Genomic DNA, 90,006 nt, shown 5'->3' on the forward strand with positions numbered 1-90,006 from the left:
CTCTTCGCCGCTGCCGGCGATGCGGCAGCGGCGAAGAGCGCATGCGCCGCACGCGCTGCGCCTCGTGCGGGCGAAGCGGCTGCGCCGTCTGCGAAGCATGCGCGACGATGGGGCGCAGCCGCGAATGCGGGCTGCTCGCGCTCGGCGTCTCGCCGCGCGAGCAGCCCTTGGTTCTGGCCCCCGGCGGGTCCATGGACCGCTGGGGGCTCAGCCCGGCGCAGCGGGACGCGTCGGCGGCCGCCGTCCGCTTCCTGCGTGAAGGGCGCGCGCCCGCTAGCGCGGGCTTGCCCTGGCTCGGCAAGCTGTGCAGCCTTCTTCCGGGCCTTCGCCCGAACGGCGCCGGCGGCGACCGAAGCTTCCTGCTCTGGGCCGTCACCGGGGCTGGCAAGACGGAGATGATCTTTCCGCTGCTGGACGCGGTGCTGTCGGCGGGCGGACGGGCCTTGGTCGCGACGCCTCGGCGGGACGTCGTGCTGGAGCTGGCCCCGCGGCTTGCGAAGGCTTTTCCCGAGGCTTCGCGGGCCGTTCTCTACGGGGGAAGCGAAGATCGCTGGGAGAACGCCGCCTTGACGCTGGCGACGACCCATCAGCTGCTTCGCTTCCAGGCGGCGTTCGATCTCGTACTGATCGACGAGCTGGACGCTTTTCCGTACCATGGCGATCCGATTCTTCATTATGCGGCGGCGAAATCTCGCAAAGCCCAAGGAACGACCGTCCTGCTGAGCGCCACTCCGCCGAAGCCGATGCAGCGGGCGGTGAAGCGGGGCCGGCTTCCATGCGCAAGGGTCCCGGTCCGCTATCATCGCCATCCTCTGCCGGTACCGAGACGGCTTGCGCTGCCGCCGCTTCATCGTTGGGCCGGCAAGAGAAGGCTCCCCGCGTCCCTCGGCAAGCAGCTAAGCCGATCGCTGGACCGAGGTGCGCAGCTGTTCGTCTTCGTCCCTTACATTAAGCATGTCCAGCCTCTAGTGGAGCTGCTGCGAAGGCATGCCAGTCAGTTGAAGCTGGCTCCTCGGGCGATTGAAGGCACTTCCTCGGTCGATCCGGGCCGAACGGAGAAGGTTGTTCTTTTCCGCCAAGCCTCCCTGCGAGTATTGATAACGACGACGATTCTGGAGAGGGGCGTCACCATTCCCCGCAGCGACGTGTTCATCCTCGACGCCCAGCAGCGGATGTTCGACGAAGCGGCGCTCGTGCAGATGGCCGGAAGGGCGGGGAGATCGGGAGACGACCCGAACGGCCGGGTGTTCTTCTGCTCCGCCTACCGGACGAGCTCCCAGCGGGGAGCCGAGCGGCAAATCCGCGCGATGAACCGGATCGCCCGCCGCCGCGGCTATCTTAAGGACAAGAAGGAGTCGGGGAAATGAAGTGGCTGGACAGGCTGCACGGACTGCTCGCGGTCAGCGCCGGAGAAGCATGTCCCGTCTGCGGCAAGGACGGTCGTCCGTCGCTCGCGGCTGCTGCGTTGCCCGTTCGGCATGCCGCTCCCGCGCGCGAGCTTCGGCGGTTATGCGGGGACTGCCTCGCCCGGATTCCCTGGATCGCGAACGCGATCTGCCCCGTCTGCGGCCGACCCGACCGATGCGGGGATTGCCTGCGGCGCAGGGAGCGCCACTTCGAGCGCTGCCGCGGAGCCGTCCGATACGACGAGACCATGAAGGAATGGCTCGCTCTCTATAAGTACCGCGGACTGGAAAAGCTGGAGCCCGTCATGGCCGCCATATTGGCCGGCGCGGTCGAGCGGCTCCTGAGCTCGGCGGCAGCTCCTGCTCCGTTCGACCTGATCACCAGCGTGCCGCTAGCCGAACAACGGTTGGAGGAGCGCGGCTTCAACCAGGCGGAACGAATGGCGATGCGGATCTCCGAATGGTACCGGATCCCTTACGTTCCTCTGTTAAGGCGCGTCCGCCATTCGGACAAGCAGAGCTTCAAAGGCCGCAAGGACCGGCTGGAGAACATGAGGGGCAACTTCGCCCCGATGGCGGAAGCGATCGACGGACTGCTTGGGTACGGGGTGTCTCGCGGCAACGGTAAGCTCCGTCATTCCGTTCCGTCCGTGACCCCTTCGCCGACCTCCGCCCTTTTTTCCCCGCCGACCGTTCTTCGCATTCTGATCGCGGACGATATTTATACGACCGGAAGCACGATGAACGAATGCGCTCTTGCGCTAAGGATGGGACTCCCTTCCTGCGAGGTCTATGGCGCTCTCTGGGCCCGATCGTGACCGCGGTAGCGAAAAAGCTACCGTTTCCTAGAAAAATCTAGTACAATGAAAGCGTCATAGGATCAAACAATGTCGACGGCTGTCGAGGTTGGGGGTAGCAGACAGATGGAACTAGCCAATTGCCCGCGTTGCGGAAGGCTGTTCACGCGCCATTTTCGCGATATTTGCCAGAATTGCTTCGCCGATATCGAGAAGGAATACGAGCTCTGCCTGGAATATTTGAAGAAGCACAAAGGCGCCACGATTACGGTTCTGTCCGAGGAGACGGGGGTATCGATTAGGCAGATTACGAAGTTCATCAAGGAAGGCCGAATCTCTCTCTACAACGCTCCGAATCTGTCCTACCCGTGCGAGGTGTGCGGCGTTCTCATTCGCGAAGGGAACATGTGCGAGAATTGCCGGGGAAGGCTGAACAGCGAGGTTCGGAAGGCGACTTCGGGCCGCGACTTTGCTGATTCGCAGCAGCGGGCTAAGGGGGCTTATCAGATCGGAGACCGGCTTCGCGATAGGGAATGAATCGTTCTATAAACATTTATATGGCTGCGACCGATAATACCTGTAAAGGTTGTCGGTCTCTTTTTATTTATCGGGGTGATGTTGAATGAAGATCAATCAAGCTCAACGAATCAGCGCTTACCAAGCGGCATATTCGCAAGCCGGCGAGCAACGCACGGACGGGGCCGCGGGCAAGAAGCGCAAGGACGAAGTTCAAATATCGGCGGAAGCCAAGGAATTGCTGGATGCGCAAGGCAAGGCAGGCGGCACTCGCGCCGAGAGGATCGAGTCCCTGAAGAAGGAAGTTTCCACAGGAACGTACTACGTCGATACGGACAAGCTTGCCGAGAGAATTTGGCCTTTCGTACGCTGAACGGGATAGACCAACATAATTGAAGGTGAATTCAATGGCATTGGAACGGTTATACGAGAGCATGGAGATTCTGCTCGGACAGCACGAGAAGCTGCTGGAGATGTCCGAGCAGAAGAGGCAGGCGATTATCCGCAACGATGTCAGCCTTCTGAACGAGCTTACGACGAAGGAATCCCGCTTGGTTCGGCTTATCGCGGAGACGGAGCAGCAGCGGAATCAAGCGGTATCCGATTATTACGCGGCCAAGGGATTAAGGGCGACTTCTTCCGCGACCGTGTCCACCATCATTCGGATGGAGACGAGTTTCCGCGACAAGGAGAGGCTGACGAACCTGGGAGAGCGGTTGACCGACGTAGTGAACCGGTTGAGAAGCCTGAACGACCTGAACACTCAGCTGCTCCGTCAAGCGATGGAGTTCAACGAATTCTCGATCAACCTGCTTAGCGGTACGGATGATGATGACGTGGTGTACAAACGGCCGGTCGATCAGGCGGGTTACAGCGCTAACGCTAGAATTTTCGATTCCCGCGCTTAAAGTGCAGAGTGCAGAGGACTGCCCATACGATGAGGAGGTCACAAGATGAGATCGACGTTTATGGGGCTGGAGACGGCCAAGCGAAGCCTGATGACCCAACAAGCCGCTCTGCAGACGACCGGCCATAACGTAGCGAACGCCAATACGGAGGGCTACACCAGGCAGACCGTCAAGATGGTCGCCTCCCGGCCGATAGAAGCACCGGGTATGTCGCACTCGACTGCCGCCGGCCAGATCGGCACCGGGGTCGAGTACAATTCGGTCTCCCGGATTCGGGAGCGGTTCCTCGACTTGCAATATCGCAACGAGAACAAGACGCTTGCCAACTGGACGGTTCGCCAAGACACGCTCCAGAAGTTGGAAACGATCTTCAACGAGCCGTCGGATACGAGCTTGAGATCGGCGATCGACAACTTCTTTAATTCGTGGAACGACCTGGCCGAATCCCCCGAAGACGAGACGGCCCGGAAGCTCGTCCGGGAGAACGCGATGTCGATGGCGGACGCCTTCAACCAGACGAGCAAGCAGCTCACCGAGCTGTCCGAGGATTTGAACGAGAACATCGAGGTCAAGACGACTCAGCTCAACACCATTATCTCCACTATCGCCGACCTGAATGGACAGATTCGCCGGGTGGAAGCGTTGGGGGATAATGCGAACGATCTTCGTGACCAGCGGGATCTATTGACCGACGAATTGTCGAGTATTGTGAATATCAACGTTACCGAAGCGGAGAACGGCGATTACCAGATCTCGATCGGTGGGACGCCCCTCGTGAATGGCGAAGAGGATACGCCGATGGATTCGGCCACGCTTAAGGGATTATTTGATTCCGGAGACGTGAACGGTGGAGAAATTTACGGGATGATTTACTCCCGCGACGTATACGTAGTCGACTACAAGCGGCAGCTCGATACGCTCGCGAGCGGGCTGGCGAACGGCAGCATGACGGTGACGATTCCGGCCGGCTCCGTGCTGCCGGAAGGCACGGTGTTGAACAACGTGATTTACAGCGAAGCCAGCGGCAACCGAACCTTGAGCTCCGACTTGACCGTTACGGTGGCAGGTATTAACGGACTTCATAAGCTCGGTTATTCGTTGGGCACTCCACTGACGGCGGGCAGCAACTTTTTCGTCGCGTCGGATGGTGGGCAAATCACGGCGGCCAACTTCCAGGTGTCGGCCGATATTCAAGCCAACGCCAGCCTGATCGCTTCCTCCATGCGGACCTCGAAAGACGGCAGCGGAACCGAGACCGCGATCAAGGGGAACAATACGTTGGCCCAGCTGATCTCTCAATTGGGCGACGTGAAGATAGACTTCTCCTCAGTCACGAGCGGCGCCGATATTACAGTGAACAGTGCGAACGGCTACTTCCGCGGGATGGTCGGTCAGTTGGGTGTGCAAACGGAAGCGGCGACTCGGCAGGCGACCAATTCCCAGTCGGTCGTCGACCAGGTTAACGGCCGCCGCACGGCGGTAAGCGGCGTGTCCCTGGACGAAGAGATGTCGAATATGGTGGTTTTCCAACATGCCTATAATGCGGCGGCGCGGATGATGACCACCGTGGACGAGATGCTGGATCGGATTATCAACGGAACCGGCGTCGTCGGAAGATAAATCGATCGATGAGATGAAAGGCGGGTGCTAAGGACCGATGGTGGGAAGAGTAACTCAGGGGAGCATTACCAGCCAGCTCCTTCGGAACATCAACACGAACTTGACACGCATGCAGGGCACGCAGGAGAAGTTGTCGACTGGACGCGACATCAACCGTCCTTCGGACGACCCGGTCGGCATCACATATTCGCTCCGTTACCGCAGCGACCTGGCTGTTAACGAGCGATACAAGACGAATACGGACAGCGCGGCTTCGATGCTGGACTTCAACGACACCATTCTGACCCAGACCGGCGACGTGCTGAAGCGAGTCAAAGAATTGGCGGTCCAAGCGAGCAATGGGACCAACCCGCAAGTCGGATTGGACAATATCGCTTCCGAGATGGAGCAATTGAAGGAGCAGTTGGTCAACATCGCGAACTCCACCTTCAAGGGCAAGTACATCTTTAACGGCCAAGATGTCGATCAGATTCCTTATGGATCGGGCGTGGATCCATGGGACGTCGTTACCGATAACGGGCAGATCTCCTATGTGATCGGAGCGGGAGTCAAGCTTGACGTGAACTTGAACGGGAACGACGTGTTCGGTTATCCCCCGACTTCGTCGACGGTGACCTCGCCTAAGAAAGAGGACGACAATGCTTTTTATGTATTGGATAAAATGATCTCTGACTTAAAGAGCGCCAATCTCAGCGACTTGAAGGTTCAGATGAATGCTCTTGAGACCCGCACGAACAAGATTCTGTCCCAGCAAGCGGAGATCGGAGCGCGCGTCAATCGGGTGGAGCTCGTGCAATCCCGGCTGGAGGACCTTAACATTAACCTGCAGACGCTGCAGTCGAAGGTCGAGGATGCGGAATACGAGGATCTTATCATTAAGTCGAAGGTTGATGAGAGCGTCTACCAGGCGTCCTTGTCCGTCGGGGCCAAAATCATTCAGGCTTCGTTGGTCGATTTCCTCAGATAAACGGTAAGGAGAGGGTGGCATGATCGGTCAAATATCCATTCATAGCGAGCCTGCCATTCTCAACTTCGAGGGGAAGCTCGGGCGTTACGATATCCGAACGGAGCGTCCGCAGGTCCATATCGAATCCCGCAAGGCCATAGTGACTATGCGTAATAACGGAGTCGGAGCACTTGAGATCGATATGAGCCTGACAAATGATGCGATCGACGGCGGCTCGCCCGAGAGCTTCTGGAGTCGGGTGTATTCCCAATATAAGCAGATGGCCGACGATAATATCGTGAGGATCGTGGAGCGCGGCAATACCATTGGCGATCTAAGAATCAAAGGCAATCCGATCGCGGATTTTGCTTACGAGGATTTCAATGAAGGAGCGCCGGATCTTCAGGTCTATGGCCCCGCATATCCGGATAACACGAAGATCTCGTATACGCCGGCCGTTCCGGAGATTGAAGTATCCGACGGGGATGTGAATATCTCCGTTCAGACGTTTCGTCCGGATATACAGTATCATCGCGAATACGTTAAGTATTACATGAAGCAGTACCCCAAGGTGATCATAACCCCGCCGGCCATCGATGTGATCGGTTGATTTCCATAGCCGCTATGAGCGTTCTCGCTTATAGCTTTTTCTGTGTATGACGGAGAAATAATTGGAGGAAGCAACGTGCAGACACTGGCGACGAGATTCGGCGAAATAACCATCCAAGATGAGGACGTTTTCCATTTTCCTAAGGGCATTCCCAGCTTCGAAAACCGTAAAAGGTATGTGTTCGTCCGTCCTGAAGACCATGCCCCGTTCGAATACTTGCAGTCCATAGACGACGGAGATTTGGCCTTCATCCTAGTCGATCCCTTCCTCTTCTTCCCCCAGTACACGTTCGAACTGTCCGATCAAGCACTCGCCGAATTAGGGCAGCCAGCCGAAGATTCGCTGTTGATCCGGGTCATCGTAAGTATCCGGGGAGAGCTGCGCGACGCGACGGCTAACCTGGTGGCTCCCGTCGTCATCAACACTCGCGATCGGCAAGGACAGCAAGTGATCTTAGCCAGCTCGGAGTATGCCGTTCATCACCGTCTGTTCCAAGCACCACTCAACTCCGCCGGAAAGGGATGACGCCATGCTCGTTCTGACGCGCAAGAAGGGACAATCGATTCTTATTCAGGACCAGATTGAAGTGACGATTCTGGGCATCTACAACGATCATATCAAGCTTGGCATCTCCGCCCCCCCGGAGGTCCAGATCGTTCGTTCGGAGCTTATGGTCTCGATCAAGGAGACTAACAAGGAAGCCTCTCAACTACCAGATAGCGTCAACCTGGCAGAAGCCCTCCGGAATATTGGAAAAGATTTATCAGGGGGGGCACAGTAACGCCTCATTTCCCCTCGTAATCCCTTTGGAACATTGATTTTAGCAAATGGTATATGTTGCTAACAACCGGAAGGGGACTCGCCGATATAGTAAGAAAAGGGTATTGACGAGAGACGAGGAGCGATGACGATGACCAGTATGAACATGGGCAGCCAAGTGGCTGGCGCTTCGGTTCAACCGCAGATTGCGCCGATTCGATCCGGCGGTAAAGAGGGGGCGGACGCTGTGAATCTGCAGCCTACGTTGCCTAGATTGCGGAGTCAAGAGGAGAACGGAGCTGGACTCAGCATCGGCGAAGAGCAGTTGTACCGGGCGATCGAGAGGGCGGTCAAGGCGATGCAAGGACCGGAGACTTCTATTCAGATGCATGTACACGAAAAGACCCATGCGGTCGTAATCAAGGTGTTCAATAAGGAGACCGGTGATCTTATTCGGGAGGTTCCCCCGGAGAAAACGTTGGATTTGGTAGCGAAGATGATGGAATTTGCGGGCATCTTGATCGACGAGAAGGTATGAGGAGGATGATGACGTGAGCACGATCAAATTGGGCGGATTAGCCACCGGGATCGATACCGACACGATTGTCAAGCAATTGATGTCGGCCAAACGCGAACCGCTGAATAAGCTTAATCAACAGAAGACGAAGCTTGAATGGCAGCAAGAGGCTTACCGGGATATTACGATCAAGCTGGTCGACCTTCGCAATAACAAGTTGGCTAATTTGAAGTTGGCCAGCAATCTCAATACGCAATCTTCTTCCGTTACGGGTAATACGACGGCTGTAAGCGTCAAGGCTCAAACCGGAGCGGTTGCCGGGAGCATGTCCATCGAGGTGCACAGTCTTGCGACGGCTGCGTCGGCAACGGGGGCTTCCATCGGGAAGAATATCGACACCAGCAAATCACTTGCAGATTTGGGGCTCCTCTCTTCCGGAACGTCCGATATTAACATTAACGGCACGACGATTACCTTGAACAGCTCGGATAAGCTCTCCGATGTCATTAGCAAGATTAATTCAACATCGGGAGCGAACGTGACCGCTTACTTCGATAACGTCTCGGGCAAACTCGCCCTGACAGCCAAAGCGACCGGTGCTTCTGGCAGTCTGACCTACACCGGGGAACTGTTAGAGAAGGGCTTTGGTCTCGGTACGCAGGCTAGCGCTTCGACGGCGGCATCCTCGATAAGCAAATCGCTTGGCACCGATGCGAGCAAGACATTGGAGCAATTGGGGCTTGCCACGGGCGCTACTAGCCTTACGATCAACGGTACTATGGTTAACCTGACCAAGGATATGACGCTGTCAGACGTAATCACCAAAATCAACGCAGAAGCAATGGACGTTACCGCATCGTTCGACTCGGCTACTGGCAAATTGTCCATTACTTCCAAGTCGAACGGTTCCAACTTGTCCATTAGCGGGGATTTGGCGACCAAGCTCGACCTCAGCACGTCGAAGGCAGGAGCGGACGCCGATGTGACCATCAACGGAATCCGAACGACCCGTTCGAGCAACACGTTCACGGAGAACGGCGTTCAGATTACCTTGAATGCGGCCTCCAATGGAGTGGCCAGCACGGTCACGACCAAACTCGATACAAGCAAGTTTGTGGACGCGATCAAATCCTATATCACGGCGTATAACGAGATTCTGGACGCGATCAATCCAAAGCTGTCGGAGAAGCGCAATTACAGTTACGAACCGCTGACCGAAGACCAGAAGAAAGACATGAAGGAAGAAGAAATCGAGCTCTGGGAGAAGAAGGCGAAGCAGGGGCTTCTCAAGAACGATACGATTTTATCTTCTCTTGTATCCAACATGAGACTTGGCACTATGACGGACGTCAATGTTAACGGTACAAACGTCAATATTACAAGCCTCGGAATCACGACGGGGACTTGGGAAGAGAAAGGGAAGCTTAAGCTGGACGAAGCCAAGCTGACCGAAGCTCTCGAGAAGAACCCTGACCAGGTAATCGGATTCTTCACTCAATTTACCGCGGAGACCGATCCTAAGAAAGCCAAGCTCGCGACCACTCCGGACAGCGGTTTGTTTAATCGAATCTCCAATGAACTGATGACTGCCCTTAATTCGTTGGCGGATAAGGCGGGCACTTCTCGCGTAAGCACGTCCACATCGGAAGTGTTTAACCCGGCCAGCTTGATTGGCGAACAAATCCGCAATCTCGATATTCGAATCGCGAATCTAAATTCCAGGTTGACGATTATCGAGAATAATTACTATAAACAATTCTCTTCGATGGAAACGGCAGTCAACAAGCTGAACGCTCAATCGAGCAGCCTGTTCTCTTAATCCGATGAATACAATGATGGAATTTCAGTTATTACTCGGCCAAGTTTATAATGAGACTATTCGGCTAACTCATCCGGATTCGGCCCCTGACTATACGGAATACGAGGATTTCGTGGAGCTTAGGCAGCGATTGGTCGATCTTCTGGATGAGAATCCGGAGATTGCCCAGAGGGAGCGGGAAGCGATTCAACAGTTAGCCCCTTACGAGGAGGAGTTGATCGCCAGGATGGAAGCTCTCAAACGTGAGGCTCTCTTCGGTTTGAGAAGGCTGGAGGAGTCCCGCAAACAGCGAGACGCTTATTCGGATGACTATGGAACGGTAGAAGGATTCATGTTCGATAAACGAAGATAGAGATCGGCAGCCATGCGCTTCTCGCATGGCTGCCGAATTTCCTTATGGAACGGATGTGCGGCAGTGCAAAGATTATCGCTTGTCATGATCGTCCGCAACGAAGAAGCGACTCTTCCTCGTTGCCTGGAGAGTGCGTCCCGGCTCGTAGACGATATCGTCGTGCTGGACACGGGGTCCACAGACGGAACTCTAGAGATCGCCCGTCGATTCGGCGCTAGAATCGGCGAATATACATGGAGCGATCACTTTGCAGAAGCTAGAAATGCCGCGCTAGAGCTTTCACGTACCGATTGGAACCTTGTGCTCGATGGAGACGAGTACATCACGAACGACTGCCATGATAACATTCGCGAATTTATGCGGCAGGGCCAGGCCATCGGAAGAATCCGCAGGCTCAGTTCAGTTCGAAACACGGACGGAATCCAGTGGGTCAGCGACTATATATCAAGGTTATTCCCCTCCGGAATCCGATACCGCGGACGAATTCATGAACAACTGGATTCGGATTTGCCAAGAAGGATCATCGGCGTCGAAGTCGGTCATGACGGGTATCTGGATAGGGCGAAGTCGGGACGCAATATTCCGCTTCTTCAGCAAGAGTTGCTTGAGAATCCGGGGAATGCCTACTACTCATTTCAACTGGCGAAGGAATATAGGGGGATCGAGCGTTACGCCGAATATTATCAGTTTTGCAAGCAGGCTTACCTGAATGTATCGAGGAAAGAACGGTATGCGCCATATGTAATCGTCGAGTTTCTATACGCAATGCTCAAGAGCGGCAAATTGGAAAAGGGGCCGGAAGTGATCGAGCGGGAGGGAGACTATCTCCAGGATTTTCCTGATTTTCACTTCGCCAGCGCGTTGCTTTACCTGGATTACATCATGGAGGATGTCGGGCGCCGATATCCGCTGCTCCCGAAGATCGAGCAAGCCTATCTACGCTGTTTGGAGATCGGGGAGACAACCCGTTACGATAGCGTTATTGGAACGGGCAGCTTCTCCGCGATGTACAACCTTGGGGTTTACTACGAAGTACAAGGGAAGACCGCGCAGGCTGTAGAATGGTATCGGAAAGCGGCGGAATATTCCTATGAACCGGCCTTAAAGCGACTTCAAAATTTATAGAAATAGGCACTCGGAACTAAAACGCCGGCTCCATGCTTCCGATATATAAGGCAGATACTTTGAGACAAAGGAGCAATTCCATGATTACGAATCCCTATCAGAAGTATCAGCAGGCTGCCGTTCAGACGGCTTCGGGCCCCCAACTGCTTCTCATGTTGTACGATGGGGCGATTCGATTTACCCGGACCGGCATCGAAGGTATCCAACAACGGAACTTTGAAAAAGCGAACAATAATCTAATCAAAGCCCAGGCCATTATTCATGAGCTGATCGCGGGGCTGAATCATGATTATCCGATAGCGAAGGATTTGCTGGCTATCTATGAATATATGATCCATCAACTGATCCAATCAAATATTCGAAAGGACGCTTCCAAGGCCCAAGAGGTTCTCGACCATCTCGCCGAACTAAGAGAGGCTTGGGGGGAAGCAGCCAAATTATCGGCGGTTTAAAGGTAAGTTTTGCAAAAAAAGTTTTGCAGGGATCTAAAAAATACCTTAAAACTTGTCGATAAAAGAAATAGAACGATCTGAATCGGGCGGCCGACCTTCAGGTCGTGACCCACAGGGAAGTGGGACACTTTATTTCAGGGAGGAAATTGTAATGATTATCAACCACAATATCAACGCTCTGAACACGCACCGCAACCTGGGCCTGAACAACACGGCTGCAGGCAAGAACATGGAGAAGCTGTCTTCCGGTCTTCGCATCAACCGCGCTGCCGACGACGCTGCCGGTCTGGCAATCTCCGAGAAGATGCGCGGCCAAATCCGCGGTCTGGAACAAGCTCAACGCAACACGCAAGACGGTATCTCCTTCGTACAAACGGCTGAAGGCGCGCTGAACGAAGTTAGCGCCATGCTCGTTCGCATGAAAGAGTTGAATGTTCAAAAGGCTAACGGCACGTACCAAACGACCGACACGGGCAACATCGACACTGAGTTGACCGAACTGAACGCTCAAATCACGAACATCCTTGACAAGACGACGTTCAACGGAATCTCCATCAAGAACTCCGTTAACATCGCGTACAACGATGGTGCAGACACGATCACGATCGACGCTCTGTCGTTCTCCGTAGGCAGCACCGACCTGGCTGGCGTCTCTACCGCTATCACGAACCTGTCCACGGCTCGCGGTACGTTGGGTGCTAAGCAAAACCGTCTGGAGTACACTTCCAACAACATCGGTACGACGGTTGAGAACCTGACCGCTTCCGAATCCCGTATCCGTGACACGGATATGGCGAAGGAAATGGTTAACCTCACGAAGAACAACATCCTGCTGCAAGCTGCTCAATCCATGCTGGCTCAGGCTAACTCGCAGCCGCAAGGCGTTCTTCAACTGCTTCGTTAATCGCCGGGTTTCTAATTCTACGAGGAGGCTGCTGCATGGCAGCCTCCTTTCTCATTCCATTCGAATGTCAGGAGATAACCGTATGTCCGTAGCATACTTCATCATGGCTCATCACAAGCCGTCTATGCTCCTTCGAATGATGAACGCAATCTACTCGGAGGAGAATATCTATCTCATTCATATCGATTCCAGAGCCGATGACGAGATGCTGGATTTGGCGCGGAATTTGCAAAGCTCGAATGACAATATTCATCTCCTGCCTTCCCGGTTCCTCAATTGGGGGGGGTGGTCTCTCGTTCAAGCCGAATTGGATGCGATTCGCGTCCTGCTCAATTGGAGCCGGAAATGGACGCATCTTATTAATCTAAGCGGACAAGATTTTCCACTGGTTAAGCAGGATCTTATACTATCGTTTTTAAACGATAATAAGGAACGCAATTTTATATTAGCTAAACCTACGGATCCGGCCATGATGAAGGGACTGCAGGGAGCTTTCGTTATCGAGGATGCTAAGAAATATCAAAGATTAGGCGAACGTGAACCCTTCGAGAGCTATTTCACCGAGAATATTAGACAATATAGCGGCTCCCAGTGGAAGATGATCACGAGAAGCTTCGCCGAGTATGCGGTCGATTCCTATTTATCCTACGAGATGCAGGACTACTACCGTTACTCCTTCACGCCGGACGAATACTTCTTCCCGACTCTGATCCAGAACAGTCCGTTCTCGGAGACTGTCGTTCCCAATATCAAAAGATTTATTCGAATGGAAGCAGGCGAACATTCCAAAAATCATGCCACTTTGCTTACGATCGATGATCTAGGTTCTCTTTTTAGTAATGATACTTTCTTTGCTCGCAAGTTCGATGACGAGGTCGATTCCAAAATAATCGATGCTATAGAAGAAATGCTAGCCCTTCGCCCATGATTTACCGCTTTAAGTTGTAATGCTTATTGTCCGATATAATAGGTATAGGACATGTTCGGTAAAGTCATCATCACGAACAGGATGGAGCCTTAGATGACTACTTTTCAGGCCAATCTCAGTTTCTTGGAGCAGCGATTTCCCTACGCGCATCATCAGCTCATCCCTGCATCTCCTCAATCTACCGGGTATGAGCCTTTTCTATCCGAGGATGGATTAGGCAACATTCGGATCCAACGTTCAGGAGAACGTGAGGAGTTTCTTTATGATCCTTCGCAAACCTCCATGGATGTCGCAAGATGGTTGCAAGCTCAATCCGACTCCATTTCCCAGCACGATCATCTCCTTCTTTACGGCTTAGGTATAGGGCATCATTTGCAAGTATTGCTAACTTTCTATCCGGATAAATGGATCTATATCTATGAGCCGGATACCGAACTCTTCCGCGCGGCCCTCCAAGCGGAAGACATGACAGCTATACTGAGCCATGAGAATGTGAAGGCTCTAGCCGTAGGCTCTTCCACGGAAGCAAAACGGCAGCTCATCTATCCCATTTGCACGCATGCGCAGGGATCCTGCGCTTTCTTATATATGCCGTATTACGCACGGACGAATGCAGAAGGAATCGAGCAATTCCGTGAGGAGATCCCGGCAATCGTCTCCGAGTTTCAAGTAAACCGAAATACGCGGAATCTATTCAAAGAGCAGTGGCTTGTGAATCGGCTATATCATCTGTCGACAAATCTGAATTCGACTCCTCTCCACGCACTCAAAGGTCGATTCAAGGGAGTTCCAGCCATTATTGTCGGCTCCGGACCATCGCTAAAAGAAGATGTCGAATGGATTCGGCAGCTTCGTCGGCATTGCTTAATCTTGTCCGCGGGAACAAGCGTTCAGCCTCTTTTACATTTCGGAATCGAACCTCATCTGGTCGCGTTAGTAGATGGGGGGGCTATCGTTGAGAAGGTATTCCAGGATTCGGTATCTCGAAGTGTTCCCATGCTCTATTCACCTACGACCAACTACCGGGTCACTGATTCAATGAATAGCTCTTTGTTTCATTTCTTCGATCATACGGATCCCGTCAGCAAGCACTACATGGCGTTGACCGATGAAGATCCGGTGTTCAATTCCTCTGCATCGGTTACAGGAATGGCGATTCAGGCGGCGGTTTACATGGGGTGCCGGGAGATCGTGTTCGCCGGACAGGACTTTTCTTTTCCCGGAGAGGTTCATTATGCCCCGGGGGTAACCCATTTCGGGGAAGAGGGGCAGAAGTACGTCGTATCCCACGCCCAAGTTCTAGTGGAGAATGTTCTGGGGACGATGAACCGGACGAATACCTCCTATCATGTATTGCTTCGGAATACGGAAGAGATCATCTCCCAACTAGCGGGAATTCGTTTCATTAATACGTCTTCCGTTGGAGCGAAAATAAAGGGCACGGAATGGATGCGCATGGAAGAGTACTACAAAGGCATCCGAGAGTCCAACATTCGATCTCCGGAGCGAATAGATACTGTGGATGCGGCGGCAGGGTTCTACTCCAACGAACGACTTGCCATGATCCTGACCAGGGTGAAGCTGCTAAGTGATGATCTGCATTCCTATCAGCAAGAGTTGAATGAGATGAAGAAGTTGATCGGGAAGTTGGCCGATTGGAGCCGTACGAATCCGAGCAAGTGCACAAAGGCTCTGGAGACGATCGAGGACAAGTGGTCGGCCGTAGTGAACCGGGACAGCTTCACGGCCTTATACGAATCATTGCTTCCCGAAGAGCTTCACTATTTCGATAATCATCTGTCGCTTATCGTGGCCGAACGGACGTTGATCGGCAAGGCCCGACTGTTCGAGATTTACTTAGGCAAGATCGTACAGGAGATGCTGGAGGCGACCCCCAAGCTTCAGGCTATGGCTGCGGAAGCAATGGCTAGAATCGGGAGATTCGACATTACGGATGCTATCAATGCGAAAGGCTAGGGAAGGTTAGAATGAATGGATTTTTCAAAGACAAGAAGGTTCTAATCGTAGGCGGAACGGGAACAATCGGTCAAAGTCTTCTCCGCCACATCCTGCCGGACGAACCGACCGTCGTTCGAGTTTTCAGCAGGGACGAATATAAGCAGTTCCAGCTTCAACAGCAATATGCGAATCAATCGAATATACGGTATCTAATCGGGGATGTCCGGGATCAAGCCCGGCTAGTAAGAGCGATGCAGGACATTGACTATGTCTTCCATGCCGCGGCCATGAAGCATGTTCCGGCTTGCGAATACAATCCGTTCGAAGCTGTTCAGACCAACGTGTTGGGAACCCAGAACGTAATACTCGCCTCCTTGGAGACAGGGGTAAGGAAGACCGTGTTTACGAGCACGGATAAGGCTATAGCCCCCACCAATACATATGGAGCGTCTAAGTTAATGGCCGAGCGGCTCATATCCGCGGCTCAATATCAGGCCGGGGCCAGCCAGACCAAGTTCGCCGCGGTACGATTCGGCAATGTGATGGGCTCAAGAGGTTCTGTTATTCCGCTATTTAAGCAGCAAATTGAAGAAAAACGCAAAATCACGGTCACTGATCAGAAAATGAGCCGCTTCATGATGACGGTGGATCAAGCAGCCGAGCTTACATTAAAAGCGATGGAATATGCTCAGGGCGGCGAAGTGTTTGTCCTGAAAATGCCAGTCGTTCGGCTGATGGATCTGACTCAAGTGATTGTTGAAGAGATGGCGGCGAAACTTAGTATTGAGGCTTCGGACGTGCGGATTGAAGAGATCGGCCTCCGGCCAGGAGAGAAAATGTATGAAGAGTTGATGACGGAGGAAGAAGCAAAGCGGGCCTTGGAGCTTCCGGATATGTTCATTATTCCGAACGAATTCGTTCATAAGGGTTCTTATCCAGGTGCGGTACCTACGACGTTGCGAAGCTATGAATCGGATTGTGAAGAGATTCTGTCTGAGCAGCAGGTTCGAACCCTTCTTCAAAGTGCCAAGTTATTGAATTAATAGACTGCAGGGAGAAGATAGCCCATGCCGCTCGTGTCCATCGTCATGTTATGTTGGAATCGGCTCGAGGATGTACGCGAGAGCTTGACTCGGATTCGCCTTATCGAATATCCGGAACTGGAAGTCATCGTCGTCGACAACGGTTCGACCGATGGGACGCCCGAGATGATTGAGAGAGAATTCCCGGAGGTCCGGCTTCTTCGTATGACGGAGAATATCGGGATCGCCGCCTATAATCGGGGATTCGAGAGAGCGAGAGGGGAGTATCTCGTCATCATCGACGACGATTCTTTTCCAGCGCCGAAGGCCATCGGCCGAATGGTAAGGAAGTTCGAGAGGGACCCGGATCTTGGCGTAGTCGCCTTCGACGTGAGAAACTTCTATCATTACGATGAAGTGGCCCAAGTCGAAGAGCCCGAATCTTCGGCCAAGGATTCGTCCGCTACGGCAGCCCACTATTACATGTCCTTCAATGGGGCGGGAGTCGGCATACGGACGAATCTGTTTCGTCGCGTCGGCTTTTATCCCGAAGAGTTCTTTCTTTATAACAACGAGATGGACAGTGCCTTCCGGATCTGGGATGCCGGTTACCGAATCGAGTTCCACTCCGATGTGGTCGCTTATCATAAATATTCTCCAGTGAACCGCACTTCTTGGCGAGCACCGTACTATTATGTTCGCAACGCTTTCTGGCTAGTGTGGAAGAACTATCCCGCCCCGATGGCGTTAAGGCTGACTCGAAGTCTCTTGTTTAAATGCGTCCACGCTTCCTTGGAGCAAAGAACCTGGATTTACTTGAAGGCCATGAGAGACGCATTCCGCCAGGCGAATCTTATCCAAGGCAAACGGAAGCCCGTACGGGAAGAGATCGCGCTGAACTTGAGGGTGCCCTATGACGTGTTCTTTACTTTTTACCGATAATCTATGTAATCAGGAGCGGAAGGGAGCAATCACGAATGGAATATCAGCGTCCCCTTAATGCTCTGATTATTCGGTCGGCAAGCTTCCAGCAGCTCGATCAGAATCTTCCCGAGCTGCTGGCCGCATTCCCGGACCATCGCTTCGATATGCTGACTCATGAGCATGGAATGAAGCTGGCTCTCAAATATCAGGATCTGAATCGGATTATAAGCTATTCCCATTCGGGAAGCTTCAGCATCCGGAGAAGAGAACCGGGGCTTCGGGGAATTCGGTACGATGTTGTGATAATCCCCGTGGCGAACCTCACCGGGGCAGGATTTTTGAACGTTTTGTTTTTTTCGCTAACGATCAAGACGAACCGACGGTTCCTTTGCAACATGGTGTCCGATATAAAGCGTGTAACCGTACCGGCTATCTTGCTCAAGGGATTAGGGAGCGTCATTAACAAGTTCGTATCTGGACTTCTAACTCTCGCGACATACCCGATCCTTCGGTTGGCTCTGCCGCGAATGCTAAGTAGACTGGACGATCCGAGTCGAAAGGGGAACAGCTAGCATGTACGATTACGTGGTTATTGGAGCGGGCTTGTCCGGGGCGGTCATGGCAGAGCGTATTGCCAACGTGCAAGGCAAGAATGTACTGATTATAGAGAAGCGTCGTCATATTGGCGGCAATACTTATGACCGATACGATGAGAATGGCGTGCTCATTCATCAGTATGGACCGCATATTTTTCACACTAAGCTTAAGCAAGTCTGGGACTACCTGTCCCGGTTCACGGAGTGGCGTCATTATCATCACCAGGTGTTAGGGAGCATCGATGGGAAGCTCGTTCCGATTCCGTTCAACTTGAACACGCTGGAACAACTGCTCCCCGCCCGGCTCGCCGGAGAGCTGGAAGAGAAGCTCGTCATCCACTTCGGATATGGCTCTAAGGTGCCGATCTTAAAGCTAAGGGAAGCGGAAGACCGCGATCTTCGCTGGCTGGCTGACCTGGTCTACGAGAAGGTATTTCTTCACTACACAACCAAGCAATGGGGCATGACACCCGAAGAGTTGGACCCGAACGTGACAGGGAGAGTTCCTGTGTTCGTCTCCAGGGATGACCGCTATTTCTCCGATCCGTATCAGGGGCTGCCTAAGCATGGTTACACGCAGATGGTTGAGAACATGCTCGATCATCCGAATATCAAACTGATGTTGAACACCGATTATCGGGAAGCATTGAGCTTCCACCTGGAGAACGGAAGCTTCTCGCTATTCGGACAACCCTTCGACGGCAAAGTGATTTATACCGGAGCGATCGACGAATTGTTCGATTATAAGCACGGACGGCTCCCGTATCGTTCCCTTCGCTTCGAGTTCGAGGGTGTTCGCAAGCCGGAATATCAGAAGACGGGAACGGTCAATTACCCGAATGAATACGACTATACCCGGATTACGGAATTCAAGCATCTGACAGGTCAACAGCATGCGGATACGACTATCGTCCGGGAGTACCCTCAGCCCTACGAGCCAGAAGTGCCCGGGCGAGACATTCCATATTATCCGGTACCCCGCCCTGAGAACCAAGAGTTGTTCAAGAAATATTGGAGAGAGGCTCAGGACATCGATCAGCTCGTGTTGATCGGGCGCCTGGCCGAATACAAGTACTACGACATGGATGCGTGCGTGGCCAAGGCGCTGAAGGTTTTCGAACAACAGATTGACATCGGATAAAAGGGCAGGTGCAACGTGGCGAATAAATACCTAGTAGTCTGTAGAGCTGGAGATTCCTCGCTTCATCGGGAATGGATTAAGAACGCCGAACACAAGAACTTCGATTTGTGGATCGATTATTACGGTAATGAGGAGAACCGCTATAAGGAAGAGGCCGACTATTACTATCATCGCAAGGGATTGAAATGGCCGATTCTTTATAAAGCGGTAAGAGATCATATTGAGATGATGTCTCAATATGATGCCGTATGGTTTCCGGATGACGATCTCCTTGCGGATACGAAGACTATCCACGATATGTTCGATCTATTCTCGGAATATCGACTTCAGATCGCCCAACCCGCTTTGACCGAGGATTCTTACGCCTCATATGCCGTTACGATTCGTAACTCCAACATGATCTTAAGGTATGTGGATTTTGTGGAGGTCATGGCTCCGATCTTCTCGCGCGAGGCTCTGGCAGAGTGTTATCCGACCTTTAACTTGGGCCGAACCGGCTGGGGACTGGATTTCGTGTGGCCGAAGCTGCTGGGATATCCGACGCATGGAATGGCCGTTCTGGATGCCACTCCCGTTAAACATACTCGTCCAGTCGGCGGCGGCGATATCTATAAGAACGGCATGCAGCAAGCGCAAGAAGAAGCGACGAAGCTTCTGAAGCTGTTCCAGATCGACATTAGAGGCAACTCCGCGGTATATGGGGGAGTAGTGGCCGAAGGAAAGTCGGCTTCGCCATCAAGCGAGCCGTTCGCTTCGTTGTTATTGAGCGGAAGCAGTCGAGTGATTCCGATGAATGATCGCCACATTCTGCAGTATTATTTTCCGAGTCTGTTGAACATTTTGAATCCCGAACAAGGGTACCACTATATTCAAGCGAACAAAAAGGACAGCCTACCGGATTATCTAAGTTTATCGAAGGTGGTAGCGGCTTTCTCGGAGCTGAATCCGGACAATGTGGCCGAGTTGGTATTAGAGGAACTGTCTTCGTTGGAGGATGATATGATCTTCCAGGCAATTGAACTTTATGATCAAGAGAAGATCGAACTGCTGAACAGCATCGCGGTCGGATTCTTTTATAACGGGATCCATGATCGGGTACTGCCTTTCTTGCTTACGGCTTACCAGTTGGACAATTATTTCTTCAATACCTTGTTTAACTTGGGGTATGTGCTGCATCAGTATGGGGAGCACAAGCTGAGTTTGCAGTATTTGGAGATGATTAAAGATAAGGGCACTGATGTTCTTTCTCTAATAGAAAATGTCAAAGCAATAGTAAAAAAAGGATGAGTTAGGAGGGCGTTCAATTTTGCCAAAGCTCCTGTTTACGTCCATCGGAAGACGCGTTCAACTCCTGCGGCATTTTCAGCAACATGGATGGCACGTAATCGGAGTGGATGTTCATCCCGAAGAGTGCGCGGCACAGCATCTCGTAGAGACGATTTACGAGGTACCTCCATGCCATCATCCGCAATACTTCGATAATTTGCTAGAGATTTGCCGGCAGGAGAGGGTGGAATGGTTGATCCCTCTGTATGAGCCCGAATTGCCGGAACTCGCGGAGTTTCGTCCTGCTTTCGAACGGCAGGGAGTCAAAGTTCTTGTCGCCGCAGAAAAATCGCTGTCGATCTGCCGGGATAAACTAAAGCTGCATCGATTCCTTAGAGATAGAGGGCTTCCATCACCGGATACATACGAGGAACCGTTCCTTTTAGACGATGGCTCCCAATGGGTGCTGAAGCCGAGGACGGGCATGGGAAGCAAGGACGTCTACATTGGAGGCCGGCAGGACGTTGTGCCCATGATTGGAAAGGTTCATGCCCCGCTTATTCAACGATTTATTGAAGGCCAAGAGTATAGCATAGATGTCTTTGCTACTTCCAAGGGGCAGGTTTTATCGGTCGTCCCGCGACATCGTTTGGAAGTACGGGCGGGTGAGGTGAGCAAGTCCGTTACGGTAGTAGATGAAGAAGTGACTAGGCTCTCGATTCGACTCATTCAGGAGCTTGAATTAACGGGACCGGCTACGATTCAAGGAATTAGAGATGCCGGGACCGGGAAGTTTTACTTTATTGAGGTAAACCCAAGATTTGGAGGCGGCGTTCCGTTAACGATCGAAGCGGGGATTCCATATGCGGATTTCTTGAGGGAGACGTATCACCAACAAGTGGGGACGCTTCATTCATATCGGACAGGTCTCAAAATGCTTCGCTATGACGAAGCCGTGTTCGTAACGGAAAAAGGAAGGGTCGAAGCGTGAAAAACATTCTCGTCTATCCATGCGATACGGAAGAAGCGCGGGAGATCAATCAAGCTTTAGGTAAACTTATCCATTGCACCCTGTTTGGAGTTAGCGGCAACAACGCTAATCTTCGGACAGGGGCATTCGTTTATCGGAGGTATCTTGGGAAGCTAGACGAAGGTCTACCGGATTGGTCGAAGCGCCTTCAAGAAATTGTAAGGAAGCATAAGATCGAAATGATTTATCCGGCTTCCGTGGAGGCGGCAGAACTTTTGATGAAGCATAGGGATCAACTTGGTATAGAGATCCTATCAGCACCGCTTCAAACCATAGACGTTTGTCGTTCGGAGATCGAGACTTCGAAGTTGTTGCAACAGACACAAGCGACTCCCTTGGGAATTTCGGACGGGGAATACCAAGTCTGCTGTCTAACGGATCGTCATGGCCAACTTCGCTTCTCGTCAGTTTTGGGGAGAGAAGAATGCGATTCACACATGAATTCGATTGAGAAAGTCTCTATAGAGATTAATGCGCGTCTGGTTCTCCGAGGAGCCTGGTCCTACCAGATGCAAATATCGGGTGGACTCGTTACTGGATTAAAGATCATTCTCGGAATAGTACCTGAAATGGCAATTTGCCGCAACAACGGGGCTAATCTGGCGGCTTTAACCTTCTTTGATAGAGTTGGCCATGAGATCGAGGTCAGACCATCATCGATAAAAGTGGATGCTGAAGCCTATTTAACCTATCATTATAAAATCGACTACGATTACGATGACGTATACATGGACTTGGACGATACCGTTATCGTTAACGAACGAATCAATCCGGTCATAATCGCATTCTTGTTCCAATGTCGAAACGAGGGAAAGCGGGTTCATCTCATTACTAAACACCGGTATGAGTTGAACAAGACGTTAGAGAATTATAAAATCGACGGGTTGTTTGATTCCATATTCTGGATCAAACATTCCGACGAAAAATACCGATATATGAAGAGAGAACGTGCGATATTCATTGACGACGCTTATTCGGAACGTAAGAAGGTGGCCGAGAATTTAGGCATCCCTGCCTTTGAAGTAAGCGCCGTAGAGTGTCTGATAGATTGGAGACTGTAGCAATATGAGCGAAGTCAGACATGAACCGATTCGAGTCTGGGAAGAGGATGGAGTTCGGGTCATTGAATGTGCGGATTGCGGGTTTATTCACGTCGATCCAATACCCACAAAGGATAAACTTTTAACTTTTTATGAGCAAAGATACTACAAGGATGTTAAGCCATTTAACTATGAAATAACGCCCGAATATAAAGAGAATGTTCTCCAACAGGTCAGTACTAATTTATTCTACCAGGGTATTTACAACCATGTTAACAAGTTACTTCCTTTAGATCGCCCCCGAACACAACGTATGCTTGATATTGGTTGTGGAAATGATCTACTAGCAAAGTACTTTTCAATTCAGGGGTGGAATGCCGAAGCGTTGGAACCAAGTAAAGACGCTGCGAAATATCTGCGTGAGTTTGGGCTAGTAGTTCATGAGATATTTGCAGAAGAAATTAACGAGTTAAAGTTGGAAGAGATTTCCTTTGTAAATATTCAATTTGTTCTGGAACATATTTCAGACCCGATTTCCCTGCTTAAGGAGGTCTACGATGTTATGACCCCTGGTGGGGTTGTCCGAATTTGTGTGCCTAATGACTTTAGTGATGGTCAATTAGCGTATAGAGAATACTACAACGAGAAGCTACGTTGGGTTGTTCAACCTGATCATATCAATTATTTCTCTTTTTCTTCACTTAATTCATTATTAAGTAAATGTGGTTTTAAAGAAGTATATCGAACGACAAATTTCCCTCTTGAATTTCTTCTTCTAGGAGGGATGAATTACTATACGGATGAGGAACAGCAGAAGAAGGTAGGGCCTTTCATTCAACAGTTTGAGCAAGCATTTGCAAAAGCCGGTAAGTGGGAAAAGTTGCTTCAACTGTATGGAGCTTTAGCTCACTTGGAACTTGGACGTTCCGTTTATATGTTCGCAATTAAACGCTAAAGTGGTTTTTTAAGGAAGGGGGCAGCTAAAATGCCGCACGAAATAAAAATAGTTAATCGATGGATTGGTTCTGCGCATAAGCCCTTTATCATCGCAGAAATGTCTGGTAACCATAACCAATCGCTTGAGCGGGCACTAGCAATCGTGGATGCTGCTGCCGAGTCGGGGGTAGATGCACTCAAGCTGCAGACTTATACTGCAGATACGATGACATTGAATATCAATGAAGGAGACTTCTTCATCGATGACCCTTCTAGCCTCTGGAAAGGTGAATCATTGTATAAGCTCTACCAGGAAGCGTACACCCCTTGGGAGTGGCATGAGCCTATTTTTAATCGTTGTTACGAGTTGGGAATTATTCCATTTAGCACGCCGTTTGACGAGACGGCTGTAGATTTTTTGGAGGGGCTGGATACCCCGATTTATAAGATCGCCTCATTCGAGAACACTGATATTCCACTTATCCGGAGGGTAGCTCGTACAGGTAAACCTCTAATCATTTCAACTGGTATGGCTTCGATTGCAGAGTTAGATGAAACTGTTCGAGCGGCAAGGGAAGCGGGGTGTGAGGATCTCATCCTCTTGAAATGTACGAGCACATACCCCGCAACCCCAGAGAACTCTAACCTCACGACAATACCTCACTTGGGCCGGTTATTTGATTGTCAGGTAGGAGTCTCTGATCACACTATGGGAATTGGTGTGAGTGTGGCTAGTGTCGCTCTCGGAGGTACCGTGATCGAGAAGCATTTCACGCTGGCTCGCGCGGATGGCGGTGTGGATTCCGCCTTTTCCATGGAGCCTCATGAAATGAGAGCATTGGTGGAAGAGTCGGAGAAGGCTTGGCTTAGTATGGGAAGTATTCACTTTGGTCCTACGGCGGCTGAGAAGCCATCTATGAAGCATCGTCGCTCTCTATATGTTGTGAAGGATATTAAGGCGGGAGAGGCCTTTACTCCGGACAATGTACGGGCTATACGTCCAGGAGCAGGAATGCCTCCAAAATATTTCGATATGTTGCTTAGTAAAAAAGCAAGTCGTGATATTAAAGCGGGTACTCCTGTTGACTGGAAGCTTTTATAGGTAATGTAGTATAAGGCATCTGCAATTGGGCAGATGCTCTTTTAGTTGAATAATTGCGAGGGATACTATAGATTAAACATTGTCGAACCGATAATGAAAAGAAAGAATAAAATAGCAAACGAGGAATAGAACGTTATGAAGACTCTTATTATAATACAAGCCCGAATGGGCTCCTCTAGGCTACCGGGCAAGGTCCTTATGCCGCTCGGTAACAGCTGTGTGTTGGACTATGTCGTCACCCGGTGTCGCCAGGTGAAGAATGTGGCGGATGTAATCGTTGCTACTTCTAGTTGGGCACAAGACGACCCGATCAAGCAGTGGTGCGTTGAACATGGCGTTTCCTATTCGCGAGGATCGGAGACGGATGTATTGGCTCGATTTGTGGATTCGGCCAAACCTCATCAGCCAGATTATGTAATGCGAGTGACTGGAGACTGTCCGTTTGTGGACTACGAACTTGCGGAAAAATTTATGGTGGCAATGGCGCGCCAACCCTCTGATGCTATCGTATGGCTTGGTAATCTACCGCGTGGTCTAGTTGTCGAGATTGTATCCTATGAAGCTCTGCTCGAGATGGACAGGAAGGGTCGGGAGCCTCGTCATCGGGAGCATGTAACGTATTACGCGAAGGAATTTCCAGAGCAATTCACGACAACCGAAGTCGAGATTCCGGCAGCGCTCAGATACCCGGAACTTCGAATCACGTTGGATACTAAAGAGGACTACGCACTATGTCAAGCCGTAGCGGATGCCTTTCTTGGTGATAAGCTGGTACCCTCGACAGCGATTGTTGCTTACCTTAATTCAAACCCTATGATCGCCGAACTGAACTCGCATATCCAACAGAAATCGGTGAATTAATACTCTCTCTAAGTGAACAGTAAATAATATGTATTCAGATTATAGAGAAGAATGTCGATTAATTAAGTATAGAACGATCAAATAATGCACTGAGGGGTGTGTATCATAAAAGGGATAATACTAGCGGGTGGTAATGGGACAAGGTTATACCCATTGACACGTGGCGTATCTAAACAACTTTTGCCAGTTTATGATAAACCGATGATTTACTATCCCCTATCGGTATTGATGTTAGCAGGAATAAGAGATATATTAATCATTTCAACCCCAAGAGATTTACCTAGATTTGAAGCCATTTTTGGCAATGGCGAAACACTCGGTCTTAATATTAATTATGCATCTCAACCTAGCCCAGAGGGAGTAGCCCAAGCTTTTCATATAGGTAGTTCTTTCATTGGCAGCGATCGTGTCGCACTTATTCTTGGCGATAACATCTTTTACGGTCAGGGACTTACAACCCTTTTAGAGTCTGCTGTCAACCGAACAGAGGGAGCAACCATTTTTGGTTATAAAGTTAAAGATCCTTCTAGATTTGGAGTCGTTGAGTGTAATGAAAGAAATGTTGCATTATCTATTGAAGAAAAACCTTCAATTCCCAAATCAAATATTGCTGTTACGGGGCTTTATTTTTACGATAATGAAGTAGTAGATATTGCATCAAATATAAAGCCCTCTTTAAGGGGCGAATATGAAATTACATCAATAAACCAAGTTTATCTCCTTAAGAAACGGCTTTTCGTGGAGATGTTAGGGAGAGGTTTTGCTTGGTTAGACGCTGGGACGCATGACTCTTTGCTTGAAGCTTCACAGTTTATTGAAACCATTGAGAATCGACAGGGGTTTAAAATTGCTTGTCTGGAGGAAATTGCATATAATAAACGCTTTATTAATGAAGATCAATTATACAATCTGGGGCAAGAATTAAGGAATAGTGATTATGGTCAGTATATTCTCAATCTTGTTAATAGAGTAGGGGCCGGGGCCATAATATGACAAAAAAAATCGAAGAACAGATATATCTCGTTACAGGCGGTGCAGGCTTTATTGGGTCGAATTTTATTCGATATATGATAAATAATTATTCGCATATTCATATAATTAACTTAGATAAGATGACATATGCAGCTGACCAAGAAAATTTATGTGATGTGAAGAAGAACGGCCGATATCAATTTATACAAGGGGATATTTGTAATAGGGCTCTAATAGATACAGTTTTTAACGAATATGATATTGCTGGAGTCTTTCACTTCGCCGCCGAATCACATGTTGATAACTCGATAGAAGACCCTGGAGAGTTTTTTCAAACCAATGTAATTGGTACGTATCAAGTAATAGACGCCGCAAGGAAAAAATGGATGTCGAGTCCCTTTGTAATAAAGCCAAAGTATTCAAACTGTAGATTTTTGCATGTCTCAACAGACGAGGTTTTCGGTACACTTGGAGATGAGGGGTTGTTTAAAGAGAATAGTCCATATTCCCCTAATAGTCCCTATAGCGCTAGCAAAGCGGGGGCTGATTTTGTGGTGAGAAGTTATCATAGCACTTTTGGTCTTAATGTAGTAACCACTAATTGTTCTAATAATTATGGTCCATATCAACATGATGAAAAGTTAATTCCCACAATTATTCGAAAAGCCATCAATGGGGAAAAAATACCTATTTATGGAGATGGTAAGAACATCAGAGATTGGTTGTTTGTAGAGGACCATTGTAAAGCGATTGATTTAGTATTCAATAAATCTGTAGCAGGTGAAACCTATAATATTGGTGGGTTTTGTGAGCTAACGAATATTGAAATTGCATATAAAATTTGTGATATCATGGATAAGTTAATGCCAAGGGGTACTTTATTAGGAAGTCATCGTGATTTGATAACTTATGTAACCGATCGTCCCGGTCATGATAAAAGGTATGCAATTGATTCTTCGAAAATAATGAGAGAATTAGGATGGAAACCTCAAGAAAACATTGAAGATGGTTTGATGAGAACTATTAGATGGTATCTCTCGAAATATAAAGCGAAAAACGAAGTAGGTGTTATCTAGTGATACACTCATTATTAGAAGCATCAAAGTATGATCAACAGGCTAGAGGAACTCTTGTTGTATTAGAAGAGCAGGAGACTATACCCTTCCAAATTAAGCGTGTCTTTTATATATATGGCGTTCAAAACAAGGAAATTCGAAGAGGTGGACATGCTCATTACAAAACGCGACAAGCACTCATAGCAATCACTGGTTCTTGTTCAATTTCGTTAATGATTGGGGATAAGGAATATCAGGTAGAGCTTAATAAACCAGATCGAATTTTGCTAGTTGAACCAGACTATTGGCATGAAATGTACGATTTTTCTGAGGATTGTATTCTTCTTGTTCTGGCTTCTGAACCTTATCAAAGTAATGATTACATACATGATTTTAAAGAATATAAATCGCACTATCAGGATGGGGACTGAAATTATGGGAGAAGTAAAGGATTTGATACCCTTTTTAGATTTGAAAAAAGTAAATTTAACATATAAGGATGAGTTTATTCGCTCATTTACAAATTTTCTTGATTCTGGGAATTATATACTAGATGAGCAGGTGAATTTATTTGAGCAAGAATTTGCTAAGTTTTGTGGCACAAAGTACTGTATAGGAGTTGCAAATGCCCTTGATGGATTGACAATCATTCTTAAAGCAATGGGGATTGGATGTGAAGATGAAGTAATTGTTCCTTCGAATACATATATTGCGACAATTTTGGCGATCTCTAATTGCGGCGCAACCCCCATATTGGTGGAACCAGATATTAAAACCTATAACATTGATCCTCAAAATATAGAAAAAGCAATCACCAAAAGAACCAAAGCAATATTAGTTGTTCACTTATATGGGCAATGTTGCAATATGGATCCTATTGTTGATATAGCTAATAAATATTCTTTAAAGGTTATCGAGGATGCTGCCCAAGCCCATGGCGCTCGGTACAAAGGAAAGAGAGTTGGAAATCTGAGCGATGCGGCAGCCTTTAGTTTCTATCCCAGTAAAAATCTGGGTGGGCTTGGGGATGGAGGAGCCATTTGTACTAGTAACGAAGAATTAGCACAAACAATAAGAGCTCTTCGTAATTACGGATCGAATGTTCGATATTATAACAAATATAAAGGTTTGAACAGTCGGTTGGACGAGCTTCAAGCTGCTTTTTTGCGTATTAAACTTCAATCACTTGATTTTGACAATAGCAAGAGGAGAGCCATTGCTGAGTTTTATTCAAAGAGTATAAAAAATCAATCGATTGTATTGCCGTCCGTAGAAGGTGATCCCGAAAGCCATGTTTGGCACCTATACGTTATTCGAAGTGAGTGTCGGGATAGTCTGCAGGAATATCTCTATAATAAAGGGATACAAACAGTAATTCATTATCCTCTGCCTCCCCATAAGCAGGAAGCATACTTTGAATGGAATCATTGTACTTTTTCTATATCAGAGAGGATTCATTCAGAGGTTCTTAGCCTTCCGATTAGTCCTGTTATGCTTGAAGAAGAATATTCTGCTATCGTTGAAGTGATAAATCACTTTCAATAGCAAAGGAAGTTGAAACGATGTTAAAGAAGTTAGAGATAGAGCGTAAATTACTAGGAACAGAGTTAACACGCCGCAATTTATTGAAAATACCTCACAAGTCTGAGTTGCCTACAGTACAAATTCAAGTGCTAAGGAATTTTCCCTTCGAGTACATTGGGAATATCTTGCACCCTTTCTTTCATATATGGGGGAAGGAAATAGAGATAAAGTATTCAGATTATGACGCTTCCTTGTCACAAATTAATGAAGTCGAAGAATGTGATCTTTTCATACTGTGGATTGATTGGCGATTGTATTTGCAGAAAAAACGACCTGATCAAGTAATTGGTTGGATTGAAGAAAGATTAATTTCCTTAAGGAGAAAAACAAATTCCAATATTTTAATTAATAATTGGCCGGAATATATAGATCCTAGAGATGAGTTGTACCTTGGCCGAAACGGACAAAGAACACAATTAGTATCCTTAAATCATTATTTAAACAACTTAGCAGAAAAAATACCGGGACTCTATATTATTGATCTTGCATACAAAATAAAAGGTCATCAACCTGTGTTGGATTCTAGAAATGATGAAATTAGTGGATATCCTTTTGTTGACTCCTTCTCGATATCAGTAGCTCAATTTTTGGGGTGCCAGTTGATTCCATCGGTATTAAATTATCGTATTAAAGCACTGATATTAGATTTGGATAATACGTTGTACTGGGGAGTTCTGGCTGAGGATGGCGTAGATGGGGTGCAACTATCCAAAGGGCATATTTTACTACAGGAGTTGCTTTTAGAACTGAAGAACAAAGGATTACTACTTGCTATATGTAGTAAAAATGAAGAGGAGGATGTAATTAATTTCATTCAAAATCATAAAAGCTTTAAACTCAAAGCAAAAGATTTTGCTGTAATTAAAGCAAATTGGAAATCAAAAAACGAAAATATTGTAGATATCAGTAGGCTGTTGAATATAGATATTTCAAGTATGCTGTTTATTGATGATAATCCAAGCGAGTTGCTTCAAGCGCACAATGAACTTCCTGGGCTTCTATTGTTATTAGCGGGAGAGTCTGGTGAGTTGACTCGAGATAATATTGTTAATTATCCAGGAATACTCCAAGTATACGAAGATGTTATTGCCTCAGAACGAACCTTAGATATTCAGGCCAACATACAAAGAGAAAAAATACGGAACTCAGCTAATAGTCAGTTTGATTATCTTTCAAGCCTTGGTATGCAAATTACTTTTTCAATAAATAATGAGGGACATGCTAAAAGACTCTATGAACTAAGTCAAAAAACGAATCAATTCAATTTGGCATTTAAAAGATTTTCTGAAAAAGAAATTTGGGAAATATTTAACAGCGATAAATATGTGGTGGTAACGGTTGGTCTTTCAGATAATCTTACGAATAGTGGGATAATTGGAGCAATCGTTTGTCACTATGAAAAAGAAAGTGCTCAACTAATAGAGGTTATTTTTAGTTGTAGGGCATTGGGAAGAGAAGTTGAAACAATATCCTTATTTTATCTATTACAATATTTGAAAACCCACGGGGTACATCAACTGAATATTCATAAAGTGAAGGGGCCCAAAAATACACCTGCGCTAAACTGGTTTGATCGAGTTATAGGCCATTCCACAATTCTTGATGAGTTGTTAGTAAAAGTCGAAAAACTAACAAAAAATATTCCATGTAAAGTGATGGTGGAGGAATTATGAACAAAAGTACTGCTATAAAAGAAATAATGGCAGAGTTATTGAATTGTGATGTAGAGAATGCTGAAACAATAGCAAGAGATAGTTGCTCTGAATGGGATTCGTTTAAACATTTAGAATTAATGTTAACTATTGAAGAGCATTTTAAGATCAAATTTGATATTGAGCAAATTAATAAGGCTATTGATTTTTATTCCATACTTGAATTAGTACAGGGTGTCGAAAATGAAGCATGATTTAAAGGTTGAGAAATTTGGTGTTAGATTACGACCAGTGGATATAAAAGATGCTGCGTTTATCTTAAAACTGAGAACGAGTCAGGAATTCTCAAAATATATTGGAGATACATCCAGTAATATAGAAAATCAAATAGCGTGGCTGAGGAGTTATCTTCAAAGAGAGAATGACTTTTATTTTTGTATAGAGACTCATTTTAATGAACCAATTGGAACAATTGGCTTATACAATATAACCTCAAGTGAAGCTGAATGGGGAAGATGGATAGTATATCCGGGGTCTTTAGCAGCACCAGCAAGTGCTTATCTTATATATTATATTGCATTCGAAATAATTAAATTAGATAGGGTGTACTGTAAAACAGTTAGCGAAAATGAAAAAGTAATATCCTTTCATAGAAGTTGTGGACTTAAGCAAGTCGGTTTTGAAGAAAATGCAGTTACAATTAACAATCAGAAGTACTCATTGATTATACAATCATTAGAAAAAGAGCAGTGGAGCGATATGGCAAAGAAATTAGAAAGAATTTCAACCATCATAGGAAGATGATGATTTGAGGGGGGAACTATTTGCAATACTCAGATGAGAGAGATTTCAAACTTCATCATATAGGACTCGCATGTAGAGATTTAAGAGTTGAATTGGATTTGCATTTGAAACTTGGTTTTACAATTGAAGGGGATAAATTTCATGACCCAATACAAAAAATAAATGGAATATTCATCACGAATAGTGGAACTAGGATTGAACTTATTGAGCCGGCGTCTACTGAGTCTCCATTAGAGAATATACTATCGCGGGGCATTAAGATGTATCATCAGTGCTTTGAATGCAAAAATTTGGATAAGTCTATTGAGCTCCTTAAATCATATGGTGGGATTGTTGCATCACCGCCATCGCCAGCTGTAGCGTTTGACAAAAGAAGAATTGCTTTTCTAATGATGAAAACAAAAATGCTTGTTGAATTAATAGAAGCCAACCAACTTTGCGAGGGATTCTAATGACTAGTGGTACGGGCATACGATCAATCACCTTTTTTTACCCGAGTCATGTCATTGGAGGGACAGAGTTCCTATTTATACGAATGGCAGAGGCTCTATCCGACTTGGGTTATATTGTTTACATAATAGACTACGAAAATGGTTTTTTGAAAACAAATTGTAAAAATGGAAAGGTTAATTTTATTAAATATCAAGAATCAGAGAAAACACTACTTGATTTTGATACACATCTTATCAGTCCATTGTCCTTCTTGAGAAAGGTACAACACGATCTAATTTGTTGCTCAGATGTAAGATTATTCTTTTGGTGTATACATCCACATAATTTATTGTGGACATTTCATCTCTGGGAGTATTTCAAACATTTAAATAGTAATGCTATTCACAATTTATTGAAAAGTATTTTTCCGCAATCTATGGCTCCAACATTAAATGTTATTCGTTATCTGCATGATAATAACGGGTTGGCCTTCATGGATTATCCTAATTATCAAACCAACTCAAGAGCTTTTGGATTTACTGCCACCTCTCCTAATTATTTGCCAATTCCTATAATCTCAAAGAAAAGACAGAATGTTATTCAGAGTAAAAGGGGTAACTTTCCAATCAAAATAGTTTGGCTTGGAAGGTTATGCGTAGATAAAACGCCGCCATTGCTGAAAATAATGAAAGATGCAAATAGATATGCCGAGAAATATGGAACTCCTCTGGATTTTTATGTAATTGGAGATGGCGAATATAGACCGCAAGTAGAAGATCTCCCTCTAAGTCCATTAGTGAATCGAATTATGTTAGGAACATTGGTAAGGGAAGAATTGGATTCGTGCTTAGTTGATGTGGATATTGCGTTTGCTACTGGTACCTCTTGCTTGGAAACGGCTCAATTAGGTATTCCTTCAATTCTAATTGACCCATCATTCAGTCCAGTTCCAGATAATTATAGATACACTTGGTTGTCAAATGTAGAAGGTTATTCACTTGGTAATTTAGTTAACGAAATTGATCAGTTTAAGGGGTTGTCATTTTCCGAAGTGATTGATCAATATGAGGACTATGGCCCCCAAATAGGAAAGGACTGTTATGAATATGTACAATCCAATCATACGATTGGAGTTGTTACTGAAAAGTTACTACACTTTTTAGAGCATAATGCGGTTGAATTTATTGAGTTTATTAATCTTAAAGATTACAAAAGGATAAAGCAAAAAAATAGGTTTTCCAACATGTTGAATCATCTTTTTTTCAAAGTTGAGCATGGAGACTTTGATTTAAAGGAATATTTAGAACGGATTGAGGAAACATGGAATCAAAAAGGATGTTTACGCATTGCAATTTATGGAGGTGGAGAGCACACAAAGCGTCTTTTAAATAAATATGATTTTCCGCATAGTGAAATAATTGGTGTAATTGATAGTAATGAGAATAAATGGGGGAAGAGACTCTCTCAGTTTTCCATTATGTCTATTGAGGATGCATTTGCCAAAGGAACACAACTAATTCTAATTTCCTCAAGAGCATTTGAGTCCACAATTTATAATGAACATAAAGAAGCTTGTTTGAAAAATGGTGTGGAGCTCGTTCGGCTGTATAAGGATTCTGTTGATGACAAAGAGGATAGTATTTTTCATAGTCTCTATCAAGAAGGATGATAAATATTGAAGGTAGAGGTAGTATTATTTGGCGCCTCGCAAAAAGGTACTAGAGCATTGCCGTTTCTTAAAGAGAAGTATAAAGTTGTTGCTTTTAGCGATAATGATAGTGAAAAATGGGGTGATAAGATTGAAGATATTTCAATTATTTCTCCAAAGGAAATGCTCCATTTGGTTGAAAAAAAGAATGTGCTGGTTGTAATCACTAGTTCGTATTACGATGAAATTTATTCTGATCTTCATCAACTTGGCGTGTCAAATAGTATTCTCGATGAACAGAAAAATGTTGACTGTTATTTTAATTCTGTAATTGAAGCCGAGAAGCTAGGGATCTCTATAATGCATTCAAATTCTAAAGTAATTATTTCGCGAGAGGAGTTAAAGCAGAGCATTGTTTTATCGATTAATAATATAAATCCTTATCTTTATGACACTGTCACGAATTTTGAATACTTAATTAATTCAGTATTGCCTGTTACGATAGGGGAAAAAAAGATTGTTGACTTTTCTGCACCTAGGGAACATATGCTTACCAAGATTAATACATCGTTTTATTTTAGCTCGATTATAGAAGGTGTAGAACCGCTAGAGCTTTATTTATTTAAATATCGTCCAAAACCGGGTGATATTGTGTTCGACTGTGGAGCATATTGCGGTGTATCAACATATTTATTTTCTAAAATGGTAGGAGCAAGTGGGAAAGTTTTTGCATTCGAGCCAGATCAACAAAATTACGAGATGTTAATCAAAAATATACAAAATTTAAATATGAAAAATGTAATTCCAATTAACAAAGGGATATACTCGGCAAATACAGAGATTAGTTTTTATTCCGAGGGAGGGTCATCTTCTGCAGCTGTAGAATACTCAAACCAAAGTGGAAGATCGTTTTTATCGAAAATTAACGTGGTTACACTGGAAACGGCTTTTAATGAGCTAGGTCTAAACAGGTTGGATTTTGTGAAGATGGATATCGAAGGGGCGGAAATAGAAGCTATTTCTGGATCTCTAACGTTTTTGAGAGAGAAGGCAATAAATTTCGCAATAGCTAGTTACCATTGTATTAATGGGCAATATACGTTTCCTAAACTTGAGGAGCTATTTTCTATAATCAACTATAAAGTCGAGACGGGTTTTAATCCTCATTTTACAACTTGGGCATATAAGAACCATTGGATGGATATGACTCAGAATTAGTATTAATAACTAGACAAAAAGAGGTGCTAACATTGGGGATCCTTGAGGAACTTAAGTATAAGAAGCTAGTTGTGTTTGGGACAGGAAGCTATCAGAGGTTCTTCGATAGCATTGCAAGAAACTACTTGGAATATTCTTATTATGTGGATAACGATAAAGAAAAACAAGGGAAAATGTATAGTGGAAAAGTAGTAGCTCCTCCCACAAATTTAATAGGGGAGAATAAAAGCAAAGTGTTAATTATTATAGCTTCTAGTTTCTTTACAGAAATATCACTACAATTAAAAAGGATGGGTTTTATAGAACATTTGCATTTTAAAAGTGCAAGTGAAGTGTTACTCTCCCTATACATAGAAAAAAGAAATGAACTTGACTATTTTTATCGTAAGTCCATTATGGATTTTTATTTGCTTGATGATGACATGGAAGATAATTTTATTCCTATGGTCGGTAAAACGGTACCATACTCACTTACTTTAACAAATGCAAAATATAATTTGTATAAATCAGTAGAGTATATTGTGAAAAATAATCTTCCCGGTGATTTTGTTGAATGTGGCGTTTGGCATGGAGGCAGTGCTATGATTATGGCTTTGTCGCTTATAGAATTTGGCGATACATCTAGAAGAATCTATCTTTATGACACTTATGATGAAATGCCTGACCCAACGGAGAAAGATGTATCTTGGAATGGGACGAGTTTATTTAGGGATGACTGGAATGAATTGGGTGAAGTGGATTTCAAGAAAAATTATTCCACAGAAGACAACGTCTTACAACAGTTATATAGCACAGGTTACCCAAGAGATAAAATAATAACAGTAAAGGGGAAAGTAGAAGAGACAATTCCGCAAACTGTACCTGGAAATATTGCGCTCCTTAGACTAGATACTGATTGGTATGTGCCAACCTACCATCAGTTCGTTCATTTGTATCCGCTACTAGTTCAAAAGGGAGTTCTTATTGTTGATGATTATGGAGTTCTAAGAGGTGCACGAGAAGCTACAGATCAGTACTTTGAAGAAAACAATATAAATATTTTGATGACAAAAGTAAATATGTCTGTTCGATTTGCGATAAAGATTTAAATTCAAATAATTTGAAAAAGGGGGGGACCCCCTTTATTTATTTCTGAAGCTAATCGCGTTTAAATATAGGACGAGTAGTTTTTAATATATTTTGGAGGAATGATCGGTGTTAAATGAGGTTCTAGATACAATATCAGATCATCATACTCTATTTGAAAATAAGAAAATAGTAATTTTTGGTACAGGTAGAGCTGGGAAAAACGTATTTGCTGCTCTACGGTTATTATATTTCGAAATAAATTATTTTGTGGATAACGATCAGACTAAACAGGGCACAGTACTCTTTGGAACAAGAGTTGAAAGTCCTACTAAACTCGTAGAAGAAGATAAGAGTAATGTAATCATTGTTATAGCGAGTATGTACTATTATGAAATATCTAAGCAATTGACCGATTTGGGATATGTTGAAAAGGAGAATTATTTTTCTCTAATCAGAAAAAACGATTTAAAGCCTAACGAATCGACTCGGAATAATAGAATAATAAATGGTATCTCAATTGGAAAGTATAGCTATGGTGTTGAAAAACATTGTTTTCAGGGGTCGTTACTACAAAGTGTAGGAGCTTTTTGTTCAATTAATGAAAATGTGTTAATAGGTATGATAAACCATCCACACTCACTAATAAGTACACACCCATTTTTGTATAAGAACAAAAACATACTCGGAGGACATGAAAATGTTCCACTGGGCCTGTTAGATGAATATGGGGTGGAATTTGTTGATGAAGTAAGCAATTCGAAAAATGGCCGGATTTATATAGGGAATGACGTTTTAATAAGTGCAGGAGTGATAATTCTCCCCGGTGTGACTATTGGAAATGGAGCAATTATTGCTGCTGGTGCTGTTGTTAATAAAGATGTTCCTGATTATGCAGTTGTAGCCGGAGTTCCAGCCAAGTTAATTAAGTATCGTTTTAGTTCGGAGGAGATAGAAATTTTAAATAGAGTAAAATGGTGGGACTGGAGTGATGGGAAAATAGCAGAGCGAGCTCCCTATCTTAAATCCCCACGATTGTTTTTTTCTAAATTCTCTGTGGATTCACAAGAATGGGAGCATGTTTGATCATGTTTAGAAGACAATATATTACATGTTAAATCCTTTTGGGTAGGTAAAAGCAATTATTATTCTTTAACCTATAAGAAGTGCTGTAAATAATAGCTAAATGTTGGAAGGGAATTGATGGACTATGACGACCGGCCAACAGGCTTTAATGCCCGAATACATGCGCGATTTCAAATGCATTGGAGCAGCTTGCGAGGATACTTGCTGTGCAGGCTGGAGAGTGAGTGTCGATCGGCAGACTTTGGAGAAGTACAAGAAGGTCTCGCATTCCGGATTACGCAAGAAGTTTAAATCCGAGATTACGATCAATCCGGCCAACGAGAGAACGCCAGACCATTTTGCCAGAATGAATATCAACCAAGCAACGGGTAATTGCGGATTTTTAACCGATGGAATGTGTTCGATCCAGGCTGCGTTGGGAGAAGATTATTTATCTGAAACATGCGCGACTTATCCGCGGGTTGTTAACATGGTGAACGGTGTTCAGGAAGTTTCCACCGAATTGTCCTGCCCGGAAGCGGCTAGAGTCGCTTTGTTGAACCCTGCCGGAATCCAATTTTCCTATGAACCAAAGTTGACCTGGCGTAACCTCCAAATCAGTTCGAAGTTCGCTACTCAAAATACGACAAACCCGTTGGCCAATTCGTTCTGGGAGATCCGCATTGCGGCCATTCGGATTATGCAGGACCGCCGTTATCGGCTAGAGCACCGCTTTATGAAGCTGGCCGTTCTGGCGGATCAAATTGAAGAGTTAAGGGCTCATAAACAAGAACGTAGCATCTCCGGCTTCATCGAGAATTTTCTGGCTGAGTTGGAACAAGGAAGCGAACTGAATCAAGAAGCTGTTTTTCCGGCTGATCCTGAGTTTCAGTTAAAGCTCCTTAACAGGATCCTTCTGAGCATTCTGGAGAAGAAGCTTTGGAATAATCGCAGATATGGTGAATGTTTGAGTGATTACCTTGCTGGCATGCAAGAGGATAATGGTCAAAATATCGTCGAACTCACTCCATATTTCGAGAATATTAAAGAACGGTACTATAAACCTTTTATCGAAGAGTACGAATACATATTCGAGAATTATATCGTGAACTATATATATTCTACGGCCTTCCCATTAACCAACAACCGAAGTTTCTTTGAAAATACGTGTTACCTCGGAATTATCTATTCGCTGCTTCGGACGCAGCTTATCGGAATGTCCGCCCATCATGGCGGCATTAGCGTTGATCTTGTCGTGAAGCTGATCCAATCGTTCACCAAAAATTTCGAACATATGCAAGGCTTCCGACAGATGGTTCTCGATATTTGCGAGGAAGAACAAGTGAACGCCTTAGGTCCGCTGTCCCTGGTCGTGATGGTACATTCTTCATGAATACGGCATACATGCGGACGGATGCGTCAACTTTGATCGGTACGGGACACGTGATGCGCTGTCTGACTCTGGCCGATAGCCTTCGCGAGCACGGCGTTGATTCTATCTTCGTCTGCAGGAGGCTTTCGGGTCACCTTGGCGAATATATTCGAACCAAGGGTTATTCTGTCGAATGGATCGAGTCGAAGAATGACCAATTTCGTCCAGAGGAAGACGCGATATCCACGAAGGCGATTTTGGAAAAAGCGGCCCAACCGGTCGACTGGCTCATTGTCGACCATTATGGAATCGACCGCATGTGGGAAGCTAAGGTGGGGCCATTGGCTGGTAGACTTCTCGTTATCGACGATCTCGCCAACCGCCCGCACAAGTGTGACATCCTCGTCGACCAGAACGCCTACGATCGAATGGAGACGCGATACGTCGAGCTGGTTCCGCCCGGTTGCGTGCAACTGCTAGGTCCCCGCTGTTTGCTGCTTCGCCCGACCTTCTACGAAGCGAGAAGGTCTCTGAGAATGAGAGACGGCATCGTGAAAAAATTGCTTGTCTTCTTCGGCGGAAGCGACCCGACGAACGAGACGGCCAAGGCGCTCCGGGCGTTGGCTCAGTGGCCCGGCGGTGCCCCTCCTTTTCATACGGAAGTGGTCGTCGGTTCCTCGAATCCGTTCCGGCAAGAGATCGCCTCGCTGTGCGCCCGGATCCCCCATACGATGCTGCACGTTCAGGCGGAGAATATGGCGGAGCTCATCTCGCAAGCCGACTACGCGCTCGGAGCGGGGGGAGTCGCCATGTGGGAGCGTTGTTACTTGGGACTGCCGTCGGCCGTTACGGTGGTGGCGGACAACCAAGCGGCTAGCGTGCGATACGCTGCACAGCAGGGCGCCGTGACTTTTACGGGAAACGGCGCTGACTCGAACGAGACGGTCTACGCTGAAGCGATCAGCCGAGCTTTGGAGTCGCCGCAGGCTCTAACTGAAATGACGCATAAGGCGTTTAATCTGACCGCGAGCGATCCTCTAAGAATGGAAAGTCCGATCATAGCGACCATGATGCAGATGATGAACGAAGATACAACTAGCTAGGAGAGTGTACGACTTGAATATCCTGCTCACCGGCGGGGCCGGTTTTATCGGGAGATGGGTGGCCAAGCGGCTGCTCGACGACGGGCATTCCGTCTGGATTCTGGACGATCTGTCTAATGGCAGGGAAGCGAATATCGCGGAATTCCGGAACCATTCAGGCCTCAAGGAATTCATCCGCGGATCAATATTGGATGAGCCCTTGCTAACGGAATTGTTCGACCGGTACGCCTTCGATATCTGCTACCACCTCGGAGCCTCGATTAACGTCCAGGACTCGATCGACGATCCCCGCACCACGTTCAACAACGACACCGCGGGTACCTTCTACATCCTGGAACAATGCCGCAAGCATAACGTGAAGGTCGTTTTCATGAGTACCTGCATGGTTTATGACCGATGCACGGACGAGACGGGCATTACGGAAGAACATCCGGTGAAGCCGGCCTCCCCGTATGCGGGAGCGAAGATCGGTGCCGAGAATATGGTTCTCTCCTATTTCCACGCCTATGGACTGCCGACGGTCGTCATTCGCCCGTTCAATACATACGGTCCCTATCAGAAAACGGGGGGAGAAGGCGGCGTCGTCGCTATCTTCATCAAGAACGAACTCGATGGCAAGATATTGTCGATTTATGGCGAAGGCACGCAGACCCGGGATCTCTTGTATGTGGAGGATTGTGCGCGGTTTGTAGTCGAAGCGGGATATTCGGAGCAGGTGAATGGACAAATCGTAAACGCGGGCTTAGGGCGGGACATCTCGATTAATGACTTGGCGCTGCTTATTGCAGGGGATCGTGACCGGATTCGGCACGTCGAGCACATCCATCCGCAGAGTGAGATTCAGAAGCTGCTCTGCAACTCCGCCAAGGCCAAGCGTCTTCTCGGTTGGGAGCCCCGGGTGTCTCTGGAGGAGGGGATCCGACGGACAAGGGAATGGATCTCATCGGGAGGACTCGGTTAATGGACAACTTCGATCCGAAGAATCCGATCCGTACCTCTATGCTCCCGTACGGCAGCCAATGGCTGGACGACGAAGATCGCGAAGCGGTCATGAAGGTGCTGCGCGGTGACTTCATCACGCAAGGTCCCGCTATCGCTGCCTTCGAGCAGGCGATCGCAGAGCACGTGGGCGCCCGGTACGCAGTCGCCTTCTCGAACGGCACGGCCGCCCTGCATGGCGCCTGCTTCGCGGCTGGCATCGGACCGGGCGACGAGGTCATCACCTCGCCCATCACTTTCCTGGCCAGCAGCAACTGCGTGCTGTACCAGGGCGGCAAGCCGGTTTTCGCCGACATCGACCCTCATACCTACAACATCGATCCGGACCGGGTGGAGGAGCGGATTACATCAAGGACGCGGGCGATCATACCCGTCGATTTCACCGGCCAGCCGGCCGAGATGGACCGGATCATGGCTCTGGCGGAGAAACACAACCTTGTCGTCATCGAGGACGCCGCCCACTCTCTTGGGGCTTCTTACAAGGGACGTAAAGTAGGTTCCATTGCCCACATGACCATGTTCAGCTTCCACCCGGTCAAGCATATCACGACCGGCGAGGGCGGCATGATCGTAACGGACGACGAGGAATATTACCGCAAACTTCTGCTTTTCCGCAATCACGGCATGACCCGCAATCCGGAGGAGCTCGAACGGAATGATGGCCCCTGGTACTACGAGATGCACGCGCTTGGTTTCAACTATCGGATGACCGACCTTCAGGCCGCTCTGGGCTCTTCGCAGCTTCGCAAGCTGGATCGATTCGTCCAACAGAGGCGGGACATTGCGCGAACGTATAATGAAGCCTTTGAAGGGATTCCGGGTCTCGTCATGCCGAAGCAGCATCCAGACGCCGATTCAAGTTGGCATCTTTATGTACTTCGATGGGAGACCGAGAACTTCCGCGCTACTCGCCGGGAGATCTTCGAGGGTCTACGGGCTCAGAATATCGGCGTCAACGTTCACTACATCCCGGTTTACAGACAGCCTTATTACAAGGGGCTGGGCTACTCGGCGGAAGGCTGTCCGAATGCGGAGCAGTATTACGAGACGGCGATCTCGCTGCCGATTTTTCCTCGAATGACGGCGGATGACGTGAGAGATGTCATTCAAGCGGTCACCCAAACAACAAAACAGCTGCGCGAGAGAGGATAATCAGATATGCTCCTACAGCAAGCCCAATTCATTCAAAACATGGATCTACGGATTCTGTACCTCCAAGACGTGCTGTCCAATTTCCGCGACAACGAAGTGGCCATTTACGAAGCGGGTGTTCATACCGGATGGCTTCTGAAGATGCTGGAATCAGAGAGGAATAAGTTCTCGATGATCCTGGATCATGATCCCGATGTGATCGGTACGACGCAGTTCGGCCTGCCTGTGCATACTCTTGAGGACGCGCTACATCGCGGCATCAAGGCGATCATTATTTCTTCGACGAATGAAGCGTTAATTTATCACCACATTAAGCTTGTAGCCGAGCTGGGAGTGATGGTTATCCGTCTCTATTCGGGAGAAGCCCAAGAGATTGGAGAGATCCTGAAGCTTAACCGTCTTCATAACTTGGTGGATGACCATAACATTTATCAATTCGTCGACCGAAGAAAGAACAGCAAGAAGGTGCTGGTCATTCTGGCGGGATACAAATCCTATCTATGGCCATATACCTTGGAGAGGGTCGCCCGCTATGCCCCATCCGACTTGGATATCTGCCTATGCTCCTCGGGAATTTATTCTGCAGAACTGGACAAGATGGCGGAGAATCGGCAATGGTCTTATCTTCATACGACGGTTAACGAAGTAGCGCTTATTCAGAATATTGCGATCCTCAACCACCCGGAAGCAGAGTGGATTTATAAATTGGATGAGGACATTTTCATCACGGAAAACTATTTTAATAAGTTGCTGGACGGTTACCTGCACATCCAAGAGGAAGGGCTTTACGACCCGGGCTTCGTCGCTCCTCTTCTGAACGTCAACGGCTATTCCCACGTCGAGTTCCTGAAGATTATCGGCAAGGGCGCCGAATACAAAGAACGGTTCGGCGAATTCAAACACGCGGCGAATCGGATCAAATGCCACCACGACGGACAGGCGGCCAAATGGATCTGGGAACAGAGCCTCCCGTTGGACAAAGTATCGAACGAGGTCTCGGCTAACGGGTTCTCCTATACGGTCATCCCACACCGGTTCAGTATCGGGGCTATTCTGCTTCGCAGGGAATTATGGTCGAATCTTGGAGGCTTCAAGATGGCTCCTCGGGAGGGCGTGATGGGTCTCGATGAAGAGGATCTCTGTCACAAATGCGTCGAGCAATCCAAGGTGATGTGCTCCATCCAGAACATTCTTTGCGGCCATTTCTCCTTCTATCCTCAAGAAGCGACCATGAAGGAGTTCTTGCTTAACAACGAAGAGTTGTTTAAATAATCCCCTCAATCCCGAGAAGACGAACTATCGGGAATTAATGAATACCGCGTATTGTATTTAAGGATATTTACCAACGTTGACACCGCTTACAAAAACCCCATTGACACCAATCTTTACCGGATGGTATATTCGGGTTGTGGGCCAGGCCAAATCGCCTATGTCAATTGAAGATGAAGGGAATGTTTAGCCAATGCAAGGTAAAGTGAAATGGTTTAACGCAGAGAAGGGTTACGGCTTTATCGAGACGGAACAAGGCGGCGACGTGTTCGTTCACTTCTCCGCGATCCAAATGGACGGCTACAAGGCCCTTGAAGAAGGGCAAGCCGTTGAATTTGACATTGTGCAAGGCGCAAGAGGCCCGCAAGCAGCGAACGTCGTTAAGGTGTAATCATTCGGCGCTTAAGGCGCCACATACGTATACAGCAACCCGGTTACCTGAAACGATTTGCCGGCCACCCAACCTCGGAGCGATCCGAGGTTTTCATTTGTCTGCAGCCCTGTTTCGACAGCGTTTGCACAATCTGAGCCAAGTTTTCAAAAAATTCAAAATTATTAACGGAATGTTTTGAAGCGGCTCCTCCCGATGTGGTATGATGAAGGCAGCAAAGGAGGATTGCCTATGTTGTACAATATTCGTGGTCAGCGCATGGAAGTGACGAACGCTCTTCGGGATTACGTCGAGAAGAAGCTGAGTCGGCTGGAACGGTATTTCGAAGCTCCTCCCCAATCCGACGTGCATGTGACGCTAAGCGCCACCAAGGGCATGCATGCCGTCGAGGTTACGATTCCGCTGGCGGGCGTTCTGCTCCGGGCGGAAGTCAAGAGCGAAGACATGTACGCCTCGATCGACCTGGTAGTGGACAAACTCGAACGCCAAATCCGCAAGCACAAGACGAAGGTGAACCGCCAGATTCGCCAGAACGGCACGGCCAGAACCCTTTTCAAGGAGGACTACGGAACCGGCTATTCCCGCGGCACGACGGCGGTGGCGCCTTACGAGGAGGAAGAGGAGTACGAGCTGGTGCGCACCAAGAGCTTCAACCTGAAGCCGATGGACGTCGAGGAAGCGATTCTCCAGATGAACATGGTCGGACATAACTTTTATGTATTCGCCAATTCGGATACGAGGGAAGTAAACGTGGTTTACCGCCGCAACGACGGCAAGTACGGGCTGATCGTATCCGCCGAATAGAGAACATAACGAGAGCTTCCCGGCTAACCCCTGGGAGGCTCTTTTTTGATAACCGCTTGCGCGCCGCCCTTCCTTGCCCCCCCATCGTCAAACTGCTAAAATAAGTAGATACGGCCATACCCGCATAAGGAAGGGGTCAAACTATGCTCGGACTGGTAAAAAAGATATTCGGAGACGCCAACGAACGGGAAGTGAAGCGGCTTCTCAAGACCGTGGATCAGATCAACGCATTGGAGTCCTCTTTAACGGGATTAAGCGACGAACAGCTGCGCGCGAAGACGGAGGAATTCCGCGGACGTCTGGAGAAGGGCGAGGAATTGGACGACCTTCTGCCGGAGGCGTTCGCCGTCGTTCGCGAGGCTTCCAAGCGCGTGCTGAACATGCGCCATTTCGACGTGCAGCTGCTTGGCGGCATGGTGCTTCACTCGGGCAAGATCGCGGAGATGAAGACGGGCGAAGGGAAGACGCTCGTCGGCACGCTGCCGGTCTATCTGAACGCGCTCGCCGGCAAGGGCGTGCACGTCGTCACGGTCAACGATTACTTGGCCCAGCGCGACAGCCAGATGATGGGACAGGTGTACGAGTTCCTCGGCATGACCGTCGGCTGCAACCTGCACGGCCTTAGCCACGAGGAGAAGCAAGCCGCTTACGCTTGCGATATTACGTACGGAACGAACAACGAATACGGGTTCGACTATCTTCGCGACAACATGGTCCTTTATAAGGAACAGATGGTTCAGCGTCCGCTGAACTTCGCCATCATCGACGAAGTGGACTCGATCCTCATCGACGAAGCGCGGACTCCGCTGATCATCTCCGGCCAGGCGCAGAAGTCGACGCAGCTCTATTACGCCGCCGACCGCTTCGTGAGCGGCCTGAAGGAGACGGACGACTACACGATCGATGTGAAAATGCGCAGCATCTCGCTGACCGACCAAGGGGTCAGCAAGGCGGAGAAGGCGTTCGGCATCGACAACCTGTTCTCTCACGAGCACGTGACGCTGAACCACCACGTGAGCCAGGCTCTGCGCGCGCGCTTTATTATGAAGCGCGACGTAGACTACGTGGTGCAGGACGATGAAGTCGTCATCGTCGACGAATTCACCGGCCGTCTGATGGCGGGCCGCCGCTACAGCGACGGATTGCATCAAGCGATCGAAGCGAAGGAAGGCCTCGAGGTTCAGAACGAGAGCATGACGCTCGCCACGATCACCTTCCAGAACTACTTCCGGATGTATCGCAAGCTGGCCGGCATGACCGGTACGGCGAAGACGGAGGAAGAGGAGTTCAAGCGGATCTACGGGCTCGAAGTCGTGCAGGTGCCGACGAACCGCCCGAACATCCGCCAGGACGCTCCGGACGTGGTCTACAAGTCGGAGAACGGCAAGTTCCGCGCCGTCGTCGACGAGATCGTCAAGCGGCACCAGACGGGCCAGCCGGTCCTCGTCGGCACGGTCTCGATCGAGAACTCCGAGCGCGTATCGGAGATGCTGAAGAAGAAGGGCATCAAGCACCAGGTGCTTAACGCCAAGTACCACGCCGAAGAGGCCGCCATCATCTCCAACGCCGGCCAGCATGGCACCGTGACGATCGCCACCAACATGGCGGGCCGCGGTACCGACATTCTGCTGGGCGAAGGCGTGGCCGCGCTCGGCGGGCTGCACATCATCGGTACCGAGCGGCATGAGAGCCGCCGGATCGACAACCAGCTCCGCGGCCGCGCGGGACGCCAGGGCGACCCGGGCTCCTCGCAGTTCTATCTGTCGATGGAAGACGAACTGATGCGCCGGTTCGGCGCCGACAATATCATGGGCATGATGGAGCGCCTCGGCTTCGACGAGGACTCCCCGATCGAGAGCAAGCTCATCACGCGCGCGATCGAGTCCGCCCAGAAGCGGGTCGAAGGCAGCAACTTCGACGCCCGCCGCGTCGTCCTCCAGTACGACGACGTCATCAACCTGCAGCGGGAGAAGATTTACGGAGATCGTCGCCAAATTCTCAACTCCGAGAACATCCGCGAGATCGTCACCGGCATGATCGCGAACGTCGTGCAGCGCGCCGTCGACAACCACTGCCCGGGCGAAGAAGTGCCGGAGGATTGGGATCTGGACGCGCTGGTCGCCTACGCGCACACGAACTTCCTGCCGGAAGACCGCGTCACGAAGGACGACCTGTGGGGCAAGGAGAAGGAAGAGCTCGTCAGTTGGTTCATGGAGCGCATCGAGGCTTACTACAACGAGCGCGAAGAGCAGATCGGCGCCGAGACGATGCGCGAGTTCGAGAAGGTCGTCGTGCTCCGCGCCGTCGACAGCAAGTGGATGGACCACATCGACGCGATGGACCATCTGCGCCAGGGCATTCACTTGCGCGCTTACGGCGGCAACGATCCGCTCCGCGAGTACCAGTTCGAAGGGCATAATATGTTCCTCTCCATGATCGAGCGGATCGAAGAAGAGATCACGCTGTACATCATGAAGGCCCAAGTGGAGAGCAACGTCAAGCGCGAAGCGGTCGCCGAAGGACAAGCGGTGGACACGAAGGCCGACGAAGGCGCGAAGCGCCCGGCCAAGCGCGCCGAGCAGCGGATCGGACGCAACGATCCGTGCCCTTGCGGCAGCGGCAAGAAATACAAAATGTGCCACGGTCGCATAGACTGATGGGAATCGTAACGGTGCTGCGGCGCGTCGATCGGCCGGGCACCGTTACGTGCGTCAACTCCGACGAATAACTTGGAACGAAGAGGTGGATGATCAACATGTCGAACATCGATGTGACGTTTAAGCAAGACCTTCGCGAGACCGCGAAGCGACTCCAGCAACTTAGGGGGTCTCTTTGACTTAGATCTGAAGCAAGAGATGATCGCCAACTTCGAGGAGAAGATGGCGGCACCCGACTTCTGGGACGATAACGAGAGAGCCCAAGGCGTCATTGCCGAGCTGAACGCGATCAAGGGCGTCGTCGAGCAGTACGGAGCGCTCTCTTCGGAGCAGGAAGACCTGGAAGCCATGCTCGAGATGCTGGAAGAGGAGTCGGACGCGGATCTCGAGGCGGAGTGGACGGAGAGCGTGAAGGGGCTCGTCCGCAAGGTCGACGACTTCGAGCTTCAGCTGCTGCTGAACCAGCCGTACGACAAGTCGCACGCGATTCTCGAGCTTCATCCGGGGGCCGGAGGCACCGAGTCGCAGGACTGGGCGTCGATGCTCTACCGGATGTACACCCGCTGGGCCGAGAAGCGCGGCTTCAAGGTCGAGCTGCTCGACTATCTGCCGGGCGACGAGGCGGGCATCAAGAGCGTTACGATCATGGTCCGGGGCTACAACGCCTATGGCTACCTGAAGGCGGAGAAGGGCGTTCACCGCCTCGTGCGCATCTCGCCGTTCGACGCGTCGGGACGCCGGCATACCTCGTTCGTCTCGTGCGACGTCGTGCCGGAGATTCCGGACGACGTGCAGATTGAGATTCGGCCGGAAGATCTGCGGGTCGACACGTTCCGTTCCAGCGGAGCGGGCGGCCAGCACATCAACAAGACGGAATCCGCCATCCGGATTACGCACCTTCCGACGGGCATCGTCGTCGCCTGCCAGACGGAACGCTCGCAGATTCAGAACCGCGACCGCGCGATGAAGATGCTCATGTCCAAGCTGTACGAGATCAAGATTCAGGAGCAGCAGAAGGAGCTGGCGGCCATCCGCGGCGAGCAGATGGACATCGCTTGGGGCAGCCAGATCCGCTCCTACGTGTTCCATCCGTACAGCATGGTGAAGGATCACCGCACCGGCGTCGAGACGGGCAACGTGCAGGCGGTCATGGACGGCGATCTCGACGCGTTCATCGACGGTTACCTGCGCAGCCAGATCAAGCAGCCGGAAGCGAACGGTTAAGAGGCTGAACCCCCTCATAAGCAAGGCCCTGCGTTTCCGTCGGTTTTCGGCGGAGGCTGCGGGGTCATTTTGCGTTGGAAGGGAAGCGAGACAAGCAGGTTCTGGAAAAGTTGCGTATTGACGATCCCGCTTAAGCGATGCTAGGATGAAAGATGAGTTCGCAAGCGCTTACAGACCGCTGGCGATACAGATTTGTGCAAACGTTTGCGCAAACGAATGCACAAAAAGCAGTTTGGATCTCGGCATGAACGGCATGGCTTTCGGCTCGAGCCGCTTGGTACCGGCGGTTGGGGCGTGATCGGTTTTGGCCATGTCGGGAAAGCGAAGGCCAAGCGGCAATAAGCGGTTGTGGCAACAGGGGCAAGGCAATCGATGAAGGCTTATCCACTATGAAACCCGGGAGGAAGAGCATGGAGACGCAATCGCAAAGGTCTCGTTACAGAAGACGGTCGCTCCGGCGTCAGGGATGGGGCATTCTGCTCAGCATCGCGCTGATCGCGCAGCTGGCGCTGGGGGCTTATCCAGGCCGAGCCGCGGCCGAGGAGGCGGTCGCTCCGATCGAAGCGACGGTCGATGCGGCGACGGGGGATCCCGCGGCGCAAGAGCCGGGGACGCCGGCCGGCGAAGCCGCCGCTGCGTCCGACGGGACGGCGGCTCCGGACAGCGGGAACGCAACGCAGCAGCCGGACGGGGAATCGGCGCAGCCTAGCGAGCAACCGTCGGCTGAACAGCCTACGCTGCAGCCGGACGGACAGCCGGCGCAGCCGAGCGAGCAGCCGTCCGCCGAACCGTCCGCGCTGGCTGCCGATGCGGCGCTCGCGGCCGCGACGAAGGCGAACGAAGACGGCTCCGTAACGTTCAATCTGCCCGCGAGCTCGATCCAATGGATGGCTAACGGGACGTTTAACGAGTGGGGCAACGGCTCGGGACCTTCCCAGGTCATCGATGCAAACGATTCCACGCAATCGTACCTGAAGCTCGAAGGCCTGGAGCCCAATAAAGAGTACGAGTACAAGCTGCTGCTTAACGGAACTTGGACGGAAGGCGACAATTTGAAAGCGGTTGCCGATGCCCAAGGCGTCCTGAAGCTTCCGCTTCCGTCCGCGACCTACTCGGTCAAGGGGAGCTTCGACGACTGGGCGCAGGAGCAGCCGCTGCAGGAGCAGGCCGGCGTCCTGACCTACACGACGGCCGCTCTCCAGAACGGCGCGTACGAGTACAAGTTCATCGCCAACTTCGCGGGTCAAGCGCTCTACTTCAACGACCCGACGAACCCGATCACGGCGTCGAACGGCAACAGCAAGATCGTTGTGGGCGAGACCGGCCCCGAGCTCAAGCCGGACGCCATCGAGGAGCAGCCGGGCGGCAAGACGAACTGGGTGCTCGCCGGCAGCTTCCAGAAGGGGCTCGGCGAGTCCGCCGACTGGAAGCCGGACGGCACCGCCACCCGGATGAAGCATCTGGTCGGCGACTATTACGCCTACTCCGCCGTGCTGGACGCGGGCTCCTACGAGTTCAAGATCACCCGCAACGGCGATTGGGACAGCGGCATCTCGAACGGCGGCAACAACATCCAGTTCACCCTGCCGAAGCAGGCGAAGGTGAACTTCTACGTCAACGGCGAGACGAAGGAAGCGCGCATCGCCGTGCCGGACGACGCGACGGTGAACGGCATCGAGCGCTACGCGCCGAAGCGGACGGAAGCGAACGGGCCGAGGCTCGTCGGCTCGCTGCAGACGCAGTTCGGCGAAGACGCTTGGTCCCCGTCGACGGCGAAGCAATTTTTCATCGACTACTACTTCAACGACACGGTCTACAAGCTGCAGCGCACGCTGACGGAAGGCGCGCACGAGGCGAAGGTCGTCATGGGCGCGAGCTGGGACGACGAGAACTTCGGCAACGGCTCCGACAACCTGAAGTTCAAGCTGAGCGAGACGGCGGACGTGACGTTCTCCTTCGACAACGGCGAGTCGCCGAAGAAGCTGAAGGCCGACTACAAGATCGGCGACGGTAAGTACGACGGCAAAGTCGATACGAGCCGCATCGCGTTCGACAGCCGGTCGGTGACGTTCAAGAAGCCGTTCGGCGCGATCAAGCAGGGGGCGGAGGACCTCACGCTGCGCATCTCCGTGAAGCACGACGACGTGCAGGTCGCCCGCGTCGAGCTGACGAACGGCGAAGGCCTCGCGACGACGTACCCGATGCGCAAGGCGACGACGGTCGGCGATCAGGATTACTACGAGACCGTGATCCCGAAGTCCGCTTTCGACCAAATCGGCATCTGGGGCTACAAGTTCATTCTGATCGACGGCTCGGAAAAGGCGGAGTACGGAGACGACGGCAACAGCGGAGGCGCGGGAACGGCGACGGCGGACGGGGCGATCCCGTTTAACCTGACCGTGTACGCGGCGGATTACAAGACTCCCGATTGGATGAAGAACGCGGTCGTTTATCAGATTTTCCCGGACCGGTTCTTCGACGGCAACAAGGACAACAACCGGGCGAAGCTGGTGGACGGCTCCCGCGGCGTCCGCACGGAGACCGGCCCGAACGCGGGCCAGATCGAGACGACGCCGATCCAATACTACGACGGAGGCGTTCCGAACGACCCGGCGGCCGGCCAAGTGTGGGGCAAGTGGGGAGACGTGCCGGAGCGGCCGGACCGCAGCTCGCCGGAGAACGCGCCCTACTATCCCGACGCGAAGACGGACGGCGTTTGGAACAACGAATTTTACGGCGGGGACATTCAAGGGATCGAGCAGAAGCTGGATTACCTGAAGCAGCTCGGCGTCACGGCGGTCTACCTGAACCCGGTCGCCTGGGCGTCCTCGAGCCATAAGTACGACGCGACCGACTACAAGCATCTCGACCCGATGTTCGGCGAGCCGGTGTACAACAAGCCGGGCGATCCGGCCTCCGGGCTGAATTACGAGGAGACGCGCAAGAAGTCCGACGAGGTGTTCGCGAAGTTCGCCAAGGCGGCGGCCCAGAAGGGCATCCGCATCATCAACGACGGCGTGTTCAACCACGTGGGCGACGACTCGATCTACTTCGACCGGTACGAGAAGTATCCGGAGATCGGGGCGTATGAGTATTGGGCCAAGGTGTGGACGCTGAAGGCGAAGACGCCGGGCATGACGAAGGAGCAGGCGGAGCAGAAGGTCCGCGAGGAATTCACGAGCAAGATCAACCCGGCCACGGGGCAAAAGTACAAGTACCCGGACGACTTCGGCTTCACGACCTGGTTCACGATCGGGGAGCAGACGGCTCTCGACAAGGACACGTCGAACACCCACTTCGCGTACGACGCCTGGTGGGGCTACGATTCCTTGCCGGCCATGGACGCGAAGGAGCCGCAGGCGGGCGACGACCAGGCGATCGCCGGCCAGCACGAATGGAACAACGTCGATTATCGCGACCACGTTATCGGCTACGACCTGACGGGCAAGACGGACGACGAAGCGTCCGCCGCCATGCAGAACGCCGCCTCGCAGCGGTGGATGTGGATGGGCTCGAGCGGCTGGCGGCTCGACGTCGCGCCGGACGTCTCCAGCGGCACGTGGCAGAAGTTCCGCGAAGCGGTGAAGTCGGCGGCGGGACGGACCGACGCGAACGGCAAGAAGATCGACGAGCCGATCATCCTCGGCGAAGAGTGGGGCGTGGCGACGAAGTACCTGCTCGGCGACCAGTTCGACTCCGTCATGAACTACCGGTTCCGCGGAGCGATCCAGGACTTCATCATCAACGCGGGCAAAGAGACGGCGAACGCCGCCAACGCGTCCAACCTGAACGACGCGCTCGAGCGCATCCGCGAGGATTACCCGAAGGAAGCGTGGCAGGCGATGCTCAACCTCGTCGACTCCCACGACACGGTGCGCTCGCTGACGAAGCTGGATCACCCGACGTGGGAAGAGGAGAACGTGAAGATCGCGCCGGAGGCGACCGACAAGGCGCTGAAGCAGCAGGCCCTGATCGCCTTGTTCCAGATGGGCTATCCGGGCGCCCCGACCGTCTATTACGGCGACGAGGTCGGCTTGACGGGGACGAAGGACCCGGATTCCCGGCGCACGTTCCCGTGGGAGCGGATCAGCGGCGGCGCGAACGGAACGTACGACGCGACGGGCCGGTACGCGGAGCTGTATAACACGTATCGAAAAGCAGCCGAAATCCGCAACGCGAACGAAGTGCTGCGCACGGGAGATCTGAAGCTCGCTTACGCGAAGGACAACACGATCGCCTACGCCCGCAAGAACGAGACGAAGGGCGCGCTCGTCGTCGTCAACGCGGGCGGCGCGCCGAGCGAGATCGAGGCGGACGTCACCGGCTACCTGCCGGACGGAACGAAGCTGGTCGACCGGCTGGGCGGAACCGTCAGCGGAACCGTCGCCGGCGGCAAAATCAAGCTGACCGTCCCGGCGCTGACCGGCTACCTGATGATATCGGAGGGCAACCTCGTCACGGTGCAAAGTCCGGCTAATCTGAAGGCTGAACCGGGAAGCGGCAGCGTCACGCTGACGTGGGACGCCGTCGACCAAGCGGACGGCTATCGCGTCTACCGCGCCCCGATCGACGGGGGAGCCGTCGAGCTGCTGGGCGACGTGACCGCGACGACCTACACCGATTCCTCGGTAGAGAACGGAATCAAGTATTACTACGCGGTCACGACGAAGCAAGGGGCGGGCGAGAGCCTCATCGGCGACATGGCGTCGGCGACGCCTTCGTTCCCGATCCGGTCGGTGGCGAAGCCGAGCCAGGCGCCGGAAGTGACCCTCGGAGTCGGCAATACGACGGGCGACATCAAGGCGGACGTCGACGTGCCGGGCCTCACGGACGACGCGGCGCACGCGGGTCAGGACGCGCCCCATCTGTCCGTCCAGCTTGTAGTTTATAAGGAAGGCGACGAGGAGCATGCGTCCGAGATCGCCATGATCTATGCGGCGGACAGCGGCACGGCCAAGACGTACCGCGCGAAGTTCGAGCCGACCGAGCCGGGAACTTACTTCTACTACGCGAAGGCGTCCACGGACAACGAAGAGACGTTCGTCTCCTCGGAGAAGGCTTCGTTCGACGCCGTGGCGGATGCGGGCGACACGACGCCTCCGGCGGCGCCGTCGCTGGCGGCGATCGTCGTCGAATCCGGCCAGGCGAACCTCGTCTGGACGGCGTCCGGCGAAGACGCGGCGGGCTACGAGGTTTACCGCAAGGCGGCGGGCGGCACGTACGCGAAGATCGCGACGCTGCGCAACGCGACCTCGTACACGGACTACACGGTCAGCAACGGTACGGCGTATACGTACAAGGTGGCGGCTTTCGACGCTTCGTACAACCGGGCGTTCTCGGAAGAACGCTCCGTGACGCCGCAGCTCGTCATGGTCGACGTCACGCTCCGGCTGCATCTGCCCGACTACACGCCGGCGACCGACGATATCTACATCGCGGGATCGCTGAACGGCTGGACCGCGAACGGCGGCAAGCTGAACGTGCCGAGCGGGGCGACCAACCGAAGCGTCGTCGAGTACACGTTCAAGATGATGGCCGGCAAGTCGATCGAGTACAAGTACACCCGCGGCTCCTGGTCGACGGAGGCGTTCACGAGCCACAGCCGGACCGAGAACGATGCCGAGGATTACGGCAACTGGGCGTACAGCTCGACCGACACGAACATGAAGCTGACGATCCGCAACGAGGGCGGCAACAAGATGACGGTCAACGACTACGTCCTGCGCTGGGTCGACATGCCGATGATCGTGACGATGCCGCGCATCTCGTACGGGGACGACATCGCCTACGAGACGACGGACGACAAGTTCACGCTCAAGGCCCAGGTACCGTACGGAGTCGCCTTCACGATCAACGGCCAGCCGCTCCCCGAGGGCGGCATGGACGACAAGGGCAACGTCTATGTGGAAAAGATCCCGCTGGCCGCGGGAGAGAATGTCTTCGAGCTGCACATTCAGCCGACCCAGGAGACGATCGATCTTCCTTGGTACACGGACGACGGGCGCGCCGGCCAGGCGACGAAGACGCTGAAGCTGACGATCCACCGGACCGGCGGCGGAGGAGGAGACACGACCGCTCCGGGCGAGGCGACGGAGGCGAAGATTACCGCGGGCAGCGGCAAGCTGACCGCGAGGTGGAAGGATCCGGCGGACGCCGATCTCGCCAAGGTGAAGGTAACGGTCGTCGGCAGCGACACGATCGCTCCTGTCGTCGTAGACAAGGGCGTGCAGCGGGCCGTCGTGAGCGGTCTGAAAAACGGAACGAAATACACGCTGCGCATCCAGACGATCGACGCTTCCGGCAACGTCTCGGCGGGCGTCGAGGCGAGCGGCACGCCCAGATCGTCCGGCTCGGGCGGATCCGGAACCGGGACGCCTCCCGCGACGACGAATCCGGAGACGCCGCAAGCCGGATCGGGCGGCGTCGTCAAGGCGGAGGCGAAGCCGGACGCGTCGGGCGTCGCGTCCGTCGCGATCGGCGCGGACGCCGTGAAGGAGGCGCTGAAGAACGCCTCCGGACGCACTCTCGCGGTGGAGCTGGCACCCGCGGAAGGGACGAAGACGGTGAACGTCGAGCTTCCCGTTCAACCGCTGATCGGAGCGGACGGCGGCGTGGACGCGGTCCGCATTCAGACCGGTCTCGCGACGGTAACCGTGTCGACCGGTTTGCTTGAGCGTGCGGGGGCGGCTTCCGGCACCGTGAAGCTGACCGTCTCGGAAGCCGAAGCGATCGATAAGCTTGGCGGAAGCATGGGGTACGACATCGCGCTGAGCGCGAACGGCCAGCCGGTCGGCGCGTTCGCAGCCGGAGACGTCGTCGTGTCGCTGGATTACGAGTTGAAGCCGGGAGAAAATCCGGATCAAGTGGTGGCGTACTATGTGGGGGAAGACGGCAAGCTGGAAGTCGTCCGCAACGCGAAGTACGACGCCGCTGCCGGCAAGGCGACGTTTAAGGCCGCGAAGCCCGGCCGGTACGCGGCTGCTTATGCGGAAGTGAGCTTCAGCGACATGCCGCAGGCCGCTTGGGCGAGCGAAGCGATTCGAGCGCTGGCCGCGAGGGGCGCCGTCTCCGGCGTCGGAGGCGGGGCGTTCGACCCGAACGGCAGCGTCACGAGAGCGGAATTCGTCGCGATGCTTGTGAACCTGTTCGGGCTGGCGGACGAAGGAGCGACGACGACGCTGAGCGACGCGAAGGCAGGCGCCTGGTACTACGAGGCGGTCGCTTCCGCGCAGAAGCTCGGCATCGTCAGAGGCAAGCCGGACGGAACGTTCGGCGTCGCCGATCCGATCACCCGCCAGGATATGGCGGTCCTGATCCACAAGGCGGCCGTGCTGCTTCAAGCTCGCCTGGAAGCCGGGGAGGGAGCGGGCGCAGGCGCAGGCGGCGGGTTCGCCGACCAAGCCTCGATCTCCGCTTACGCGCTCGAAGCGGTTCGGAAGATGCAGCAGGCGGGCATCCTTCAGGGCGCGAACGGCCAATTCCTGCCGCAAGGGGAGACGACGCGCGCGCAGGCGGCGGCGATCCTGTACCGGCTGTTCCGATTGGTCGATTAACGCCGCGAAATACGGTTCTCCGCGCCCCTGTCGCGGCCTCCCTGCGGAAGAGAGCTTCGGCTCCTTCCGCGGGGATTTTTTATTGCGTCAAACCATTGTATAAAAAATCATTCGGATGTATAATGATACGGAATTCCACATCGGCGGCCGCGGTCTTTTCTTTTTTACATCCGCAGCCGGATTCGGTACAATAAAAGTTGGTTTTTCCGACCAGCAATCGTTCGTTCTATATCGATAAAGAAGGTTGACCTTCATAGGGAGAGAATCGTTATGACGCATACCGCGACTTCGCACGCGAGAGTGGCGATCGTCGGCTCCACCGGCTACGGCGGCGTCGAGCTCATCCGCCTGCTCGCCGCCCATCCGCAAGCGACCGTGACCTCGGTCGTCTCGTCTTCTTCGGCGGGCACGCTGTTCTCGGAGGGCTTCCCGCATCTGACGGAGATCGTCACCGACGAGCTGGACGCCGTCGACCCCGAGCTGATCCGCTCCAAGGCGGACGTCGTGTTCCTCGCGACGCCGCATGGCGTGAGCTCGAAGCTGGCGCCGCAATTCCTCGACGCCGGGCTGAAGGTGATCGACCTGTCCGGCGACTTCCGGCTGAAGCAGCCGGAGACGTATAGGGAGTGGTACAAGAAGGACGCTCCCGAGCAGGCCTATCTCGACCGCGCCGTGTTCGGCATGTGCGAGCTGTTCGGGGACGAAGTGGCGGGCGCCGACTTCGTGTCGAATCCGGGCTGTTTTCCGACGGCGACGACTCTCGGTCTGTATCCGGCCGTTCAAGCGGGCTGGATCGATCCGGACACCATTATCATCGATTCGAAGACGGGAGTGTCCGGCTCGGGCCGCGGCCTGAACCTCTCCGCCCACTTCTCCGAGGTGAACGAGAACCTTAAGGCTTACAAGGTCGGGCAGCACCAGCACACGCCGGAGATCGAGATGGTGCTGGAGCGGGCGGCGGGCCGTCCGGTCACGACGACCTTCACGACCCACCTCGTCCCGATGACGCGGGGGATCATGAGCACGATGTACGCCACGCTGACCGACAAGAGCCGGAGCAGCGCGGAGTTCGCGGAATTATACCGTCAGTTCTACGAAGGCCGCCGCTTCGTGCGGGTGCGTCCGACGGGCGTCTACCCGGCGACGAAGGAAGTGTACGGCTCCAATTATTGCGATATCGGCATGAACGTCGACCCCCGGACCGGACGGATCACGATCATCTCCGTCATCGACAATCTGGTCAAGGGCGCGGCGGGCCAGGCGATCCAGAACCTTAACCTGATGATGGGCTGGGACGAGACGCTCGGCTTGCTTTTCACCCCGGTATATCCATAATCCATTCGCATACTAACGGAGGAACCGAACTGTCATGGGGAAGACATACGAGATCGTTCCGGACGGCGGCGTCACGTCGCCTAAGGGATTCAAGGCCGGCGGCCTTCATTGCGGCTTGAAGAAGACGGACCGCCACGACCTGGGCGTCATCTACTGCGAGGTGCCGGCCGCGGCGGCGGCGGTGTACACGACGAACCTGTTCCAGGCGGCTCCGCTTCAGGTGACGCGCGAGAGCCTGGCCGAGGAAGGCGTGCTGCGCGCGGTGCTCGTCAACAGCGGCAATGCCAACGCGTGTACGGGCCGGCAGGGCGAAGACGACGCGCGGGCGATGCGGTCCGGGATCGCGGAGGCGCTCGGCATTCCGAAGCACCAGGTGGCGGTCGCTTCGACGGGCGTCATCGGCGAGCTGCTCAAGATGGACCGGGTCCACGCCGGCATCGCCAAGCTGCCGGAGAGGCTGAGCGCGGACGAGCGCGGATCGGACGATTTCTGCCAGGCGATTCTGACGACGGACCTCGTGAAGAAGACCGCCTGCGTCAGGCTGACGGTCGACGGGCGGGAAGTCGTCATCGCCGGCGCGGCCAAAGGCTCGGGCATGATTCACCCGAACATGGCGACGATGCTCGGCTTCGTGACGACGGACGCGGCGATCCCGGCTCCGCTGCTGCAGGAGCTGCTGCGGGAATCGACCGACGTCACGTTCAACATGATCACCGTCGACGGCGACACGAGCACGAACGACATGCTTGTCGCGATGGCGAGCGGATTGGCGGGCAACAAGCCGCTGTCCCGCGATCACGCGGACTTCGCGGCGTTCGCGGACGGCCTGCGCTACGTGTGCGAGGTGCTGGCGAAGGCGATCGCCCGCGACGGCGAAGGCGCGACGAAGCTGATCGAGACGACCGTCGTCGGCGCGGGCAGCGACGAAGACGCGCGGGCGATCGCGAAGACGATCATCGGCTCGAGCCTCGTCAAGTCGGCGGCGTTCGGCGCCGACGCCAACTGGGGGCGGATCATCGCCGCCGTCGGGCGCGCGGGCGTCTCGGACATCGACGTGAACACCGTCGATATCCGGCTCGGCGACATCTCCGTGCTGGAGCAGTCGCGGCCCGTCGCTTTTGACGAGGAGGCGGCATTGGCTTATTTGAAGGGCGACACGGTGGCCATTCACGTCGACCTGAACCACGGCAGCGGCCGGGCGGTCGCCTGGGGCTGCGACCTGACCTACGATTACGTGCGGATCAACGCCGCTTATCGGACGTAGAAGGCGGGGGAAGACGGATATGGCGAAGACGAACCGATTCGTGATGAAGTGCGGAGGCAGCACGCTCGCTGCGCTGCCGGACGCTTTCTTTCAAGATTTGACGGAGCTGCAGGGGAACGGCGTTCAGCCGGTCATCGTCCACGGGGGCGGGCCGGCGATCAACGAGACGCTCGGCAAGCTCGGCATCGAGAGCAAGTTCGTGAACGGACTGCGGGCCACCGACGAAGCGACGCTCGAAGTGGTGGAGATGGTGCTCGCCGGCCGGATCAACAAGGAGATCGTGCGGCGTCTGCAGCAGAACGGGGCGAAGGCGCTCGGCCTGTCCGGCACCGACGGCCGCCTGATCGAGGCGCGCCCGGTCGCCAACGCCGACGAGATCGGCTTCGTCGGCGACATTACCGGCGTCAACTCGGAGCTGATCGAAGGCATTATCGGGCTGGGCTACCTGCCCGTCATCGCTCCGATCGGCATCGACGCCGAGGGGCAGCGGTACAACATCAACGCCGACACGGCGGCCGGAGCGGTCGCTTCGCATCTGGGAGTCGAGACGATGATCGTCGTGACGGACGTTCTCGGCATTATGCGCACGGTGGACGGCGAGAAGAAGGTGCTGCCGCAGGTGACGTTCGCGGAGATCGAAGAGATGATCGCGAGCGGCGAGATCTACGGCGGCATGATCCCGAAGGTGCGCGCCGCGATGAGCTGCCTGCACGGCGACGTGCGCGAGGTGCTCATCGTCGACGGCGCCGCGCCCCGCGTCCTGAGCCGCGCCGTCCGCGAAGGCGGGCTCGGCACGCGCATCTTGCGGGGCTAGGGTAAGCGCGTTAAGCTCGTTACCGCCCGGATTGGCGCGGCGCGCGCGGGGGTTGGCCCTCCTCGCCGCAGCTCCGTAACCGCCAAAATGGCTGTTACAGAGCCCCGCGAGCGAGATCGGCGAGCTGCAACCGCCAAAATGGAGGTTACAGAGCTGCGGGAGCGAGACTGGTGATCTGTAACCGCCAAAATGGAGGTTACAGCGCCACATGAGCGAGACTGGCATTCTGTAATCGCCAAAATGGAGGTTGCAGAGCCTCGCAAGCGAAATTGGCGAGCTGTAACCGCCAAAATGGCTGTTACAGAGCTGCGCCAACCGCAAGGTTAGGTTCGGGACGGGGACCTTGCGGTTTGGGGCTGAGAGAAGTTTGGCGATGCGTTAGCCGAAAAGGCCGGAATCGTTCCGGAGCAACGAAGTGGTCGCCTTTGCCCGCGGATTCCATCCTTTTCGGGGGTTACCGTTCAATGGAATCTGCGGGCAACAGCGAGCGGAAGAACGATCCGCCCGTTCGGCTTGGCGCCATCGCCCACAATAATCGAAGGGAGAGTTCGGCATGAGCAGTTTGTTTCCTACCTTTGCGCGTTATCCGATCACTTTGGTCAAGGGGAAGGGCAGCCGTCTTTGGGACGATCAAGGCAAGGAGTATCTGGACTTCATGACCGGCATCGCGGTCACGGGTCTGGGGCACGTTCCGGAGCGGGTGAAGAACGCGCTCGTGAGCCAGCTCGACCAACTTTGGCACGTATCCAACCTTTTCTACACGCCGAACCAGGAGAAGGCCGCCAAGCTGCTGACCGACAACAGCTGCGCCGACGCCGTCTTCTTCTGCAACAGCGGCGCCGAGGCGAACGAGGCGGCGATCAAGCTCGCCCGCCGCTACCACCAGACGGTGCTCGGCAACGGCCGCTACGAGATCGTCACGTTCACGAAATCGTTCCACGGGCGGACGCTCGCGACGCTGACCGCCACGGGACAGGATAAAGTCAAAGAAGGCTTCCTGCCGCTGCCTCAAGGCTTCGTGCACGTGCCGATGAACGATCTGGCCGCGCTGGAAGCCGCCATTACCGACAAGACGGCCGCCGTCATGTTCGAGCTGATTCAGGCGGAGGGCGGCGTCCATATCGCCGACCCGGCGTTCGTGAAGGCCGTCCGCGAGCTGTGCGACCGCCACGGCCTGCTGCTCATCCTGGACGAGATCCAGACCGGCATGGGCCGCACCGGCAAAATGTTCGCCTACGAGAACTACGGTATCGAACCGGACATTTTCACCCTCGCGAAAGGGATCGGCAGCGGCTTCCCGGTCGGCGCGATGCTGGCGAAGGCTCCGCTCATCCCGGCGTTCACCGCCGGCTCGCACGGCTCCACATTCAGCGGGACGCCGATCGCGACCGCGGCCATCATCGCGACGATCGAGACGATGCTCATCGAGCAGGCGCCCCAGCGCGCCGCCGCGTCCGGCGAGCTGCTTCTCTCGCGGCTGAAGGAAGCGCTCGGCGGGCTGCCGAACGTCGTCGAGGTGCGCGGCCAAGGGCTGCTCGTCGGCATCGAATGCGCGGGCCCGGTCGCGGATACGATCACCGAGCTGCAGCATCGCGGGCTGCTCGTCATCACGGCCGGCCCGAACGTGCTGCGCCTGCTGCCGAACCTGCTCGTGACCGAGCAGGAGATCAACGAGGCGGTCGGCATCCTCGCCTCCGTCCTGACCGAACAAGCGGCCGCCAAATCGGCCGCCGAATAATCCGAAGACAAGCGGCTGCCCCCGCGGCGGCCGACAACCGATAATCTACAACCACCTACGAAGGAGGGATCGCCTTGCACGCTGCCGCTAACGTGGAGGAGCTCGCTACCGGTCTCAGAGGCCGCGATTTTCTCGGACTCGTCGACTACAAGCCGGAAGAGATCCGTTACCTGATCGATCTGGCGATCGACTTGAAGCGCAAGCAGAAGAACGGCGAGATCTATCAGCCATTGAAAGGCAAGACGCTCGGAATGATATTCGAGAAGTCGTCCACCCGGACGCGGGTCTCTTTTGAAGTCGGCATGTACCAGTTGGGAGGCCACGCGCTGTTCCTGAGCCGCAACGACATCCAGATGGGCCGCGGCGAGACGATCCGCGACACGGCGATGACGATGTCCCGTTACCTCGACGGCATCATCATCCGCACGTTCGGCCATCGCAACGTCGTCGAGCTGGCGCGTTCGGCGACCGTGCCGGTCATCAACGCCCTGTCCGACCAATCGCACCCGTGCCAGGCGCTGGCCGACTACCAGACGATCCTCGAGAAGAAGGGCAAGCTGGACGGTCTGAAAATCGCCTACATCGGAGACGGCAACAATATGCTGCACTCTCTCATGATCGGGGCGAGCAAGCTGGGCCTGCACTTCGCCAGCGCTTCCCCGGAAGGGTACGATCCGGACGCGGAGCAGGTGAAGCTGGCCCGCGAGTTCGCCGGCGAGACCGGAGCCAAGATCGACATCGTGCGCGACCCGCGCGAAGCGGTCGAAGGAGCCGACGTCATCTACACGGACGTGTGGGCGAGCATGGGCTTCGAGGAAGAGCAGAAGGAGCGGGAGCGCGCCTTCAAGAGCTACCAGGTGAACGAGGAGCTGGCGAAGGGCGCCAAGTCCGACTATCTGTTCATGCACTGCCTGCCCGCGCACCGCGGGGAGGAAGTGAGCGAGGGCGTTATCGACGGCCCGCACTCCGTTATTTTCGACGAGGCCGAGAACCGTCTGCACGCGCAGAAGGCGATCATGGCCGCGATCATGTAGTTTATATCCGAATTCCGAAGGAGCGTTCGACCACCCATGGCAAAAGAAAAAATCGTGCTCGCCTACTCCGGCGGCCTCGATACGTCCGTCATCCTGACGTGGCTCAAAGAGACTTACGACGCCGAGATCATCACCTTCACCGCCGACATCGGCCAGAAGGAAGAGCTGGACGGCCTCGAAGAGAAGGCGATCAAGACCGGCGCGTCCAAAGTGTACATCGACGACCTCCGCGCCGAGTTCGCGAAGGATTTTATTTTCCCGATGTTCCAGGCCGGCGCCCTGTATGAAGGCCAATACCTGCTCGGCACGTCCATCGCGCGTCCGCTCATCGCCAAGCGCATGGTCGAGATCGCCCGCGCGGAAGGCGCCACCGCCATCGCTCACGGCGCTACCGGCAAGGGCAACGACCAAGTGCGCTTCGAGCTGACGGCCGCCGCCCTGGCGCCGGACATCAAAGTGATCGCTCCTTGGCGCGACGAAGCGTTCCGCAACGCGTTCCCGGGCCGCGCCGAGATGATCGCTTACGCCGAGAAGCACGGCATCAACGTGCAGGCTTCCGCCGCGAAGCCGTACTCGATGGACCGCAACCTGCTGCACATCAGCTTCGAGAGCGGCATGCTGGAGGATCCGTGGTTCGACTCCAGCGCGGACGACGTGCAGGACATGTACGTGCTGAGCGTCTCCCCGGAGAAGGCTCCGGACCAGGCCGAGTACGTGGAGCTCGACTTCGAAGCGGGCAACTGCGTGGCCGTCAACGGCCAGAAGATGTCTCCGCTTGAAGTGATGGAGAAGCTGAACGAGCTGGGCGGGAAGCACGGCATCGGGCGCGTCGACATGGTCGAGAACCGCTTCGTCGGCATGAAGAGCCGCGGCGTGTACGAGACTCCGGGCGGCACGATCCTGTTCACGGCGCATCGGAAAATGGAATCGCTGACGATGGACCGCGACGTCATGCACCTGCGCGACTCGCTGATCTCCAAGTACGCGTCGCTCGTGTACAACGGCTTCTGGTTCGCGCCGGAGCGTCTGGCGATCCAGGCCCTCGTGAACGAGAGCCAGAAAAACGTGACGGGCACCGTTCGCCTGAAGCTGTACAAAGGCAACGTCATGGCCGCCGGCCTGAAGAGCCCGGTCAGCCTGTACAACCCGCACATCGCGACGATGGAAGCGGACCCGACGCAGGCGTACGACCAAGGCGACGCGACCGGCTTCATCCGCTTGAACGCGCTGCGGCTGAAGGTGTCGTCCGGCGTCAACGGCGCTTCGGGCGTGTAAGGATAGGAAGGACCGGGACGCCTGGGCAGCTGCTGCTAGGCTGGCTTGGCGGTTCCGGCGGCAAGCGGGGAGCATCGCGGGCGCGTGAGGCGACGGCGGCGCTCCCGCTTTGCCGTTCTGGCGCGGTGCGCCGGGGTTGGGCCGGGCAAGAGGAGCGCTGCAGGCCGACGATGTCGGGTTACAGAGTGGCGTCACGCGGCATGGGCGCTGGAAGCCGGCGATGTCGGTTACGGAGCCTTGCTGCAAGTGTGTTTGGAGCGGAAATGGGCGTCAGTCGACGATACGAAGGGAGTCTGGTTATGAGCAAGCTGTGGGGCGGCCGGTTCACGAAGAAGACCGACCAACTGGTAGAGGAATACACGGCGTCGATCACGTTCGACAAGGAGCTGGCCGAGGAGGACATTCAAGGCAGCCTGGCGCACGTGACGATGCTGGGCAAGTGCGGCATCCTCCCGGCGGGGGACGTCGAGACGATCAAGGAGGGGCTGATGAAGGTTCGCAACCGCATCCAGCGGGGCGAGCTCGAATTCGCCATCTCCGACGAAGACATCCACATGAACATCGAGAAGGCGCTCATCGAAGAGATCGGGCCGGTCGGAGGCAAGCTGCACACGGGACGGAGCCGCAACGACCAGGTGGCGACGGACATGCACTTGTACCTGCGCAAGCGCGTCGTCGAGTTCGTCGACCTGCTGTCGAAGCTGCAGGGAGCGCTCATCTCGCAGGCGAAGGCGAACCTCGACACGATCGTGCCGGGCTACACGCACCTGCAGCGCGCGCAGCCGATCCTGTTCGCCCATCACCTGATGGCGTACGTGTCCATGTTCGGCCGCGACATCGAGCGGCTGCAGGACAGCTACAAGCGCATCGACGCGCTTCCGCTCGGAGCGGGGGCGCTCGCCGGCACGACGTTCGCGATCGACCGGCATTACACGGCGAAGCTGCTGAACTTCGGCCGCGTGTACGAGAACAGCCTGGACGCCGTCAGCGACCGCGACTTCATCGTCGAGTTCCTCGCCGGCGCGTCTCTGATCATGGCGCATCTGTCGCGGCTGAGCGAAGAGCTCATTCTCTGGTCCAGCACGGAGTTCCAATTCGTCGAGCTGGACGACGCCTTCTGCACCGGCTCGAGCATCATGCCGCAGAAGAAGAACCCGGACGTGCCGGAGCTCGTCCGCGGCAAGACGGGGCGCGTCTACGGCAACCTGATCGGCCTGCTGACGGTGCTCAAGTCGCTCCCGCTCGCTTACAACAAGGACATGCAGGAAGACAAGGAAGGCATGTTCGACACGGTTCGCACGCTGCAAGGAGCGCTGCAGCTGTTCGCGCCGATGATCGAGACGATGAAGGTGCGCAAGGACAAGATGCGCCGCGCCGTCGACCAGGACTTCTCGAACGCGACGGACATCGCCGACTTCCTCGTGAACAAGGGACTTCCGTTCCGCCAAGCGCATGAAGTCATCGGCAAAACGGTGCTGTACTGCATCGAGAACGGCAAGTTCCTGCTCGATCTGACGCTGGACGAGTTCAAGCAATTCTCGCAGCTGTTCGACGAGCGCATCTACGACGTGCTGCAGCCGCAGCAGGTCGTCAACGCGCGCAACGTGTACGGCGGCACCGCGGCGCCGCAAGTCGCGGCGGCCATCGAGCGCGCCGAGGCCGAGCTCGCGCGCACGCAGGCATGGACGGCGGAGTACGCCGAGAAAAGCAAGTAAAACCGACGCGAAGGCATCCAAGAGGCCTGTCCGGGTTCCCTTTCCCGGGCGGGCCTCTTTTCGCGTCGGATAGGCTGCCCGGTGCCGAAAAAATCAGCATTGGAGCGCCCGCCGGTGCCCTGCCCGCTCGTGAATGCCGAAAAATTCGGCATTGGAGCACCCGCCGGTACCCCGCCCGCTCGTGAATGCCGAAAAATTCGGCATTGGAGCGCCCGCCGGTACCCCGCCCGCTCGTGAATGCCGAAAAATTCGGCATTGGAGCGCCCGCCGGTGCCTCGCCCGCTCGTGAATGCCGAAAATCCGGCATTGGAGCGCCCGCCGGTGCCTCGCCCGCTCGTGAATGCCGAAAAATTCGGCATTGGAGCGCCCGCCGGTGCCCCGCCCGCTCGTGAATGCCGAAAAAATCGGCATTGGAGCGCCCGCCGGTACCCCGCCCGCTCGTGAATGCCGAAAAATTCGGCATTGGAGCACCCGCTGGTGCCCCGCCCGCTCGTGAATGCCGAAAAATTCGGCATTGGAGCACCCGCCGGTGCCTCGCCCGCTCGTGAATGCCGAAAAATTCGGCATTGGAGCGCTCTCCGGTACCCTGCCCGCTCGTGAATGCCGAAAAATTCGGCATTGGAGCACCGCGTACAGCCCCCGGCAGTCTCGCCGGGTGCGCGCGTGGATCGCACATAACCGGAACAGTCGGCTCAGCACTCTCGGCGCTGCCCGCTCGACGAGGCGCTCTCTAGCGCGGACCCTCCGGCGCGGACCCTCCGGCGAGGCGCCCCCGCCAAGCGAGCACGATCGGCTCGGCCGAATTTTCCTACCTAGCGTAAGTACGCATCATTCCGGATCTTCCGCCGAGATCCGCCCCCGCCGAGCCAGATTAAAAATTTCTTACTTTTTCCACGAATCGTGTCCGCGCGGGCTTTTGAGGCGACAAAAGGCGCTTTTATCGCGAAGACGGCATCGACAAAGAGAGGATTTTCAGGCATCATGTCGAAGTATCTAAGGTCTGAATTCTAACGGGAAGTGATTATGTGATTGAAATGCACGACATCTGGAAGACCTACCCCGACGGCACGACCGCCCTTCAAGGCGTAAGCGTCGTCATCGATCGCAATGAATTCGTCTACATCGTCGGCCCGTCCGGCGCCGGCAAGTCGACGTTCATGAAGCTGATCTACCGGGAAGAGGTCCCCACCAAAGGGCAACTATCCGTCAACGGATTCAACATAGGCAAGCTGAAGCAGCGCAAAATTCCCTACGTCCGCCGCAACATCGGCGTCGTGTTCCAGGACTATCGGCTCCTTCCCAAGTTAACCGCCTTCGAGAACGTCGCCTTCGCGATGGAGGTCATCGAAGCGCCGAAGCGGACGATCAAGCGCCGCACGATGGAGGTGCTCGAGCTCGTCGGCCTGAAGCACAAGGCGAGCAGCCTCCCCGCCCAGCTGTCGGGCGGCGAGCAGCAGCGGGTCGCCATCGCCCGCGCCATCGTCAACAACCCCGCCGTCATCGTCGCGGACGAGCCGACGGGCAACCTCGATCCCGAGACGTCGTGGGGGATCATGAAGCTTCTCGAAGAGATTCATTTTCGCGGAACGACCATCGTCATGGCGACCCACAACAAAGAGATCGTCAACACCTTGCGCAAGCGCGTCATCGCGATCGAACGGGGCACCATCGTGCGGGACGAGATGAGAGGGGAGTACGGCTATGAAATTTAGCACCCTCCTCCGGCACCTGCGCGAAGGCGCGAAGAACGTGTTCCGCAACGGCTGGATGTCCTTCGCCTCGATCGGCTCGATCGTCGTCTCGCTGTTCATCCTCGGCGTGTTCATGCTTCTCGCTCTCAACGTGGACAAGCTGGCGAGCCAGATCGAGAGCCAGGTCGAGATCCGGGTATACCTGCAGCTCGACACCGAGCAGGCGAAGATCGACGAGATCAACCGGACGATCGGCCGCATCCCGGAGGTCAAGAAGGTGACCTTCGTCTCCAAGGAGGAGGGGCTGAGGCGGCTGCAGCAGAACCTCGACGACAGCGCCAAGAGCACCCTCGAAGGCTACGAGAACGAGAACAACCCGCTGCCCGACGGCTTCGACGTGGAAGTGTTCGACCCGCAGAAGGTCGCGTTCGTCGCCAAGAAGATCGAAGCGATCAATTCGACGGACGAAGCGAAGCCGATTCTCGGCGTCAAGTACGGCCAAGGCACCGTGGAGAAGCTGTTCCGCATCACGAACGCCGTGCGCAACATCGGCCTCGTCATCGTCGCCGGCCTCGCCGTCATGGCGATGTTCCTCATCTCGACGACGATCAAGATGACGATTCTGGCGCGCCGCCGGGAGATCGGCATCATGAAGCTGGTCGGCGCGACCAACAGCTTCATTCGCTGGCCGTTTTTCGTCGAAGGGGTGTTGATCGGCATCTCGGGCTCCGCCATCACGAGCGGGCTCCTGCTGTACGGGTACTCGAGATTGATCCAGAGCGCCAGCTACGACCTGGGGCTCATGCTTATCGAATTCGCCAGCGTGAAGGATGTCGGATGGTATATCGCCGGGACGCTGCTCATCCTCGGAACGCTGCTCGGAATCTGGGGCAGCACGGTCTCGGTTCGCAAATATTTGAAGGTGTAAAATCGCCGGAGGAGGACAACCGTGAGACGCAAGCTGCTCGCCGTCTTAGCCTTGCTGATCGCCGTCGCCGCGTTGGCAAGGCCCGTGGACAGCCATGCCGAGACCCAGTTGCAGAAGATCGAGAGAGAGATCCGAGAGATTCAGAAGCAGATGAACGAAGCCGCCGAGAGCAAGAAGCGGGCGGAGCAGGACAACAAGGTACTGACTGCGCAGAAGGAAGCGACTACGGAAGATATCAACAAGCTCATGGAGCAGATCTCCCAGGCTTCGGCGCAGCTCGACGCGACCCAGGCCAAGATCGACGCCGCGGAAGAGCGGCTGCTGAGAACGACCGAAGAGCTCGAGAAGGCGGAGAACCAACGCCAGAACCGGGACGAACAGCTGCAATCCCGCATTCGCCTCATCTATACGAACGGGGCCGTCTCTTATCTGGACGTGCTGCTCAGCTCTTCGAGCTTCAACGACTTCCTCACCCGGTTCGACGCGCTTCAGTCCATTATGAAGCAGGACAAGCAGGTACTCGTCCAGTCCGAGGAATATAAGGAGCTCGTCGCGGACAAGAAGGCCCAGGTCGAGAAGGAGCTTAAGGTCGTCAAGTCGCTGTACGCCGAGATGGCCGACCGCAAGGCGACGCTGGAGATCAAGGAGCGGTCGAAGGAACAGCTCGTCGCCAAGCTGAGCCAGCAGATCGAAGAGACGGAGGACATCAGCGAAGAAGCCGAGAAGGCTCTGATGGACTTCGGCAAGAAGTATTCGCAGCTGCTGGAGAAGAAGAACGCGATCAAGAACTATTACAAGGGCGGCAAGCTGGGCGTGCCTCTCAAGGCGAGCTACCGCATCTCGTCGGGATACGGCTACCGGACGCACCCGGTTACCGGCCAGAAGTCTTCGTTCCACCAGGGCATCGACATGGCGGCCCCGAAGGGGACTTCCGTCTACGCGGCCGAGTCCGGCGTCGTTATCGTCGCCCAATCGTGGGACAGCTACGGCAACTGCATCATCATCAACCACGGCAACGGCCTGTGGACGGTATACGGGCACCTGATGCCGGGCGGTATCCTCGTCAAGAAGGGCGAGACCGTCAAGCGCGGCGAGAAAATCGGGCTGGTCGGCATGACCGGCCGGGCGACCGGCTACCACCTGCACTTCGAAGTCCGGAAGGACGGCAACCCGGTCAACCCGAATTCGTACTTGAAATAAGCCTGCCAGTCGCCGCTTGACGGCCGCAGCCGCTGACCGCGGCCCGCCGGCTCCTCCTGTCCGTCCGGGAAGGGGAGCGGGGGCCGGGATGGCGGCTGTTTTTTTGGCGTTGCTGCCGATGATTCACATGTTGAAGACGGCCGGTTCATAACCTAATGAAGATGGTCGGGAGAAAAGAGGGTGAATCCCCTTGCTATTTCGCGGTCGAACGGTATTGGCGATCGTCGCGGCGACGGCGCTGCTCGCGTGCGTCGTCACGATCGGGGCTCTGGAGCTCGCCGGCAAGCCGAACGGGCTGTTCTCTTCGTCGAAGCCGTCCGGTGCGTCGGGGGAGAATCCCCCGGATGAAGGAACGGAGAACGGGTTGACGGCGGCCGAATTGAATAAACTGAACAAAGCGCTGGGGCTGATCCGCGACAAATTCCTGAACCCGGTCGATCGGGACAAGCTGGTCGACGGGGCGATCGAGGGGATGGTCGAGTCGCTTCAGGACCCGTACTCGTCCTACTTCTCGGAGAAGGAAGCGGAGAAGTTCTCGGAGTCGCTTCAGGGCGCGTTCACCGGAATCGGCGCGAAGCTGGATCTCGAGGACGGACGGGTCGTCGTGGAGCGGGTGATGAAGGGGACGCCGGCGGAGCGGGCGGGGCTTAAGGCCGGAGACGCGCTGCTGGCCGTCAACGGGCAGAGCTTGAGCGGGCTGTCGCTCGGCGATGCCATCGCCAAGATCCGCGGGCCGAAGGGAACGAAGGCGAAGCTGAAGGTCGAGCGCGAGGGGGCCGCGGGTCCGCTCGAGCTGGAGCTGGTGCGCGACCGGATCGCCGCGGAGACGGTCAGCGGAGATGTGGGATCGGACGGCGTCGGCCGGCTGCGGATCGCGCAGTTCACGTTCGACACGCCCCAGCTCGTCGCCCGGCAGCTGAGCGAGCTCGAGAAGGCCGGGATGAAGGCGCTCGTCATCGACGTGCGGGACAACCCGGGCGGCGTCGTCAGCTCGGTCGAAGCGGTCGCGGAGCTGTTCGTCCCGAGCGGCCGGACGATCGTGATCGAAGAGGATGCCAAGGGACGGCGGACCACGAAGAAGGCCGGCGGCGATCCGGGACGCGGCAAGGAGTACCCGATCGTCGTGCTCGTCAACGGAGGCAGCGCCAGCTCCTCGGAGATTCTCGCGGGGGCGCTGAAGCAGTCGGCCGGCGCGGTGCTGATCGGCTCCCGCACGTACGGCAAAGGCACGGTCCAGGTCAGCTACGAGGACGAACTCGGCGACGGGAGCCTCATGAAGCTGACCGTTATGAAGTGGATGCTGCCGGACGGCACGTGGATTCAAGGCGAAGGACTGAAGCCGGACGTCGTCGTCGACCCGCCCGCCTTCTACTCGGCGTCCCTGCTGTCGGGAGACCATGTGCTGATGCCGGACGAGACCGGCGAGGACGTGCGCAACCTGCAGCTGATGCTGGAGGGCGTCGGCCTTCCGGCGGACCGCCGCGACGGCTACTACAGCGCGGGAACCGAAGAGGCGGTGCGTAAATTCCAGCGGCGGGAGAAGCTAACGGAGACGGGAGCGGTGGACGCGGCGACGGCGAACCGGCTGGAGCAGGCGGTCTGGCAGGCGCTGGAGGATCCGGAGCTGGACACGCAGTGGCAAGCCGCCAGGGAAAAGGCGCGGAGCCTTGCGGCCGCATGGTAGGTCCGCGGCCTTGATTTCGCGGGCGGGTCGTCCCGAAGGGAAGGAATTCGCTTGTTCCCCGTCGAATAGGTATAAGGCTTACGAAGGGGGACCGGTTCATGAATCCTCTGCTTGACCTGTTGCGGGAAGCGGGGCAGGCCGTTCTCGGCATGCTGACGCTCCCTTATTTGTATATCGCGATCCTGTTCGCCTGGTGGCACGCGAAGCAGGCGAACACGCTTCAGAGGCAGCTGTTCCACGTCCGGCTGCACGGCTCCTTGCCGGTAACCGCGTACCGGACGCTCGCCGGCTTGGCGGCGGGTCTGGCCGTCTCGCTCATCGGCTTGGGCGCCGGGGCCCGGCTCGATTCCGCGACGCTGCTCTGCGTCTGGATCGCCATGCCGGTGCTGGCGCTGCTTAAGCTTCGCTACATCTGCTTGGCTTATGCCGCGGGGGCGCTGGGCGTCGTGCAGGCGATTCTGTCGTGGGCGGGCGCGGACGCTTCCGATGGCGAGATCGCCAAGGCGCTCCTCGGCATCGACGTGCCGGGGCTGCTGTTCCTCTCCGGGGTGCTGCACGTCGCGGAAGGGCTGCTCGTGCAGTGGCAGGGGGCCAAGTACGCGGTGCCGCTGTTCCTGGAAGGGAAGCGGGGCAAGCCGGTCGGCGCTTATTCGCTGTCCGGGCTGTGGCCCGTGCCGCTGCTCTGGCTCGTTCCGGCCGCCGGCTCGGACGGGATCTCGCTCCCGTGGACGCCGCTGGCGGGGCTGGACGGTTCGGTCGCGGGCTGGAGCCTGCTCGCCTTCCCGGTGCTGATCGGCTTCACCGACCGGACGGAGACGCGGTGGCCGGAGCGCAAGGCGAAGGAGACGGCCGGAGGGCTCGTCGTCTACGGCCTCGTCATTGCCGGTCTGGCGGCCGGCGCCTGGTTCTGGCCGCCGTTGACGGTCGTCGCCGCCTTGTGCGCGTTCGCGCTGCACGAAGGCTTGATTGTATGGGGCCGCCTCCGGGAATCCGGCCGGCCGCCGCTCTATGCGCAGGACGGCCGGGGAATCGTCGTGCTGGCCGTCCTGCCGCGCACGCCGGCCGCCGAGATGGGGCTGCAGGCGGGCGAGCGGATCACGAAGGTGAACGGGGCTCGCGTGAACACGAAGGAGCAGCTGCACGACGCGCTGCAGCTGCAGTCGGCGTTCTGCCGCCTCGAGATCGTCAACCGCGAAGGCCACGTCAGGTTCGCGCAGCGCGCGCGCTACGAAGGCGAGCACTACCAGCTCGGCCTCATCCTCGCTCCGGACGAGGAGGCGGATTGGGTGGCGACGCCGAAGGCGGGCTCGGTGTGGCAGGGCTTGCGGCGGGCCGGGGCGAGGAGGCGCAAGGGAGCCTCCTGGCGCATCGCGGCGTCGGAGGCGTCGGGAGCGGCCGGGGAGCTGGCCGCCGAGTCTGCTGCGGAGGCCGCGCCCGAGGGAGCGGCAGCCGGCGCGGCCGTGTCGGCGGCGAACGGAACGGCGGCGAGCGGGCCTGCTGCAAGCGGACCTGCGTCGAACGGACCCGCGTCGAACGGGCTCGCGGCGAGCGGCCCGACGACGGGCGCTGCCGGAAGTGGGACGCCGCCGTGGTCGCCGGCATCGTCGCCGTTACCGGCGCCGGCTGGAGCCAGCGGCGATCCCGATGCGCTGCCGCCTAGAAAATCGAGGAAATAAGTTGACGATTGGGATTCGTTTTGATAGGATGGAACGACAATAAGGCTTCCCTAGGGTTCCGCGCGAAGAAGTTCGCGGTCCGGTCCGAGAGGGAACGCGCCGTCCGATAGGAGCCGGCGTACACGGAGGGACAAAAGCCCGGGAGTATCGCGAATCGATCGTTCGCAACGAATGCGTTGCGGAACGGCCGTTCGGGGATGCTTCCGGGCTTTTTTTGCGATCGGCTTGGCGGTTCCGGCCGATCGGCGGGGCTTCTAAGGGGGCGCGATTACGTCGACGCTCTCCGCCAATCGCCTTCGTCTTGCCGCTGAACGCCAATGGCTTCGACGGGGCAACCTATTTTTTTGAAGGAGGTCGTTCTCATGAATCGGTATTGGACTCTGCTGGGAGTAGCGGGATTAGCCGAGATCGGCTGGGTGTCCGGCCTGAAGCACGCTCACGACGTCTGGACCTGGCTGCTCACGCTGCTCGCGATCGCCTTCAGCTTCTACGGGCTGATCGTCGCGACCAAGGCGCTTCCGGTCGGCACGGCTTACGCCGTCTTCACCGGGATCGGCGCGGCCGGGACGGTGATCGGAGAGTCGGTGTTTTTCGGAGTTCCGTTCGAAGCGCCCAAGGTGATTCTCGTCATCTTGATGATCATCGGAATCGCCGGCCTGAAAATGACGACGGGCCATGCGGAAGAGAAAGGAGCGGAGCGATAATGGAATGGATCATCCTCATTCTGGCAGGCCTCGGCGAGGTCGTAGGCGTCATGGGGCTGAATCTGTGGAACGCCCGGCGCAACGCCGCCTCCCTCGCGCTGCTCGCCGCCGGCTTCGCGGCCAGCTTCCTGCTGCTGTCGCTCGCGATGCGGGACATCTCGATGGGGACGGCGTACGCGATCTGGACCGGGATCGGCACCGTGGGCGCGACGCTCGTAGGCATGCTCGTCTACGGGGAATCGCGCCAGTGGCGCCGGATCTTCTTCCTCGCGCTCGTCGTCGGCTCCGCGGTCGGCCTCAAGTTCGTCGGCGAAGGCTGAGACGAAGGTTAAGGCGAAGGGGAATCGGGTCTTGCCGGGATTACGCGCTCGCTCCGCGCCGATAAAGCAGGTAGGAGTAGACGACCGGGGCGAACGCGCTTCCGAGGGTGCCGACGATGACGACGGGGGCGGTCCAGGAGACGGGCACGAACCAGGCGAGCAGGAACATGACGAGTCCCGCGACGAACCAGATCCGGGCCGCGAACCGGTGCGTGCGGTTCCAGTTCGCGTCGCTGCTGAGCGCCCACGGGGTGCGGATGCCGATGAAAAAGTTGCTTTTCACCTGGCCCATGCGGTTGCCGATGAGCATCCACAGCACGCCCAGCGCGCCTTGCAGGACGTGGATGAAGGAGAAGCTGCTGCCGGTCTCGTGCAGGATGATCGAGATGAACAGCACCTGCAGGAACAAGGCGAGAGTCCAGCGCATGAGGCTTATGAAGGGCAGGAACTTCTCGTAGTTGGCTCTGCGCGGATCGAACGAGCGCGTCACGGCGACGACGACGGGCAGAAGGATCGTCAGGCCCGCGTAGAAAAGCCAGAACGTCCCCTTGGCCATCGTGTTGTTCACCTTGCCGTTGATGTCGAAGTGCGAAGCCACCTGGTCCGGCAGCTTCGAGTCGAAGATGAGATAAGCCGCCGCCACGAGGATAGCGTTGACGACGGGCAGCCACCAGTCGCGCTTCGACCAGATGATTGCCTTCGACGGCTGCGGTTCCGACGGATTCGAATGTTGGCGTTGGTCGGTCATGGTTGTTCGTCTCCTTTCGTTCCCATCATGCCCAAGAACCAGCCGAGCGCTTCCTGAATGACGGTCGCGTTGAGGGAATAGATGATGCTCTGCCCCTGCCGCTCGTCCCGGACCAGCTTGGCGTTCTTCAGAATGGCCAGGTGGTGGGAGATGCTCGGCTTGGAGATGGTGAAGTGGTCGGCGATCTCTCCGGCGGACAGGTCCCGTTCCTTGAGCAGCTGGATGATCTGGCGGCGCGTCGGGTCGGACAGCGCCTTGAACGTGTCGTTCATCGGCTCGCGCCTCCTGGGCAATAATTTGATATTTAGATAAACATCTAAATACAGAGTACCCCATGGACCGGGAAAAAGCAACAGGTTAGACCCCGGTTGGGGGTCGCCGGGACTAGAGAGAGCACGAATAAGCGGAAAAAACCGTCTTGTTGGGACGGCTGACCGGCCCGGGAGCGAGAACAAACGGAAAAACCCGTCTTGTTAAGACGGGTAACCGGACTGCGAGAGCGAGCGAGTAAAGGTAGGGACCGAGAGGGGCGCCCGAAGCGGGTTACTCGCTGCCGTACTGGATGTACAAGTAGAAGGCCAGCGCCGCCAGAGCGAGGCAGAACAGCGTAAAGAACGTGATTTTCACCGCGCTGCGCGGCACATGGCCCGAGACGAGGCCCGTCTGGCCGTTGACCATGTAGCGGTAGGGGCGGTTCTTGTACGAATAGTTGGCGTTCCAGACCGGAAGCAGAATGTGTTTATAAGTGCGGTCGTAGTAGCTCGTTCGAATGCTCAGCCCGCGAATCTCGTCGCCCCCGATCTCGCTTCGGATCTCCGAGCGCAGCGTGTCTTCGATCCGCTCCTGGGCGCGCTCCCAGCCTTGGCTCCGGTCGATGGAGTAGCGCTCCGCGATAAAGCCGCTCAAGTACTCCGGCTTGTAGCCGGTCAGCTCCGACAGCTCGAAGTTGCCGAGCTTCTCCAGCAGCTCGCTATCGTACTGGCCGGACGCCGGGATCAGGATGTCGTCGAACGACCGGTCGTAATCGCCATGCACCCAATGCCAGACGGTGTATCGCTCCTGCTCCGTGTAAGTCTCCGTCTTCCCGTTGACCGTTCTCGTCTTCGTGACGGTCCGGTAATGATAGTCGCCGCGCTCGGCCGTGTAATCGGACGACGTCTCGGAATCGTACGTCCAATACGGGATGTAGATGCCGGTCAGCTTGGATCGCACGTTGCCCCGTTTGAATTCGTTCGGGACGAACCATCGCTTCTTTTTCCACTTCCGAAAAGATTCGACCGCCTCGTTCTCCGACACCCGGAACGGGATGACCGTCTCCGGGCGGATGCTCGCCCGGTCCCCTTGCGCCAGCACCTTCGGGGAGCCGCAGAATACGCACGCCGCCGCCGTCTGAAGAGCGGGAATGATCGTCTCCCCGCCGCAGCTCTCGCAATGGATCGTTTGCTGCTTCACGCCCCAGTCGGTCAACGACGAGTCTTCCTCGCCCTCGCCGAAATCCGTATCCAGATCGTGCTCGACGGGCTCGAAGTCCGAGGCCGCGATCGCTTCTTCCTTGCCGCAGTACGGGCATTTGAGCGCCTGGCTCTCCGAGTCGAAGGTCATCGCCCCGCCGCAGCCGGAGCAGGGGAACGTGGCGGGAGCGGCTTGCTTAAGCGCTTCTTCCATCGCGATCCCTCCCTATGCCTTGGCGCCGCATTCGGAGCAGAATTTGTCGTTCGCGGCGAGCGACTGGCCGCACTGCGTGCAGAACCGCTTCTGCGGGCGGGGGCTGCCGCATTCGGGGCAGAACTTCTGCTCCGGCCGGAGCGAGTGCCCGCACCCGGCGCAGGAGACTGCGCCGTCCGCCGCGCCGGACGCCGAGCCGCCGCCGGCTCCCGCGTACGCGCCGCCTTCGCCGCCGCCGCTGCCGGCTGCGCCACCCGTCCGGCTGACGGCGCCTTGCCCTCCCGTGGCGGGAGCGCCGCCGCCCGGAATGCCCGGCTCCTTTTCCCCCGACGGACGGTTCATCGCCTGACCCATCATCTGCGCCATCGCCATGCCGGCTCCGAAGCCCGCGCCCGCGCCGGCCGCTCCGGAATCCGGGTTGTTCGCCGCTTCCCGCATCGCCTCCGCCGCCTGGAACTTCATATACTGATCCAGATTGCCGACGATGCCCATCTGCGACCGGCGGTCGATCATCTTCTCCACCTCGTCGGGGAGGGAGATGTTCTCGATGAGCAGCAGCGTCAGCTCGAGCCCGATCGCGTCGAATCCCGGCTGAAGCCGATCCATCGCGGCCTCGCTAAGCTCCTCGTACGAAGCGGCGATGTCGGCGATCGGGATGCCGGACTCGCCCAGCAGGTCGCTTATGCCGGTGACGATCATCGATTTGAGGAAGCCCGTGATGTGGTCCGTCGTCAACTCGCCCTGCGACCCGTACATCGCCCCGAGAAAAACCGCCGGATCCTTCACCCGGACCGAATACGTGCCGAAGCCGCGCATCCGGACGAGTCCGAACTCGGCGTCGCGGCGGATGATCGGATTGGTCGTGCCCCACTTGAGCTCCGTGAAGTTGGCGGTGCTGACGAAGTAGACGTCGGCTTTGAAAGGAGAATTGAAGCCGTGCTTCCACGCCTTGAGCGCGGTCAGCACCGGCATGTTCTGCGTGCTCAGCGTATAGGTGCCCGGCCCGAACACGTCCGCGATCCGGCCTTCGTTCAGGAACACGGCGGCCTGCGACTCGCGAACGATCAGCTTGGCGCCCATCTTGATGGCGTTGTCGTAAGCGGGGAAGCTGTACGCCATCGCTCCGCTGTCGTCGATCCATTCGATGACTTCGATAAATTGCCCTTTTATAAAAGAGAACAGTCCCATCCTCCGACCTCCGCGGCGTTCATAATTAATTCTCTTTATTATACAGGACATTGAATATTCGGCCTATATTTGGTTGCGGAGGGAGCGGGAGTTCTTTTTGACGCGTGGGCGGGAAATCGCTATAATAGACGGGAACGTATATTCTGATTTTAACGACGTTTGGATATAGATGAAGATATCGCGGAAAACGGAGGTGCGAACGAATGGCGGAAAGGCCGAGCGAATACGTAACGAAGCCGTTCCAGGTCGTGTCGGAGTATCAGCCCCAAGGGGACCAGCCGGAAGCGATCCGGCAGCTGGTCGAGGGGTTGAACAAGGGCGTCCGGCATCAGACGCTTCTCGGAGCGACGGGCACGGGGAAGACGTTTACGATCGCGCACACGATCGCCCAGGCGAACCGGCCGACGCTGGTCATCGCGCACAACAAGACGCTGGCCGCCCAGCTTTGCAGCGAGTTCAAGGAGTTTTTCCCGAACCATGCGGTCGAATACTTCGTCAGCTACTACGATTACTACCAGCCGGAGGCGTACATTCCTTCGTCGGACACGTACATCGAGAAGGATTCGAGCATCAACGAAGAGATCGACAAGCTGCGCCACTCCGCCACGTCCGCGCTGTTCGAGCGCCGGGACGTCATTATCGTGGCGAGCGTCTCGTGCATCTACGGCTTGGGTTCGCCGGAGGAATACCGCGACCTGCGGCTCAGCCTGCGCGTCGGCATGGAGAAGTCGCGCAACGCGATTCTGCATAAGCTGGTCGACATCCAGTTCCAGCGCAACGACCTGAACTTCGTCCGCGGAACGTTCCGGGTTCGGGGCGACGTGATCGAGATTTTCCCGGCGTCGAACGGAGAGCGGGCGATCCGGGTCGAGATGTTCGGCGACGAGATCGAGCGGATTACCGAGATCGACACGCTGACCGGCGAGATCGTCGGCGAGCGCGAGCACGTCGCCATCTTCCCGGCGTCTCACTTCGTGACCGCCGAGGAGAAGATGAAGATCGCGCTCGTCAACATCGAGCGGGAGCTGGAGGAGCGGCTGGCCGAGCTGCGCGAAGCCGGCAAGCTGCTGGAAGCGCAACGGCTGGAGCAGCGGACGCGCTACGATCTGGAGATGATGGCGGAGATGGGCTTCTGCTCCGGCATCGAGAACTACTCGGGGCCGCTGACGTTCCGCGAGCGGGGGGCGACTCCTTATACGCTTTTGGACTTTTTCCCGGACGACTTCCTCGTCGTCATCGACGAGTCGCACGTGACGCTGCCGCAGATCCGGGCGATGTACAACGGGGACCAGGCGCGCAAGACGGTGCTCGTCGAGCACGGCTTCCGCCTGCCGTCGGCGAAGGATAACCGGCCGCTGAAGTTCGAGGAGTTCGAGCAGAAGGCGAAGCAGCTCATCTACGTCTCGGCGACGCCGGGGCCGTACGAGCTCGAGCATTGCCCGACGATGGTGCAACAGATCATCCGGCCGACGGGACTCGTCGATCCGATCATCGAGGTGCGCCCGACGAAGGGGCAGATCGACGATCTGCTCGGCGAGATCCGCGACCGGATCGCGAAGGACGAGCGCGTGCTCGTAACGACGCTGACCAAGAAAATGGCGGAGGACCTGACCGACTATCTGAAGGAAGTCGGCATCAAGGTCAACTACTTGCACTCCGACGTCAAGACGCTCGAGCGGATGGCGATTCTGCGCGACCTGCGGCTCGGCACGTTCGACGTGCTCGTCGGCATCAACCTGCTGCGGGAAGGGTTGGACTTGCCGGAAGTGTCGCTCGTCGCGATTCTCGACGCCGACAAGGAAGGCTTCCTGCGCGCGGAGCGCTCGCTGATCCAGACGATCGGCCGGGCGGCCCGGAACGCCGAAGGCCGGGTCATCATGTACGGCGACAAGATTACCGAGTCGATGGAGAAGGCGATCGGCGAGACGGAGCGCCGGCGCGCGATCCAGCTCGCGTACAACGAGAAGCACGGCATTACGCCGCAGACGATACGCAAGAAGGTGCGCGACGTCATCGAAGCGACGAAGGTGGCGGAGCAGAAGAGCTCGTACCTTACTGGCGCCGAGAGCGTCGACAAGATGTCGAAGAAGGAGCGCCAGTCGCTCATCCAGCGTCTCGAGGCCGAGATGAAGGAAGCGGCGAAGACGCTGCAGTTCGAACGCGCCGCCGAGCTTCGCGACGCGCTTCTCGAGCTGAGGGCGAGCATGGAATAGCGCGGGGGCGCCCCACGGCCTTCGCTCATGCCCCTGTAACCACTTAACCTCTAGGCCACCTCTACCTCATCTTCGATGGGAGTAGGGATGGCCTTTTCGCATTCTCGGAATACGCCCACGGTTGCTACCCGACCTCTCGTGTTTGCATATCAACACTACTATTGCTATCGACCTCTCGTATTTTCGGATCACGCCTACTGTTGCTATCGACCTCTCGCGTTCGCAGATTACGTCTGCCGTTGCTGTTCGCCTTTGTGTCCTTTTACGGGTGGGCCCTGCGGTTATGCGGCGTCTACATCTCTAACGGATCGTAAAAGCACTATTTGTTAAAAATAGGGGTGTTTTATTTTCTAACGGACTCCAGCGACGCTATTTGCCTAATTTGCGGTCAAACAGGGGGCGAAATACGCAAATAGCGTTTCCTGAGTCCGTAAGCTCCAAATTTGACGCGTATTTTGGAAAATAGCGACTCCTGAGTCCGTTAGCCCTGGAACCTGCTGCTGGCGTCGCCCATTATCTTCGAGTAGACAGCTTCTTCCCATTCACTCCGGAATCATCGGAAGGAAGAACGAATGTGCGATGCCGCTGGTTCCCGCTCGCGACGCTCAAGATTCCCATCTCGACCAAGCGGTTCAAGAGCCGCCTGGCATGGTTAGCCGTTATTCGCAGATGGCCGGCCAACTCCGACGGGGAGAACGGGCGAAGGAGCCTCCGCGCATAATGGACGGTCTCCGCTTCGAGCCAATCCAACGCAACAGGTACGTCCGTCGCGACGAACTTCCCGATAAATGCCAGAACGAGCTGCTTGCATCGCTGGGGCTCCTCCTTGATGGAAGGATAGGCAATGGGCAGCAACGTCCATCCGTCCAGCGCCAGCAGCCCGTGTCTCCAGCACAAGTCCTTGAACCGCCTCGTGTCTAGATCGCGCGCGTGGGACCCGTAGTCTTGAATCTCGATGCCGCCCATCGCCCCTCCGGGTCTATAAGCCAGGTCAATATAGCGGTAACCTCCGTTCAAATCGCGAACCTCCCATTCGGGGTGCAAATGGTCGAAACTGCCGGCAGCCGGGAACCAGATGGACCGCAAGAACTCCACGGAACCGTGGCTTAACCCTTTCTCCAGCCGTTCGCGCCTTCTGGGATTCGTCTCGCTCGACACGTTGGCCCGCATCCACTCCTCGTACTTCTCCTCGAATCCAGGCATTCAAAGGCCTTCTAACCCATAGTAGAAAATAAAAAAAGCCGCCCGATACAAGGTATCAAGGCGGCGTGTGCTTCACGTCCGATGGCTATAGTGTATATCGGATAAAAGAACTTGGCAATGGGGCAGCAAACGCCCTACAGCCGTTCGACGAGACGCGCGGCTCGAGCCGACGCTTGCCGCAGCACCTCGTCCTCGTCGATCGCGAGCAGCTTGCGGCCGCGCATGAGCACTTGGCCGGCGACGATCGTCGTGTCGACATCGGCCCCGGATGCCGCATAGGCGAGCAGCGATTCGAGCCGATGAACGGGCTGCAGGTGCGGCTTCTTCAGATCGACGAGGATGAGATCGGCTTGCTTGCCTGGCTCCAGCGTGCCGACTTCCCCGTCGATCCGCAGCAGCTTCGCGCCGCCGACGGTCGCCATCCGCAACGACTCCAGAGCGGGCAGGCGGGTCGGATCGCCGTAATCGAGCTTTTGCAGCCAGGTGGCGGTTCGGATCTCCTCGAACAGGTCGAGGGTCGTCGCGCTGCCGGCTCCGTCCGTGCCGAGGCCGACGGTCACTCCCAGGCTCGCCATCTCGGAGACCGGCGCGATGCCGCAGCCAAGCTTCAGGTTGCTGACGGGGTTATGGGCGACGCCGCCTCGCATTCCCGCGAGCCGGCGCACGTCTCGCCGGTTCAGGTGAACGGCGTGAGCGAGCAGCGCGTGAACTCGCTCGAACAGCCCGACTTCCTCCAAATATTCGGTCGGGGTTTGCCCGTACTTTTCGCGAATGCGCACGACTTCCTCCACGGTCTCGGCCAGATGGATGTGGATCGGCAGGTTCATCGATTCCGCGAGCCGGATCACTTCCCGCAGGGGATCGGGGGGACAGGTGTACGGAGCGTGCGGCCCCAGCATGACGGTAATCCGACCGTCGGCGCCGCCGTGCCAGCGTTCGGCCAGATCGAGAGCCTCCGTCATTCGCCGGCCGCCGTCGTCCTCGAGGAAGATGAGCCCCCGCGTCAGCGAAGCCCGCATTCCGACTTCGCGCACCGCTTCGGCGATCGTGTTCATGTGAATGTACATGTCGGCGAAAGCGGTCGTGCCCGACTTGATCATCTCGGCCATCGCCAGCTTCGAGCCCCAGTAGATATCCTCGGGGGTCATTCGCGCTTCCGCGGGCAGCATCTTCCGATTCAGCCAGTCCATCAGCTTCAGATCGTCCGAGAACGCTCGGAGCAGACTCATAGGGGAGTGCTGATGCGCGTTGACGAGACCGGGCAGCGCCGCCATTCCCCGCGCGTCGATCACCTCGTCCGCATCGAACTCGGCCGCGCCGGCGGACTCGGCAATAGCCCCGTTCCCGGTATCGATCCCGGCTCCAGCTCCTCCTCCGACAACAGTCCAAGCTCCGTTCGGGGCGCCGTCTCCCGTCTCGTCCGCAGCCCGGATCCAGGCGATGCGCTCGCCCTCGATCCCGATATCGCCGACGAACGGCTTGTCGCCTTCCTTCATGGTTAGAATTTGCGCCCCGCAAATTTTCATTCTTTTCACCCTAAATTCCTCCTCCGCGTCATCTCATAAACAACGGAATCAGAATAAGGGTTTCCGTTACGGAAAGGTCAAGGCAACGATCGAGCTTGCAGAGTGGAGCGGGGGCTAGGGGACGGCGGCAACCTGAAACGCTAGCTCATTCGTCTTCCATCTCCTAATACCCCCGCCGAACAGGCACGGCCCGAATCACGTGAAGAAGCTCCGACACCTGCTTCGCCTGCGTCAGATAGCCCTCGCGGTTCAGCCAGTCGAGCAGCCGCGAGCGGTCCGCGAAGCTCTCGCTCTCGATCCAGCCGACGAACGCGGTGTCGCCTTCCCGTCTCAACCGCTCGAGGTACCGGCCGCGCGCCTCCTCGTTCTCGAACATGAGATCCGCGATGCAGATCGTCCCGTGTGGCTTCAGCACGCGCCGGATCTCGGCGAGGGCCAGCAGCTTCTGCTCCTCGTCCAGATGGTGCAGGGCGTAGCTGCTCGCCGCGAAGTCGAAGCTGTGGTCGAGATACGGGATCGCGAGGAAGTTACCGAGCTTCGTCTCCATCGACGGGAACTTGCTCCGGCACCGGCGCAGCATCTCCTTCGACTGGTCGATGCCGGCCATCTGCACGCCTCTCTCGAGGAACAGCCCGGCCAGATTGCCCGTCCCGGTGCCGATGTCCAAGCCCCTCTCGCCGGGGCGCGGATCGATCCAGTCCACGACGAGCTGAAGCGCCGTCGAATAATCCGCGAACCGCCGTCCCTCGTCGCCCGGACCCTGCCCGCGAACTCGCTCGTCGTGCGAGTCGGCCTGCCGGTCGAAATCCCAGTGGTCCCGCCAGTTGGAGCGCAGCTCTCGAAGCCGCTTCGCCCCCTCGGTCCACTCGAAAATATCCCCCCAAGCCAAAGACCCGTTCGTCTTCAGCCGCTGAATCATCCGGTCCGCCGTCTCGATGTTGTTCTTGAGCTCGACCAGCTGCGAGAACATCATGGACCGCTGCAGCTCGAGCGCGTGAAGCACCCCGTCCTCGTTGCCGCGATCGAGCTCGGCGAGCAAGCTTCTCGTGTCTTCGACCGAGATGCCGACCGCCCGGAGGGAGAGAATCGTCTGCAGCCGGCGGACGTCCCGCTCGTCGAACAGCCGGTATTGGTTGTCGCTATGCTTGCGCGGGGAGATGAGTCCGGCTTCCTCGTAATAGCGGATCGTCCGGGCCGAGACGTTCAATCTCCGCGCCAATTGCTTGATATGCAAGAGCTCCAAGGAAGGCACCTCCTGACCGATGACCGATGACCGATGAACGATGACGATGACGATGACTGAGTACCGAGTATGCAGCGGCGACCCCGTAAGCGAAGCCGGATCCGTCCATCTCTTTACCCTAAACGTTCACGTAACGGCAAGGTAAAGCTATTTTCGCCAAACCCCGCCTTAACGCACCAACCGAATAAACGCGCTCGCCGCGCTGGACACCGGCATGTTCCGCATCGTCAGAATTCCGACGTGGGACGGAGGGAGCGGAACGTCGAGCCGAACCTCGAACAGGGAGCCGTCCTCCAGCTCCTTCGAGACGAACTCGCGCGTCACGTACGAGATGCCGAGCCCCCGCCGCGCGAACTCGATGAGCAGGTCGACGCTGCCGACTTCGATCTCCGGCTTGATCGAGTAGCCGTAGCTCTGGAACAGCTCCGTAATCGTCATCCGCGCCCGGCTGTTCCGGGAGAAGAGAATGATCGGATGCTGAAGCAGCCGCTCGAGAGACAGCATCTCGTCCTTCAGGTCGGCATAACGCGCCCCGGCCACGAAGCAATCCTGCAGCTGGAAGCTCTCCTTCACCTCGAGCTGGGAGTCGACGATCGGCATGCGCACGACGCCGAGATCGATCCGCCCTTCCTTCAGAAAAGCCATAATCTCCGGAGTCGTCCCGTGATTGAGGTGGAGCTTGACGCCGGGGTGCGCTTCATGGAACTGTTCGAGGTACGGCAGCAGATAGTGCTTGAACAGAGAATCGCTCCCGCCGATCCGCAGCTCTCCGCTGTCGAGGTTCTTCAGCGCGGCCATCTTCTCCTCGGCGAGAGTGATGAGGATCTGCGACTGCTCGATATACGAATAGAGAACGGCGCCCTCCTGCGTGAGCTCCACGCCCTTCGCGTTGCGGTAGAACAACGACAGGCCGAAGCTCTCCTCCAGCTGCTTGATGGCATGGCTGACGCTGGGTTGGGTCAGGTACAGCACCTTGGCCGCCTGGGACAAACTGCCTGTTTTCGCCGCCCAATAGAACACCTTGTACAGCTCGTAATTGTTACCCATAGACACGGTCTATATCTCCTGTGAAATATATTAATTACTTGTATGGCTTCAAAACGTATTATAGTGAAACTAAGCAGAATACACCAGAGCCGACATCAAGTTCATCGGAAGGGAGCAAGAAGATGGATCCGACGACTTTTGTCTTATTCGGGGCGACCGGGGATTTGGCCAAGCGCAAAATCTACCCGGCCCTCTATAATTTGTTCGTCCGCGGCAAGCTGCCGCAGCCGTTCTCCGTGATCGGTCTCGGCCGACGGGAGTGGAGCGACGAGTTTTTCCGGGCTAGCGTGGAGCAGTCCCTTCGCAAGTTCTCGAGGAGCGAAGCGAACGACGCGGGCTTGCTGCATCGGTTCCTGCAAGCGTTCCGGTACAGCGTGCTGGACATCGGGCGCGAAGAGGATTACCGGAAGCTGCTCGAGCTGGTCGAGCGGAGGGAAGCCGAGCTACGGATGCCTCCGAACCGGCTTTTCTATCTGTCGGTAGGACCGGAATACTTCGAGACGATCGCCGCGAACATCCAGAGCAGCGGCCTCGGCTCGGCGAACGGCTGGAAGCGTCTCGTCATCGAGAAGCCGTTCGGCCACGATCTCGCCTCGGCTCGCGAGCTGAACCGCAAGCTGAGCGAATCGTTCGCGGAAGAGGAGATCTATCGGATCGACCACTACCTCGGCAAGCCGGTCGTTCAGCGGTTGGAGTCCCTGCAGCAGGCGAATCCGGTTATCCAGGCGATGTGGACGAACCGCTATATTTCGAATGTGCAGATTACGGCGGCCGAATCGGTCGGCGTCGAGGAGCGGGCGGGCTATTACGATCACGTGGGCGCGCTGCGCGACATGTTCCAGAACCACATGCTGCAGCTGCTCATGATGACCGCCATCCACCTGCCTCACGAGAGCAGCCCGGAGAAGGTCCGTTTTAAGAAAAAGAGAGTCATGGAAGCCCTCCTGCCGGTGCTGAAGGAGGACGTTCGCCTGAGCGTCGTCCGGGGGCAATACGCGGCGGGCAGCATCGGCGGCAAGCCGGTCGTCGGCTACACGTCGGAGCCCGGCATCGCGCCGGATTCGGCGAACGACACGTTCATCGCCGCTCGGCTGCTCATCGAGAACAACGACTGGCGGGGCGTTCCTTTCTATATTCGTACCGGGAAGCGCATGAAGGAGAAGTCGACGCGAATCGTCGTCGAGTTCAAGGAGCCCGTGAAGCAGGCCGCGACGGGCAAGGAGAACGGCATCGCGCCGAATCTGCTCGTCATCGAGATCGGGCCGGACGAGAGCATCAAGCTGCGGCTCAACACGAAGGATGCCGGTCCGGACGGCGGCTTCAAGCCCGTCCAGGTCGAGCTGTTCGAGAGCCCGAAGGATTCTCCGGAAGCCTACGAGAACCTGATCGGCGACGCCCTGAACGGCAACGCCACCTTCTTCGCGCATTGGGACGAAGTCGAGCTGTCCTGGCAATGGGTCCAGCCGGTGCTGGACGCGTTCGCCGAGAACCTGGTTCCTTTGCACAAGTATGAAGCCGGCTCTTACGGCCCCGCCGAGTCCGCCGCGCTGCTCGCGCAGGACGGTAACTGCTGGTGGTTCGACCAAGAGGAGCCGCAATCCAAATCCGAGAGTGAAAAAGGAGAACGCTATGCCTATCACGCAAACTATTGATCAACTCGCGATCGATACGATCCGCACGCTGTCGATCGACGCCATCAACGCCGCCAATTCCGGCCATCCGGGATTGCCGATGGGAGCCGCTCCGATGGCCTACTCCCTCTGGTCGGAGCATCTGAAGCACAACCCGGGCAACAGCAAGTGGTTCAACCGCGACCGGTTCGTTCTGTCGGCCGGCCACGGCTCCGCACTGCTGTACAGCCTGCTGCACCTGTTCGGCTACCAGGTGTCCATCGAAGACCTGAAGCAGTTCCGCAAGCTGAACAGCCGCACGCCGGGCCACCCCGAGTTCGGCCACACGGACGGCGTCGACGCGACGACCGGCCCGCTCGGCCAAGGGGTTGCGATGGCGGTCGGGATGGCGATGGCCGAAGCGCATCTGGCTTCGAAGTTCAACCAGGAAGGCTTCCCGGTCGTCGACCACTACACGTACGCGCTCGTCGGCGACGGCTGCCTCATGGAAGGCATCTCGTACGAAGCGATGTCCATGGCCGGCCACATGAAGCTCGGCAAGCTGATCGTCCTGTACGATTCGAACGACATCTCGCTGGACGGGGATCTGAACCTGAGCTTCGGCGAGAACGTCCAGAAGAGAGCGGAGTCCGCGAACTGGCACTACCTGCGCGTCGAAGACGGCAACGACATCGCCGCGATCTCGGAAGCGATCGCCGCCGCGAAGCGGCATGCCGACCAGCCGACGCTGATCGAGATTCGCACGATCATCGGCTACGGCAGCAAGGCGGCCGGCACGAACAAGGTGCACGGCAACCCGCTCGGCAAGGAAGAAGCGAAGGCGACGAAGGAAGTGTACGGCTGGCACTACGAAGAAGAATTCACTGTTCCGGATGAAGTGCGCGCGCATTTCGAAGGGCTGAAGAAGCAAGGGGCGGCGAAGGAAGAAGAGTGGAAGAAGCTGTTCGCCGACTATCAAGCGAAGCACCCGGCTCTGGGCGCCGAGCTCGCCGACGCGATCGCGGGCAACGTGAAGCTCGAGAACGCCGACATCCTGACGTTCGATTCCTCGAAGACGGTGTCGACCCGCGTCGCCAGCGGCGAAGCGATCAACCATTTCGTGAAAATCGTTCCGTCCATCTTCGGCGGCAGCGCGGACCTCTCGCACTCGACGATGACCGACATCAAGGGCGAAGGCAAGTTCGCCATCGATTCCTACTCCGGCCGCAACGTCTACTTCGGCGTCCGCGAGCATGCGATGGGCGCGGCCGGCAACGGCATGGCGCTGCACGGCGGCGTGAACGCGTTCGTCAGCACGTTCTTCGTATTCAGCGACTACCTGCGTCCGTCTATCCGGTTGGCCGCTCTGCAGAAGCTGCCGGTCGTCTACGTGTTCACCCACGACTCCATCGCGGTCGGGGAAGACGGTCCGACGCACGAGCCGGTCGAGCATCTGGCCGCTCTGCGCACGATTCCGGGGCTGACGGTTATCCGTCCGTCCGACGCCAACGAGACGGCTAGCGCCTGGGCTTACGCGCTGACGCAGAAGGAAGGCCCGGTCGCTCTGGTGCTCAGCCGCCAGAACCTGCCGATCTACGAAGAGACGAAGGCCAACAAGGATGCCGTCGCCAAGGGCGGCTACGTTCTGACCGAGACGAACGCATCGCCGGAGCTGATTCTGATCGCGACCGGCTCGGAAGTATCTCTGGCCGTAGGCGCCAAGGCGGAACTGGAGAAGGAAGGTCGTTCCGTTCGCGTCGTCGCCATGCCGAGCCGCGAGCTGTTCGAGAAGCAGTCCGACGCTTACAAGCAAAGCGTTCTGCCGGCTGCTGTCGCGAAGCGGATCACCATCGAAGCGGGCATCTCGCTCGGCTGGGATCGCTATGCTGGCGTCGGCGGCAAGGTCCTCTCGATCGACACGTTCGGCGCTTCGGGCGCGGGCGGCGCGGTAATGGAATACTTCGGCTTCTCCGTCGGCAACGTCGTTCGCTTGGCCCAAGATCTGTTAAACTAATTTTGAGCCCCATCTTATAAATATATTCTTGGAGGTAGAGAACCATGAAATTTTTCATCGACACCGCTAACCTGGCAGACATTCAAAAAGCGTACAAAGTAGGCGTCCTGTCCGGCGTCACGACGAACCCTTCGCTGGTCGCGAAGGAAGGCGTCAAGTTCGAAGACCGCATCGAAGAGATTCTGAAGGCCGTTCCGGAAGTCGAATCCGTCTCCGCCGAAGTTACTCCTGACGCGGTTACGGCAGAAGAGATGATCGCGCAAGCGAACGAGCTGATCAAGATCAACAACAACGACAAGAACATCACGATCAAGCTGCCGATGACGCTGGCCGGTCTCGAAGCTTGCCGCTATCTGGCTAAGAAGGGCGTCAAGACGAACGTCACCCTGATCTTCACGGTCAACCAGGCTCTGCTGGCCGCTCGCGCGGGCGCTACCTACGTATCGCCGTTCCTCGGCCGCCTGGACGACATCTCCGAAGACGGAGTGCTGCTGGTCTCGAAAATCGCCGAGCTGTTCCGCGTCCACAACCTGGACACGCAAATCATCGCGGCTTCCGTTCGCCATCCGGACCACGTCACCCGCGTAGCCATGGCCGGCGCTCACATCGCGACCATTCCGTTCTCGGTCATCGAGCAGCTCGCCAAGCACCCGCTCACCGAGCAAGGCCTCGAGAAGTTCGCCGCCGACTGGAAGAAGGCTGTTCAGTAAGAAGCATAGCGTAAAGTTGCAAGAGCTTGCCCGATCGCACGTTTCTATGCCGGGCAGGCTCTTTTTTTCGTTCCTGCATATGGAATTGTTTGGTATGATGGAACTAGTCTTCATTGTAAATCGCTGTCGATTATTAATTCTAATGAATTAGTCAATGTCTTTAGATATGCAATAAAAATGTTGTGAAGTAAAGGAAGCTACATCACGCTATCTGTTTGGAGGTGGAAACCCATCGAGAAAATTAGTTTCCGTGTAGACCCTGCTGGTACATAGAATCGGTAACTGAGGATATGAATTGTCGCGTGTTAAGCTGCTTTACACATCCACAACGAGCATCTGCATCTCATCCGACTGCTGGCCCAGACTTTATGTTCAGCTCGGGGAAAAGAAAAAATGAAGAACTTTGATCGAGGTGAACATATGTCAGAGGATAATCAGTTGATGTACGAAATTTTCTCTGATTTCATAGTTCAATTTAAAAAGACTAGAGGTCATGTTTCTACTCAAGAATTATTGGAAAGATGTTCACAATCAAATGTCCAATTTGAAGACCTGATATTTGCATTTTCAAAGCTTATCGCACTTAGGTATAACTGGTATTCACGAAATAAATCGGATGGTAGTGGCAAAGTAAAAGATATATCATTTGAAAATGACTCAGTGACTATTACATCTTGGGACAATGTAAGGTTTGAATATTCATATCAAAATGGTTATCGTTGGCGTACTCAAGAAGGATGGATATCGAGAAACAGAATTGAGGATTATCTTCGTGTTTGGCCTGGCTACATTGATGCAATAGAAGATTTATTTATGCCAGTTAGAGAAAAACTAGATGAGTTGGAGATGCAGAGAAAAATTAATGAGGAAAGATACCATGAGGATATTAAAAAGACATATGATTTTCTGGTAGAAAAATTTACTCTCGATAGACATCCGGCACTTCGAATATGGAGAAATAGAAATCCTATTAATACAGAAGAAGTACCAGAAAATCTAAAGAGCATAAGGCATGTAAAACGGTTAGAGATTACGGAACCATCGTTTGTTTATGTTTGGTATCTTGAAGTAGATAGACCATCTGTTTCTCAGGTTGAAGCAGAATTCATTAGCAGGTTTCAACCTAAATACAATCGTACCCATATACGAAAGAAGTAACTTTCATGAGATCAGTGATTCAATTGTGAAGTAAGACAATAGGAGGAGGTTCTTAATTGTGAAGGATGTAGAATATAAAGAATTACTGGAGAAAAAGTATGGTAAACCGTTAAAGGAAATTATGCATGAATTAATTGTTGATCGATTTATGGACCAATGGACAGGAGCAAAAGAATTAGGTATCCCGACCGAGTTATTTGTAAAATGGAGAACCCGATTCCGACTCGGCCCTATGCAGAGAAGTGCAGATCTTGCTGAAAAGAGACGGCTCGAAATGATTGGGAAGTATAAAAAGGAGTTTCAAAATATTGATCTAAGAAGAGACTTTCTGTTCAAGGAGGAAATTTCATTAAGAGGATTTAAAGAAGTAATAGAACGAATGCTTGAATTATCAAAACAAAAAAGGGTCCGGCTACATGTTGATTCTATTTCTGATATGTCAGTGATGTTTCAAATAAATATATTTGAAAGTATTATCAGCTATCTTGAACAATATGAGAAGAACGAGCTGCATAAGAAATTCGATTTGGACTTGCAGTTTTTAAATCTAGACCAGAATTTTGAGTGATTACTAAGAAGCCCAATCTTTAAACAACAAAGTATTCACGCTGCGGGGCCTTTTGGTTATCATATGGATATCCATAGAAGTTATTCAAACAACACACGACCTGGCCTAAGGCAAACATCTAAGTTCTACCTAAGGCAACTAATTTGAAATGATGATAAGCCTGAATTTCGAAAGCGCATA

78 protein-coding genes and 1 riboswitch are annotated in these 90,006 nt (G+C 54.8%); of the genes, 69 read left to right on the top strand and 9 right to left on the bottom strand.

Annotation, left to right across the window (positions count from 1 at the left end; genetic code table 11):
• The 20 genes from H7B90_RS12280 to H7B90_RS12375 form a co-directional block, all read left to right on the top strand.
• Window positions 1-1,367 (top strand): ATP-dependent helicase ComFA (locus tag H7B90_RS12280; RefSeq protein ID WP_185136173.1); only part of this gene is annotated, 1,367 nt, incomplete at its 5' end.
• The gene (locus H7B90_RS12285) at window positions 1,364-2,224 is read left to right on the top strand and encodes a ComFC family protein (protein ID WP_185136174.1); all 861 of its coding nucleotides are present in this window, start codon (window positions 1,364-1,366) and stop codon (window positions 2,222-2,224) included. The genes H7B90_RS12280 and H7B90_RS12285, both read left to right, overlap by 4 nt.
• Before the next feature lie 105 nt (window positions 2,225-2,329).
• Window positions 2,330-2,740: a TIGR03826 family flagellar region protein gene (locus tag H7B90_RS12290; RefSeq protein WP_185136175.1), complete on the top strand. Its 411-nt coding sequence runs from the start codon at window positions 2,330-2,332 to the stop codon at window positions 2,738-2,740.
• A gap of 85 nt (window positions 2,741-2,825) precedes the next feature.
• Window positions 2,826-3,092 (top strand): flagellar biosynthesis anti-sigma factor FlgM, encoded by a 267-nt coding sequence (gene flgM, locus H7B90_RS12295; protein ID WP_185136176.1) that lies wholly within the window; start codon window positions 2,826-2,828, stop codon window positions 3,090-3,092.
• 34 nt (window positions 3,093-3,126) lie between these two features.
• Window positions 3,127-3,627: a flagellar protein FlgN gene (locus H7B90_RS12300; RefSeq protein WP_185136177.1), complete on the top strand. Its 501-nt coding sequence runs from the start codon at window positions 3,127-3,129 to the stop codon at window positions 3,625-3,627.
• Window positions 3,628-3,672: 45 nt separating this feature from the next.
• Window positions 3,673-5,247, top strand: coding sequence for a flagellar hook-associated protein FlgK (flgK, locus tag H7B90_RS12305; RefSeq protein ID WP_185136178.1), 1,575 nt, complete (start codon window positions 3,673-3,675; stop codon window positions 5,245-5,247).
• A gap of 37 nt (window positions 5,248-5,284) precedes the next feature.
• Window positions 5,285-6,214 (top strand): flagellar hook-associated protein FlgL, encoded by a 930-nt coding sequence (gene flgL / locus H7B90_RS12310; protein ID WP_185136179.1) that lies wholly within the window; start codon window positions 5,285-5,287, stop codon window positions 6,212-6,214.
• A gap of 19 nt (window positions 6,215-6,233) precedes the next feature.
• On the top strand, window positions 6,234-6,803 hold the full coding sequence (locus H7B90_RS12315) for a DUF6470 family protein (RefSeq protein ID WP_185136180.1): 570 nt from the start codon (window positions 6,234-6,236) through the stop codon (window positions 6,801-6,803).
• Window positions 6,804-6,878: 75 nt separating this feature from the next.
• Complete coding sequence (gene fliW / locus H7B90_RS12320) at window positions 6,879-7,328, top strand: flagellar assembly protein FliW (protein ID WP_185136181.1); 450 nt, start codon at window positions 6,879-6,881, stop codon at window positions 7,326-7,328.
• Between the two features lie 4 nt (window positions 7,329-7,332).
• Window positions 7,333-7,584: a carbon storage regulator CsrA gene (gene csrA, locus H7B90_RS12325; RefSeq protein WP_185136182.1), complete on the top strand. Its 252-nt coding sequence runs from the start codon at window positions 7,333-7,335 to the stop codon at window positions 7,582-7,584.
• A gap of 129 nt (window positions 7,585-7,713) precedes the next feature.
• Complete coding sequence (locus H7B90_RS12330; RefSeq protein WP_311772718.1) at window positions 7,714-8,100, top strand: flagellar protein FlaG; 387 nt, start codon at window positions 7,714-7,716, stop codon at window positions 8,098-8,100.
• 13 nt (window positions 8,101-8,113) lie between these two features.
• Window positions 8,114-9,898, top strand: coding sequence for a flagellar filament capping protein FliD (gene fliD / locus H7B90_RS12335; RefSeq protein ID WP_185136183.1), 1,785 nt, complete (start codon window positions 8,114-8,116; stop codon window positions 9,896-9,898).
• 130 nt (window positions 9,899-10,028) lie between these two features.
• Entirely contained in the window at window positions 10,029-10,250 is a 222-nt protein-coding gene (locus tag H7B90_RS12340; protein ID WP_185136184.1) for a hypothetical protein, read from the top strand.
• An 84-nt stretch (window positions 10,251-10,334) separates the two neighbouring features.
• Entirely contained in the window at window positions 10,335-11,375 is a 1,041-nt protein-coding gene (locus H7B90_RS12345; protein ID WP_185136185.1) for a glycosyltransferase family 2 protein, read from the top strand.
• A gap of 80 nt (window positions 11,376-11,455) precedes the next feature.
• Window positions 11,456-11,827, top strand: a complete 372-nt coding sequence (gene fliS, locus H7B90_RS12350) for a flagellar export chaperone FliS (RefSeq protein WP_185136186.1) — start codon at window positions 11,456-11,458, stop codon at window positions 11,825-11,827.
• A gap of 151 nt (window positions 11,828-11,978) precedes the next feature.
• Window positions 11,979-12,731 carry a flagellin N-terminal helical domain-containing protein gene (locus tag H7B90_RS12355; RefSeq protein WP_185136187.1) on the top strand — a complete coding sequence of 251 codons (753 nt, stop codon included), beginning with the start codon at window positions 11,979-11,981 and terminating at the stop codon, window positions 12,729-12,731.
• An 82-nt stretch (window positions 12,732-12,813) separates the two neighbouring features.
• A complete protein-coding gene (locus tag H7B90_RS12360; protein WP_185136188.1) occupies window positions 12,814-13,659 on the top strand; it encodes a beta-1,6-N-acetylglucosaminyltransferase in 846 nt (281 codons plus the stop codon).
• Window positions 13,660-13,752: 93 nt separating this feature from the next.
• Window positions 13,753-15,636 carry a motility associated factor glycosyltransferase family protein gene (locus tag H7B90_RS12365; RefSeq protein WP_185136189.1) on the top strand — a complete coding sequence of 628 codons (1,884 nt, stop codon included), beginning with the start codon at window positions 13,753-13,755 and terminating at the stop codon, window positions 15,634-15,636.
• 11 nt (window positions 15,637-15,647) lie between these two features.
• Window positions 15,648-16,661, top strand: coding sequence for a UDP-N-acetylglucosamine 4,6-dehydratase family protein (locus H7B90_RS12370; protein ID WP_185136190.1), 1,014 nt, complete (start codon window positions 15,648-15,650; stop codon window positions 16,659-16,661).
• Window positions 16,662-16,706: 45 nt separating this feature from the next.
• Entirely contained in the window at window positions 16,707-17,582 is an 876-nt protein-coding gene (locus tag H7B90_RS12375; RefSeq protein ID WP_260410987.1) for a glycosyltransferase family 2 protein, read from the top strand.
• Between the two features lie 29 nt (window positions 17,583-17,611).
• Here H7B90_RS12375 and H7B90_RS12380 read toward each other — a convergent pair whose 3' ends face one another.
• Window positions 17,612-17,803 carry a hypothetical protein gene (locus tag H7B90_RS12380; protein ID WP_185136192.1) on the bottom strand — a complete coding sequence of 64 codons (192 nt, stop codon included), beginning with the start codon at window positions 17,801-17,803 and terminating at the stop codon, window positions 17,612-17,614.
• 334 nt (window positions 17,804-18,137) lie between these two features.
• Between H7B90_RS12380 and glf the strand changes: the two genes are divergently transcribed.
• The 43 genes from glf (at window position 18,138) to H7B90_RS12595 (ending at window position 72,933) form a co-directional block, all read left to right on the top strand.
• Window positions 18,138-19,301 (top strand): UDP-galactopyranose mutase, encoded by a 1,164-nt coding sequence (glf, locus tag H7B90_RS12385; RefSeq protein ID WP_185136193.1) that lies wholly within the window; start codon window positions 18,138-18,140, stop codon window positions 19,299-19,301.
• A 15-nt stretch (window positions 19,302-19,316) separates the two neighbouring features.
• Entirely contained in the window at window positions 19,317-20,588 is a 1,272-nt protein-coding gene (locus H7B90_RS12390; RefSeq protein WP_185136194.1) for a DUF707 domain-containing protein, read from the top strand.
• 19 nt (window positions 20,589-20,607) lie between these two features.
• Window positions 20,608-21,558: an ATP-grasp domain-containing protein gene (locus H7B90_RS12395; protein ID WP_185136195.1), complete on the top strand. Its 951-nt coding sequence runs from the start codon at window positions 20,608-20,610 to the stop codon at window positions 21,556-21,558.
• On the top strand, window positions 21,555-22,658 hold the full coding sequence (locus H7B90_RS12400) for a hypothetical protein (protein ID WP_185136196.1): 1,104 nt from the start codon (window positions 21,555-21,557) through the stop codon (window positions 22,656-22,658). Before H7B90_RS12395 ends, H7B90_RS12400 begins: the two co-directional genes overlap by 4 nt.
• Before the next feature lie 4 nt (window positions 22,659-22,662).
• Complete coding sequence (locus H7B90_RS12405; protein ID WP_185136197.1) at window positions 22,663-23,592, top strand: class I SAM-dependent methyltransferase; 930 nt, start codon at window positions 22,663-22,665, stop codon at window positions 23,590-23,592.
• Between the two features lie 30 nt (window positions 23,593-23,622).
• Window positions 23,623-24,675, top strand: a complete 1,053-nt coding sequence (gene pseI / locus H7B90_RS12410; protein ID WP_185136198.1) for a pseudaminic acid synthase — start codon at window positions 23,623-23,625, stop codon at window positions 24,673-24,675.
• A 135-nt stretch (window positions 24,676-24,810) separates the two neighbouring features.
• The gene (locus H7B90_RS12415) at window positions 24,811-25,536 is read left to right on the top strand and encodes a cytidylyltransferase domain-containing protein (protein WP_185136199.1); all 726 of its coding nucleotides are present in this window, start codon (window positions 24,811-24,813) and stop codon (window positions 25,534-25,536) included.
• A 105-nt stretch (window positions 25,537-25,641) separates the two neighbouring features.
• A complete protein-coding gene (gene rfbA, locus H7B90_RS12420; protein WP_185136240.1) occupies window positions 25,642-26,529 on the top strand; it encodes a glucose-1-phosphate thymidylyltransferase RfbA in 888 nt (295 codons plus the stop codon).
• Window positions 26,526-27,584, top strand: a complete 1,059-nt coding sequence (gene rfbB, locus H7B90_RS12425; RefSeq protein ID WP_185136200.1) for a dTDP-glucose 4,6-dehydratase — start codon at window positions 26,526-26,528, stop codon at window positions 27,582-27,584. Before rfbA ends, rfbB begins: the two co-directional genes overlap by 4 nt.
• The gene (locus H7B90_RS12430; protein WP_311772719.1) at window positions 27,584-27,994 is read left to right on the top strand and encodes a sugar 3,4-ketoisomerase; all 411 of its coding nucleotides are present in this window, start codon (window positions 27,584-27,586) and stop codon (window positions 27,992-27,994) included. Before rfbB ends, H7B90_RS12430 begins: the two co-directional genes overlap by 1 nt.
• A 4-nt stretch (window positions 27,995-27,998) precedes the next feature.
• Complete coding sequence (locus H7B90_RS12435; protein WP_260410979.1) at window positions 27,999-29,108, top strand: DegT/DnrJ/EryC1/StrS family aminotransferase; 1,110 nt, start codon at window positions 27,999-28,001, stop codon at window positions 29,106-29,108.
• Between the two features lie 17 nt (window positions 29,109-29,125).
• On the top strand, window positions 29,126-30,820 hold the full coding sequence (locus tag H7B90_RS12440; RefSeq protein ID WP_185136201.1) for an HAD-IIIC family phosphatase: 1,695 nt from the start codon (window positions 29,126-29,128) through the stop codon (window positions 30,818-30,820).
• On the top strand, window positions 30,817-31,053 hold the full coding sequence (locus H7B90_RS12445; protein ID WP_185136202.1) for an acyl carrier protein: 237 nt from the start codon (window positions 30,817-30,819) through the stop codon (window positions 31,051-31,053). The genes H7B90_RS12440 and H7B90_RS12445 overlap by 4 nt, the downstream gene beginning before the upstream one ends.
• Window positions 31,043-31,603, top strand: coding sequence for a GNAT family N-acetyltransferase (locus H7B90_RS12450; protein WP_185136203.1), 561 nt, complete (start codon window positions 31,043-31,045; stop codon window positions 31,601-31,603). The genes H7B90_RS12445 and H7B90_RS12450 overlap by 11 nt, the downstream gene beginning before the upstream one ends.
• Before the next feature lie 20 nt (window positions 31,604-31,623).
• On the top strand, window positions 31,624-32,055 hold the full coding sequence (locus H7B90_RS12455; RefSeq protein WP_185136204.1) for a VOC family protein: 432 nt from the start codon (window positions 31,624-31,626) through the stop codon (window positions 32,053-32,055).
• Window positions 32,055-33,704 (top strand): glycosyltransferase family protein, encoded by a 1,650-nt coding sequence (locus H7B90_RS12460; RefSeq protein WP_185136205.1) that lies wholly within the window; start codon window positions 32,055-32,057, stop codon window positions 33,702-33,704. The genes H7B90_RS12455 and H7B90_RS12460 overlap by 1 nt, the downstream gene beginning before the upstream one ends.
• A gap of 6 nt (window positions 33,705-33,710) precedes the next feature.
• Window positions 33,711-34,901, top strand: coding sequence for an FkbM family methyltransferase (locus tag H7B90_RS12465; protein WP_185136206.1), 1,191 nt, complete (start codon window positions 33,711-33,713; stop codon window positions 34,899-34,901).
• 32 nt (window positions 34,902-34,933) lie between these two features.
• Window positions 34,934-35,989, top strand: a complete 1,056-nt coding sequence (locus H7B90_RS12470; protein WP_185136207.1) for a TylF/MycF/NovP-related O-methyltransferase — start codon at window positions 34,934-34,936, stop codon at window positions 35,987-35,989.
• Window positions 35,990-36,095: 106 nt separating this feature from the next.
• Window positions 36,096-37,052 carry a CatB-related O-acetyltransferase gene (locus H7B90_RS33395; protein WP_311772720.1) on the top strand — a complete coding sequence of 319 codons (957 nt, stop codon included), beginning with the start codon at window positions 36,096-36,098 and terminating at the stop codon, window positions 37,050-37,052.
• Window positions 37,053-37,176: 124 nt separating this feature from the next.
• A complete protein-coding gene (gene fliB, locus H7B90_RS12480; protein ID WP_185136208.1) occupies window positions 37,177-38,424 on the top strand; it encodes a flagellin lysine-N-methylase in 1,248 nt (415 codons plus the stop codon).
• An 11-nt stretch (window positions 38,425-38,435) separates the two neighbouring features.
• Window positions 38,436-39,506, top strand: coding sequence for a UDP-2,4-diacetamido-2,4,6-trideoxy-beta-L-altropyranose hydrolase (pseG, locus tag H7B90_RS12485; RefSeq protein ID WP_260410989.1), 1,071 nt, complete (start codon window positions 38,436-38,438; stop codon window positions 39,504-39,506).
• Window positions 39,507-39,519: 13 nt separating this feature from the next.
• Complete coding sequence (locus tag H7B90_RS12490) at window positions 39,520-40,467, top strand: dTDP-glucose 4,6-dehydratase (protein WP_185136210.1); 948 nt, start codon at window positions 39,520-39,522, stop codon at window positions 40,465-40,467.
• Window positions 40,467-41,657 (top strand): UDP-4-amino-4,6-dideoxy-N-acetyl-beta-L-altrosamine transaminase, encoded by a 1,191-nt coding sequence (gene pseC, locus H7B90_RS12495; RefSeq protein WP_185136211.1) that lies wholly within the window; start codon window positions 40,467-40,469, stop codon window positions 41,655-41,657. The genes H7B90_RS12490 and pseC overlap by 1 nt, the downstream gene beginning before the upstream one ends.
• A gap of 6 nt (window positions 41,658-41,663) precedes the next feature.
• Entirely contained in the window at window positions 41,664-42,929 is a 1,266-nt protein-coding gene (locus tag H7B90_RS12500; protein ID WP_185136212.1) for a hypothetical protein, read from the top strand.
• Window positions 42,930-43,119: 190 nt separating this feature from the next.
• The gene (locus H7B90_RS12505; protein ID WP_185136213.1) at window positions 43,120-43,317 is read left to right on the top strand and encodes a cold shock domain-containing protein; all 198 of its coding nucleotides are present in this window, start codon (window positions 43,120-43,122) and stop codon (window positions 43,315-43,317) included.
• A gap of 231 nt (window positions 43,318-43,548) precedes the next feature.
• Window positions 43,549-44,121 (top strand): ribosome hibernation-promoting factor, HPF/YfiA family, encoded by a 573-nt coding sequence (gene hpf / locus H7B90_RS12510; RefSeq protein WP_185136214.1) that lies wholly within the window; start codon window positions 43,549-43,551, stop codon window positions 44,119-44,121.
• Window positions 44,122-44,264: 143 nt separating this feature from the next.
• A complete protein-coding gene (secA, locus tag H7B90_RS12515; protein WP_185136215.1) occupies window positions 44,265-46,778 on the top strand; it encodes a preprotein translocase subunit SecA in 2,514 nt (837 codons plus the stop codon).
• A gap of 98 nt (window positions 46,779-46,876) precedes the next feature.
• Window positions 46,877-48,002 (top strand): peptide chain release factor 2 gene (gene prfB, locus H7B90_RS12520; protein ID WP_376701730.1). Its coding sequence is split into 2 segments (ribosomal slippage): window positions 46,877-46,954 and window positions 46,956-48,002, totalling 1,125 coding nucleotides; the frame shifts between segments, so codons are not numbered across the junction.
• Between the two features lie 410 nt (window positions 48,003-48,412).
• The gene (locus H7B90_RS12525) at window positions 48,413-55,555 is read left to right on the top strand and encodes an alpha-amylase family glycosyl hydrolase (protein ID WP_185136216.1); all 7,143 of its coding nucleotides are present in this window, start codon (window positions 48,413-48,415) and stop codon (window positions 55,553-55,555) included.
• Window positions 55,556-55,825: 270 nt separating this feature from the next.
• Window positions 55,826-56,890 carry an N-acetyl-gamma-glutamyl-phosphate reductase gene (argC, locus tag H7B90_RS12530; protein ID WP_185136217.1) on the top strand — a complete coding sequence of 355 codons (1,065 nt, stop codon included), beginning with the start codon at window positions 55,826-55,828 and terminating at the stop codon, window positions 56,888-56,890.
• A gap of 34 nt (window positions 56,891-56,924) precedes the next feature.
• A complete protein-coding gene (gene argJ / locus H7B90_RS12535; protein WP_185136218.1) occupies window positions 56,925-58,154 on the top strand; it encodes a bifunctional glutamate N-acetyltransferase/amino-acid acetyltransferase ArgJ in 1,230 nt (409 codons plus the stop codon).
• A gap of 19 nt (window positions 58,155-58,173) precedes the next feature.
• On the top strand, window positions 58,174-58,968 hold the full coding sequence (gene argB / locus H7B90_RS12540; protein WP_185136219.1) for an acetylglutamate kinase: 795 nt from the start codon (window positions 58,174-58,176) through the stop codon (window positions 58,966-58,968).
• Window positions 58,969-59,521: 553 nt separating this feature from the next.
• Window positions 59,522-60,706, top strand: a complete 1,185-nt coding sequence (gene argD, locus H7B90_RS12545; RefSeq protein WP_185136220.1) for an acetylornithine transaminase — start codon at window positions 59,522-59,524, stop codon at window positions 60,704-60,706.
• Between the two features lie 74 nt (window positions 60,707-60,780).
• Window positions 60,781-61,740 (top strand): ornithine carbamoyltransferase, encoded by a 960-nt coding sequence (gene argF, locus H7B90_RS12550; RefSeq protein WP_185136221.1) that lies wholly within the window; start codon window positions 60,781-60,783, stop codon window positions 61,738-61,740.
• A 36-nt stretch (window positions 61,741-61,776) separates the two neighbouring features.
• Window positions 61,777-63,015 (top strand): argininosuccinate synthase, encoded by a 1,239-nt coding sequence (locus H7B90_RS12555; protein WP_185136222.1) that lies wholly within the window; start codon window positions 61,777-61,779, stop codon window positions 63,013-63,015.
• Window positions 63,016-63,314: 299 nt separating this feature from the next.
• Window positions 63,315-64,730, top strand: coding sequence for an argininosuccinate lyase (gene argH / locus H7B90_RS12560; RefSeq protein WP_185136223.1), 1,416 nt, complete (start codon window positions 63,315-63,317; stop codon window positions 64,728-64,730).
• 1,025 nt (window positions 64,731-65,755) lie between these two features.
• Window positions 65,756-66,442 carry a cell division ATP-binding protein FtsE gene (gene ftsE, locus H7B90_RS12565; protein WP_185136224.1) on the top strand — a complete coding sequence of 229 codons (687 nt, stop codon included), beginning with the start codon at window positions 65,756-65,758 and terminating at the stop codon, window positions 66,440-66,442.
• Window positions 66,432-67,349, top strand: a complete 918-nt coding sequence (gene ftsX / locus H7B90_RS12570) for a permease-like cell division protein FtsX (RefSeq protein WP_185136225.1) — start codon at window positions 66,432-66,434, stop codon at window positions 67,347-67,349. The genes ftsE and ftsX overlap by 11 nt, the downstream gene beginning before the upstream one ends.
• A 21-nt stretch (window positions 67,350-67,370) precedes the next feature.
• Window positions 67,371-68,549 (top strand): murein hydrolase activator EnvC family protein, encoded by a 1,179-nt coding sequence (locus H7B90_RS12575; RefSeq protein WP_185136226.1) that lies wholly within the window; start codon window positions 67,371-67,373, stop codon window positions 68,547-68,549.
• Window positions 68,550-68,739: 190 nt separating this feature from the next.
• The gene (locus tag H7B90_RS12580; protein ID WP_185136227.1) at window positions 68,740-70,233 is read left to right on the top strand and encodes a S41 family peptidase; all 1,494 of its coding nucleotides are present in this window, start codon (window positions 68,740-68,742) and stop codon (window positions 70,231-70,233) included.
• Window positions 70,234-70,331: 98 nt separating this feature from the next.
• Window positions 70,332-71,909, top strand: a complete 1,578-nt coding sequence (locus H7B90_RS12585) for a PDZ domain-containing protein (protein WP_185136228.1) — start codon at window positions 70,332-70,334, stop codon at window positions 71,907-71,909.
• A 39-nt stretch (window positions 71,910-71,948) separates the two neighbouring features.
• Window positions 71,949-72,056, top strand: a riboswitch (guanidine-I (ykkC/yxkD leader).
• Window positions 72,057-72,271: 215 nt separating this feature from the next.
• Window positions 72,272-72,613 carry a DMT family transporter gene (locus H7B90_RS12590; protein ID WP_185136229.1) on the top strand — a complete coding sequence of 114 codons (342 nt, stop codon included), beginning with the start codon at window positions 72,272-72,274 and terminating at the stop codon, window positions 72,611-72,613.
• A complete protein-coding gene (locus tag H7B90_RS12595) occupies window positions 72,613-72,933 on the top strand; it encodes a DMT family transporter (protein WP_221482023.1) in 321 nt (106 codons plus the stop codon). Before H7B90_RS12590 ends, H7B90_RS12595 begins: the two co-directional genes overlap by 1 nt.
• Before the next feature lie 40 nt (window positions 72,934-72,973).
• Here H7B90_RS12595 and H7B90_RS12600 read toward each other — a convergent pair whose 3' ends face one another.
• The 4 genes from H7B90_RS12600 to H7B90_RS12615 form a co-directional block, all read right to left on the bottom strand.
• On the bottom strand, window positions 72,974-73,681 hold the full coding sequence (locus tag H7B90_RS12600) for an SdpI family protein (RefSeq protein WP_185136230.1): 708 nt from the start codon (window positions 73,679-73,681) through the stop codon (window positions 72,974-72,976).
• Window positions 73,678-73,953: an autorepressor SdpR family transcription factor gene (locus tag H7B90_RS12605; RefSeq protein WP_185136231.1), complete on the bottom strand. Its 276-nt coding sequence runs from the start codon at window positions 73,951-73,953 to the stop codon at window positions 73,678-73,680. Before H7B90_RS12605 ends, H7B90_RS12600 begins: the two co-directional genes overlap by 4 nt.
• A gap of 271 nt (window positions 73,954-74,224) precedes the next feature.
• Window positions 74,225-75,346 (bottom strand): TFIIB-type zinc ribbon-containing protein, encoded by a 1,122-nt coding sequence (locus tag H7B90_RS12610; RefSeq protein ID WP_185136232.1) that lies wholly within the window; start codon window positions 75,344-75,346, stop codon window positions 74,225-74,227.
• Between the two features lie 12 nt (window positions 75,347-75,358).
• Entirely contained in the window at window positions 75,359-76,534 is a 1,176-nt protein-coding gene (locus H7B90_RS12615; RefSeq protein WP_185136233.1) for an SPFH domain-containing protein, read from the bottom strand.
• A gap of 203 nt (window positions 76,535-76,737) precedes the next feature.
• On the opposite strand from H7B90_RS12615, the gene uvrB reads away from it, so the two are divergent.
• On the top strand, window positions 76,738-78,747 hold the full coding sequence (gene uvrB, locus H7B90_RS12620; RefSeq protein ID WP_185136234.1) for an excinuclease ABC subunit UvrB: 2,010 nt from the start codon (window positions 76,738-76,740) through the stop codon (window positions 78,745-78,747).
• 513 nt (window positions 78,748-79,260) lie between these two features.
• Here the strand turns inward: uvrB and H7B90_RS12625 are convergent.
• The 4 genes from H7B90_RS12625 to H7B90_RS12640 all read right to left on the bottom strand — a co-directional run bounded on the left by H7B90_RS12625 (window position 79,261) and on the right by H7B90_RS12640 (window position 83,766).
• Window positions 79,261-79,950: a transcriptional regulator gene (locus H7B90_RS12625; RefSeq protein WP_185136235.1), complete on the bottom strand. Its 690-nt coding sequence runs from the start codon at window positions 79,948-79,950 to the stop codon at window positions 79,261-79,263.
• Window positions 79,951-80,084: 134 nt separating this feature from the next.
• Window positions 80,085-81,485 (bottom strand): amidohydrolase, encoded by a 1,401-nt coding sequence (locus H7B90_RS12630; protein ID WP_311772721.1) that lies wholly within the window; start codon window positions 81,483-81,485, stop codon window positions 80,085-80,087.
• Between the two features lie 154 nt (window positions 81,486-81,639).
• Window positions 81,640-82,719 (bottom strand): MerR family transcriptional regulator, encoded by a 1,080-nt coding sequence (locus tag H7B90_RS12635; protein WP_311772722.1) that lies wholly within the window; start codon window positions 82,717-82,719, stop codon window positions 81,640-81,642.
• Between the two features lie 168 nt (window positions 82,720-82,887).
• Window positions 82,888-83,766 carry a LysR family transcriptional regulator gene (locus tag H7B90_RS12640; protein ID WP_185136248.1) on the bottom strand — a complete coding sequence of 293 codons (879 nt, stop codon included), beginning with the start codon at window positions 83,764-83,766 and terminating at the stop codon, window positions 82,888-82,890.
• A gap of 122 nt (window positions 83,767-83,888) precedes the next feature.
• Here H7B90_RS12640 and zwf point away from each other — a divergent pair, with 122 nt between their 5' ends.
• From zwf to H7B90_RS12665, 5 genes are all read left to right on the top strand, one after another.
• Window positions 83,889-85,418 (top strand): glucose-6-phosphate dehydrogenase, encoded by a 1,530-nt coding sequence (gene zwf / locus H7B90_RS12645; RefSeq protein WP_185136236.1) that lies wholly within the window; start codon window positions 83,889-83,891, stop codon window positions 85,416-85,418.
• A complete protein-coding gene (gene tkt, locus H7B90_RS12650) occupies window positions 85,402-87,390 on the top strand; it encodes a transketolase (protein ID WP_185136249.1) in 1,989 nt (662 codons plus the stop codon). The genes zwf and tkt overlap by 17 nt, the downstream gene beginning before the upstream one ends.
• 44 nt (window positions 87,391-87,434) lie before the next feature.
• On the top strand, window positions 87,435-88,100 hold the full coding sequence (gene fsa, locus H7B90_RS12655; protein ID WP_185136237.1) for a fructose-6-phosphate aldolase: 666 nt from the start codon (window positions 87,435-87,437) through the stop codon (window positions 88,098-88,100).
• Between the two features lie 393 nt (window positions 88,101-88,493).
• Entirely contained in the window at window positions 88,494-89,258 is a 765-nt protein-coding gene (locus tag H7B90_RS12660; protein WP_185136238.1) for a hypothetical protein, read from the top strand.
• A 58-nt stretch (window positions 89,259-89,316) separates the two neighbouring features.
• A complete protein-coding gene (locus H7B90_RS12665; RefSeq protein ID WP_311772723.1) occupies window positions 89,317-89,826 on the top strand; it encodes a hypothetical protein in 510 nt (169 codons plus the stop codon).
• Window positions 89,827-90,006 lie beyond the last annotated feature (180 nt).

Origin of the sequence: Cohnella xylanilytica, from assembly GCF_014212175.1 — a bacterium.
Lineage (GTDB): Bacteria > Bacillota > Bacilli > Paenibacillales > Paenibacillaceae > Cohnella > Cohnella xylanilytica.

Excerpts from the sequence above, each read along its gene's own strand:
- H7B90_RS12585 (WP_185136228.1), top strand. The coding sequence starts at position 70,332 with ATGAATCCTCTGCTTGACCTGTTGCGGGAAGCGGGGCAGGCCGTTCTC.
- H7B90_RS12355 (WP_185136187.1), top strand. The coding sequence starts at position 11,979 with ATGATTATCAACCACAATATCAACGCTCTGAACACGCACCGCAACCTG.
- H7B90_RS12500 (WP_185136212.1), top strand. The coding sequence starts at position 41,664 with ATGCTCCTACAGCAAGCCCAATTCATTCAAAACATGGATCTACGGATT.
- H7B90_RS12440 (WP_185136201.1), top strand. The coding sequence starts at position 29,126 with ATGTTAAAGAAGTTAGAGATAGAGCGTAAATTACTAGGAACAGAGTTA.
- H7B90_RS12555 (WP_185136222.1), top strand. The coding sequence starts at position 61,777 with ATGGCAAAAGAAAAAATCGTGCTCGCCTACTCCGGCGGCCTCGATACG.
- argD (WP_185136220.1), top strand. The coding sequence starts at position 59,522 with ATGAGCAGTTTGTTTCCTACCTTTGCGCGTTATCCGATCACTTTGGTC.
- rfbB (WP_185136200.1), top strand. The coding sequence starts at position 26,526 with ATGACAAAAAAAATCGAAGAACAGATATATCTCGTTACAGGCGGTGCA.
- H7B90_RS12445 (WP_185136202.1), top strand. The coding sequence starts at position 30,817 with ATGAACAAAAGTACTGCTATAAAAGAAATAATGGCAGAGTTATTGAAT.
- H7B90_RS12285 (WP_185136174.1), top strand. The coding sequence starts at position 1,364 with ATGAAGTGGCTGGACAGGCTGCACGGACTGCTCGCGGTCAGCGCCGGA.
- ftsX (WP_185136225.1), top strand. The coding sequence starts at position 66,432 with ATGAAATTTAGCACCCTCCTCCGGCACCTGCGCGAAGGCGCGAAGAAC.
- H7B90_RS12435 (WP_260410979.1), top strand. The coding sequence starts at position 27,999 with ATGGGAGAAGTAAAGGATTTGATACCCTTTTTAGATTTGAAAAAAGTA.
- H7B90_RS12450 (WP_185136203.1), top strand. The coding sequence starts at position 31,043 with ATGAAGCATGATTTAAAGGTTGAGAAATTTGGTGTTAGATTACGACCA.
- H7B90_RS12525 (WP_185136216.1), top strand. The coding sequence starts at position 48,413 with ATGGAGACGCAATCGCAAAGGTCTCGTTACAGAAGACGGTCGCTCCGG.
- csrA (WP_185136182.1), top strand. The coding sequence starts at position 7,333 with ATGCTCGTTCTGACGCGCAAGAAGGGACAATCGATTCTTATTCAGGAC.
- H7B90_RS12600 (WP_185136230.1), bottom strand. The coding sequence starts at position 73,681 with ATGACCGACCAACGCCAACATTCGAATCCGTCGGAACCGCAGCCGTCG.
- H7B90_RS12640 (WP_185136248.1), bottom strand. The coding sequence starts at position 83,766 with ATGGGTAACAATTACGAGCTGTACAAGGTGTTCTATTGGGCGGCGAAA.
- fliB (WP_185136208.1), top strand. The coding sequence starts at position 37,177 with ATGACGACCGGCCAACAGGCTTTAATGCCCGAATACATGCGCGATTTC.
- H7B90_RS12590 (WP_185136229.1), top strand. The coding sequence starts at position 72,272 with ATGAATCGGTATTGGACTCTGCTGGGAGTAGCGGGATTAGCCGAGATC.
- fliS (WP_185136186.1), top strand. The coding sequence starts at position 11,456 with ATGATTACGAATCCCTATCAGAAGTATCAGCAGGCTGCCGTTCAGACG.
- H7B90_RS12625 (WP_185136235.1), bottom strand. The coding sequence starts at position 79,950 with ATGCCTGGATTCGAGGAGAAGTACGAGGAGTGGATGCGGGCCAACGTG.
- argJ (WP_185136218.1), top strand. The coding sequence starts at position 56,925 with ATGGGGAAGACATACGAGATCGTTCCGGACGGCGGCGTCACGTCGCCT.
- H7B90_RS12300 (WP_185136177.1), top strand. The coding sequence starts at position 3,127 with ATGGCATTGGAACGGTTATACGAGAGCATGGAGATTCTGCTCGGACAG.
- pseC (WP_185136211.1), top strand. The coding sequence starts at position 40,467 with ATGGACAACTTCGATCCGAAGAATCCGATCCGTACCTCTATGCTCCCG.
- argH (WP_185136223.1), top strand. The coding sequence starts at position 63,315 with ATGAGCAAGCTGTGGGGCGGCCGGTTCACGAAGAAGACCGACCAACTG.
- H7B90_RS12415 (WP_185136199.1), top strand. The coding sequence starts at position 24,811 with ATGAAGACTCTTATTATAATACAAGCCCGAATGGGCTCCTCTAGGCTA.
- H7B90_RS12375 (WP_260410987.1), top strand. The coding sequence starts at position 16,707 with ATGTTATGTTGGAATCGGCTCGAGGATGTACGCGAGAGCTTGACTCGG.
- zwf (WP_185136236.1), top strand. The coding sequence starts at position 83,889 with ATGGATCCGACGACTTTTGTCTTATTCGGGGCGACCGGGGATTTGGCC.
- H7B90_RS12290 (WP_185136175.1), top strand. The coding sequence starts at position 2,330 with ATGGAACTAGCCAATTGCCCGCGTTGCGGAAGGCTGTTCACGCGCCAT.
- H7B90_RS12315 (WP_185136180.1), top strand. The coding sequence starts at position 6,234 with ATGATCGGTCAAATATCCATTCATAGCGAGCCTGCCATTCTCAACTTC.
- fsa (WP_185136237.1), top strand. The coding sequence starts at position 87,435 with ATGAAATTTTTCATCGACACCGCTAACCTGGCAGACATTCAAAAAGCG.
- H7B90_RS12505 (WP_185136213.1), top strand. The coding sequence starts at position 43,120 with ATGCAAGGTAAAGTGAAATGGTTTAACGCAGAGAAGGGTTACGGCTTT.
- flgL (WP_185136179.1), top strand. The coding sequence starts at position 5,285 with ATGGTGGGAAGAGTAACTCAGGGGAGCATTACCAGCCAGCTCCTTCGG.
- H7B90_RS12610 (WP_185136232.1), bottom strand. The coding sequence starts at position 75,346 with ATGGAAGAAGCGCTTAAGCAAGCCGCTCCCGCCACGTTCCCCTGCTCC.
- H7B90_RS12365 (WP_185136189.1), top strand. The coding sequence starts at position 13,753 with ATGACTACTTTTCAGGCCAATCTCAGTTTCTTGGAGCAGCGATTTCCC.
- flgK (WP_185136178.1), top strand. The coding sequence starts at position 3,673 with ATGAGATCGACGTTTATGGGGCTGGAGACGGCCAAGCGAAGCCTGATG.
- H7B90_RS12345 (WP_185136185.1), top strand. The coding sequence starts at position 10,335 with ATGATCGTCCGCAACGAAGAAGCGACTCTTCCTCGTTGCCTGGAGAGT.
- flgM (WP_185136176.1), top strand. The coding sequence starts at position 2,826 with ATGAAGATCAATCAAGCTCAACGAATCAGCGCTTACCAAGCGGCATAT.
- H7B90_RS12405 (WP_185136197.1), top strand. The coding sequence starts at position 22,663 with ATGAGCGAAGTCAGACATGAACCGATTCGAGTCTGGGAAGAGGATGGA.
- H7B90_RS12360 (WP_185136188.1), top strand. The coding sequence starts at position 12,814 with ATGTCCGTAGCATACTTCATCATGGCTCATCACAAGCCGTCTATGCTC.
- pseI (WP_185136198.1), top strand. The coding sequence starts at position 23,623 with ATGCCGCACGAAATAAAAATAGTTAATCGATGGATTGGTTCTGCGCAT.
- uvrB (WP_185136234.1), top strand. The coding sequence starts at position 76,738 with ATGGCGGAAAGGCCGAGCGAATACGTAACGAAGCCGTTCCAGGTCGTG.
- H7B90_RS12595 (WP_221482023.1), top strand. The coding sequence starts at position 72,613 with ATGGAATGGATCATCCTCATTCTGGCAGGCCTCGGCGAGGTCGTAGGC.
- H7B90_RS12380 (WP_185136192.1), bottom strand. The coding sequence starts at position 17,803 with ATGGGAATAGCTTATAATCCGATTCAGATCCTGATATTTGAGAGCCAG.
- glf (WP_185136193.1), top strand. The coding sequence starts at position 18,138 with ATGTACGATTACGTGGTTATTGGAGCGGGCTTGTCCGGGGCGGTCATG.
- secA (WP_185136215.1), top strand. The coding sequence starts at position 44,265 with ATGCTCGGACTGGTAAAAAAGATATTCGGAGACGCCAACGAACGGGAA.
- H7B90_RS12615 (WP_185136233.1), bottom strand. The coding sequence starts at position 76,534 with ATGGGACTGTTCTCTTTTATAAAAGGGCAATTTATCGAAGTCATCGAA.
- argB (WP_185136219.1), top strand. The coding sequence starts at position 58,174 with ATGGCGAAGACGAACCGATTCGTGATGAAGTGCGGAGGCAGCACGCTC.
- H7B90_RS12660 (WP_185136238.1), top strand. The coding sequence starts at position 88,494 with ATGAAGAACTTTGATCGAGGTGAACATATGTCAGAGGATAATCAGTTG.
- H7B90_RS12605 (WP_185136231.1), bottom strand. The coding sequence starts at position 73,953 with ATGAACGACACGTTCAAGGCGCTGTCCGACCCGACGCGCCGCCAGATC.
- H7B90_RS12460 (WP_185136205.1), top strand. The coding sequence starts at position 32,055 with ATGACTAGTGGTACGGGCATACGATCAATCACCTTTTTTTACCCGAGT.
- H7B90_RS12330 (WP_311772718.1), top strand. The coding sequence starts at position 7,714 with ATGACCAGTATGAACATGGGCAGCCAAGTGGCTGGCGCTTCGGTTCAA.
- H7B90_RS12370 (WP_185136190.1), top strand. The coding sequence starts at position 15,648 with ATGAATGGATTTTTCAAAGACAAGAAGGTTCTAATCGTAGGCGGAACG.
- argC (WP_185136217.1), top strand. The coding sequence starts at position 55,826 with ATGACGCATACCGCGACTTCGCACGCGAGAGTGGCGATCGTCGGCTCC.
- pseG (WP_260410989.1), top strand. The coding sequence starts at position 38,436 with ATGCGGACGGATGCGTCAACTTTGATCGGTACGGGACACGTGATGCGC.
- hpf (WP_185136214.1), top strand. The coding sequence starts at position 43,549 with ATGTTGTACAATATTCGTGGTCAGCGCATGGAAGTGACGAACGCTCTT.